Annotated in this window: 83 protein-coding genes, 1 tRNA gene and 1 pseudogene (1 of these 85 cut by a window edge); 31 read left to right on the top strand and 54 right to left on the bottom strand. The window is 47.2% G+C overall.

The window, feature by feature from the left end:
• Positions 1-402 precede the first annotated feature (402 nt).
• Positions 403-2,034, bottom strand: a complete 1,632-nt coding sequence (gene pruA, locus ACYVEA_RS28445; protein WP_461116807.1) for an L-glutamate gamma-semialdehyde dehydrogenase — start codon at positions 2,032-2,034, stop codon at positions 403-405.
• Positions 2,035-2,194: 160 nt separating this feature from the next.
• On the opposite strand from pruA, the gene thrC reads away from it, so the two are divergent.
• Complete coding sequence (thrC, locus tag ACYVEA_RS28440) at positions 2,195-3,505, top strand: threonine synthase (RefSeq protein WP_461116806.1); 1,311 nt, start codon at positions 2,195-2,197, stop codon at positions 3,503-3,505.
• A gap of 94 nt (positions 3,506-3,599) precedes the next feature.
• Here the strand turns inward: thrC and ACYVEA_RS28435 are convergent, their stop codons facing one another.
• From ACYVEA_RS28435 to ACYVEA_RS28415, 5 genes are all read right to left on the bottom strand, one after another.
• Positions 3,600-5,519: a tetratricopeptide repeat protein gene (locus ACYVEA_RS28435; protein ID WP_461116815.1), complete on the bottom strand. Its 1,920-nt coding sequence runs from the start codon at positions 5,517-5,519 to the stop codon at positions 3,600-3,602.
• 377 nt (positions 5,520-5,896) lie between these two features.
• Complete coding sequence (locus tag ACYVEA_RS28430) at positions 5,897-6,784, bottom strand: class I SAM-dependent methyltransferase (RefSeq protein ID WP_461116805.1); 888 nt, start codon at positions 6,782-6,784, stop codon at positions 5,897-5,899.
• 77 nt (positions 6,785-6,861) lie between these two features.
• Positions 6,862-8,727: a tRNA uridine-5-carboxymethylaminomethyl(34) synthesis enzyme MnmG gene (gene mnmG / locus ACYVEA_RS28425; RefSeq protein ID WP_461116804.1), complete on the bottom strand. Its 1,866-nt coding sequence runs from the start codon at positions 8,725-8,727 to the stop codon at positions 6,862-6,864.
• A gap of 155 nt (positions 8,728-8,882) precedes the next feature.
• Positions 8,883-12,191 (bottom strand): DUF4175 family protein, encoded by a 3,309-nt coding sequence (locus tag ACYVEA_RS28420; RefSeq protein WP_461116803.1) that lies wholly within the window; start codon positions 12,189-12,191, stop codon positions 8,883-8,885.
• 19 nt (positions 12,192-12,210) lie between these two features.
• Positions 12,211-12,564, bottom strand: coding sequence for a hypothetical protein (locus tag ACYVEA_RS28415; RefSeq protein ID WP_461116802.1), 354 nt, complete (start codon positions 12,562-12,564; stop codon positions 12,211-12,213).
• 47 nt (positions 12,565-12,611) lie between these two features.
• Between ACYVEA_RS28415 and ACYVEA_RS28410 the strand changes: the two genes are divergently transcribed.
• The gene (locus ACYVEA_RS28410) at positions 12,612-13,331 is read left to right on the top strand and encodes a ComF family protein (protein ID WP_461116801.1); all 720 of its coding nucleotides are present in this window, start codon (positions 12,612-12,614) and stop codon (positions 13,329-13,331) included.
• A gap of 30 nt (positions 13,332-13,361) precedes the next feature.
• On the opposite strand, the gene gldJ is transcribed toward ACYVEA_RS28410, so the two are convergent.
• From gldJ to pdhA, 8 genes are all read right to left on the bottom strand, one after another.
• A complete protein-coding gene (gene gldJ / locus ACYVEA_RS28405) occupies positions 13,362-14,621 on the bottom strand; it encodes a gliding motility lipoprotein GldJ (protein ID WP_461116800.1) in 1,260 nt (419 codons plus the stop codon).
• A gap of 39 nt (positions 14,622-14,660) precedes the next feature.
• Positions 14,661-18,014 carry a transcription-repair coupling factor gene (gene mfd, locus ACYVEA_RS28400; protein WP_461116799.1) on the bottom strand — a complete coding sequence of 1,118 codons (3,354 nt, stop codon included), beginning with the start codon at positions 18,012-18,014 and terminating at the stop codon, positions 14,661-14,663.
• 104 nt (positions 18,015-18,118) lie between these two features.
• On the bottom strand, positions 18,119-19,249 hold the full coding sequence (locus tag ACYVEA_RS28395) for an ATP-binding protein (RefSeq protein ID WP_461116798.1): 1,131 nt from the start codon (positions 19,247-19,249) through the stop codon (positions 18,119-18,121).
• A 90-nt stretch (positions 19,250-19,339) separates the two neighbouring features.
• Positions 19,340-19,780, bottom strand: a complete 441-nt coding sequence (locus ACYVEA_RS28390; RefSeq protein WP_461116797.1) for a barstar family protein — start codon at positions 19,778-19,780, stop codon at positions 19,340-19,342.
• 192 nt (positions 19,781-19,972) lie between these two features.
• Positions 19,973-20,269: a muconolactone Delta-isomerase family protein gene (locus ACYVEA_RS28385; RefSeq protein ID WP_461116796.1), complete on the bottom strand. Its 297-nt coding sequence runs from the start codon at positions 20,267-20,269 to the stop codon at positions 19,973-19,975.
• An 11-nt stretch (positions 20,270-20,280) separates the two neighbouring features.
• Positions 20,281-20,931 (bottom strand): alpha/beta hydrolase, encoded by a 651-nt coding sequence (locus tag ACYVEA_RS28380; RefSeq protein ID WP_461116795.1) that lies wholly within the window; start codon positions 20,929-20,931, stop codon positions 20,281-20,283.
• 127 nt (positions 20,932-21,058) lie between these two features.
• Positions 21,059-21,997, bottom strand: coding sequence for a ring-cleaving dioxygenase (locus tag ACYVEA_RS28375; protein WP_461116794.1), 939 nt, complete (start codon positions 21,995-21,997; stop codon positions 21,059-21,061).
• A 177-nt stretch (positions 21,998-22,174) separates the two neighbouring features.
• Positions 22,175-23,218, bottom strand: a complete 1,044-nt coding sequence (pdhA, locus tag ACYVEA_RS28370; RefSeq protein WP_461116793.1) for a pyruvate dehydrogenase (acetyl-transferring) E1 component subunit alpha — start codon at positions 23,216-23,218, stop codon at positions 22,175-22,177.
• 216 nt (positions 23,219-23,434) lie between these two features.
• Between pdhA and recF the strand changes: the two genes are divergently transcribed.
• The 9 genes from recF (at position 23,435) to ACYVEA_RS28325 (ending at position 35,303) form a co-directional block, all read left to right on the top strand.
• Entirely contained in the window at positions 23,435-24,538 is a 1,104-nt protein-coding gene (recF, locus tag ACYVEA_RS28365) for a DNA replication/repair protein RecF (RefSeq protein ID WP_461116792.1), read from the top strand.
• Between the two features lie 249 nt (positions 24,539-24,787).
• Positions 24,788-25,420, top strand: a complete 633-nt coding sequence (locus tag ACYVEA_RS28360) for a TetR/AcrR family transcriptional regulator (protein WP_461116791.1) — start codon at positions 24,788-24,790, stop codon at positions 25,418-25,420.
• Positions 25,407-27,059, top strand: a complete 1,653-nt coding sequence (locus ACYVEA_RS28355) for a TolC family protein (RefSeq protein ID WP_461116790.1) — start codon at positions 25,407-25,409, stop codon at positions 27,057-27,059. The genes ACYVEA_RS28360 and ACYVEA_RS28355 overlap by 14 nt, the downstream gene beginning before the upstream one ends.
• 86 nt (positions 27,060-27,145) lie before the next feature.
• A complete protein-coding gene (locus ACYVEA_RS28350) occupies positions 27,146-28,273 on the top strand; it encodes an efflux RND transporter periplasmic adaptor subunit (protein WP_461116789.1) in 1,128 nt (375 codons plus the stop codon).
• Between the two features lie 22 nt (positions 28,274-28,295).
• Positions 28,296-31,730 (top strand): efflux RND transporter permease subunit, encoded by a 3,435-nt coding sequence (locus ACYVEA_RS28345; protein ID WP_461116788.1) that lies wholly within the window; start codon positions 28,296-28,298, stop codon positions 31,728-31,730.
• 134 nt (positions 31,731-31,864) lie between these two features.
• The gene (locus tag ACYVEA_RS28340; protein ID WP_461116787.1) at positions 31,865-33,160 is read left to right on the top strand and encodes a metallophosphoesterase; all 1,296 of its coding nucleotides are present in this window, start codon (positions 31,865-31,867) and stop codon (positions 33,158-33,160) included.
• Between the two features lie 124 nt (positions 33,161-33,284).
• Positions 33,285-34,163, top strand: coding sequence for a dienelactone hydrolase family protein (locus ACYVEA_RS28335; protein ID WP_461116786.1), 879 nt, complete (start codon positions 33,285-33,287; stop codon positions 34,161-34,163).
• Positions 34,164-34,313: 150 nt separating this feature from the next.
• Complete coding sequence (locus ACYVEA_RS28330; protein ID WP_461116785.1) at positions 34,314-34,772, top strand: hypothetical protein; 459 nt, start codon at positions 34,314-34,316, stop codon at positions 34,770-34,772.
• A 231-nt stretch (positions 34,773-35,003) separates the two neighbouring features.
• The gene (locus ACYVEA_RS28325; protein ID WP_461116784.1) at positions 35,004-35,303 is read left to right on the top strand and encodes a hypothetical protein; all 300 of its coding nucleotides are present in this window, start codon (positions 35,004-35,006) and stop codon (positions 35,301-35,303) included.
• On the opposite strand, the gene ACYVEA_RS28320 is transcribed toward ACYVEA_RS28325, so the two are convergent.
• Positions 35,266-35,679: a gamma-glutamylcyclotransferase family protein gene (locus ACYVEA_RS28320; RefSeq protein ID WP_461116783.1), complete on the bottom strand. Its 414-nt coding sequence runs from the start codon at positions 35,677-35,679 to the stop codon at positions 35,266-35,268. The genes ACYVEA_RS28325 and ACYVEA_RS28320 overlap by 38 nt on opposite strands.
• 80 nt (positions 35,680-35,759) lie before the next feature.
• Here ACYVEA_RS28320 and ACYVEA_RS28315 point away from each other — a divergent pair, with 80 nt between their 5' ends.
• Together ACYVEA_RS28315 and typA are read left to right on the top strand one after the other, a co-directional pair.
• Positions 35,760-35,966, top strand: coding sequence for a hypothetical protein (locus ACYVEA_RS28315; RefSeq protein ID WP_461116782.1), 207 nt, complete (start codon positions 35,760-35,762; stop codon positions 35,964-35,966).
• A gap of 194 nt (positions 35,967-36,160) precedes the next feature.
• Positions 36,161-37,975: a translational GTPase TypA gene (typA, locus tag ACYVEA_RS28310; RefSeq protein ID WP_461116781.1), complete on the top strand. Its 1,815-nt coding sequence runs from the start codon at positions 36,161-36,163 to the stop codon at positions 37,973-37,975.
• 62 nt (positions 37,976-38,037) lie between these two features.
• On the opposite strand, the gene ACYVEA_RS28305 is transcribed toward typA, so the two are convergent.
• The 8 genes from ACYVEA_RS28305 to ACYVEA_RS28270 all read right to left on the bottom strand — a co-directional run bounded on the left by ACYVEA_RS28305 (position 38,038) and on the right by ACYVEA_RS28270 (position 44,816).
• Positions 38,038-38,241: a hypothetical protein gene (locus ACYVEA_RS28305; protein WP_461116780.1), complete on the bottom strand. Its 204-nt coding sequence runs from the start codon at positions 38,239-38,241 to the stop codon at positions 38,038-38,040.
• 69 nt (positions 38,242-38,310) lie between these two features.
• Positions 38,311-38,892: a hypothetical protein gene (locus ACYVEA_RS28300; protein ID WP_461116779.1), complete on the bottom strand. Its 582-nt coding sequence runs from the start codon at positions 38,890-38,892 to the stop codon at positions 38,311-38,313.
• Positions 38,893-38,902: 10 nt separating this feature from the next.
• Entirely contained in the window at positions 38,903-40,180 is a 1,278-nt protein-coding gene (locus ACYVEA_RS28295) for an LVIVD repeat-containing protein (protein WP_461116778.1), read from the bottom strand.
• Positions 40,181-40,336: 156 nt separating this feature from the next.
• The gene (locus ACYVEA_RS28290; RefSeq protein WP_461116777.1) at positions 40,337-40,798 is read right to left on the bottom strand and encodes an META domain-containing protein; all 462 of its coding nucleotides are present in this window, start codon (positions 40,796-40,798) and stop codon (positions 40,337-40,339) included.
• Positions 40,799-41,251 (bottom strand): META domain-containing protein, encoded by a 453-nt coding sequence (locus ACYVEA_RS28285; RefSeq protein ID WP_461116776.1) that lies wholly within the window; start codon positions 41,249-41,251, stop codon positions 40,799-40,801.
• Positions 41,248-42,492 carry a serpin family protein gene (locus ACYVEA_RS28280; protein ID WP_461116775.1) on the bottom strand — a complete coding sequence of 415 codons (1,245 nt, stop codon included), beginning with the start codon at positions 42,490-42,492 and terminating at the stop codon, positions 41,248-41,250. Before ACYVEA_RS28280 ends, ACYVEA_RS28285 begins: the two co-directional genes overlap by 4 nt.
• A gap of 78 nt (positions 42,493-42,570) precedes the next feature.
• Positions 42,571-44,253, bottom strand: a complete 1,683-nt coding sequence (locus tag ACYVEA_RS28275) for a hypothetical protein (RefSeq protein ID WP_461116774.1) — start codon at positions 44,251-44,253, stop codon at positions 42,571-42,573.
• Positions 44,250-44,816 (bottom strand): RNA polymerase sigma factor, encoded by a 567-nt coding sequence (locus ACYVEA_RS28270; protein ID WP_093825299.1) that lies wholly within the window; start codon positions 44,814-44,816, stop codon positions 44,250-44,252. The genes ACYVEA_RS28275 and ACYVEA_RS28270 overlap by 4 nt, the downstream gene beginning before the upstream one ends.
• A gap of 174 nt (positions 44,817-44,990) precedes the next feature.
• On the opposite strand from ACYVEA_RS28270, the gene ACYVEA_RS28265 reads away from it, so the two are divergent.
• From ACYVEA_RS28265 to ACYVEA_RS28250, 4 genes are all read left to right on the top strand, one after another.
• Positions 44,991-45,380, top strand: a complete 390-nt coding sequence (locus tag ACYVEA_RS28265) for a hypothetical protein (protein WP_461116773.1) — start codon at positions 44,991-44,993, stop codon at positions 45,378-45,380.
• 184 nt (positions 45,381-45,564) lie between these two features.
• Positions 45,565-46,146 (top strand): DUF7010 family protein, encoded by a 582-nt coding sequence (locus ACYVEA_RS28260; protein WP_461116772.1) that lies wholly within the window; start codon positions 45,565-45,567, stop codon positions 46,144-46,146.
• A 372-nt stretch (positions 46,147-46,518) separates the two neighbouring features.
• Complete coding sequence (locus ACYVEA_RS28255; protein WP_461116771.1) at positions 46,519-47,376, top strand: sugar phosphate isomerase/epimerase family protein; 858 nt, start codon at positions 46,519-46,521, stop codon at positions 47,374-47,376.
• 14 nt (positions 47,377-47,390) lie between these two features.
• Positions 47,391-50,606 (top strand): PVC-type heme-binding CxxCH protein, encoded by a 3,216-nt coding sequence (locus tag ACYVEA_RS28250; protein ID WP_461116770.1) that lies wholly within the window; start codon positions 47,391-47,393, stop codon positions 50,604-50,606.
• Between the two features lie 27 nt (positions 50,607-50,633).
• On the opposite strand, the gene ACYVEA_RS28245 is transcribed toward ACYVEA_RS28250, so the two are convergent.
• Positions 50,634-51,215: a peptidylprolyl isomerase gene (locus tag ACYVEA_RS28245; protein ID WP_461116769.1), complete on the bottom strand. Its 582-nt coding sequence runs from the start codon at positions 51,213-51,215 to the stop codon at positions 50,634-50,636.
• 265 nt (positions 51,216-51,480) lie between these two features.
• On the opposite strand from ACYVEA_RS28245, the gene ACYVEA_RS28240 reads away from it, so the two are divergent.
• Positions 51,481-57,870 (top strand): alpha-2-macroglobulin family protein, encoded by a 6,390-nt coding sequence (locus tag ACYVEA_RS28240; RefSeq protein ID WP_461116768.1) that lies wholly within the window; start codon positions 51,481-51,483, stop codon positions 57,868-57,870.
• A 108-nt stretch (positions 57,871-57,978) separates the two neighbouring features.
• Here ACYVEA_RS28240 and ACYVEA_RS28235 read toward each other — a convergent pair.
• The 16 genes and pseudogenes from ACYVEA_RS28235 to ACYVEA_RS28160 all read right to left on the bottom strand — a co-directional run.
• Positions 57,979-58,290: pseudogene (locus ACYVEA_RS28235) on the bottom strand (Rid family detoxifying hydrolase); the annotation flags it as partial.
• A 152-nt stretch (positions 58,291-58,442) separates the two neighbouring features.
• On the bottom strand, positions 58,443-58,778 hold the full coding sequence (locus ACYVEA_RS28230; RefSeq protein WP_461116767.1) for a phage holin family protein: 336 nt from the start codon (positions 58,776-58,778) through the stop codon (positions 58,443-58,445).
• A gap of 84 nt (positions 58,779-58,862) precedes the next feature.
• A complete protein-coding gene (gene hisIE / locus ACYVEA_RS28225; RefSeq protein ID WP_461116766.1) occupies positions 58,863-59,471 on the bottom strand; it encodes a bifunctional phosphoribosyl-AMP cyclohydrolase/phosphoribosyl-ATP diphosphatase HisIE in 609 nt (202 codons plus the stop codon).
• Positions 59,472-59,487: 16 nt separating this feature from the next.
• The gene (trpA, locus tag ACYVEA_RS28220; protein ID WP_461116765.1) at positions 59,488-60,288 is read right to left on the bottom strand and encodes a tryptophan synthase subunit alpha; all 801 of its coding nucleotides are present in this window, start codon (positions 60,286-60,288) and stop codon (positions 59,488-59,490) included.
• 81 nt (positions 60,289-60,369) lie between these two features.
• Entirely contained in the window at positions 60,370-61,569 is a 1,200-nt protein-coding gene (gene trpB / locus ACYVEA_RS28215; protein WP_461116764.1) for a tryptophan synthase subunit beta, read from the bottom strand.
• 5 nt (positions 61,570-61,574) lie between these two features.
• Entirely contained in the window at positions 61,575-61,967 is a 393-nt protein-coding gene (locus ACYVEA_RS28210; protein WP_461116763.1) for a PIN domain-containing protein, read from the bottom strand.
• Positions 61,964-62,179 carry a hypothetical protein gene (locus ACYVEA_RS28205; RefSeq protein WP_461116762.1) on the bottom strand — a complete coding sequence of 72 codons (216 nt, stop codon included), beginning with the start codon at positions 62,177-62,179 and terminating at the stop codon, positions 61,964-61,966. Before ACYVEA_RS28205 ends, ACYVEA_RS28210 begins: the two co-directional genes overlap by 4 nt.
• 55 nt (positions 62,180-62,234) lie before the next feature.
• Positions 62,235-62,879, bottom strand: coding sequence for a phosphoribosylanthranilate isomerase (locus tag ACYVEA_RS28200; protein ID WP_461116761.1), 645 nt, complete (start codon positions 62,877-62,879; stop codon positions 62,235-62,237).
• An 11-nt stretch (positions 62,880-62,890) separates the two neighbouring features.
• Positions 62,891-63,700 carry an indole-3-glycerol phosphate synthase TrpC gene (trpC, locus tag ACYVEA_RS28195; protein WP_461116760.1) on the bottom strand — a complete coding sequence of 270 codons (810 nt, stop codon included), beginning with the start codon at positions 63,698-63,700 and terminating at the stop codon, positions 62,891-62,893.
• Positions 63,697-64,683, bottom strand: coding sequence for an anthranilate phosphoribosyltransferase (gene trpD / locus ACYVEA_RS28190; RefSeq protein ID WP_461116759.1), 987 nt, complete (start codon positions 64,681-64,683; stop codon positions 63,697-63,699). The genes trpC and trpD overlap by 4 nt, the downstream gene beginning before the upstream one ends.
• A 31-nt stretch (positions 64,684-64,714) precedes the next feature.
• Positions 64,715-65,386 carry an SAM-dependent methyltransferase gene (locus ACYVEA_RS28185; RefSeq protein ID WP_461116758.1) on the bottom strand — a complete coding sequence of 224 codons (672 nt, stop codon included), beginning with the start codon at positions 65,384-65,386 and terminating at the stop codon, positions 64,715-64,717.
• A complete protein-coding gene (locus tag ACYVEA_RS28180) occupies positions 65,383-65,949 on the bottom strand; it encodes an anthranilate synthase component II (RefSeq protein WP_461116757.1) in 567 nt (188 codons plus the stop codon). The genes ACYVEA_RS28185 and ACYVEA_RS28180 overlap by 4 nt, the downstream gene beginning before the upstream one ends.
• A gap of 97 nt (positions 65,950-66,046) precedes the next feature.
• Positions 66,047-67,519: an anthranilate synthase component I family protein gene (locus ACYVEA_RS28175; protein ID WP_461116756.1), complete on the bottom strand. Its 1,473-nt coding sequence runs from the start codon at positions 67,517-67,519 to the stop codon at positions 66,047-66,049.
• 172 nt (positions 67,520-67,691) lie between these two features.
• Positions 67,692-67,765, bottom strand: a tRNA-Pro gene (locus ACYVEA_RS28170).
• 86 nt (positions 67,766-67,851) lie between these two features.
• Positions 67,852-68,319, bottom strand: coding sequence for a DUF2141 domain-containing protein (locus ACYVEA_RS28165; RefSeq protein ID WP_461116755.1), 468 nt, complete (start codon positions 68,317-68,319; stop codon positions 67,852-67,854).
• Positions 68,320-68,509: 190 nt separating this feature from the next.
• The gene (locus tag ACYVEA_RS28160; protein WP_461116754.1) at positions 68,510-70,435 is read right to left on the bottom strand and encodes a RecQ family ATP-dependent DNA helicase; all 1,926 of its coding nucleotides are present in this window, start codon (positions 70,433-70,435) and stop codon (positions 68,510-68,512) included.
• A gap of 204 nt (positions 70,436-70,639) precedes the next feature.
• On the opposite strand from ACYVEA_RS28160, the gene msrB reads away from it, so the two are divergent.
• The 3 genes from msrB (at position 70,640) to ACYVEA_RS28145 (ending at position 72,913) form a co-directional block, all read left to right on the top strand.
• Entirely contained in the window at positions 70,640-71,047 is a 408-nt protein-coding gene (msrB, locus tag ACYVEA_RS28155; protein WP_461116753.1) for a peptide-methionine (R)-S-oxide reductase MsrB, read from the top strand.
• A 109-nt stretch (positions 71,048-71,156) separates the two neighbouring features.
• On the top strand, positions 71,157-72,440 hold the full coding sequence (locus ACYVEA_RS28150) for a D-alanyl-D-alanine carboxypeptidase (RefSeq protein WP_461116752.1): 1,284 nt from the start codon (positions 71,157-71,159) through the stop codon (positions 72,438-72,440).
• 56 nt (positions 72,441-72,496) lie between these two features.
• The gene (locus tag ACYVEA_RS28145) at positions 72,497-72,913 is read left to right on the top strand and encodes a hypothetical protein (RefSeq protein ID WP_461116751.1); all 417 of its coding nucleotides are present in this window, start codon (positions 72,497-72,499) and stop codon (positions 72,911-72,913) included.
• A gap of 474 nt (positions 72,914-73,387) precedes the next feature.
• Here the strand turns inward: ACYVEA_RS28145 and ACYVEA_RS28140 are convergent, their stop codons facing one another.
• Complete coding sequence (locus tag ACYVEA_RS28140; protein ID WP_461116750.1) at positions 73,388-74,686, bottom strand: APC family permease; 1,299 nt, start codon at positions 74,684-74,686, stop codon at positions 73,388-73,390.
• 142 nt (positions 74,687-74,828) lie between these two features.
• Between ACYVEA_RS28140 and crcB the strand changes: the two genes are divergently transcribed.
• Positions 74,829-75,227, top strand: a complete 399-nt coding sequence (gene crcB / locus ACYVEA_RS28135; protein WP_461116749.1) for a fluoride efflux transporter CrcB — start codon at positions 74,829-74,831, stop codon at positions 75,225-75,227.
• 104 nt (positions 75,228-75,331) lie between these two features.
• Complete coding sequence (locus ACYVEA_RS28130) at positions 75,332-76,747, top strand: M14 family zinc carboxypeptidase (protein WP_461116814.1); 1,416 nt, start codon at positions 75,332-75,334, stop codon at positions 76,745-76,747.
• A gap of 327 nt (positions 76,748-77,074) precedes the next feature.
• Here ACYVEA_RS28130 and ACYVEA_RS28125 read toward each other — a convergent pair whose 3' ends face one another.
• Positions 77,075-80,329: a TonB-dependent receptor gene (locus tag ACYVEA_RS28125; RefSeq protein WP_461116748.1), complete on the bottom strand. Its 3,255-nt coding sequence runs from the start codon at positions 80,327-80,329 to the stop codon at positions 77,075-77,077.
• A 387-nt stretch (positions 80,330-80,716) separates the two neighbouring features.
• Here ACYVEA_RS28125 and ACYVEA_RS28120 point away from each other — a divergent pair, with 387 nt between their 5' ends.
• A complete protein-coding gene (locus tag ACYVEA_RS28120; RefSeq protein ID WP_461116747.1) occupies positions 80,717-81,151 on the top strand; it encodes an RrF2 family transcriptional regulator in 435 nt (144 codons plus the stop codon).
• Positions 81,152-81,233: 82 nt separating this feature from the next.
• On the opposite strand, the gene ACYVEA_RS28115 is transcribed toward ACYVEA_RS28120, so the two are convergent.
• Positions 81,234-82,781, bottom strand: a complete 1,548-nt coding sequence (locus tag ACYVEA_RS28115; protein WP_461116746.1) for a DUF4301 family protein — start codon at positions 82,779-82,781, stop codon at positions 81,234-81,236.
• Between the two features lie 200 nt (positions 82,782-82,981).
• Here ACYVEA_RS28115 and ACYVEA_RS28110 point away from each other — a divergent pair, with 200 nt between their 5' ends.
• A complete protein-coding gene (locus ACYVEA_RS28110) occupies positions 82,982-83,683 on the top strand; it encodes an HAD family hydrolase (protein WP_461116745.1) in 702 nt (233 codons plus the stop codon).
• Here ACYVEA_RS28110 and ACYVEA_RS28105 read toward each other — a convergent pair.
• From ACYVEA_RS28105 to ACYVEA_RS28075, 7 genes are all read right to left on the bottom strand, one after another.
• Complete coding sequence (locus ACYVEA_RS28105) at positions 83,667-84,485, bottom strand: amidohydrolase (protein WP_461116744.1); 819 nt, start codon at positions 84,483-84,485, stop codon at positions 83,667-83,669. The genes ACYVEA_RS28110 and ACYVEA_RS28105 overlap by 17 nt on opposite strands.
• A 69-nt stretch (positions 84,486-84,554) precedes the next feature.
• Positions 84,555-85,127, bottom strand: a complete 573-nt coding sequence (def, locus tag ACYVEA_RS28100) for a peptide deformylase (RefSeq protein ID WP_461116743.1) — start codon at positions 85,125-85,127, stop codon at positions 84,555-84,557.
• Positions 85,128-85,213: 86 nt separating this feature from the next.
• The gene (ruvX, locus tag ACYVEA_RS28095; protein ID WP_461116813.1) at positions 85,214-85,627 is read right to left on the bottom strand and encodes a Holliday junction resolvase RuvX; all 414 of its coding nucleotides are present in this window, start codon (positions 85,625-85,627) and stop codon (positions 85,214-85,216) included.
• Positions 85,628-85,717: 90 nt separating this feature from the next.
• The gene (locus tag ACYVEA_RS28090; protein WP_461116742.1) at positions 85,718-86,314 is read right to left on the bottom strand and encodes a nucleotidyltransferase family protein; all 597 of its coding nucleotides are present in this window, start codon (positions 86,312-86,314) and stop codon (positions 85,718-85,720) included.
• Positions 86,311-87,477 (bottom strand): XdhC family protein, encoded by a 1,167-nt coding sequence (locus ACYVEA_RS28085; protein WP_461116741.1) that lies wholly within the window; start codon positions 87,475-87,477, stop codon positions 86,311-86,313. Before ACYVEA_RS28085 ends, ACYVEA_RS28090 begins: the two co-directional genes overlap by 4 nt.
• Positions 87,478-87,629: 152 nt before the next feature.
• A complete protein-coding gene (locus ACYVEA_RS28080; protein WP_461116740.1) occupies positions 87,630-89,834 on the bottom strand; it encodes a xanthine dehydrogenase family protein molybdopterin-binding subunit in 2,205 nt (734 codons plus the stop codon).
• Entirely contained in the window at positions 89,831-90,337 is a 507-nt protein-coding gene (locus tag ACYVEA_RS28075; protein ID WP_461116739.1) for a (2Fe-2S)-binding protein, read from the bottom strand. The genes ACYVEA_RS28080 and ACYVEA_RS28075 overlap by 4 nt, the downstream gene beginning before the upstream one ends.
• Before the next feature lie 178 nt (positions 90,338-90,515).
• On the opposite strand from ACYVEA_RS28075, the gene ACYVEA_RS28070 reads away from it, so the two are divergent.
• From ACYVEA_RS28070 to ACYVEA_RS28045, 6 genes are all read left to right on the top strand, one after another.
• Entirely contained in the window at positions 90,516-90,923 is a 408-nt protein-coding gene (locus tag ACYVEA_RS28070; protein WP_461116738.1) for a ketosteroid isomerase-related protein, read from the top strand.
• A gap of 16 nt (positions 90,924-90,939) precedes the next feature.
• Positions 90,940-91,539, top strand: a complete 600-nt coding sequence (locus ACYVEA_RS28065; protein ID WP_461116737.1) for a GNAT family N-acetyltransferase — start codon at positions 90,940-90,942, stop codon at positions 91,537-91,539.
• Between the two features lie 88 nt (positions 91,540-91,627).
• Positions 91,628-92,779, top strand: coding sequence for a Gfo/Idh/MocA family protein (locus ACYVEA_RS28060; RefSeq protein ID WP_461116736.1), 1,152 nt, complete (start codon positions 91,628-91,630; stop codon positions 92,777-92,779).
• Between the two features lie 138 nt (positions 92,780-92,917).
• Complete coding sequence (gene nagB, locus ACYVEA_RS28055) at positions 92,918-94,906, top strand: glucosamine-6-phosphate deaminase (protein ID WP_461116735.1); 1,989 nt, start codon at positions 92,918-92,920, stop codon at positions 94,904-94,906.
• A gap of 167 nt (positions 94,907-95,073) precedes the next feature.
• Positions 95,074-95,847, top strand: a complete 774-nt coding sequence (locus tag ACYVEA_RS28050) for a hypothetical protein (protein ID WP_461116734.1) — start codon at positions 95,074-95,076, stop codon at positions 95,845-95,847.
• 46 nt (positions 95,848-95,893) lie between these two features.
• Complete coding sequence (locus ACYVEA_RS28045) at positions 95,894-97,048, top strand: acyltransferase family protein (protein ID WP_461116733.1); 1,155 nt, start codon at positions 95,894-95,896, stop codon at positions 97,046-97,048.
• A gap of 11 nt (positions 97,049-97,059) precedes the next feature.
• On the opposite strand, the gene ACYVEA_RS28040 is transcribed toward ACYVEA_RS28045, so the two are convergent.
• The 4 genes from ACYVEA_RS28040 to nirB form a co-directional block, all read right to left on the bottom strand.
• Positions 97,060-97,737, bottom strand: a complete 678-nt coding sequence (locus ACYVEA_RS28040; protein ID WP_461116732.1) for a response regulator transcription factor — start codon at positions 97,735-97,737, stop codon at positions 97,060-97,062.
• Positions 97,738-97,753: 16 nt separating this feature from the next.
• Complete coding sequence (locus ACYVEA_RS28035; protein ID WP_461116731.1) at positions 97,754-99,226, bottom strand: ATP-binding protein; 1,473 nt, start codon at positions 99,224-99,226, stop codon at positions 97,754-97,756.
• Between the two features lie 165 nt (positions 99,227-99,391).
• Positions 99,392-99,745 carry a nitrite reductase small subunit NirD gene (gene nirD, locus ACYVEA_RS28030; RefSeq protein ID WP_461116730.1) on the bottom strand — a complete coding sequence of 118 codons (354 nt, stop codon included), beginning with the start codon at positions 99,743-99,745 and terminating at the stop codon, positions 99,392-99,394.
• Between the two features lie 102 nt (positions 99,746-99,847).
• Positions 99,848-101,621: the 3' portion of a nitrite reductase large subunit NirB gene (nirB, locus tag ACYVEA_RS28025; protein ID WP_461116729.1), read on the bottom strand. The gene runs 746 nt beyond the window's last position; 1,774 of the gene's 2,520 nt are visible here — the last part of the coding sequence; the start codon falls outside the window, past its right edge; its stop codon occupies positions 99,848-99,850.

Genomic DNA, 101,621 nt, shown 5'->3' with positions numbered 1-101,621 from the left:
TGCATGTATTAGGCCTGCCGCTAGCGTTCATCCTGAGCCAGGATCAAACTCTCCATCGTAAATATGTTTGAGATCAACCGAAGCTGATCTCGATGTTTATAGCCTTATTAAGTGCTAACCTATTGATGTCAATATGTCAAAGAACTGTCTCTCTTTCGAGATGGTGGTCAACCGTTGTTGACCTTCTTTATATTTGGGAGTGCAAAGGTACGGCACTTAACTTTCTTTGTCAAGAAAAAGTCAAAAAATATTTTCGTTAGTTACGTAACTCTTTATTTCTTAACTTATTGATAAAAAGGCTTTTACACATTTTTATCAACTCTTTCCCCCTGATTTGGGAGTGCAAAATTAAGAGACTTTTATACTAAATGCAAGTGTTGCTCTAAACTTTTTTTAAAAGATTTATTCTCCTTGCAGAAAGGGATATCCATAATGCTTTGGCGATACGTAGGTCTCTTTTATAGTACGAGCTGAAACCCAACGGTATAAGTTTAAAGCTGAGCCTGCTTTATCATTTGTCCCCGATGCGCGAGCGCCACCAAAGGGTTGCTGACCTACAACAGCTCCCGTTGGTTTGTCATTGATATAAAAGTTTCCCGCAGCACTCTGAAGGCTGTGCGAGACTTGTTCGATCACATAACGGTCTTTAGCGAAGATTGATCCTGTGAGCGCATAAGGTGACGTATCATTCACCAGTTTTACTACATTTTCAAAGTCAGAGGGCTCGTAAACATATATAGACAGGACAGGACCAAAAATTTCCTCGCACATGGTCTTGTACTTTGGATCGTTCACTTTCAATACGGTTGGCTCTACAAAATACCCTTTTGATCCATCGTAATTACCTCCTGATACAATATTTACCTGGCTATTTTGCTTTGCTTCATCGATATAGGCAGTAATTTTTTTGAACGATTTTTCGTCAATTACGGCGTTAATGAAGTTAGTAAAATCTTCAGTCACGCCCATTTTTATTTCGCCTAAGAATTGTTTCATCATGGCCTCAATGGCTGGCCAAAGAGTAGATGGAACATAGGCACGAGATGCAGCTGAGCATTTCTGGCCCTGGTATTCAAAAGCTCCTCTCACCAAGCCGGTAGCTACCTCGTCGGAATCCGCTGATTCATGTACCAGCACAAAATCTTTTCCACCCGTTTCGCCTACAATACGTGGATAACTTTTGTATTTGTGAATATTAGCGCCAATTGTTCCCCAAATTTGTTGAAAAACACGTGTACTACCCGTAAAGTGTATGCCAGCAAAATCAGGGTGATTAAATATAACCTCACCAGCAACTGGCCCATCCACATAAATAAGGTTGATAACTCCATTTGGCAAACCGGCTTCCAGAAGCACTTCCATTATTACTTTAGCCGATAAGACTTGCGTGTATGCGGGTTTCCACACAACCGTATTGCCCATTAAGGCAGCGGAAGTAGGCAGGTTCCCAGCTATAGCCGTGAAATTGAACGGTGTTAATGCAAACACAAAGCCTTCAAGTGGACGATATTCCAATCGATTCCAGACTCCAGGTGATGAATTAGGCTGTTGTCGGTAAATATCCGTCGCGTAGTGAACATTGAAGCGTAAGAAGTCAATCAGTTCGCAGGCTGAATCAATTTCAGCTTGATACGCATTTTTCGATTGACCCAGCATGGTGGCCGCATTAATTCGAGCGCGGTAAGGACCGGCAATAAGATCGGCAGCTTTCAGGAAAATACTTGCCCGATGCTCCCATGACAAATTTGCCCAAGCGTCTTTTGCTGCTAAAGCAGCTTCAATCGCCTGATTAACATGCTGACTGTCACCTTCATAAAAATAGCCAAGTGTATGCTGATGATCATGTGGAGGAGCAACTCGAAGTTTTCGATCGGAACGAACTTCCTGTCCATCGATATACATGGGAATATCGGTTTCCTGTGAGCGAAAATCCTGTAAGGCTAGTTTAAGTGCTTCACGCTCAGGTGAACCGGGGCGGTACTCTTTAACCGGTTCATTGGCCGGTGTTGGTACGTTAAATAATCCGAAAGACATGATGATGTGTACGAGTTTTTACAAATTTACGGATTACGTTACGTATCCAATTCATACACATTTATCCAATTATCCACATTTGTTTTCCACATTTCATTAGTTCAAATTCGATTCATTGAGCTGATTTAACGTACTTTGTTATCCTATTTTGACTTTACTTATGCGTTTTTACAGCACAAATAGCCCACAAACAACGGTAACTGCCAGGGAAGCTCTTTTTCATAGTATGCCTTCGGATAAGGGTTTGTACATGCCAACATCCCTACCCCATTTGGGGGCTGACTTCTTTAAAGTTATTGCAGGACAATCTCTAGCCGATATTGGTTTTGCCATTAGTCAGGCTTTATTTGGCACTGAAATAAGTAACGCAGATTTAGAAGAGCTTACCCATCACGCGTTTCCATTCGATACGCCAGTTGTTGAACTGGAACCTGGTAAAATGGGGGTTCTGGAGTTATTTCATGGGCCATCTTTGGCTTTTAAAGATGTTGGAGCACGTTATATGGCTGCTTTGATGTCTTACTATTCGAAGCAAAGTGATAAAGAAGTAAATATTCTCGTTGCAACTTCTGGCGACACAGGCGGAGCCGTTGCCATGGGCTTTCATAACGTGCCGGGCGTTCGCGTTTCGATTTTATATCCTAGTGGGCGTGTTAGCGAATTACAGGAAAAACAACTCACTACGCTTGGCGGTAATGTGCAGGCTTTCGAGGTAGATGGTTCTTTTGATGATTGCCAGGCTATCGTGAAGCAAGCCTTTGTTGATGCTGAGCTGAATGCTCAATTGTCTTTGTCCTCCGCTAATTCGATTAATATTTTTCGGCTCATTCCTCAAGGGTTTTACTACGTTCGAGCGTATGGCCAAGTCCGTCAACAGAAAAAGCCTGTCGTTTTTTCGACGCCAAGTGGCAATTTTGGTAATCTGAGTGCTGGTGCTATGGTTCAGCAAATGGGTTTGCCAATTGCTCATTTTGTTGCAGCAACTAATTTGAATCACGTTGTACCGACTTACCTCAAAACTGGTATTTATTCTCCCAAGCCTTCCATTGCTACAATTTCAAATGCTATGGATGTGGGAAGTCCGAGTAATTTTGTTCGATTAGCACATCTTTACGACGACGATTATGACCGCTTCAAAGCAAATGTTTCTGGCTATTTCTACAATGACGATGAAACACGGGTTGGCATGCGACAGATTTTTGATCAGTTTGGTTACGTCTCCTGTCCTCATACGGCTATTGGTATAATGGGCTTGCAAACCTATATGAACGAAACCAAGGGCGATTTTATGGGTATTGCTCTAGCAACTGCGCATCCATCTAAGTTTAAGCCTTTAGTCGAGTCTATATTAAATAAGCCAGTTGATGTACCCGAGCGCTTAGCCGTTTTGGCAAATCGAACGAAGCAAAGCATTTATATTCCCGCTCTTTATGAAGCTTTCAAAGAATCTTTACTTCAAACCGTCGTATAGAAAACAGAGTTATCCACAAAAAAGGCCGATTTCTATTAGAGATCGGCCTTTTTTGTGGATAACTCTGTTCAAAACTACTATTCTTTGTGTACAACTAATTAACTGTATCGCCCCGTAATGCCCGGAAGCGTTTACGTGCTTCGGCTCCATATATGCTTCCGGGATACTGGGTTAACACTTTTTGATAAGCTTCCATAGCTGCATTTTTATCTTTCAGACGCTCCTCATAAATTTTTGCCTGAGTATAGAGTGCGTCATCTCCCAGAATGTCATTGGGATATTTGCTAACGATTTTCTTTAGGTCTTCAAGTGCTTCAGCTGTTTTACCCTGTTTCAGATACGTATTGGCTCGCAACCATAGGATTTCATCCACTAAGCTATGGTCAGCATATTTGGTCAACATCTGATTCAGCGCACTCACAGCTTCGTCGGTTTTATTCTGGAAGAGCAATAGATCAATTGACGCATATTCACGCATGGCTGCTTCTGTACTATCTAAGCCGGTGTTATCCACAATTAATAAACTTAGTTGCTCAGCGTCATTAGCGATTTCACGGGAAGTGGCCAGTTTCAATACATCGAGCAAATCTTTAGCTACGGCTAGATTTCCTCGGTAATAATGAAGTTTAGCGTTTTTTAACTTGGCTTCATAACCTAACAGTTCCTCCTTCTGGGATTTTTCAACCTGCGAATACAGTAAGGTAGATTCCCAAGGCTCTCCTTTGAGCAAGTAGATATCACCTTTGTCAAGTTTACAGCGATCAACAAAGTTTTTGTCCGTTTTTCCCAAATCAATGGCCATGTCCAACACAGTTAGGGCTGTATCTTTGCTATCCAGATAATTGCCGTATAGGTTAGCGGTACTACGTAGCGCTTCGAGCGTTTTTACGTTTGTACCGATCTCCTGTAGCATTCGTTGGTAATCGCCAATGAGTTTTCGAATTTCAAGCTTATCTACTGGATATGTGTTTTTCACCTGCTCTTCCCGAGCGTTGATAACGAGTCGGCGTGCAAACGGATAAAGCTGGCCTTGTGGATAAGTTGTGTATATGTATTCAAATGCCTCAGCCGCTGTTTTATATTCCTTGTTATTCATGGCCAGCATGCCCAGGTCATAGACCCGACTACCATTCAATTTCATGCGTTTATCGGTAGCCTTTTCCTGTAGCAAAGCGCGGCTGAACTTTTGCTTCTGGACAAAATACCAGATTAGAAGTTCATTATACGCCAATTCATTCGGCTCTAGCTGAATCTTAGAGTATAAGGCTTTTTCCACAAGTGGTTCATCTTTTGTGTTAATAAAGCCCTGTAGTGCGGCTAAAACGGTTTCTTTCTTGTCTGGCTGCTTACTAGTAATAATGATTTCGTTAATCGCTTTTTCAGTTTGACTAGTTGCTTTGTATAGGCTCATTAAATCCTCACTGTGAGCCGTTGGATCTTTGCTGACGTCACGTATCGTTTCAAACGATTGAATTGCCCAGCGCGTCTCTCCTGCTTCGTTAAAGGCAGCTGCAATCTTTTCAAGTTTAGGAACCGACGATTTGCTTGCTTGAATGGCTGCGGTATAATGTGCCTTTGCCTGCGTTGTGTCCCCTTGTTGTGTTGCTATTTGGCCAGTCAACAGATCATAATAGGCCCGATTGGGTTCATCACTACGATGTTGCTTGCGTAAGTACTTGACTGCATCGTCTGTTTTATTACTTTTTTGTAAACTGTACACGTACCGTGACACTTTATCCCACGTTATGTCTGTTTTCAACAGTTTGGCATATTCGTTGGCTGCTTTTTCAAATTCGCCGGCTTTATAGTATTCTTCAGCCAACGTCGCTCCAGTCTGTCCCCAGGCCAACCCCATTGACAACATCCATAGCAATGCAATAATGACTTTTGACCTTATTAACATTTTATAAAAAAGCTTTTTAAAAGAAACGTTATTATACCTATTAGCTATGTGGATATGTGTACAAATATGTTGTCCACTTTTTAAGTTAGTCAATGTGGATAAAAGTAGCAAGATATCCACAAGCTTTACTTTACTTATCCACTTGTAATCTATTCATTTTTAAGTAAATAACATTTTATCCACATTCTCGTTATTTTATATCTGTGGATTTGTGTATAGATTTTATGCACACTTTTAACTGGGGAAAATTTGTGGAGCGAGTTGTGATATGTATGAGTTTCTCCACACATACTACCTTTTAAAAAAGCTATGTGGATTACTTCGCTACTCGTCCACACCAATACATCTGCTTGTGAACAAGTTTTCCACACCTCTTGCCTGGTTATACACATGCTTATTCACACTAAAGTTTAACTTTTTTAATTTAGAATTGACCTTTCCCGGATTGATATGGGAAAGAGATATTATTCAGAAAATCAAGTGGATAACTAGGCTTTCTTAAAGAGGTAGATCAGGCTGGAATAATTACCGGTTCGTTTAGCTTTGGCATTAGATGATAAACCAACCTGCATACTTTTCAAATAATCAGTTTTGCCAGTTTGATACCGAGTGCTTAGCATGGCTATATAAAATGCATCGAACAGCATGGGCCGTTGATCAATTAGTTTAAAGCCATGTTTCCTAAAAAGGGGTTCTATAGTGGAGGGTGTAAAATGGTATAAGTGTCTGGGTACATCGTATGCTGCCCAGTATTGCTTAAACGTATGCGCATCATAAGAATCGGAATTTGGCACTGCAATTAACAATGTCCCCTGTTCGGCAAGTAATTTGTGCAGGTCCGGAATTGTCTCGTTTAATGTGGGGATATGTTCAAGTACGTGCCAAAGGGTAATTATATCGAATGGCTGTTCGCCTGCTAATGCTTTTAGGTCTGGCTTGATCTCAGCCCGCAGTTTTTTTATGGCTGTAGCGCGAGCGTCATCATCTGGCTCCATTCCCGTTATCTGCCAGCCGCCCGACCGGCAACTTTCTAAAAATGCGCCCGTTCCACAGCCTACATCTAAAATATTCCCCGCATTACCTCCATTTAGTTTTTTGATTAAACTCAATTTTGACCGTAACGTGTAGTTTCGCACTAATCGATAGGCTGTATTTATCAATCCACTGCTTTCATCATTGTGCGATACGTATTGATCCGATTTGTAATAGGAACCAATTGAATCAGTGTCAGGTCGAGGATTGGTAAATCGAAAACTGCACTTATGACACTGCTGGATAGCGAAATTCTGATTACTTACTAGATAATCTGTGCAGATTAAAAATGGATTGAATGTAGTGTTGCCACAAACAGGGCAGTGCTTTACAGTTTCTAACACAGTGAGTAGTCTTGATGAAATTAATAAAGTTCTGATTATAGATAGATACGATCTAATCAGAACCTGAACGAAACAAATTACCGACCCATATAGACCAGTAGAATGGAAACATCGGACGGGCTGACACCGCTAATTCGAGATGCCTGACCAATAGTAGAAGGACGTAATCGTTTTAATTTTTCCTTTCCTTCGAACGAAAGAGCCTTTAATCTGTCATAGTCAAATGTGGGATTTATTGATAGATTTTCCCATTTGTCTAACTTATCAGCATTCTGTTTTTCACGATTAAGATAGTCTTCGTACTTTATTTCAATAACGGCCTGTTCAATCACCTCCTCCCCTACCCTAGTCTCTGGCATGTCAGCAACTAATTTTAGTAGGTTTTTCACCTCCTCCTGTTCAATTTCTGGACGCTTTAGTAACGTATAAAAACTGCTTTTCTCACGTAACGTAGCACTTCCCTTGCTTTCGAGCCAACCGTTTATTTCCTCTGGTCTTACTTTAGCAGCCCGAATTGATTTGATTAACTCGGTGATACCATCTCGTTTAGCGGTCATCGTGTTATAGCGATCCTGAGATGCCAGACCAATTGCATATCCTTTCTCAGTAAGCCGCAGGTCAGCATTGTCCTGCCTAAGAAGCGTTCGATACTCCGCCCGTGATGTGAACATGCGATAAGGCTCTTCTGTACCTTTGGTAATTAGGTCATCAATCAAAACGCCTATGTATCCTTCGGATCGTTTGATGGTAAACTCGGCTTCTTCGTTTGCGTTTCGATGTGCATTAATACCTGCCATCAGCCCCTGACAAGCTGCCTCCTCATAGCCTGTTGTCCCATTTATTTGGCCTGCAAAAAAGAGATTGTGCACTAATTGAGTTTCTAAAGTTGGCTTTAATTGAGTAGGTGGAAAGAAATCGTACTCAACAGCATAACCCGGCCGAAACATACGTACGTCTTCAAAACCCGGGATTTTACGTAGTGCGTTGTATTGAACGGTCTCCGGTAGGGATGTCGAGAAACCATTTACATAGACTTCCACTGTATCCCAACCTTCTGGCTCTACGAAAATCTGATGTCTATCTTTATCCGCGAAACGGTTTATTTTATCTTCGACAGATGGGCAGTAACGTGGTCCTAATCCTTTGATTCGTCCCGTGAACATGGGTGATTTGTCGAAGCCCGTTTTTAGCTCATCATGAACTGCCTGATTTGTATAGGTAACCCAGCAGCTACGTTGCTTGGTTAGACTAGGCGTATTTGTGTAAGAGAACTTGCCTGGTTTTTCATCACCAAGCTGCTCTTCCATCAAGTTGTAGTTTAAGCTCCGTCCATCTACACGTGGTGGTGTTCCGGTTTTCATACGGCCCGATTCGAAACCCAAACTGATCAATTGTTCCGTTAATCCCGTTGCAGAACGTTCGGCTGTTCGACCTCCACCAAATACTTTTTCGCCGATGAACATCTTTCCATTTAAGAAAGTACCATTTGTCAGGACAACAGATTTAGCGAAAAATTCGACGCCTAAACTTGTTTTGACACCAGTAACCCGTCCATCTTTAACTAAGACTTCATTGACGGTATCTTGCCAAAAATCAATATTTCTGTTTTCTTCCAATGCCTTTCTCCATTCCCAGGCAAATACGTTTCGATCACTTTGGCATCTTGGACTCCACATGGCGGGACCTTTCGAGCGATTTAGCATTCGGAATTGAATCATGCTTTTATCGCTAATTATTCCCGACATGCCGCCTAAGGCATCGACTTCACGCACAATCTGGCCTTTGGCAACTCCACCCATAGCTGGGTTGCAGGACATTTGGGCAATAGTCTGCATATTCATTGTAATAAGTAAAACGCTTGAACCCATGGTTGCTGCTGCACTTGCGGCTTCACAACCAGCATGGCCTGCTCCCACTACAATGACATCGTATGAAGAATACATTTCTGTTAATTTTTAAAAAATGTTTCACGTGGAAACTTTTCACAAAATTGTCAAAAGTTGTCGGAAAGATAAAACGTGATAGGATTTGCAATACACTGGCAACAAAAAACCGCAGACCTTTGTGCCAAGTCTGCGGTTTTAAAGTGAGATAGAAACTACTTACTCACTTTTTGCAAATACTGATTGGCTTCTTTTTTGTAAAACAAATTGTAGTTCGGCGTCACAGAGCGAAGTACTTCGACCTGCTTTGTTTTGTTCTGAAGATTCGTGGAATCAAAAAAAGCTGGTGTACTACGTTTGACTGATTTGGCTGCTTCAGCTTCCCGTTTTGGATCTTCCTCCTGTTGCTTGAGGGCTTTTTCGGATTCAAGAAGACGAGTCAAAATTTCATTCTGGCGATTGATGGTAGTTGGATTGACTCGTTTGTTGACTAAATCGGTTTCGGCTTCATCCATCTTTTCCATTAACTCTTTAACCTGCTTTTCCTGTTGCTTACCAGCCTCAGTCCCCTTTGCATTCTCCTCCATTTTCTTCAGGAGACTACGGATCATCGCTTGTTGGGCAGCCATCTCGGAGAGTTCTTCCGATAACCCCCTTCCCGATTTACCTCCTTTTTGAAGCTCTTTCATTTTTCCATTGAGTTGCTTTTGCATCTCACTCATTTCACCATCACCCGGCTTGCTGCCCTTTTTGTCTCCCTTGCCTTTCCCTGGCATTGCCATAGCATTCATTTGTTGTTGCATATTTTTCAATACGTCACTCAACATAAGTGCTAAATTATTGATGGAGGTCATGGCAAACTGCTGTTTAGAGGAAGCCATGTTTAAGCGACGGTCACGCAATTGTTGAACACTTTCGTCCATATATGACTTCATGTTCGTTAATTCTCGAGTAACAAATGATTGAATTTGTACCACACGACTAGCTAACGCGTTCAGGCTATCTTCAATGATTTTCGCATCGTCCTGTAGCTTCAATTGCTCCTGGGAAAGCTTTGTAACACGCGGATCCTGCAAACTCATGCCTCTGAAATCTTTCATCACTCGTTCCTGTCCAAAAGATAGCGTAATGAGATTATCGAGGATATTTCGTAAGTCATCCATATTTTCCTGCATCTCTTCCATTTCCGAAGACTGCATGGATTCTTTCATGGCTTTACTCATAGCTCGCATTGATTTAGCCGACTTTTTCTGAGAGGAAGCAGCTTTCTTGCCCTGGTCACTTTTCATGCTTTTTGTCGCTTCCTCCATTTCTTTTTTGATATCCTCCTGTTCTTTTTCAGAAGGATCTGGCTTATTCAAATCATCTTTTTCTGCCTGTTTCTCCAGTTCCTTTAGTTGATCCTGTGTGTTTTTAAAATCTTCCTGAGACTTCTCCTGCTGCTTCTCCTGCTCCTGAGATGTCTCGTCTTTCTTATTATTCTCCTCCGCTTGCTTCTCTAAATTATCGGCCTGTTTCTCCAGATTCTCCGCTATATTATTAACCTTCTGCTCCAACTGCATTTGCTTGAAAAGCTTTAAGGCACGGTCTAGATCACGTTCCATATTCTTCTCCTTGCGACTTAGCTTTTCGAGCATATCAGATGCTTTCTCGTCCTGCTTACGCTCCAGCAACTGCTTTAATTGTTCGTATAGCTGTTTGGATTCGGGATCCATGAGTTCGTTGAATAGCTTCTGTAGCTGCTCCATTTTATCCTTCATGGCCTGGTTTTTCTCAGCGAAGCGTTGCTGGGTATCGTTCGTTTTTTGAAGCTGTTCCTGCAGTTTCTGCACTTCCTTCATCAACTCTTCCCGCTTTTGGAGAATGTCCTGAAGTTGCTTTTTATCCTGAAAGTCGGATGTCTTTTTAGTGCGCATCCGGTCTTCCATCTGGTTCAGCTCCTTCTTAATCTCCTGCGTCTTACTTAGCGCATTGTCTATTTGCTGCTCGGTTTTCTCCGCCGATTTATCGACCTGTTTCTGAATTTCGGCATTTGATGGAATCACAAAATTTAGCTGATTCGACCGGCTGGATTTAGGCCCATTAACGCCATCGTTGTCCCATACCTGCACAAAATATTCCAATCGATCTTCCTGTCCAAGCATCAAACTATCCAGCGACCAGTTGTAAACGAAGTTCTGAGACGTAGTGGAACGATTAACGGGAATGTCCTTGCCATAGGTAGGTGACTCTTTCCCATTGCGATTGATTTTGTAATTCAACCGCATTTTTGAGAAGCCATAATCATCCGAAACAAGCCCAGAAAGGGCAATATAATTATAGGTTACTGTGTCCTGAATCCGGTCGACTGAGATTTGGGGATAGCGATCTGGAATAACCTGAACGTTGTATTGTATTGTTGATGGGGAGGAAATCTGTCCGTTTTTAAGCGAGACCGTATACTGAGCATTTTGCATCAGCCGGCGATTGAGAACAAACTTATTTGCTTCCTCCAGGTGAGCTGGTGTTGGCTTTAAGTCAGTGTTGAATCGGAAGAGAAGAGAGTCTGTATGGTCAGCTACAAACTCCCAGTTCACAACAGTTCCTTGTGGTACCAGCAGATTGCCAACGTTAGAAAGTTGTTCTGATGGTTTATTAAGATAGGCTGGATACGTCAACTGTACGTTAAACGAAAGCACAGCCGGACGATCAATCAGCGCAATTTTATACGATGGAGAATTAAAGCCAGAGGCCTCTAAATGGAAGTCTAAATCGCGTTGAAGATTATCAAAGTTATAGGTGAAAGTGTCACCTTTCTGCTCAAGCTTAAACCGTGTTCCATTCGCCACAACATAAACGGCCTGTGGTAAAACATCGCCGTTAATCTTTACCGACAATGGAAAATCTTCGTTTCGGAAAGCTTTCATCGACTTGTTTTGAACAACAAATTGAAAAGGCGCTTCTTCGACAAATTCTTTATTATAGTTAACAAGCCGCGTTGATGACTTGGTAAAAAACGCTGGATTAACCACTAAAATTAACAAGATCAACGCGAGCGGTGGAATCGCATATTTTAGAAATTGCCTGTTACGACTAATTTGTATGGCATTGGCAAATCGGTTGATCAACAACTGCTGCGACCGCTGATTAAGACTAGCCTGGAGCAAATCACTTTGGTCGGATGATATGCGTTGGAGCTGAAGTGTGTTCAGTAACTTATCCCCTACCTCTGGAAAAAAGGTCCCGATTTGTTTAGCTGCTTCATCATTAGTCAAAGGTTTATTGAGGCCATATAAGCTTAGCAGTGGTTTCCCCACCAGCACATAGAGACCAATAAGTATTGTGAGTAAAAAACCAAAAAATAAAACGCCACGTCCTGCCGAATTAAATCGTCCAACAAACTCAGCCGTGTTTATAAATAAATAACCTGTACCCAACAAGGCAATAAAAAGCAAACTGCCCTTTACCAGCTGATTTTGGAAATAGCGTCTTTTATACTCGTCAATACGTTGCAGAAGCGTTGTATAGGCAGTTGATGATTGCATACGAATTCAGGTTGAGTAGTTAAACTAGGAGAGACTCGAAATACTGAATGACGTGTTGTTTTAAGAAATTTTCCTGAGATAAGAGATCACCAACTGGAACCGGTTTTGCCAGTGTCCATTGAGGCCACCCATCTTTATCATACCCTTCAAATGTATAATAATCTGATTGGCTAAGTACTCTGCATACTGCGATGTGCATGAGGTCCTGTTTTGCTTCTTTAGAAAAACGAATAGGGCCCTTTCCAAGCTCTTGTACGCCAATTAAAAATAGAACAGCATTAAGATCAGCTGGGCGTTTTCCTACCAACGATTGAAGTTGATTAAGTAACCCTTCCCACACTTTATCTATACTTTTTTCTTCCACCACGTTCATTACGTTATTGTTATCTCTAAATTACAACGATTTATAGTATCTAACGAATGTTCTTGGTATTTCGATTTATTATTGGGCTTGTAGTCGATTTTACGGATCTCCTCTTTCCTACGCTCTGTCTAGGCTGCAATCAATCTTTAAGCGCAAACGAGCAAGTACTGTGTGCGACATGTCGAATAAACCTACCCGAAACAGGCCAGCATGTTGCTCCTTATAATCAGCACTTACTTAACAAATTTGCGGGGAAAGTGCCTATCCAGTTTGTTGCTTCTTACGTTTATTTTACCAAAGGCGGTATTATACAAAAACTAATTCATGGCATTAAATACAAAGGCCGCAAAGAAGCTGCTAAAACGATTGCGAGCTGGTACGGGCATCAATTAAGGGTAGATAGTACGCTTGTAAATAAAATAGACATACTAATTGGTGTTCCATTGCACAAGAGTCGCCTGCGGCAAAGGGGATACAACCAAGCAGACTATATTGCTCAAGGTTTGTCTGAGTCTCTTAATATACCGTGTCGAACAGATGTATTGAAACGTAACCGCTTCAAGGAATCGCAAACCAAAAAGAACAGGCTCGAACGCTGGGAAAACGTTAAAACAGTTTTTTCTGTAGAAAATTATAAAGAAATAGAAGGAAAAAACGTCGTTGTAGTCGATGACGTACTTACAACGGGGGCAACCATTGAAGCTTGTGCTATTGAGTTGCTTAAAGCGGGGTGCAAATCGGTGGGGGTACTAACAATAGCGGCCACCCATCGCTGAGTGGCCGCACAAATCTTTTATGAGAAACGCTTACTTGTTTCGACCAACGCCAATCATGGCACAACGGAAACCGATCATAGCCGTAGCCGAATCCTGATCTAAATAACGACGTGTGCCGGGTGATAACCAATACGCTACGTCGTTCCAGGAACCACCTTTATAAACCCGCAGTTTATCATCAATCAATGACTGCTTGTTTTTGGTGTCATAATTTTTCGCATCATCCATATAGCCATTCCGACGAATTGGGTTCAGGTCGTTTACATCCTGATAAGACAGTGGACGATATACGTCGTAAACCCACTCATTCACATTTCCTGCCATATTATATAAACCGAAGTCATTAGCAGGATACGCATATATTTCTGCCGTAATGATAGCACCATCATTCGAGTGGCCAGCGATACCGGCATAGTCACCGCGACCACGTTTGAAGTTTGCTAGCATCTGACCCTGTTTACGTCCTTTTTTAGGATTTCGTACTGATGAGCCGTCCCACGGATAGATCCGCTGATTGATCTGATTCTCATCCATGTATTGTGTACCAATGAGTGCTTTGGCTGCATACTCCCATTCGGCCTCCGTTGGAAGGCGATAATCGGGTAGAATCATGCCACTTTCGAGACTTGGTTTAGCTGCAGGGGTTGCCGTTGCTTCAGCCAAGGCTGGCTCAGCGTCTTTCTTGGATTTACGCTTTAGCGAGAAACCGCCTTTCTTCTTGGTGCTGGTTCCGCCTTTCGCCATTTCGTTATTGACAGCATTTGACCGCCAAACCGCATAATCACTCGCTTGTACCCATGATACGCCTACAACTGGGTAATACCGGAAAGCAGGGTAGCGTAGATATTGTGTTACGTATGAATCATTAAAAGACAGTGGATTTGCCCAAACAGTTGTGTCGGGCAGGGCTGCTTTCACAACTTCTTCAGAGGAATCGCGCGTGATGGCATTCAAATATTCGAGATAGTGAACATTGGCCATTTCGGTCTCGTCCATGTAGAACGACTGAATAGAAACCGTCCGTTCGCGGTTATCTCGGGTATTCATTACGTCCTCTTCGAGAGCGCCCATTGTAAACCGGCCACCTTCAATGAAAACAAGGTTTGGTCCAGCTTTCTGTCCCGCAAATTTTTTGACTTGGAAACCGTCTTTCTGGTTGTAAGCAATCCCCGTAGCCGTACTCTTCTTACCAGGCTGCACACTGGTCGGGTGCTTGGACTTACAGGATGCCAGGGCCGCCGTTGCCAGCAGCACAAAAGCCGCTCGTCGCAGGTGATACTTTTGAATCATTGCTCTATTTTGTGTAAAACGTAGGTGCAAAAATCGTAATTAATTCGTCAACGCCCCCATAATTTCATCTAATTGCTCAACAGAAACTACGTCGGTATGCGTAAATATGGGCCGTCCCTTCGATTCCTTTAGCGAACACTTAGCTGGGTGGCGCTTGATATACTCAATTACCTTGCCAAATTGATCGGACTTGAAGAAGTCGTCGTTCCCGTTAGAAACGAAGATCCCTTTCAGGATATTATTCTTAAGCGTCAGTTTTTCAAGGTATAACTGTTCAGCTTTCCAACGAACATTCACCATTTTGATTAGATTTTCGACCTCTTCCGGCATTGGTCCGAAACGGTCGAGCACTTCCTGACGAAAGGCCTGTAACTCATCGTTGTTCTGGAGGCTGTCCAAGCGAGTATATAACGCCAATCTTTCCGAAATATTCGATACGTAGCGTTCAGGGATAACAACCTGTAAATCTGTCTCAATCACCGTATCAGGAAGAGACAGTTTTAAGTCGCCAGGTTTCGTCTCGAACAAGTCTTTAAACTCACTTTCCCGCAACTCCTGAACCGCTTCATCCAGCACTTTATGGTACATCTCAAAGCCAAGGTCATTTACGAATCCACTCTGTTCAGCGCCGAGTAAATTACCGGCTCCCCGTATATCGAGGTCTCGCATTGCGATTTTAAAGCCTTCTCCGAGGTCAGAAAAATCTTCGAGTGTCTGAAGTCGTTTACGAGCATCGGCCGTGAGTAGGGATAAAGCAGGCGTCAATAAATAACAGTAGGCTTTCCGGTTCGACCGGCCTACCCTACCCCGCATCTGGTGCAGATCGGAGAGGCCAAAATAATGCGCATTGTTAATCAGAATTGTGTTTGCATTGGGTATATCCAAGCCGGATTCAATAATGTTGGTAGATACAAGTACGTCGTAATCGCCCTCGATAAAGCGCGTCATGATACGTTCCAGTCGTTCGCCTTCCATCTGACCGTGCGCTACACCAATTCGTGCTTCTGGCACAAGGCGCATAATCAGATTACCGATAGACTCTATATCGCTGACCCGGTTATGAACGAAGAAAACCTGTCCACCACGCCGAATTTCACTACTAACGGCATCGCGAATGGTCGCTTCGTTATATAAGTGAACTTCTGTCGTTACGGGCTGGCGGTTTGGTGGGGGCGTAGCAATGACCGATAAGTCGCGTGCGCCCATCAAAGAGAAATGTAATGTGCGTGGAATAGGTGTGGCTGTGAGTGTTAGTACGTCCACTTCCACGCGCATTTCTTTCAGCCGGTCTTTGGTTTTGACCCCAAATTTTTGCTCTTCATCAATAACTAATAGCCCTAAATCTTTGAATTTTATGTCTTTATTAACGATTCGGTGTGTTCCAATCAGAATACCAATTTCGCCCGATGCTACGTCTTTTAGAATCTCTTTTACCTGAGCGGCCGACCGAAACCGGTTGATATAATCGATTTTTACCGGGAAATCGGCCATGCGCTCCGTGAACGTTTTAAAATGTTGCATGGCCAGTATGGTCGTCGGGACAAGTACTGCCACCTGCTTATTGTCCGTCACGGCCTTAAACGCTGCCCGAATAGCAATTTCAGTCTTACCAAAACCTACGTCGCCACACACGAGCCGGTCCATTGGGTGCGGCTTTTCCATGTCGTCCTTCACATCATTGGTCGCCTTGGCCTGATCAGGCGTATCCTCGTATAGAAATGAAGATTCGAGTTCGGCTTGCAGGAAGCTGTCGCGACTGTAGGCGTAACCCGGCGAAGTGCGACGTTTGGCATAGAGTGCAATCAGTTCGCGGGCAATATCTTTTACCTGCTTTCTAATACGTGATTTTTTCTGCTCCCATTCCTGTGAGCCGAGTTTGCTCATGGTCGGTGGACCACCTTCTTTTCCACTGTATTTAGCGATCTTATGCAAACTGTGGATACTGACCAGCAGAATGTCGTTATCGCGGTAGATGAGCCGTATAGCTTCCTGCTCATTTCCAGCATGATCTACTTTTTCCAGACCGGCAAATCGCCCGATACCGTAGTCTACGTGCGTTACGTAGTCACCAGGTTGAAGTGTTTTCAGTTCACGTAGCGTCAGGGCTTTTGACTTGGAAAACTTGTCCTGAACGCGATATTTATAGTAACGATCGAAAATCTGGTGATCCGTGAAACAGGCTATTTTCAAGGCATCGTCCATGAAGCCTTCCCGCAGCCCAATGTTCATTGGATGAAACTTGACGAAGGGGTCAAGTTCCTCAAAAATTGTGCGGAGCCGGTCAAGTTGTTTGAATGATTCAGCCGCAATAATATTAGTGAAGCCTTTGGCTTGGTTATCGCCCAACGTATCGACCAGGCGTTTGAAATCTTTATTAAACGATGGCTGTGGTTTGGAACTGTACTGCTGTCGCCCTTCAGTTTTGAAGTAAAATTTACGACCAAACTCGACTGTTCTGAATCGCTTGATATCGTTCAGGAACGATCGGCGGGTTTCGAAGAGGGCATTCGGATCAGATATAACCTGAATACCGCCACTATTCGCTAGTACGGATGCAAAGCTCTGTTCAGCTTTTTCGAAACACTTTTCTATAATCTCAAGTGTGAACTCAACATCTTTCGCCCAAATCGTGGTTGCCTCGGGCAGAAAACTGAAAAATGGCTCGCGGGTTTCCTGGGTAAGTTTGGTCTGGATGTTGGGAATTATGTTGATAAACTCAACTGGGTCGGTAGAAAGCTGTGATTCCGGGTTGAATTTGCGGATACTCTCCACTTCATCGTCGAACAAATCAATCCGAAACGGAAACTCGCTAGCGAACGAAAAGACGTCAATAATTCCCCCACGTACTGAAAACTGACCGGCTTCATAAACGAAGTCTGTCTTCTCAAATTCATAAGTCTGGAGCAGTTCCGACACAAAATGCGTATCGAGCTTCTCCCCTACCCGGATCGTCAATGTGTTCGCCTGTAATGACCGTTTATTGATAACCCTCTCCGAAAGTGCCTCGGGATATGTCACCATCAACAAGCCATCTTTCGGTGCCGGGTTGAGTTTGTTGAGCACTTCGGCGCGCATCAGTATGTTGGCATTCTCAACCTCTTCGTATTGATACGGCTTTTTGTAGGACATCGGAAACAACAACACCTCACGAGTCAGCAGGTTTTGCAGGTCATTGAAGAAGTAGGAAGCTTCGTCCCGGTCAGTTAATATGTAGAGGTGATTGCCACCTACTGATTTAAAAATGGCTGAAGCAAGGACCGCATCCAGGCTTCCGGCTAATCCTTTAATTTGCAGCCGTTGCGGTTCAGAAGCTGAGGTTCTACTAAACGGTTCGGCCAGCAATTTTATAAAACTATCATCGGCATATAGGCCGAGCAATTCTTCTGGTTTCAAGCGAATTCAGGTTGTATGTCAAATACGAAAAGCCGCTGGAAGAGCATTCCGGCGGCACAAAAAGATAACAGCAGGTTTTGGAAATTTGTTGCTTTCTGCCTGACTTATTCGACACCAACGAATTCAAAAAAGTTATCCTTCGTTATGATGGCGGTTTTGGTTGGATGATACGCTTCCCGAAACGCTTTGGGAAATCGGGCTTTGGTTTTAGCGTCCCATTTGAACGCGTAGGCAGCTAACGATTCACTGCGTTCTTCCACATAGCCGATCTCCTGCTGCGCATGGGTTCGCCAGAAATACCGACCGATTTCTGTGTTTTGATACGTAGTAAATTTAAGGCGTTCGTTTATTAGAAAGTTCTCCCATAAGGCCTCAGTATCATTCCTATTTTCTATTGTATTGAATTGATTAATGACCGCGTTCCGCAGACCATTATCATAGAAATACAACTTCCGACTTTTTTTGAGTTCATTTGGAAGACTGCGATTGAACGAAGGCAGGTTGTGTATAATGAAAGCCTTTTCTAATAGTTGGACGTATTTTTCCACTGTCTGATTATCCAGATCGCATAGTCTCCCTAACTCATAATACGACACCTCTTTGCCAATCTGCCAGGCTATCGTCTGGACCAGCTTTTCTAATTTTTCGGGCTTTACTATTCGCTCCCAAACAAAAATATCTTTGTATAAAATTTGGTCAGACATCTGCTTGAGCCGGCTTATTTCCTCACCTGAACTAGTGACGATATCAGGGTAGTAGCCGAAAATCAACCGATGGGTCAACTGTCGTTTCTCCTCCAGTAACCCATGATGCTTGACCATTTCACTAAATGAAAGCGGGAATAATTTAAACTCCCAATTCCGACCAGTTAGTGATTCACTGTTTTTGTCAGCCAAAGCAAACGACGCAGACCCAGTTACAATCACCTTCACTTGTTTTAAGTTGTCGGTAATCAGTTTTATTAACTGGTTGATATTTTCTGTTCGCTGAGCTTCTTTGATAATTAGCGTATTTGCCTGGCCAATTAACGGACGTAATCGTGCCGCTGTTAACCCCTGTAACAACTCACGTATGTCGGCATCATCGCCGTTCCACCACAAGACAGGTGGTTTGAAATTTGGCTCTAATTCGTTGATTAGTGTGCTCTTCCCAACACCACGAGGGCCTGACAGTATAACTGCTTTTGGGCCCGAAATGCGTTTTTGAATATGTTCTTTAATATCCCGTAAAATCATAAAAATTGCGATTCAATTCGCAATAATACTATTTATTAATGTGAATGAATCGCAATTTTTATGATTTTACAGCTAAACTTTTTCCTTCAGCTATATTTCTTCTAGTGATGCATAATCGATATTTACTGTATCTAATAGTTGGCGAATACGTGGACTGTCTTCAAAAACGATTACTATTTCTTTTTTGTACTCCAGTTCATCATCTGTCCATTTCCAGTCTTCGGCGCACGCATCCAAAATATTCAATACGTTACTTACCTTGGCAGGATCGCGTTCTTTACTGACAAAATCATTCGTATTGGTGAAATATAATACAATGCGTTCATCTTCAATCCATTGTAAATCATTCAGAGCGTCATTCAATTCGTCCAGGTTGAAGCCGAAATCAGGAATTTCAAGTAAGTCCGCTATTATTTCATAGAACTGCCGCAACGTAATTGCCTTTTTTCCATCAATGTGGGCTATAAAATCGTTCGCGAAATGTTTTTCTAACTCCCGTTCAGATTGGCAGATAAGCGTATTCGGTGTCATTCGATTTTTTATAAAACTGTGAATACGATTATAACTAGTAGATCGTTCCACGTGGAACTGATAATCAGCCAGTTATAATTGTATGTAACCACTTAAATCCTGGTTACATAGGTGTTTTTAGGTAGATTTTACTCACAAAAGTACAATTAATAGGTATAAAAAAATCCCCTCATTGAGGGGATTTTTTCGGATTCAATTCAATGAAAAGAGAGGAATGCGAGCGGCAACCATATTGTGAAACATCAGCTCGGTGATCACAGGTGTCATATACTTTATAAGCGGAAATTCCGAAATTGATTCCATCACCTCTAATTCTGAATCGGCTTTGAAAATACACCACAGTTTCTGGCGGTCAATCGAAAGGGAGTAGGATAGTAAAAATCCCTTTTCCATTAATTCTTCCACTTTGAGCCGTTGTGCTGGAATCCGATTTTCGAATCCTTCATCCATGACAGCGGGAAGGTCAAATTCAACCATGTACTGGCTCATAGGCATTGCTGTTAAATAGTAGCCGGACGTTGCTGGTCCCCGGCTATCAGCAAATTAACGATGTTTAGCTCATCTTCGTTGATTGAATGCGAAAAATTTGGATACAATTTTGCCGTTACGTCGGCACCCATCCGTCGAAAAACGTTCTCAGATTCTAAAACACGTTCTTTCGGAACATGCGAATCGTGGTCGCTACATCCCAGAAAAATAGGCGTATTGCTGAAGCTTCCTTCGTAAGAACGTGGCGTTTCGGCCGGGCCGATCAACCCACCACTCAATCCAAAAATTCCACCGTATTCCATGGCGTTGCGTGCTACGTATTCCAGCATCAGACAAGCTCCCTGTGAAAAACCAAGCCAGTAAATCTGAGGTAATTTGAAATTGAAATCGGCTTGTAACCGAGCCCGGAGGCTAGCCAAAACTTCTAATGCTGACGATAAGTAAGGTTCGTTTTCGGCCAAGGGTCGCAAGAAAGAATGCGGATACCAAGTATTACCTTGGGCTTCGGGTGCGATAAACGCAAAGTCTTTATCTTGAATATATGTCGAGAGAGACAGCATGTCACTTGCCGACCCGCCCCGTCCGTGAACCATAATCATGACTTTGGTTGCCTCTTCCAAAGGCGTACCAGCCATGCGAGTATTGTTTGGGTTATGTATCATACTTGTAGGGTAAACACCGAATCAAGGGAGAAAATCTAGTAATCAACATTTTGCAAGTAGCCTTCGACCACTGGTCAATCCTCCATTATCTAAGTGAAACTCTCTGTTAACTCTGTGTTTCAAAAAATTATTTTATAATAATTTCTGGTAATTCGGCTTCGATCTTAGCCCGGCGAGGTTCATATTGTGGCGGTAATTTGAGGGCTGTACCTAATTCCGAAAGAGGCTCATCGACCATAAACCCTGGAGGATTCGTGGCAACTTCAAACAGAATTCCACCTGGTTCGCGGAAGTAGATGCTGTTAAAATAATTACGATCCTGAACGGGGGTAACATGATATCCGCCCACCTGCAACTGCTCCTGAATGATCAACTGCGTTTCATCCGAATCAGTTGAGAACGCTACGTGGTGAACCGAACCGGCACCCTGTAAAGAGTGAACATCTTTAGGCGAATGCAATACGTCCACAAAATTACCTGAACCACCAATCCCGGCTTTGAACCGGAAGCGACCTTCCTCCTCCCCTACCAACGTATGCTGCATAGTTTCGGTCAAGAGTTTAATGGTACGATCAGGATTTACTTCGTTTAAGGTAACTGTGTGGAAACCACGAACAGCATACTCCACAGGAATCCGGCCGTTGTCCCAACCGGAGCGTTGATCGTCATCGGTGAAGACAAGCTCGATGCCCATACCGTCAAAATCTTCAAAACGCAGATAGGTTTCTGAGAAGCGATTGTATGGACCCGCGTAAGGAACGTTACGTTCATGTAGACGATCCATCCAAAAACTGAGCGATGCTTTCGGCACTGAAAACGCTGTGTAAGTCAACTGCCCGACGCCTTTCCGGCCACGAGGCAATTTTCCATATGGGAAGAACGTCAGAATCGTACCGGGCGAACCGGTTTCATTGCCATAGTAAAGATGATAGACATCTGGCGCGTCGAAGTTCACCGTTTTTTTGACCAACCGGAGGCCAAGAATATCTGTATAATAATCAACGTTACGTTGCGTATCGCCGGCTAATGTGGTAACGTGATGAAGGCCATTTATGAGCGTTTCCATAAGTTTGAAAGAAGCTAAAGGGTGAAAATATTATAATTAAAAATAAAATGTCATTACATTTAATGTATATACATCTAATTAAGAAAAACAGTTCAAATAAAAAAAGTCCGAGTTGTATAACCCGGACTTTTTTTATTTTACCCAAAGCTAGCAGGGGGCAAACGATATAGAATAATATTACTCCGTGAGAAACGGATAGTCCTTCTGCATATAAACATCTTTAAACGCTTCTTCAGGATCGGGATAAGGAGACTCTTCTGCAAACTTAACAGCCTCATCGACGATGCCCTTTATCTTCTGATCAATGGCAGCTAGATCTTCTTCAGTAGCCATACCCAGATCCAGGATTTTGTGTTTAATGTTCTCGATAGGATCACGTTGTTTGTACTCTTCAACCTCGTCTTTTGAACGATACTTCTGCGGGTCAGACATAGAATGTCCACGATAGCGATACGTACGGAACTCCAGGAAGGTTGGGCCTTCGCCAGCCCGGGCGCGTTCCGCAGCCCGACTAACCGACTCGTAAACGGCTTCAACACTCATGGCGTCGACAGGCTCGGACGGCATGTCATACGCTTCGGCAAGCGTGTACAAATCTGTTACATTTGAGGTGCGGGCAACCGACGTACCCATGGCATAGCCGTTATTTTCTACAACGAAAATAACGGGCAATTTCCAGAGCATAGCCATGTTGAACGCTTCGTGAAGGGCACCCTGCCGAACAGCACCATCGCCCATAAACGTGATGCAGAGGTTACCTGTCTTATTATATTTCTCCGAGAAAGCAATTCCTGCGCCCATTGGAATTTGAGCCCCAACGATGCCGTGTCCACCTACGAAATTAACCGACTTATCGAAGATGTGCATCGAACCACCCTTGCCTTTTGAAGAACCGGTTTGTTTGGCAAACAGCTCGGCCATGATAGCGTTTGGACTGGAACCAAGGGCGAGTGGAATACCATGGTCACGATAAGCTGTGATCCATTTATCATCTTTCGTTAGCGCCGAATATGAACCCGATGAACAGGCTTCCTGACCGATATAAAGGTGACAGAATCCCCGGATCTTCTGTTGACCGTAGAGTTGACCAGCTTTCTCTTCAAATTTCCGCTGCAACTGCATCGACTCATACCAGTACATATACCGTTCTTTCGGATGCACCGTTTTTTCGGCTTTCATTGCCTTTCCGTTTTGTTTGGTTTTCTCTTTGACGCTTGCCATGAGGAATGAAGTTCGATAAAATCAATAATTGCTGTCTGGCAGCCAACCGCCAGAGCACTGTGTTAGCAGCGTGGTGCCAACTGGTTAGGCGGGCTGTTTCTACTAACAAACCGACCGTATCTTTGTTGCCAATATCAACTGATCATTCCAATTAGTAAGCTAGAGTATCAATTGACTGCCGCGAAATTACGCATTATCGCGTTATGCGCTATACCTATGTACCTCGAAAAACTAAGCCTGACCAATTTTAAGAACTACGAAGATGGCCGGTACACCTTTGGACAACAGGTAAACGTGATTGTTGGCCCCAATGGTAGTGGTAAAACCAATCTGTTGGATGCCATTTATTTCTTGGCCCTGAGCAAAAGCGCTTTTCAAAGTCAGGACGCACTAAGTATTCTGCATGATGCCGACTATTTCATTATTGATGGCATTTTCGAAGAACATGACGATCGTAAAGTACAGATAACAATTAGTTTACAGCGAGGGCAGCGGAAAGTATTGATGGCCGACAAAAAGCCCTACGAACGTATCAGTGAGCACATTGGCCGGTTTCCGGTGGTGCTGGTTGCCCCGAATGATACGGATCTGGTACGGGAACACAGCGAAGACCGGCGGCACTTTTTCGATGGTGTACTCTCTCAACTCGATGCAGAGTACCTACGCAATTACCTGATGTATCAGCAGATACTGAAACAACGTAATAGTCTCCTCAAACTTTTTGCAGAACGTAGTCAGGTTGATAATGACTTGCTTGATACGTATGACGAGCCCTTGCTTGATCTGGGAAAAAAAATTCATGATCGACGTCGGCGGTTTGTCGAGGAGTTTCTTCCCAGTTTTCGAGCGCATTACGCCTACCTGAGCGATGAACGGGAAGAGGTAACAATAGTATATGAGTCAGAAGTAAGTAACCCGGCCTTTGCTGATGAATTCCGCCATTTCCGACGACGCGACACAGTCCTGCAACGAACAACGATGGGTATTCATAAAGATGACTACTCATTTATGATTGATTCTGGCAATGGTCAGCCGGTACTACTTAAAAAATTCGGATCACAGGGACAGCAGAAGACATTCGTTATCGCTCTGAAGCTAGCCCAGTTCGATGCGTTGCAGGCTGAAAAAGGAATCAAGCCACTACTCCTGCTGGATGATATATTCGACAAGTTGGATGATCGACGCATCGGAAAACTGATCCAGCGAATGGACGAGGGTGCTTTTGGCCAGCTTTTCATAACGGACGCCCGCCCGGAGCGTACCCGTGAACTACTTAACAAAGTAGAAGCAGATATACGGTTTTTTGAAATAGGTGCCTAAATAGCTAGTATTGAAGTATAGAAATTTCGTAAATGGTATGGCCCTTTTTGGTTGGCATCTAGTATCTTAGTAAGGCTTTATCTCTGCTACGTCCTCCTTTTTAGAGCCCGTCGATTTAGAAATTCGTCGGGCTTTTCCGCTGTTTCACGCCACCAATCAGGCCGTTCATCACTTAATACAAAAAGGAAATGGAAACCAAGAACTATATTTGAGTTTCCTAAGTTCACCCTCCAAACGTTCTATTATATAATGAAGGAGAGGATCTTAGAAGAGACCGAGCGGTTATTTTGGAAATATGGGGTGAGATCAGTAACGATGGAAGAAATCGCCAAACAGCTGGGTATTTCTAAGAAAACGATCTATCAACATTTCGCAGATAAAGAACAGATTTTATACGAAGTACTTCAGGACAAAATAGGCAAACATCAGTCGGAAATGGCTTGTGCAGTTGTGGAGACAACGAACCCGGTTGAGGAAATAATGAATGTTCTGAATATGATGCAGAAAAATGCCGATCAGATTAGTCCTAACTTGCTCATTGATATTAAGCGCTATTATCCACAGGCATTTGTCTTATTTCGCAAATTCAAGGAAGAACATATTATGCGATCAATTCTTGAAAATATTCAAAGAGGTATTGATCAAGGGCTGTATCGCGCTGACATAAACCCCGATATTTTAGCCCGCTTACGGGTCGAGCAGATTGAGTTAGCTTTCGATAATGACATTTTCCCGACGGATCAGTATACCATGCACGATATTCAATATGAGTTGATGCATCATTTCATCAGAGGTATGCTAACCGATAAAGGTTTCACCATTTACAATCAGTATGTTCACATTAAGAATGAGTTCAATCTTCCTCTTTATGAAAAAAAGTAGTTTACGTTTGATTGCTGTTCTTTGTTTATCGACAAGTTGGCTTAGGGTGGCGGCACAAGTACCTACCCAACCATCTGTTGGTCAACAACCTACAGGAGCAATTGGCAGTGGTCAGCAACCGGGTGCCCAGCAGCCCGCTGCAACCGGAGTGATCGTGGCACAGCCTGGGGTGGCACCTGGAACGGGCGTGGCTGTGCCCGGACAACCGAGTAGTAATGCAACGGGTACTACTCCGTCATTGGACCCGGCTGCTGGGCCTGTAAACCTTCAGCCCAGCGTTATTTCCACCTTTAATTCGGGTTTGGGACTCGCTCCAACGGGACTTACGCCTTCGGGTCGGCCAACCAATGGAAAAGGATTTACGTTACAGGAAGCGATTGAGTTTGCTATACAGAAGAACGTTAGCGTACGGAATGGTCAGCTCGATGCTGTAAGTTCTGAAGCGCGTATTCGGGAAATCAGATCATCAGCGTTGCCGCAAGTGACCTTTAGTGGTTCATTGACGGACAACGTTATTATTCAAAAAGCATTTTTACCCGCTAACACGTTCGACCCAACCGCACCGGCTGATCTTTCTATACCTGTAAAATTCGGCGTTAATTATTCGGCCAACGGAAGCGTCAATTTGAATCAGGTAATCTATAGCGCCAGTCTAAACGTTGGCTTACGGGCGGCCGCTACGTATCGTGAACTGGCTCAACGAAATTTACAGAGCACCAAAGTGACGGTAGCTGAACAGGTAGCCAAGGCGTATTATGGGGTGTTGGTGGCGGTGGAGCGGGCTAAGCTACTCGATTATAACATTACCCGGCTCGATACATCGCTTAATGAAACAAGAGAGCTGAACCGGCAGGGATTTGTTGAAAAATTAGACGTTCAGCGCCTGGAAGTACAGGCAAATAACTTACGGGCCGAGCGTCAGAACGTACAGAACCTGATCGAGCTAAGCTATACCCTGTTGAAGTTCCAGATGGGCTTGGGAGTGAATGATGAAATTACCCTGTCAGAGCAATTGCAGGATAGAACTGTTGACGACCTAAGGCCACTCGTTTCGGCGGACCCTACTTTTCAATACCAAAGTCGAATCGAATACTCAACGCTGGAAACGCAGATAAAACTGGCCGAGCAGGATATCGAATTGACGCAGAAAGGGTATTATCCGTCTCTGTCCGGATTTGCTAACTATGGGTATAACAGTGGACGTAATGGATTTGGCCAGCTAATTACCGCTCCCTGGCTCAACTTTGCTACCATAGGTTTGAGTTTGCAGGTACCCATTTTCGATGGTTTTCTAAAGCGCAGCCAGATTGAGCAGAAACGCATTACTTTGCAAAAAGCCCAGAATAGTGGCGAACTGCTACGTAATTCGATTGACCTGCAAATCCGGCAGGCGAGTATTACGCTAAACAACGGCCTGCAAACCCTGCAAACTCAACAACGTAACCGCGATCTGGCGCAGGAAATTGTGCGGGTGACGCGGGTGAAATACAAAGAAGGTGTTGGCTCAAGTATCGAAGTACTGAACGCCGAGGCATCGCTTCGGGAAGCTCAGACCAATTATTTCGGCTCCTTGTATGATTTCCTGATTGCGAAAGTTGATCAGGACCGATCGCTCGGCCGACTCTATGTGGGAAATTAGTCCTCGATTTTTTGCTATTCTGTTCCTAAATGAACTTTAAAATTCCTCTGGCAAAAGCAGAGATTAAAACATTCAAAACATATACAATGAAACCATACTACGCAATTGCCCTGGTTAGCCTGCTGGCTGCCTGTTCCGGGGAGAAAAAAACTGGTGTTGAGGGTAAACGTAATGAGCTTGCTGAGTTGAAGACGCAGGAAGCCGAACTAACCGCAAAGATTAAAGCGCTGGAAACGGACTTGAAAAAACTTGATCCGACCAAGAAAGAAGAAGCTCGTACAAAAGACGTACAGGTAGCTCCCCTAGCGGCCAGTACGTTCCGGCACTTTGTGGAGTTGCAGGGCACCATCGACGCTAAAAACAATGTACAGGTATCGCCAAAGTCGGGTGGGGTTGTTACGGCGGTTTACGTGAAAGAGGGCGATTATGTGAAAGCTGGGCAACGTATTGCTCAGGTCGACGATCAACTTTTGCGCGAGTCGGTATCTGAAGTAAAGACGCAGCTTTCCCTGGCGAATACCGTATTCGAAAAGCAGGAAGCTTTATGGAAACAGCAAATAGGGACAGAGATTCAATATTTGCAGGCCAAGAATAACAAAGAATCTTTGGAGCGCCGGATGTCGACGCTTAATGCTCAAATAGGTCAATCGACTGTAACGGCTCCCATTGCGGGCGTGGTGGATCAGGTTAACGTGAAAGTTGGCCAGTCGGCGGCCCCTGGTATGGGCCTGGTTCGGGTTGTTAATCTGTCGCAACTGAAAGTGGTTGCCAAGGTAGCCGATTCGTATGCGGGCAGTGTTCGGAAGGGTGATGCGATAACAGTTGAGTTTCCGGATCTGCAAAGGACGCTAAACTCACGTATATCGTTTGTGGCCACAACGGTCGATCCGCTCAGCCGGACATTTACGATCGAAGCTCCGCTACCATCGGACAACGCACTGAAACCCAATATGCTGGCCAGAATTAAAATTAACGATCACACACTGGCAAAAGCCATTGTTATCAATCAGAATCTGATTCAGAGTACGGAGAATGGCCAATTAGTATACGTAGCGGTCAATGAGGGTGGCAAAAAAATAGCCAAAGCGAAGACTGTGAAAACGGGTCAGTCCTATGGTGGAAAGGTCGCTATCACAGAGGGTTTGAAAGCAGGTGATCAGATAGTTACGGCCGGCTATCAGGATTTGGTGGATGGCCAACCCATTAGTTTTTAGTTGAACTCTAACCTTCTTCACCATGAAAATTGAACATTACAAAACGTTAGGGTTCACCAACTGGTGCGTTGAGAACCGTACGGCGATTTACATCTTCACGTTCCTGATCTCGATTGGTGGGTTGTTCGTATATAATAACCTGCCGAGGGAGCAATTTCCTGACGTTAAGATCCCTCAGGTATACATCAATACGGTGTATGTAGGGACGGCACCCGCCGACATTGAAAATACGATCAACAAGCAGATTGAGAAGCAATTGAAGTCCATTTCGGGCGTCAAACGCATTAAATCGAATGCTTTGCAGGACGTATCGGTTATTCTGGTCGAATTTAATCCTGACGTGCAATCGGCTGAAGCTTTGCAGCGCGTTCGGGATGCTATCGACAAAGCGAGACCTGATTTACCTGATGAGCTGGATTCAGGACCAACGGCGCAGGATGTTGACATTTCGGAGCTACCGATTATGAACATCAATATGGCCGGTAATTTCTCGCTAAAACAACTGAAGGAGTATGCCGAGGATTTACAGGACGTCATTGAAGGGATGCCTGAAATCCGGCGTGTTGACATTATTGGAGCCCTGGAACGCGAAATCCAGATCAATGTCGATTTACCACGAATGCAGTCGGCAGGTCTGGCGTTTAGCGATATTCAACAAGCCATCCAAAGCGAAAATATCAACGTATCAGGTGGTGATCTGAACGTCGATGGTGTTCGTCGAACGGTACGGGTAAAAGGCGAGTTTACGGACGTTTCGCAGCTTCAGAACCTTCAGATACGTACCGCAACGGGCGCAACGGTGCGGCTCGACGAGATCGCGCAGGTACGGGATAACTTCGAAGAGCAACAGGATTTTGCCCGCTTAAATAACAAATCGGTTGTAACCCTGAACGTCATCAAACGGGCGGGAGCCAACCTGATTTCGGCTGCCGATCGCATCGAACAAACCATCGAAGAATATAAAGAAACCCGCTTTCCGCAGGGCCTGGAGGTCAAAGTTACAGCCGACCAGTCGGAACGTACCCGCGATAACGTCAATGACCTGATCAACACGGTTGTGCTGGGCTTCATCTTCGTGGTATTGATTCTGATGTTCTTCATGGGCGTTCGGGATGCCATTTTCGTTGGCTTATCCGTACCCTTATCGGCTCTGGTGGCATTTATTTTGATGCCAGTTCTGGGACCAGCCATCGGGACGCCATTCACGCTGAATATCATGGTGTTGTTTGCATTCCTGTTGGGTTTAGGCCTGGTGGTCGATGATGCCATCGTGGTTATCGAAAACTCTCACCGGCTGTTCAACGATAATAAAGACTGGGATATCAAGCAGGCGGTTAAAGCAGCTGCAGGTGAAGTATTTGCGCCCGTAGTGTCAGGTACGCTGACGACGATTGCGCCCTTCTTCCCGCTCCTGTTCTGGCCGGGTATTGTCGGGGAGTTTATGAAATTTCTGCCGATAACACTGATTCTGACCTTGTTTTCGTCGTTGTTTGTTGCTTACGTGATTAATCCTGTCTTTGCCGTTACGTTCATGAAACGGCATGAAGACGATAATCATCCAGATAAGCAAAGCTTTAATGAGATTAAACGGCCTTTGATCATTATGGCCGTGCTGGCAGGTATTGGTTATGTGATCGATCGGGGTATTGGTAACCTGTTTGTGTTATTCATTATTCTATACGCCTTCAATCATTACATACTAACGCCAAAGTTGATTGTACCATTTCAGCATCGAATACTGCCAGCGCTTAAACATGGTTATCGTCGATTAATTTCCTGGGTATTGACGGGGTGGCGTCCTGTATTTGCCATTGTGATTGCTTTCGCTTCACTAGTGGTAACCTTTATCGTCGTTGGTATTGCCAAACCTAAGGTGATCTTCTTTCCCAGTGGTGAGCCCGATTATATTTACGTATACAACGTAATGCCGGTTGGCACCGATGCTCGTGTAACGGATTCTGTGACGAAGGTGATTGAGAAACGGGTGTTCAACGTGCTTGAAGAAAACAAGGCTACGGACATTGTCAACTCGGTTATCTCGAACGTAGGTAAAAACGCTGGCGATCCGCAAAACCCCGACCGGTCAGCCACCCCGCAAAAGTCGAAAGTAACCATAGCCTTCAAAGGAAACCAGGAACGACATGGTATTTCCACCGACTCATTACTGGTCAAGGTACGGGTAGCGTTACGTGGTTTGCCTGGCAGCGAAATTTCGGTAGAACGCGAATCGAATGGTCCACCAACGGGTAAGGCAATTGCCATTGAAATTGGCGGTGAAGAATTTGACGAACTGAAGAAATTAGAAACACAGGTTCGGCAAAAAATAAGTCAGGCGGGTATTCAGGGAATTGACCAGTTAAAGTCAGATCTGATTACGAACAAGCCCGAAATCGTGATCGCTATCGATCGCGACAAAGCCGAACGCGAAGGTATTTCGTCGGGGCAGGTTGCCATGGCTATTCGAACTGCTTTGTTTGGTCAGGAAGTATCGAAATTCCGCGATGCGAAAGACGAATACCCGATTATGGTTCGCCTGAAACCCGATGACCGAAGCCAGATGGAAAAACTGCTGAGTCTGAATGTCGTTTACCGCGATATGGTATTGGGTGGCCAGCTACGGCAGGTCCCTATTACGTCGGTCACCAACATTAGCTATTCAACGACTTTTAGCCAGATCAATCGCAAGAATCAGGAACGGCTCATCACACTTAGCTCCGACGTAGTGACAGGCTATAATGCCAATGAGATTGTGGCTCAAATCGAGCAAGCTATTAAAGATATCGACGTACCAAACGGGTACACCGTTAAAATGGGTGGTGAGCAGGAAGACCAGCAGGAGTCAGTAAACTTCCTGGTTATGGCTTTTGGTATTGCAATGATGCTCATTTACCTGATTATGGCTACGCAGTTTAATTCAGTAGTAAAGCCGCTGATTATTTTCGTAACCATTCTGTTCTCGCTCATTGGGGTGCTGCTTGGGTTTGTCATTGCTGGCAAAACATTTTCGGTCATCATGTCGGGAATTGGTATTATCTCCCTAGCTGGTATTGTGGTGAAAAACGGAATTCTGCTGATTGAATTCATTGAGGAGTTACGTGGGCGAAATATTCCCCTACGTGAAGCCATCATTGAAGCGGGCGGCATTCGTCTGACGCCTGTATTACTAACCGCTTCAGCGGCCGTACTAGGTCTTATTCCGCTGGCGTTTGGTATCACGGTAGACTTTGTGGGCCTTTTCCGAGATTTCGATCCACATATTGTGGTGGGTGGTGATAGTTCTGTCTTCTGGAACATCCTGGCCTGGACGATCATCTTTGGTCTGACATTCTCGACCGTACTGACGCTTGTAATTGTACCCTGTATGTACTGGATCAACGAGCGCATCCGCATGAAATGGTTCGGCAAGGTTGACCCTGCGCTGGAGCCCAAAGAGGAGATGGAAGAGGAGTTAGCGTAAGAATTAGTTTATAATTGAAAAAAGGGTAATTAAGGGTCTAATAGATACCTGATTACCCTTTTCTTTGACTAACTTTTTGCGCAATACCTCTGTTATCCAGTCTCCTTATTTTCTATCTCGATAAATTACCGAAGATGAATCGTACCGCCTTATTTATTATACTTCCCGCTATCCTGCTCCTGATTGACTGGTATGTATTTCAGGCCGTTAAGACGCTGAGTCGATCCGCTACCGAAAGCACGCAACGTATCATTGCTATTACTTTTTGGGGGTTTACGGCGGTGTCTTTGCTGTTATACATCATAATGCAGTTCCTGCCTCCCGATTCCATTAGTCGTCAGGTACGAACTTTCCTCTGGGCGGCCATCGCCATTCCTTACTTCTCCAAGGTTTTTGCGATACTGATTATTTTCATTGACGATCTGGGACGGTTTTTTCGCTGGATTGTTTCCCTGTTCTATAAACCCGAAGTTCGTGAAGCCGTTGAAGATACAACCCGCCAAACGATTCCGTCTGTCGGCCCAATCCCAAATGATGCGATCTCCCGTTCAGATTTCCTGATGAAAACGGCGCTGGTCGTAGGGGCTGTGCCACTGGTTGGTTTCACCTGGGGAATTTTGTCCGGAGCACATGATTACCGGATCAGGCGTATCAAACTTCCCTTAAAAAACCTGCCGTCGGGCTTCAATGGTATGACCATCGCCCAGATTTCCGACATTCACTCGGGTAGCTTTTTCAACAAAACAGCCGTGCGTGGGGGCGTCGACCTGCTCTTAAAGCAAAAGCCCGACATGGTTTTTTTTACCGGTGATCTGGTCAATAGCCATGCCGAAGAGGTGAATAGCTACATCGACGTTTTCAATAAAGTAAAGGCGCCAATGGGTGTTTATTCGACCCTTGGCAATCACGATTACGGCAAATATGTCCAGTGGCCCAGCGCTCAGGCCGAACGGCAAAACGTACTGAACGTAGTGGCCGCTCATAAGCAAATGGGCTGGAACATTATGCTGGATGAAAATAAGATTCTGGAACAGAACGGCGATAAAATTGCGCTGATTGGTGTGCAAAATCTTGGTTTTGGTCCGGCAGCACTGCGGGCGGGTAATCTGGCAAAAGCCTACAAAGGCGCTGAAGAGTACCCGGTTAAGCTCCTTCTTTCACACGATCCCACACATTGGGATGCGGAAGTTCGCCCCAAATACAGCGATATCGACGTAACCTTCAGCGGCCATACGCACGGAGCGCAATTTGGTGTTGAATTTGGCGACACAAAATGGAGTCCAGCGCAGTATTTCTATAAACAATGGGCTGGTTTATATCAGGATGGCGATCAGCGGCTCTACGTTAACCGGGGTTATGGCTACATTGGATATCCGGGCCGGGTCGGGATTTTACCGGAGATTACGATTTTTGAGTTAGTGAAGGCCTAACCAGTAATAGTTTATAAAACCAAAATTGGGTAAGTTGTGAGCCAATCGCATCCGCTTACCCAATTGTTGTTTAACTAATTCCTTCATCAGTCAGTTACCTTAATCAACTACCAAACACGTATTTATGAAAACCATATTTATTACCGGACTTTCCTTCTTTATGTCACTGCTGTCTTACCTGAATCCGACGACAGTACAACCTGCTGAGACCCCTATTCCGCTTTGCCACGTACCCCCCAACTTGTTAGCTGGTAATGATATGTCGGCAATGGCGGCCGATCCCGCTTTTCAGCGTTTACACGTGGCTCCCCTCCCCTTCACGTACGTTGGTGCAGGCGAGATGGTTAAGTTTCCAACGTCTGATGGGCAATCAGCCAGTGGTTTTCTGCTGAAATCAAAGCAACCGTCAAACAAATGGTTGTTGGTCTACCAGGAATGGTGGGGCCTGAATGACAACATCAAACAACAAGCCGAAACGTTTTACAATGACCTGAAAGACGTGAACGTACTAGCGGTTGACATGTATGATGGTAAAGTTGCTACTGAACCTGCCGAAGCTGGGAAACTAATGCAGGGGGCCAGCAAAGATCGGCTTGCCAATATTCAGAAGGGAGCTATTGCATTCGCAGGCCCAAAAGCGGAGTTTGCCAGCGTCGGCTGGTGTTTTGGCGGCATGCTTTCGCTCCAGTCAGCGCTGATGGAAGGCCAGAAGGCAAAAGGCTGCGTCATGTATTATGGCCGTCCGGAACAGGACGTAGAAAAGCTGAAAACGCTCAATACGGACGTACTAGGTATTTTCGGTAGCCAGGACAAAGGCATCACGCCCGAGACGGTAAAAACGTTCGAGGAAAACATGCAAAAGGCTGGTAAAAAGGTAACTGTAAAAATGTACGATGCCGGCCATGGATTTGCTAATCCAAGCAATCCGGTTTACAACAAAGAAGCTTCTGCTGATGCCTATAAGCTGGCGCTGGCTTACCTGAAGGAGAAGCTGAGCGCCTAAATTTTATTGGTATATAATTGATTGAGAGCCTGACTACTACTTAGTGGTCAGGCTTTTAATTAAACTTTAACCGCTTTCTTCACGTTTTCATTAAACGAAGTGGGTTCGATTAAGTCTAACAAACAAATCGAGAATAAACCCGCTATGAAAATGAAAACGATAAAATGGAGTGGAGTTCTGGCTGGCCTTTTGTTGGGTGTGGTTACAGTCAGCTTCGGACAGGTTTACGGCCCTGGCCAAGCCAATCCAAATGGGTATGGCTACAACCAGCCATACCCAAACGGCAATGGGTATAGCCAGAATTATCCAAATCCGAACTATCCGAATGGATATAATAATGGCTACGGCCAGAGCTATCCGAACGGATATGGACAAGCTTATCCAAACACGTACGGGTATGATCAATACGGATACCCTATTCAACCACCAGTGGTAGTTGTTCCTCCAAGGGTAATAATTGCTCCACCTCCAGTGTTTGTAGGGCCTCCGGTAATTATCCGGCCTTATGTAAATTACGGCTATGGTCGCAGTGGATATGGGGGCGTTTACCGGGGTGGATATGGTGGAGGACGTGGTGGTTACGGTGGTCGTGGTGGCCACCATTGGTAGACGAATAGTTGGTTTAACGGGATATTAATCAGATTCGTCGAACCAAATTTCAGGTGAAAAGTTCAACAAATAAATGCTGAAGTAAGACTATGAAAACGATAAAACTTATGCCTATTCTCGCGGCTGGTTTACTAGTCGTTCTGATGGCAAGCTGTGGTCCCGCCTATGTAAATACAGGTGTAGGCTACGGACCTGGTTACTATAGTGCTCGCCCTTATTATGGTTACGGCTATGGTTACCGCCCTTATGGATATTATCGCCCCCCTGTGGTGGTCAGCCCTCCGGTTGTTGTTCGTCCACGGTATTATTCACCACGATATTATGGTGGTAGCCCCAATGCTCGTGGTGGCTTTGGAGGCTCTCGTGGTGGTTATAACGGTGGCGGTGGTCGTTCGCGCGGACCAAGATAGCCAGTTAAATACAGTTAACCGATCGGGTACCGGCTCAATGAGTCGGTACTTTTTATTTAATGGGTTAGTGGGAAATGAAAGTACTAAATACCCAAAAACGCTACGTAGTCACCGGACGTAATAAGCTGATTTCCACCTACTGATAAATTATAAAGATAGATCCAGCAGGCAACAATGCCATCGCCGAAAGAGACCTCAATGACCGTTCGTATGTATTCATGAGGCTTCTCAAACGCTTCACCGATTCCTTCATAATTGTCCAGATACGTTAATAAATGTGGCTTGTTAGCGCTGATATTAAAGATTGATCCATACACAACGGCTGTGGTTTCTGGCTGGTAAATCGCACCTGGATAGTTTCCCAGATCAAATAGCTGACCCCAAAACTTGCCATCACCAACGTATTGACTATGTTTATGCAGATATTGGGCATGTGTATTGGTAAAGGATGGCCTGAGAGTGCCATAAACAAAGAGTAAATCAGAATCCGTAGCCATTACGTATCAAAAATAGTTTTTTGTTACTCGGTGGGACTAACAACGCGATTTATACGTTAAGAAGAAAACAGGGCTTTATTATGAAAAAGACGAAAGTATTTCTACTGATTGCTGCATCGCTGGTATTGGTCGACGTACCGTTGGAAACAATGGCCGCTAGTAATACGCATCCAACGGAAATTGCGGTCATTGGGCGCAAGCGAAAAGGGTACAAACCCAAACGAGGTGGTCTGTTCAATACGGGTCTTTTCCGTAAGAAAAATCCCTGTGGTTGCCCAAATCATTAAGCAATTGTTAAGAAATTGTATTTATATCAGAGTCAGGCCCTTATAAGGGCCTTTTTCGTTTTATTAGTTGTAAAAATCTGTGTTTTAACGTAAAATTTCGTACCTTTGCGGTTTGAAAAATATGGCGGTAACAGACTCTGGCTGTTACAACTCAAACCAACTCTTAACAACCAGAGACGTAATGCCAAATTTGTATGCAATCAATTCGCAATATAGCAATCATCGCCCACGTTGACCACGGCAAAACAACACTGGTTGACAAAATTATTCATGCATCCAAGCTCTTTCGGGATAATCAGGAATTCGGCGACCTGATCTTGGACAGCAACGACCTGGAGCGCGAGCGGGGTATTACCATCGTTTCTAAAAACGTATCGGTACGTTACAAAGACGTTAAAATCAATATTATCGATACACCAGGCCACAGTGACTTTGGTGGAGAAGTAGAGCGCGTGCTGAAAATGGCCGATGGCGTTTGTCTGCTGGTCGATGCGTTTGAAGGACCAATGCCACAGACGCGTTTCGTGTTAGGCAAAGCCCTGCAGTTAGGTCTGAAACCAATTGTTGTTATAAACAAGGTTGACAAAGAAAACTGCCGTCCCGACGAGGTGCATGAGCAGGTTTTCGACCTTATGTTCAACTTGGGGGCTACTGAAGATCAGTTGGATTTCCCAACGGTTTATGGCTCTTCGAAACAGGGCTGGATGGGACCGGATTGGAAGACGCCAACCGACAACATCACGTATTTGCTCGATACCATTGTAGCGACCATTCCACCGGCTCCCATGAACGAAGGTGCGCCACAAATGCAGATTACTTCCCTTGACTATTCAACCTTCGTTGGTCGGATTGCTATCGGTCGTGTGCATCGCGGTACGCTGAAAGAAGGGGCCAATATGGCGCTTATTAAGTCGGATGGTTCGGTTAAGAAAGTGAAAATCAAAGAACTTCAATCATTCGAAGGACTTGGTAAAGTGAAGGTTGGCGAAGTTGCCTGTGGTGACATTTGTGCCGTTACGGGTCTCGAAGAATTTGAAATTGGTGATACGTTAACGGATGTTGAAAATCCAGAAGCACTCCCCCGAATTTCGGTGGATGAGCCAACGATGAACATGCTGTTCACGATCAACAACTCGCCTTTCTTCGGTAAGGAAGGTAAGTTTGTAACATCGCGTCACCTACGGGAACGACTATACAAAGAAATTGAGAAAAACCTGGCGTTGCGTGTAGAACCTACCGACAGCGAAGACCGCTTCCTGGTCTATGGCCGGGGTATTCTTCACTTGTCGGTTCTTATCGAAACCATGCGTCGCGAAGGTTACGAGCTACAGGTTGGCCAGCCCCAAGTGCTTTACAAAGAAGATGATAACGGCCACAAGCTGGAGCCGATCGAAACACTTGTTGTAGACGTGCCAGAAGAAACGGCTGGCAAGGTGATTGAATTGGCAACCCAGCGTAAGGGCGAATTGCTGATCATGGAACCTAAAGGCGACTTGCAACATCTTGAATTCGAGATTCCCTCGCGTGGTTTGATCGGTCTGCGTTCTAATGTCCTGACGGCTACGTTCGGTGAGGCTGTTATGAGCCACCGCTTTAAAGAATACCAGGAATTTAAGGGTCCAATCCCAGAGCGGATCAATGGTTCGCTGATCTCGATGACCAGTGGTCAGGCAACGGCTTACTCGATTGACAAGCTTCAGGATCGTGGTTCTTTCTTCGTTGAACCGGGTGATGAGATTTACGCAGGTCAGGTAATCGGCGAACATAACCGCCAGAATGATATCGTGGTAAACGTACAAACGGCGAAACAATTGACGAACATGCGGGCTTCGGGTTCGGATACGAACGTTCGGATTGCTCCGAAAATCTCGTTCTCATTGGAGGAGTCGATGGAATATATCCAGAAAGACGAATACCTAGAAGTCACGCCTAAATCGATGCGGATTCGTAAGATTTATCTGGACGAAAACGAGCGGAAACGGAATCAGAATAAGTTCGTTATGGCTTAATACGTAGTGATTAGCTTATAATAAAAATGCCCCCTGTCTAACAGGGGGCATTTTTATTGCTTTCAAAACTTACCATTCACGAAAACTTTTGTCGGAAGCGAAGCAAAAACCGCCAGTGTTTTCTGTGGAGGTTGGGTAGCTGGCGCTGCGGGTGTTTCGAGAACTGCCGCAGCTCGAGTGGCGGTATATGCAGCGTGGCGATGTACATGATAATAACCCGCCACAAAGAGCGAAATACCACTAACTGATAGAGCCAAATTTTTCATACTATATTGAGTGTAGTGCATAGGTGGTGTGATAACCCTGTTGACAACAGAAGTTATGGGTAAATTGTTTTAAAAAGCTACTCCTATTCGAAAACAAATGCGATTGTATATCCGATGCTCATCTCGTTGAATATCGTTTCCTGTAAGCGGTTTCTGGACATCTGCAGACTGGCGTTTATAGGACAGGGATAAGACAAAAGCAGAGGCCGAAGGTTTACCGGCCCGCAACGCAATGCCTGGATTTATCATCCAGCCGCCTTTTACGTCATAGCCTGTGGACGCTTTATGTAGCCACGCAAATCCATACCCCGCGTCGGCGATAGCCAGCAAACGAACGTTCCGTTGCGAATCACGGGCTAAGTCGAACCGGAGCCCGGCGCCAAGAGGTGTTAACAAGGCTGCTTTGTACCAATCAATGCCTACCAGTCCGCCAACCGCCAATCGACTGGTCAATTGAACACCATTGAAGCTTTGCGCCGTAAAACTGACCCGATTTTCAACCAACTGCGCGGTTGATGTTCCAGAAGCAACACGCCCAAAGAGTCCGCCTAACTCTGTATAATTGACGTAACGCGGTCGCTGAGAGAACGATTGAGCGGGAGCATACTGGCATACTAAGGCCATCAGACAACCTATTAAAAGTAGTTTCATAACCCGATGTTTAGTAATACGTTGGTGGCGTAACCGGAATGCGGCTCAACTGACGGAGTTGACGCGGGTTGCTGGTGTCAAACTGATAGAACCCATCTTTACCAATCATCAGCAACGATTTCTCCAGTGGAATGACGTCAAACGAATCCAGTCCCTCAATATGTTGCAATTGGTTGATATTCATTACGTCACGCATATCGAACGATTTAAGCCCATATGCACCTTCGCAGATGAACAGATTCGGATAAGCAACCCCTAGTCCATGCGGATTGCGCATTGGATAACTCTTAAGTAGTTTGGGATTCGTCAGATTGGTAATATCCACTACGTCGAGTTGATTGGTGAAGCCACCGCATTGATTCCCGGAACGTAGCGTCACGTAGGCAATATTATCATTTACGACCACCGGATCGCACACGCGGGCGTGCTGAAAAACGGACAGTTGCACCGGCTTTTCTGGGTTGATATTATCGTAAATGAACATTCCCGTAGTCGAACCGATAAACAACTTGTCTTTGTAGGGGAAAATGGTTTCAATACCCCAGCCCATTTGTATTTTGTTACCTATTTTCGGTTCTGACGGGTTCTTAATGTCAAACAGCTGCATTGTTGACTGATTGACCGTGTACAGATAGTTGTCATAGAGCGCAAATCGTGCCATCGAACCGGCAACGCCATTGGTTGTTGAACTGCCAGCTTTGTTGTCACTAGCGAGAGACGCGTTAAAAAATTGAGTAGTTGGCCAGACTCCGGTTGGATTGACGCCTTCATCGCAGTTTGTATCAATCGTTTCTGATACGTAGCTAACTTTCTGATCATAAACCATCTTACTCGCTGGGTCGTAACTCCACCAGCCTCCTTCAAAGGAACCATTGGGGAATACATCCTGCACGCGATTGATGGCCTGCACAGACGCCGGATTGCTGATGTCAAACGCAACCAGGTCCATGTAACTGTCTGCATACAGGATATTGTTTCGAACGGCAATGTCACCGTTGCCCGGAATGCGGAGAAAGGCCACGGGTGTCGGTGAAGACGGGTTGCGGTTGTCGATAATGTGAATGCCCTGTTTCAGTTCGTTGATGAACAGATACTGGTCTTTTGTGTATATTTTTCCAGGGTTGACCAGGGGTTGCGCAGGTTCGATTTGAACGCCTTGCCGGAGTTGATTGGCGGTGAACGTAACGGGCGAATAGCGCCGATACTTGCGGGTTTCTTTACAGGTGTCGGTGCAGGCGGTCAGGTAGAGAAACGGCAGCAAAAAAAGGAGTAAACGGTTCACTTTCATAAGGGTAGAGGGTTGAGTTATAGATGCATGACTCCAACCCGAACGAAAGCGTTGTAACCAATTAAAAAAAATTGCCCGGCTGTCCTGATTACGGCCGGGCAATACGAATCTTACACAAAAAGAGACCTTAAATTGTTGTTCGTAAGCGATTTATGATTAATTCTGTCTTTCATATTCCATTACATGAGGTAGCTCTCCCCCATGATATATTCGAAGCCGGTTTGGCTTTGGCAGTTCAAAACGCGCAACGGCATTCAGGTTCTTAAAATAAGTCTGCTCAAATTTCATAACCTCCTGGGTCCCCGCCATATCGGTGTAGCCCAAATGGTCGGCCGACAGGGTGCCATCCAACGTAGCATACAACCGAAGCGTATAGGAGTTGACCGACGCTTTTCCGCTTGCATTAAACGGAGTAATATCCAACGGCGGATTGGCTGTATCCAGCGCAAACTTCAGGGTTGTTCCATAGGTCGAGTCTGGTCCAACAAGTCGCCACGTACCAATCAGGCTTTGTATGTTGGGGGCCAGAGTAGGTTCTTCATGACCACACTGAGCCATTCCCAACAAGAATGCTAAAGAACTCACTATTAAGCCAATTGTCCGGGTTAACGTTATCATTTAGTTTGTTTTTTCGTACACCAGCGTACCTGTCTGCGCACCATCATAATACAGGCGCAGGCGGTTGTTACTGGTTAATTCATAACGGTTAACCGCTTTCAGGTTAGCAAAATACGTTTGCTCAAACTGCATTGCTTCAGACGAACCGGCCATTTGGGTAGCACTAATTTCACTTATGGTAATCTCTGACGGCTTGTTGTCTTTATAACTTAGTGATGAGTTATAAGTGTTTACCAATGATTTTCCCGATAAATTGAGCCTTGGCACAGATGGAAGTTGCAACGTTTGAGCCACTGGATCAATTACTAATGTTACGTTGAAAGAACCCGGCTCAACAAGCTTCCACTCTCCTATTAACTCATTTATATTAACCGGTTGAACTACTTCCTCCCGTTCGCAACCAGAGAACGACATGAGCAAAGTCACTATGCCAACCAGAAGCCCCGTTTTCATGAGTTGCCTGTTTTGGTTGGGTCCGCGATTTTACCGATAAACAAAACGGTTCCCGAAGTCTTTTCGTGAATGACGAAAACAAAAGGCCGATCGCAGAGGGTTGGTACACGCGCCGACGTCGTTGAAACACCACCTGTTGTAACAGCTGCGGCTTCTGTTCCCTTCTCGTCAACCGCCACAAACGTATTCTGCTTCACAAAGCTAAGCGTTAAGCCGCCTTTTGCGTTTATTTTCGTAAAATCGGCCCGGTCCGTAAAAGCCGTTGGCATTCCAAGAGCGCTTAGTGCATTATTAAGCTTGATTTCGTAGTTCAGGGTGAATTTTGGCAAACCGAAGTCAATCTCACTAGCAGTCATATCTTTCTGTAGTTGAGCCCACTCGTTGCTCGTCAGGCTATTGATCAGTGCGTCGGCCGTTGTGTTCTGGCTGGGTAATAACACGGTCATAGCATATTTATCAGAGCCATAAGGTAGTTCTATCGCGGTATAGGTGGAACGGAATGCCTGACGAAATACAGTTTCAAGCCGCATCATACGTACGTTCGTTGTGCCACCCGATGCCAGATTAAAAGGCGAATCTATCGTTTTGCTAGGATCAAACTGCGTTTTCCAGTCGCCTTTGAAATAGAGCGCGTTCAGTAGAAACATGACATCGTTTCCCTGTATCTGATCGATCACCTTCGGGATTTTGCCATTGGTTTTCTGGCTGGCCCAGGCATTGATTTTCCCAACAGTTGCCGGATCGTCAAAATTCTCGGCCGATACGTCAGCTTTGAAAGTCGTCTTCAAAATATCCTGGAAGGGGGTTTCAACCGGGAATGTATTGCGATTCCACACCGAATTGGCCAGCGTTACCGTTACACCTGGATCGACCGTAGGCAGATTTTCCATCAGGTTTTGGTACGTAGTATTGGCTTCGGCAAGCGTTTGAGCATCCAGTTTAAGCGTTTTCTGAATCTCCTGCGCCGTTTGTCCATTAGCACCGTTCAGAATCATGCCCAAGGCGATGTGAAGACTCAATGGCGAAATGAATACATTTCTGGTCTGCCCTTCGGCGGTATTCACCTGTTTGGCCAGATCAAAGGCAAACTGGGTCGTTTGATTCGCAAAGGAAGTTGATACGCGTAGTTCGCCAACGGGTACGTCTGGAGTTGGTGTTACCGTCGAGTTTTTGCAGCTAACGGCCGTCAACAAAACGCCGATAGTCATGGCTGTTACCGTTGAAAAAAAGGTCGTTTTCATAATACAATACAGTTAAGTCATCAAGAGCACCAATGTGCATGTAAAACTTTAAACCATTGTATTTGCGAGTTTCTGTTGTTAAAAATGGTAATCGACCCCAAAACTCATTCCGGTTGAGGTCGGGCGGCTCTGCACCTGCGAGTCAGGCTTCGTACCGAATTCTAACGATGGCTGATAAAGTCCCGCCAGCGACGCCGACCACTTGCCTGTAGAACGATAGCGAAAGCGAGCCCCCATGGTAGCGGCTAGGGATACCGGACGATAGACACCATCTTTAGCCGTAACCACTACGTCATTTCCAACCGTATTTTTAACGAAAATGTTGGTTAAAATGCCGCCTAACAAAGCCATACTCAGGCGTTTACGTGGACGTAGCTGATAGCCGACCTGAACAGGGACCTGCATGTATTGATAATTATTCGTCAGGACTTCCTGCGTTTGGCTGCTATACCTGTATTGCGAGTAAAATGAGTTGTTGGACACTAAATCCAGGGCGGTTTGTGGTGCACTGCTTGCCGTAGCTTTATTCACCAGGCTATTCTGTATGGCATCAACGTACAGATTGCTGGTCACTACGTTCTGATTAGCAACAGCACCTATGTAGTTTGATGAGGCCACCTGAGCTGGCGTTTCAATGGTTGAATGACCGGCCAGATACCCAATTCCCGACTCTACCGACCAGTGTTCATTCAGTTGAACGCCTGCTCCTGCCTGATAAGCTACCGAAAAATTTGCCCGGCTGGTTACGGACGATTGATTAGTAGTGCCTGCCACTAACGCATTGGCATAAGCTGCCTGGGTCGACTTCAGCGCGACCATTGGGTTGAAGGCTCCCGGCATTACACTCGCCGATGCCCACATTTCACGGGATTTACGTTGTGATTTACTAACCTCTGGTTCCATGGGCAGTTCTGCCGCACGGAACCAGACGATCCGCTGAATGGGCCCTATAGTGCGTAAGCGAAGCGGACGACCCGTAAGTTGCTCAAAAACAGCCGCGTCGGTCGCTGTTGGCGCCGAGGACGTAGCACTTTGCTTAGGATAAGCTGCTGAGGTTTGCACAGCCATGTGCGCCATTCGGTTCTCCAAAGCAGCACGTTCGTGGGTGGCTGATAGAATTGATGGCGGAAGCTGCGTTGTCACAGATGAGGACGGAGAACGACGTAGGTTCCTTGATACCATCAGTTGCGTAGGTAGATCATCACCCGCGTTATTTGTCGACGGAATTGCCCTGTCAACGGCAGCCTTACTACGTGCAATTGATCCATTCGATGGCTTATTACTACCTTTTTTCGTCGATGAAACGAGGGTCTGGGCTGGCGTTAGCTGGGGCGCAGGCTTATCGATCGAGGCAACAGCGTCGGTCGGCTGATCAGTAGGTACATTGCCTGCGCCTTTAGAGCGGGAAGCAGTAGCCGATTTTTCGGGAGCTAACGGTCTTACGGCTACGTTCGCAGCCGGGCCGGGCTGATGCAATTGAGCCGTAGGCTGGTTAACAGACTCTGTATTGACCAACCACCAGCCAACAAGCAACAAAGCTACCGTAGCTGCTATGCCCATAGCCCAGCCGAGTGGACGGGACATAACTAGTCCTGAACCCCATAGTGGCAGTGTTTTAGTCCCTTCAGATTCATCTAATCGACGTTCGATCGCGTCCCACACACGAGGTGGGGGCGTTTCAGCGGCTTCGTCGAAGGCCTTTCGCCAAAAATCGTCAGGTGTATTTTTCTCTAATTCATTCATTTCCGTACCAGTGTTCATAGATACCCTTCTGCTGGGCGTCCATCTGCAAATCGTTTATCCGACTGTAATTTTTGTTGCAATAGCATTCGGGCTCGGGAGTACTGTGATTTAGATGTTCCCTCGGCGATGTCGAGCAACTCGCTGATCTCCGGGTGACTATAGCCTTCAATGGCATACAGGTTAAAGACCGTCCGGCAACCGGGCGGCAGTTCCTGAATCAGTTGTAATAGGTATTGATAGTTTAGGGCTGGCAAACTTTCGTCGGCCTGGGGAAGCACCGGAGCCATGTCCTGCACATCGACGGTCTGTTCCCAGGGTTTCTCTTTTCGTAGCTGTTTAAGGGCTGTATTAATCACGATGCGCTTCAGCCAGGCTTCCAGTGGGCATTCAAATCTAAATGAGTCGATATGCCGATAAATCTTCACAAATGCATCTTGTAACACATCTTCAGCCTCGTCGGGATCTTTTATATACCGTTTGCATAGGACAAAAAGCTTACCGGCAAACCGCTCATAAAGCTGTCGCTGCACAATTCGGTCTTGCCGTCGGCACCCTTCTACTAATACGTATTCATCCTGCATATCAACGCTGACAATCCAATGACCTCATTTGAGTACAAACGGTTGGAAGCAGGCTAAAATTTTTTTCGCTTTCGCAACCGGTAGGTTGTCATGCGCTAGTTTTGCTACACTGTGCCGTTCCGGTGAACCCAATAAACCCTCAATGCAGCTCCGAATGCCAAAAAAATTCAATACATGAAGAAAGCGATTCTGACCCTAATCACGATCTGGTTCTTGGCTTCAGGCTATGTAAAGGCCCAAGTTGTTGTGAATGGAACCAATGTCAACAACCTGGATATCCAGTATATTAAATTAATCGGCTATGATAAATGGAGTGTCCACTCGAAAACGTCTTCAGAAGCTATGGTCTGGCTTGATTTTGGTCAGGGATTGGATCTTCGCAAGTCGAGCGAGTTTCTGAAGCCGGTGAATGGTGAGGAACCCGTTCATTTTAAGTCGGTCATTGAGGCCTTAAACTACTTATACAGAAACGGATGGGAACTCATTCAGCAATATCAACCAGAGCCTAATTCGTACCAGCATTATGTTTTGCAAAGAAGCGCTGGGAGTAAGCAAGACCGTTAGGACGTTAACCTACTTTTGTAAGAGCCACATATGTTACGTTAAAAACTTTTCTAAGATTAATCACCTGCGTAAGCAGGCATCTGGCCTTTCATAACCCCTATGTACCTCTAAGCCTGTTTCGTTTGTAAAGTAACAGGATTGTGAATTGCTTTAGGCTCGTCTAAACATAAACTCACCTGTACCAATGGAGCAGAATTATCAAATCGATTCAATAAAAGCAGCCCAATCGGACATGAGAGCTGCTTATAGGAATGGCGCTACGGGGGTACTTATCTCAGGCCTTGTGTGGCTGGCTACAGGCTTTGTTTTCTACAATTTTTCAGCTAAACAGGCAATCTGGGCACTTTTAATTGGTGGTGCCTTTATTCACCCTGTAACGCTGCTTGTCAATAAAATAACCGGACTCAACACGTTCACCAATAAAGATAATAAGTTGGTTAACCTTGCGCTGGAGGGCACAATTTTTATGCTGATGACCATCCCTATTGCCTACGGACTGGCCCTGTTACGGACCGAATGGTTCTTTCAAGGCATGCTATTGATAATCGGAGGCCGGTACTTGACGTTTCACACGTTGTATGGGACTAAACTATTCTGGCTATTGGGCGGCCTATTAGGTTTGGCGGCTTATGGTTTATTTGCCTCCAGCACTCAACCGCTGATCACTATACTCACAGGTGGATTAATCGAAGTAATTTTCAGCGGGGTTCTTTTTTACGACATTTCACTCAGGAAAAAAGCGGAGTCTATAGCGCTATTATCGTAGTTGGAGCTAAGACTATCCAACTAGCATCGAGGTATACATAAGCTCCGATTAACATAGTCCCAGTGGTATTGTAAAATTCGAATGCGAGGGTTTGGTGCTTCGTAGACGTACTTCCTTCAACCTCGTTTCCTTTCAAATTTCCGGCTTCAAAGAGCCAGCAGGAGACTTTGCCAGCTTCATAAACCCCATCTTAGTTATACGATAAGACTAAGAGAGGTCCAAAGTAAGTGCCTTGATCTCAAAGGGGTAAATTTGTATTTACCCTTTCACGTATCTGTTCAACACAGGCGGGAAAGAGTAGAAATCGCTGCAATTAATGTTGGATTCTTTATATAACCTTACCTTTGATAATCCATTACCTACTAATTGCTGATGAATCGTCGTAATGCGCTACGTTACTCGCTGGGCATTGGTCTTGGTGTCGCAACGTATTCGGCTTTTAGCCGTGCCATAAATACTAGCGGCCGTTTCAAGATTGGGGCCTGCGACTGGTCGATTGGCCCGGCGGGTGATATAAACAGCTTTGCCGTAGCAAAAAAAATTGGTCTCGACGGTGTACAAGTGAGCCTGAATACGAAAGCCGATCACGAACACCTACGTAGGCCAGACGTACAGCAGGCTTTTAAAGAGGCTGCTCAGCGGGCGGGCGTTTCGATTGGCGGTTTGGCCATTGGTCTGCTGAATGAGATTCCATACAAATCGGACCCACGTACTGACCAATGGGTACAGGATAGTGTAGAGGTTGCCAGCGCATTGGGTGTGAAAAATATCCTGCTGGCTTTTTTTAGCAATAACGATTTGCGTGGTGACCCGAAAGGGACACAGGTGGTCATAGATAAGTTGAAAGCTGTAGCGCCCAATGCTCAGAAGGCGGGTGTCGTATTAGGCATTGAGTCGTGGCTATCGGCTCCCGAACAGCTCGCTATCCTGGATGCGGTGGCTTCACCGGCGGTGCAGATTTATTATGACGTTTGCAATTCGACGGTGGGTGGATACGATATTTTTAAGGAAATTCGTGAGCTTGGTAAAGACCGTATTTGCGAAATTCACCTAAAAGAAAATGACTTCCTGCTCGGGCATGGAAAAGTAGATTTAGTGAAAGTCCGGCAGGCGCTGGATGATATTGGCTATTCGGGTTGGCTGCATATGGAGGGAGCCGTGCCCAAAGGCAAACCCCTGCTCGACAGTTATATTGAAAACAACAAGACCGTGCGATCGCTTTTCGTGTGAAAGAATTACCTGTTATGAGAATCCGTAGTTTTTCGTTTATCCCGCTTCCTTTCGTTCTAACGACAGTTGGCTTTTTATACCTGGCTGGACAGCCCGTTCAGCCTGTTCAGTCAACAGCTTCATCATTATCGCTCCAACCATCCGGGATCAACCAGCAACGTAGCATCGTAGCCAGTGATTCGGGTAAACTTTACCTGCCCGACGACCTAGAAGCAACGCTCTGGGCCGAGTCGCCCATGTTCTTTAACCCAACCAATATGGACATCGACGCCAAAGGGCGGGTGTGGGTTACAGAGGCTGTAAACTATCGCAAATTCAACAACAAAGCCGAAGATCGGCTGGATCATCCGGAAGGCGAACGGGTTATGATTCTCGAGGATACCGATGGTGACGGCAAAGCAGACAACAGCAAGGTATTTGTTACAGACCCGGATCTGGTTTCTCCACTCGGTATTGCCGTTATTGGCAACAAGGTAATTGTTTCGTGTGCCCCCAATCTGGTAGTCTATACCGACGAAAACGGCGATGATAAACCCGATAAAAAGGAAATCATGCTGTCGGGATTTGGTGGTTTGGATCACGATCATTCCCTGCATGCGCTGGTGGCCGGGCCAGATGGAAATTACTACTTCAATACCGGAAATGCCGGGCCGCATATTGTAAGCGATAAAGACGGCTGGACGCTACGTTCGGGGAGCCTGTATGTCGGAGGAACGCCGTACAACAAAATCAATCATGGTAATCAGGTTAGTGACGATGGCCGTATCTGGACCGGTGGTCTGGCGCTACGTATCCGCCCGGACGGTTCGTTTCTGAAGGTAATGGCGCATAATTTCCGTAACAATTACGAAACCGCGCTGGATTCCTATGGCAACATGTGGCAGAACGATAACGACGATGAAGTGATGGCCTGCCGAACGAGTTGGGTAATGGAGGGCTCGAACGCGGGCTATTTTAGCGCTGATGGTACCCGGAACTGGAAAGCCGACCAGCGACCCGGTCAATCTATCCCAACAGCTCACTGGCATCAGGAAGATCCGAACGTACTACCCGTTGGCGATATTACCGGCGCTGGTTCACCTACGGGCATGGTTGTCTACGAGGGTGATGAACTGGGTCTTCAATACCGGGGCATGTTACTGAGTGCCGATGCGGGCCGGAACGTAATTTTTGGCTACAAACCCGAAGTGTCCGGCGCAGGCTATAAAATGCCCCGTACCGATTTCATCAGTACGTTCCCCAAAGTCGACGAAAACTACAAGTGGAATGATGTTGATAACGACTCGCGCAAGTGGTTCCGTCCAAGCGATGTAGCGGTTGGAACAGATGGCGCTATCTATATTGCCGACTGGTATGATCCCATCGTGGGCGGTCACCAGATGAAGGATAGTAAAGGCTATGGACGGATTTACCGCATCACACCTAAAGGCAAGAAGCTCAAAGCCCCTAAAATTGACTTAAGTTCGACGCAAGGCCAGATTGCCGCGCTGCTAAGCCCTGCCGTGAACGTAAGAATGGCCGGTTTTGAGGCTTTGAGTGAACAGGGCGAAAAAGTGGTTGAGCCTGTTTTATCACTCGTATCGTCATCTCCGAACCCATACCATCGGGCGCGGGCTATTTTCCTGCTGGCGAATCTGGATGCCGAAGGGCAGTTTGAGGTTGAGCGATTATTAAAAGCGCCGGATGCCAATACTCGGGTTATAGCGCTACGTGCTTTGCGTAGTATTACCCCCGAAAATTACAAATCGAATCCGGGCTTAACGGCCTCGCAACGGGCATTACTACCCTTAGCAGGAAACCTATCGACCGACAAAAGTCCGGCTGTTCGGCGGGAAGTTGCCATTGTCCTACGGGATATTCCTTACGATGAATGCCGGTTTATGCTCCTGAATTTGGTAAAAGGCTATGACGGGACGGATCGCTGGTATTTAAATGCGCTTGGCGAAGCCGCCGATGGGAAGGAAGACGCCTTATTTGCCGATCTGGCACCAACACTTCCGGCCAGTCCGACAGAATGGGATCAAAAGACGGCGAACCTCATTTGGGAATTGCACCCCTCTGGTGCTGTGTCTATGCTGAAAAAACGGGCTGAAGCGCCGTCGCTCACGGCTGATGCCCGTCGGCAGGCCATTGTGACGCTGGGTTTCATTAACAGCCAGCAAGCGGCTAAGGCCATGTTTGATCTGACGAAATCACCGGATAAAGAAATCGCCGATCAGGCGACCTATTGGATTGATTTCCGACGGGGTAATGATTGGGCCAAACTGATGAACTGGCAAGAGGTTATGCCAACGAAAGTTTCGGCCGATGAACAGAAAATGCTGACTAAGCGAGAAATGTTGCTGGACGTCAGTAAAACTGACGCCGAAAAGCGAAAAATGGCGGTGGAGATGTCGCGTGATGCCGAAGGGGCTAAAATTCTGATTGGGTTAGCCGCTGAACAAAAACTGTCGGAAGACTTGATTAAAGCCGCCGGGCCGGGAATACGTACCAATAAAGACCAGACCATTCGGACGATGGGTAAAGAGTATTTCCCCTGGAAGCGCCCAACGGAAACAGTTGCCGCTACTACGTCGTCAACCAAACCTGCCCCAGTCGCTACGGAGCCTGTACAGTCCTCTGCTGCTGAGAAAGAACCCGTGAAAACGGCACCGGTGTCTACCGTTCCCGTACAGGCTACGAACGGAGACGTTGTGGCTCCGCAAAAAGAAAATAAGAGTAATTCGGCACCAGCTACACCCGAGGAAGCGCCTTCCATAAAAACTGCCGGTACGTCAGCTCCGGTTGATGCCAATTCACCGATTGCGCAAATTGCCATGCTTACCGGCGATGAAAAAAATGGCCGCACAATTTTCAAAACGAACTGTGCTACCTGCCACCGTCATGGTCAGGTGGGGGAGGATATTGGCCCGGAACTAACCAAAATTCACCAGAAATTCGATAAGAATGGCCTTCTGGAGGCAATCGTCTACCCGAACGCCGGCATCGCCTTTGGTTATGAACCGTATATGGTTACCACTAAAAAAGGGCAGATGTACTACGGTTTTTTAGTGAGCGATAACGAGCAGTCTGTTACGCTGAAAGGCATCAAGGGCATCCGGCATACAATTCCTGCCGACCAGATTTCGTCCCGTCGGCAGTACAAAAACAGCCTCATGCCCGATCCTGCTCAAATGGGGCTAAATCAGCAGCAATTGGCTGACTTAGCGGCTTTCCTGCTGAAGCAGTAGGTTTGTCGTTTTGCTACGGATTCAGGGCTACTTAACCAGGTAGCCCTGTTTTTTTAATTCGGCGGCCGTCAGATTCAGTACGTTCACATCCAGCTTAATTGGGTCGAAAGGCTTGTTTGTCGAGTCCGATTTAACAGCAACGATGGCATCCACTACGTCCATTCCCTTGAAAACCTGCCCAAATACCGTGAATTTGTCGTCGAGCCGATGCTCGCCTTTCTTGTTCTGGACGATATAAAACTGGCATCCTGCCGACAGCATTTTGGGGTTATTGTCGCGCCCGGCTCCGACAGCTCCGTATACGTGGCGAATGGCTGGCCTGAACTCCGGGTCTAGTAAATAAGGTGATCCAGAAAACCCGGCTGGAGTATCTGGGCACCCACCCTGCGCTACAAAGTTGTTGATCACGCGATTGAAGGTGAGCGTATCCCAATAGCTTTGGTTAGCGAGTTTAATGAAGCTGGCTTTGTGGTTGGGCGTTTCGTCATATAACCAGAAAAGGATCTCCCCTTTGTTGGTCTTAATTTGCCCTATCTGATAGGTCTTCTCTACATTCGGCGGTGTTGAAAATGAAAGGAGGTATACGAACAGGAGTAGGATAGTTGGCATAGTGTTGATGAGTGAATATGTAGTAAGGGGTCAATATAAGCAGGTAAATATAGATTTGAGTGTGTAGGGTGTTGATTTGCACTGTGAAAATTATATCAATGCATGTACTTCGGGCTCAACCACTTGATTGACACTCGCACCTCTTTCTACAGTGTGCACTTCACAAGATTAAACCCTTGCGCCTAAATCAGAATCATAGTGGCGAGCGTTGTGGAAAAACAACTGTACTTTCATCTATCCCAACAACCTACCTGAGCAACAAGCTATGCATTCGTTTCTTTCAGTTTTTCTTGTCTTTATGGCATTGGCTGCTTCGGCTCAGAATAAGCCACAACCCGATTATGCCCGCGATTGGCGACGAGCTGATTCATTGGCATCCAGGGGGTTACCAAAATCGGCGCTGGAAATTGCCAACCGAATTTATAAAGAAGCAAGGGCGGCTAAAAATTACCCGCAGGTTGCCAAAGCGGCCATGCACCGGATGATTTTTCGGAGCTATTCGGATGAGAATGCGTACGTAGAACTAATTAAATCCATCAAAGCTGATATTGTAGAGACTCCCGAACCGGCGCGATCTGTTTTGCAGTCTGTATTGGCTAATAGTTATTGGCAATATTTTCAGCAAAACCGATATAAATTCTACAATCGGGCCATGATAGGACGGGCCACGACAGGCCGTGCTATATCTGGAAAAACAGCACTTAATAAACCAGAAAAAACAGCAGACTCGACGGCGGATTTTACAAGCTGGGATGCTCACAGATTGACTGATGCCATAACGAAGGCGTATCTGGCTTCGGTTCAGGAGAAAGCCCTTCTTCAAAAAACGCCCATTGCGGCCTACGATGCGTTGCTGGATAAAGGTGATGCCGATGCACGTCCACTACGTCCTACGCTCTATGATTTGTTGGCACATCGGGCCATCGGATTCTTTCAAAACACCGAACCCGACCTGCTGAAACCGGTCTTCAAATTTGAACTTGATCAACCTGATTATCTCGTCAGGCCAGACGTATTTATCAAGTTGACGATTCAAAGTCAGGATTCACTCTCGGGTCGTTATCAGGCGCTGCTTTTATATCAACAACTGCTGGCGTTCCATTTGGTAGATACCAGCCCTGATGCATTGGCCGACGCTGACGTACTACGATTAGCCTTTGTCTATCGGCATAGTGTTGTTCCCAAACGGGATTCGCTATACAAGCAAGCGCTTGAAAAACAGATTACTCATTACAAAGACAATCCGGCTGAAGCGGTATATGGGTATCAATTGGCCGAGTTTCTGGCTAATTATGGCGATCCGGTACGTCTGCTGGACGATGGCAATGAACCAGGTTCGGATCTGGCACCTGAGAAATCGTCTCGCTGGAATAAAAAACAAGCGGCTGACATTTGCCGGGATTTGATCAGGAGATTTCCTAAAACGCTGGCAGCCAGACAGGCTGCTCAACTTTTGGATCGATTATTATTGCCTACCTATTCACTTCAGGTTGAGCAGGTAAATGCACCAAAACAAGCCTTTCGTACCTTGGTGAATTACCAAAATGTACCTAAAATTCTGTACCGGATTGTGCGATTGAGCGCGTTGGAAATGCAAATGTATCGGGACAATCTTAACGATGACGACAAGAAGAAAAAACGATTCAGTACGTGGTTGAAATACCCGAAAGTAGTCGAAAATTCGGTTGCGTTGCCCGACGATGGCGACCTTAATCGACATTCAGTCGAGATACCACTGGTGGGTTTGCCAATTGGGCACTACCTACTGCTCGCTACAACAGACGAAAAATTTCAGGAGAAAACAGAAACGGTTCAATATGCACCATTCACGGTTTCGTCGCTTGGGTACGTATTGTTGTCTGCCAATACGCCTGAACAGGTGCAAACGATCTATGTAACAAACAGGCTAACAGGCGAACCCTTGGCCAACGCATCGGTGGCGTTGGTTAACGTAAAAACGCTGGAGCCTGTGAGGAAACCGAAGCCATATCAAACCAATACGAATGGCCTGATCAAGATTCCCGTGACCGATATGCCCGCTCAGACGAGCTTTATGTATCTGATTACGGCAGGTTCTGATACGTTACTTTCTACGCAGCAGTATCGGTACAATTATTACGGCGATCCAAATCCCGAACAGTCCCAAACGTATGTCAGGCTCTTCACCGACCGGGCAATCTACCGACCCGGCCAGCTGATATATGTGAAAGGTCTACTGTATGACGGTAAAGAGAATCAATTTGCGGTTGTTGCTAACCGCGATGTTGCTATTGAGTTTATGGATCAAAATGGCGAGCGACTGTCGAAACAAACGCTAAAAACCAACGAATTTGGTACGTTCGCTGCCACTTTTACGGCTCCCGTTGGGCGATTGACCGGAGCAATGAGTTTGCAAACAGAATATGGTGGCACGAGTGTTCGGGTGGAAGAATACAAACGTCCAACATTTGAGGTGAAGACTAATCCAGTAAAACAATCGTTTAAACTGGGTCAGACGGTTGCGCTAACGGCAGACGCGAAAACTTTTTCGGGGGCGGTTGTCGATGGAGCAGCGGTACGGTATCGGGTCGTGCGCAAGCTCCGGCAGCGATGGGATTGGTGGTATGTTCCCAGGAACACGAACCAAACTGAAATTGCCAACGGAACAACCCAAACGGATGTAAAAGGCAACATCAGCATTTCATTTACCGCGACGCCTGACCTTGAAAAATCCCGCGAGGACAATCCAATCTTTGATTTTGAGGTGACGATTGACGTTACCGACCGGGCGGGCGAAACACGTAGTGCCACCCAAACGCTACATATTGGCTACTCGGCGTTGCAGGCCAGCCTATCGATTCCTGCGCAGATTGAGATCGATAAGCCAACGACTTTTCCGGTAAAAATCACGAACCAATCGGGTGAGAACGTATCAGCAAAAGGGCAGTTGACTATTTATCGGCTGCAACCGCCAACTCGACTACTACGTAATCGCTTGTGGAGTCGGCCAGACCGCCAGTTTTTGAGCAAAGCCGAGTTTGAGAAATTGTTTCCGAACGATTTGTATGCGAACGAAAACGATCCTCGGTCGTGGTCCAAAGGTGAACGAGTGCAGCAGCAAACGATTACAACGCCCGCGGATTCGCTGATCAAGCCAGACCTGAGTCGCTACGTTCCCGGTGAATACGTAGCGGAATTAAGCGTTACGGATTCGGCGGGCGAAACAACCCGCGACAAATCCTATTTCGCCGTTGTGAACGACAAACAGCCCGTTGCCTCAGCCCGAGTTGACGATTGGGTACAAGTTCGTAAAGCCACCGCCGAACCCGGCGAAGAAGCCATTTTCTGGGTTGGAAATAGCCAACCGGGCTGGGTATTGATGACGGTAGAAGAAAATCACAAACTAATCCGGCAGGAATGGCTCAAGACTGACGGCAAGCCTCGTCGCGTTACGTTGCCCGTCACCGAAAAACTACGGGGTGGTTTTGCCGTTCATTTTGCCATGATACAGAACGGACGACTCTACCAGAAATCGCAGACCGTAACGGTGCCGTTTACCAACAAGCAACTTGCGATTGAGACACAAACATTCCGCACTAAACTCAAACCCGGTGAGCGCGAAGAATGGACACTCACTATCAAAGGTTTAGAGAAAACTCCTGCCGAGATGGTCGCTACGCTCTACGATGCATCGCTGGATGCCTTCGACCGACTGGACTGGCCTACGTCTATTTATCAACCCTATTCACCAATGTTCTACGGTTGGCAATCGGGAAGTTTCAACGCTCAATCAACCAATGCCCTTTTTTATCGCTACCAACCGGAGAAACCTGTTTCAATTCGTCAGTATGATCAGTTAGGGTGGTTTGGAATGCCTACCGATGGGGGGGCTCGCGGGTTCATTTTTCGCGAAGGAATAACCATTTCAGGATTAATAAGAGATAATAGCGGATCTGGTTTGCCAGGCGTGTCGATTCATATAAAAGGTACCAACTTAGGGACTAGCACCAATGCCAAAGGAGAATTCTCGTTGAAGGTTAACGCTGAAAAAATACCTGTCACATTATTATTTTCATTCATCGGTTATCGTACCCGCGACGTAGTCATTGATCAAAAATCCACTTCATTTACGATGATGACCGATAATCAAGCACTAGATGAGGTAGTAGTGGTTGGGTATGGGATAAACAAACTTCAGGGTCGGGTAGCTGGCGTAGAAATGGCTAAAGGAGGAGCATCTGCCAGAGCGATGGCTGCGCCAATGCAGGATAATATTGTTGAATTAAAAGAGGCCGTTGCAGCTGAAAAATTACCTGGCAGCGGAGGGCAGTCAACGAACTCGCCCCTAATCAATCCCCGCAGAAACTTCAATGAAACGGCATTTTTCCTGGCTCAATTCAAAACAGATAAGCAAGGGCGTGTTGTCCTAAAGTTTACGATGCCCGAAGCCCTCACACGATGGCGGTTGCTGACGTTCGCCCATACAAAAGACTTGAAAACCGGTACGTTGGAACGGGAGATTATTACTCAGAAAGAGTTGATGATCACGGCGAATGCCCCCCGCTTCCTGCGTGAGGGTGATTCCATTCGGGTAACGGCTCGCATCAATAATTTGAGTGAAAAGACACTATCGGCGACGGCGACCCTCAGTTTATTGGATGCGGTCACTGGTGAGCCCCTTAACCAGAAACTGCTACGTAGCAGTCTGCAAACTTCAGCGGCTATAGCCGCCGGTCAGGGACAGGTTGTTGGCTGGACGCTGGTTATTCCGGCGGGTCTCGAAACCATAACTTGCCGCCTGACAGCTCAGGCCGGTACGTTTACTGATGGTGAAGAATTTACGGTACCCGTACTACCCAATCGAATGCTCGTGACCGACAGCCAGCCGTTTTGGGTAAATGGGAAAGAAACGAAAGAATTTAAACTGAAACCACTTACAAGCCTGAATCCAGAACTGCCGGTGCAGCATGAGCGGCTAACGGTGGAGGTGACGAGTAACCCAAGCTGGTATGCGCTGCAATCGCTGCCGTACCTGATGGAGTATCGCTATGAATGCGCTGAGCAGTTATTCAGCCGACTATACGCCAATAGTCTGGCAACGCATATTGTTGGTAGTAAACCGGCCTTTAAACAGGTGATTGCAGAGTGGCAGAAAAATCCACCGCGCAGCCTACTGCAATCAAACGAGGAATTAAAAGCTGTTGCACTGGAGAACTCGCCCTGGTTAGCGGACGCTCGATCCGAAGCCGATCGGCAGGCAAAACTAGGCCAGCTTCTGGACCAGAATCGGATGGAAAGTGAGCAAGTTCGCGCCTTCGAGCAGCTTCAGCAGCTTCAGACGGGTGGGGGAGGATTCATTTGGTTTGGTGGAATGGAGCCGAACCTGTCAATAACCTTGCACATTCTCAGTGGATTTGGCCATTTGCAGAAATTGGGCGTTAAATTTCCTGATGAGCTACAGCCGAAATTAAGTGAAATGCAAACGAATGCAATCCGTTATGCCGATGCCGAGATAAAGCGATGGGTTGATGAACAGAAAAAGAATGATGAACAAAAGAAAAAAGTAATTGGGCCGTGGTATTTTTCGGCGACACAGTATCTCTATGCCCGAAGTTTCTATCTGGACAAGCCAGTCGATAAAGCCGTACTAGCTTACTTGAAGGAGCGCCTAGCTGATGAGTGGCTCAAGCAAAGTTTGCAGGGTCAGGCGCTGTCGGCACTAGCTTTGCATCGGTTTGGGGACCTGAAAACAGCCGGAGATATTGTTCGCTCATTAAAGGAACGGACCCGTGAATCGGAAGAGTTGGGAACATACTGGCCCGACAATATAAGCGGTTTATACTGGTATCAAACCCCCATTGAAACGCAGGCTTATTTGATCGAAGCGTTTGATGAAATAAAGCAGGATCGGGCTGCGGTCGATAACATGAAGCGCTGGCTCCTGCGCCAGAAACAAACCCAGTCGTGGTCATCGACTAAGGCCACAACCGAAGCCATTTATGCCTTGCTGCTACGTGGTAGCGACTGGCTCGGTACGGGCGTAAGCACGCAGGTGAGCTTAGGCGGACAATCCATCGACAGTCGCGTTACGAAGTCGGACGCAATCACAGGTTATGAAAAAGTGACGTACGTAGCTTCAGAAATCAAGCCGGAGATGGGTGTGATTCAGATCACGAAAAAAGCCGATGGTCCGGCCTGGGGCGCTTTATATTGGCAACATTTCGAGCCGCTGGATCGGGTGATGCCTGGTAGTGCGGGGCTTTCTATCCAAAAAACGCTATACGTTCAGCACGATTCACCTGCTGGGCCAATCATCTCACCGATAGCATCGCAAACGGCCATCAAACCCGGCGATCTAATCAAAGTTCGGTTGATTCTTAAAACGGACCGAGCAATGGAGTACGTTCACTTGAAAGATGGTAGAGCAGCTGGTTTTGAACCGATTGCCGTGTTGTCTGGCTATAAATACCGGAACGGCCTGGGCTATTACGAATCGCCCCGCGACGCCAGCACAGATTTCTTTATGAGCTACCTGCCCGTTGGAACCCACGTATTTGAGTACGATCTACGAGTGGCCCAAACCGGTGATTTTTCGGCGGGTGTGGCTACGGTGCAGTGTTTCTACGCTCCAGAGTTTTCTGCCCATTCCGCTGGAGAACGGGTAAACGTGAAGTAGTATGAGTGAAATAACGTAATGCGGGTGGAAACCCGCATTACGTTATTTCACTATTGCAATAGCTTCCAGCTCAATGCCAAACCCATAATGCAGAGGGGCACAAGGCACAACCGAACGGGCCGGACGATGGTCGCCGAAAAACTCCGCATATAACTGATTGACAGTCCCCCAGGCACTTATATCCGAAATAAAAACACTGACTTTTGCTACATTCTCCCGCTTGCTGCCAGCCGCTTTTAGAATAGCGTCAAGATTCATCAGGATTTGCTGCGTTTGCTCGGCGATGGTGGCATCGGTTAATTTTTCGCCAGCGGGTGTAATGGGCAGAATCCCAGAGACAAAAACCAGATCGCCATGGATGACGGCCTGCGAGTAATGTCCGCCCGGAACAGGCGCATCAGGGGTTTGAATAAATGTCATTTTAGTGTCTGGATAAAATTGAGCAGAAAATTTATCATTCACTTCGCTCGCACTTCCTAAACCTACGTAAAAAGTGCTATAACACCAGAAACGAAACGTGCCATAACTTCGATAGTTATGGCACGTTTGGCTATTGACCTTATGAAAATCGCTTAAATAATGGCGTCAATCAGGGCGGTAATAATGGAGACGACGAAACTGAATAGTAGCGCAGCAATGAAGCCTGAAACGTGAAAACTTGGAATCAGATAAGCTGTCAGGTAAACCATCAATACGTTAAGCACCAGCAAAAACAGGCCGAGTGTAATAACCGTAATCGGAATGGTCAGAATTGTTAGAACGGGCTTAATGAACGCATTAAGAAACCCCAGTACAATCGCTACCATTATGTACGTACCGGCACCGCCTGAAACAGAAACGCCGGGAATAAAATAGGCCGCGACCCAAACGGCTACGGCGCTAATAAGAATACGGATAATAAGTCCCATGAAAAAAGTGTGTTTGGTGAGCAACGCTGCGCAAACACCCTTTTGGTGCCTGCCAGTGTTGAAAAACAAACTGCAAACCTGAATCTATTGTTTTTGATGACGGGTCTGCAAGACAGCTATAATGTCATCCAGATTCATATTTTTCTGTTCCAGAAGCACCAGAAAGTGGAAAAGCAGATCAGCCGCTTCGCCTTTAAACAGGTCGTCGTTATCATCCTTAGCTTCAATGACCAGCTCCACCGCTTCTTCGCCAACCTTCTGCGCAATCTTATTTACGCCCCGATTAAACAGGGTTGTCGTATATGATTTCTCCGACGGGTTGATTTTTCGGTCGTGAATAATGCCCTGAAGGTAGTTCAGAAACTGGCCCCGTCCCTGATTGACCTCGTCAAAACACGTATCGGCACCTGTATGGCAGGTTGGTCCGGCTGGATTGGTTTTAATCAGTAACGTATCGCCGTCGCAGTCGATTAGAATAGTCTGGACGTGCAGAAAGTTATTGGAGGTTTCGCCTTTGGTCCAGAGTCGCTGCTTGCTTCGGCTGAAAAACGTCACCACGTTTTCAGCAACGGTTTTATCGTAAGCCTCACGGTTCATGTAGCCCAGCATCAGAACTTTACCCGTTTCGGCATCCTGAATTACGGCTGGAATAAGACCGTCGGACGATTTGTCAAAATTAATCTCGGAATTCATGCTGCAAAGGTAGTCGTTACGCCCGAATCGTTTCTACAAACGCCCGAATGCTCTCGGCTGACGTTCCCTTTTCGGCCAGATGCCGGATAAACGCACTACCCACAATAGCGCCGTTTGCGTATCGGCTGGCCATGTCGAACGTTTCGTGATTATTGATACCAAAGCCGATCAGCCGTGGATTTCGTAAATTCATAGCCTGAATGCGCTCAAAATAAGCCTCCATGGCGTCACTTACGCCTTTCACCGAGCCCGTAATGCTGGCCGACGAAACCATATAAATAAATCCATCCGACTCTTCGTCAACGTGTCGAATACGATCATCTGATGTTTGGGGTGTAATAAGGCTTACGTTGAGAATACCATATTCACGGAAGATCGGTGCATAGTCATCCAGGAATAAATCCAGCGGCAAATCGGGCAGAATTACGCCATCAACGCCTACTTCCTGACACTTTTTGCAAAAATTTTCGATACCAAACTGAAGTACCGGATTGATATACCCCATCAACAGAATTGGTACGGTAACTGGCTCACCGGACGTAGCGTTTCGGCAGTCGGCCAGTTGCGAAAACAGCGTTTTCAACGACATGCCATTGTCAAGCGCCCGTTCATTGCTCTGCTGAATGGTTTCGCCGTCGGCAACCGGATCAGAGTAGGGCATCCCGATTTCGACCAAATCGACACCAGCTGCCTGCAGGCCCCGCAGGATAGTCGTTGTGTCGTCGAGATAAGGGAATCCGGCGGTAAAATATACGTTTAGCAACCGCTCGCTTTTAGTCGCGAACAGGTCGGTAATGCGGTTTTGGGTAAGGGTCATAAATGTATCCACGGGCTTTAACCCGTAACTTACTGTATAACACGGGTTAAAGCCGAACGCGGCCCGGCCCGTGGGTACATTCTACAAATACTTCGAATAGGTACTTAAATCTTTATCGCCACGGCCTGACAAGCAAACCACCACTACGTCGTCGGGTTGAAGGTTCATTTTAGACAAGGCTGCCAATGCATGAGCCGATTCCAGCGCGGGAATAATGCCTTCAAGTTTGCTTAACTCGAAACCTGCCTGTAGCGCTTCGTCATCTGTTATGGCGTAGAAATCTCCCCGGCCGGATTCAAATAAGTGAGCGTGAAGCGGACCAATGCCCGGATAATCCAGTCCAGCCGAAATGGAATACGGCTCAATAACCTGCCCGTCTTCGGTTTGCATCAGAATGGTACGGCTACCGTGCAATACACCGGGTTTTCCCAATGCCGTTGTCGCTGCCGAATGTCCTGACGTAACACCCTGTCCTGCGGCTTCGGCTGCGACCAGACGTACCGACGGTTCGTTCAGATAATGATAGAAAGCTCCCGCTGCATTACTGCCGCCACCGACGCAGGCCACTACGTAGTCAGGATTCGAGCTGCCCGTTTTGGCAAACAGTTGTTTCCTGACCTCTTCCGAAATAACCGACTGAAACCGGGCCACCATATCGGGGTAAGGGTGCGGGCCCACGACCGATCCGATGATGTAATGCGTATCGACCGGGTTATTAATCCAGTGGCGCATGGCTTCGTTGGTGGCGTCTTTGAGCGTCTGACTTCCTGACGTTGCCGGAACGACCGTAGCACCAAGCATCCGCATCCGGTCAACATTGGGTTTCTGGCGTTCCATGTCGATGCTTCCCATGTAGACGATGCACTCCAGGCCTATCAGAGCACACACGGTTGCTGTAGCAACTCCGTGCTGACCAGCGCCCGTTTCGGCCACGATCCGTTTTTTGCCCAACCGCTGTGCAACCAGAATCTGACCAATCGTATTATTGATTTTATGGGCCCCCGTGTGGCAAAGATCTTCCCGCTTGAGGTAAATCGTAGCCCCAAGTTTCGCAGAGAGTCGCTGGGCGAGAAACAGCGGAGTTGGCCGTCCAACGTAGTCTTCGAGTAATTGCCAGAACTCGGCCTGAAACGCTGGATCGGCAATGATGCTGAGATAATTCTGGCGAAGCTCTTCCACATTCGGGTAGAGCATTTCAGGAATGAACGCTCCACCGAAGTGGCCGTAAAAGCCTTTATCTGTAACCTCAAAAGAGGTCTGGGGTTCAAGAGTGGTTTGCATGATTATCAATGCTTTACTAAGCGCAATCCTAAAGATGGAAGATGGTCGAAGTCGTTATCGGTAGTGTGTAACTCCATATCTAAATACAGCGCAGTAGCTGCAATCCAGAGATCATTTTTGCCCATGTTCCGGGCGGAAGATTTAAGCGGTGCTGTTTTGAGTTTTCCCTGGCTGTAGGCATCAAGCTGGGTATATACTAGGATGATGTCAAATTCAATATCACCAATTGGGTATCTATCAATCAGATATCGCATAAAATCTATTTTCTGTGCACCCCAGTCAGCTTTTAAGGAAAATGCTTCTAGTTCACCAACAACCACGATTGGTATAATGGTTTGAACTGGAGGTAAGCTACGTTCACGAATGTGGCCAATCAGAAGGTTCGCATCATAGATCATACAGCACCTTTGTCGCCCTCGGCCAGTAATTCATCCATCCGTCGGTTTTCTTCTTCAGTAAATTCAGGGAACTCTAGTAAGAATGGATCGTGTACAGCTGTTGCTTCTTGAAATCGTTCAACACCCCAACGCTTAATATCGCTGGGCTTGTAAATATTTAGCTGTCCCTTTTTCATGGGTGGAATATGCTCTAGCTCTTTCGTCGTTTCCATCAGCGCTGTTGTTTAGTCACATAACACGATTAATCGCTTGGCAGTTGCCAAATTATTATACCGTTTCTTCTTCTTCAATCGGCCGCAGGCGGGCAATGAGTTCCTTTACTTTTGCTACGTCTTTTACGCCCGGCGACGTTTCTACCTGACTGTTGACATCCACACCGTACAGTTTCATTCCTTTTAAAACCGCCAATAAATTGAGGTTGTCCAGGCCGATGCCGCCACTAATAAAAAATGGTTTCTCATTGTCATATCGGCTCAGGATACTCCAGTCGAACGTAACGCCATTGCCGCCGGGTTGATCACCTTTGGCGTCGAAGAGAAAAAAGTCGCACTGAGCTTTGAAATTATTCAGCATCGAAAAATTGAACGACTCATCGACCCGAAACGCTTTGATAATGTTGATGCCCCGATTACGTAGACTCCGGCAATACTCCGGCGTTTCGTTGCCGTGCAGTTGAACGTACTGGAAATCATATTTCTTCACACTCCGCAGAATATAATCCGGGCTGGCATTGACAAAAACACCGACCTTTCGAATTGAGCGGGGCAAGGCTTTCACCACATCCGCATCTAACTCGTCGCCAACAAAGCGGGGGGACTGGTCATGGAAAATAAATCCAACGAAGTCAGGACCAAGGGCGGCAATCTCTTTCAGGTTGTCGGCATCACGCAGACCGCACACTTTGATTTTCATGGCTGTACAAGTTAAATTGATAGCGTATTGTTCAGGTTATATTGAGAGACTAACGTAGCTAAAGCTGCGGCCGGGTCATTGGTTTTCATGAAGGCTTCGCCAATTAGAAAACCGTCGAAACCTGCCCGAAATAAGGTTAACATCGTGTTGGCATCGTGCAGGCCGCTTTCGGTGATTTTGGCGAACGTATCAGGAATTCGCTCAACCAGCCGCAGTGACGTATCAATGGACGTAGTAAACGTTTTTAGATTGCGGTTATTGACACCCACTAAATCGACGTTGACATTCAGACTGCGATCCAGTTCCTCCTCGTCGTGGACTTCCAGCAGCACCTGCATGCTCAGATCGTGCGCCTGTTGGCTAAGCAACGATACTTCATCAGGTGTCAGGCAGGCGGCAATCAGCAACACCACGTCAGCACCCCAGGCTTTGGCTTCAATAAGTTGATACTGATCAACGATGAAGTCCTTACGCAGAATGGGCGTACCGGGGTTTGCTAGTCGGGCAGCCTGTAAATCGGCGGGTGTTCCTCCGAAAAATGGCTCGTCGGTCAGCACTGAAAGCACGGCTGCACCGGCTTTTACGTAGCCCTGTGTCGTAGTTGCTACGTCGGCCTGGTCGTTGATGATGCCTTTGGAAGGGGATTTTCGTTTGAACTCGGCAATAATGCCCGTCGAGTATAAATCCTGAACCGCGTCGCGTGCTGAAAGGGCATGTCGCCGGAAGTCGGGCATCTGTTCCAGAACAGATACTGGGGTGGCGGCTTTGCGCTGTTCTACTTCAATTCGCTTTTGGGCAACTATTTCGTCAAGAATCGTCATGCTATCAATTTCTTAAAACTGGCCAATGCTCGTTTGCTTTCCAGCGATTCGCGGGCCAAGGCAACCGCATCCTCACGGGTATTGGCTTTGCCTGCGGCCAACAGGGCCATTGCCGAGTTAGCCAGAACAGCCTGCTTTTGCGCTGATGTTGCTTCGTCGTTCAGCACATTCAAAAAAATCTGTGCCGACTCATCCAGCGTCTGTCCACCAGCCAGCGATTCGGGCGTTAACGTATCCATGCCCAAGTGCTGTGGTTCCAGCAACTGCTCGGTTTGATTACTAATGACTTTGAACGGACCCGTCAACGAAATTTCGTCATATCCATCGAGCGCGTGCAGAATCATAAACCGCTTATCGGTTTGCTGATAAAGGTACGCATATAATCGCGCCAATTCAAGGTTAAAGACGCCAACAAGCTGTTTAGCAGGCTTTGCCGGGTTGATCATCGGCCCTAATACGTTGAAAAATGTTTTCACCCCTAAGTCACGGCGGATAGGTGCTACGTTCTTCATGGCTGGGTGGAACAGGGGGGCATGCAGGAAACAAATTCCCGCCGTTTCCATCTTGCGCTGTAACTCGCCAACATCATTCGTAAACTGATAGCCAAGTCGTTCCATTACCGTCGACGACCCGACCAGCGACGATACGCCGTGATTACCATGTTTAGCGACTTGCTGGCCCGCTCCGGCTACCACGAACGACGAGAGCGTTGAGATATTAAATGTGTCTTTACCATCGCCACCCGTTCCGCAAAGATCCATTGGATCGTAGGCTGCTAAATCGACGGGTAAACATAGTTCGAGCATGGCATCCCGGAATCCTTCCAGTTCTTCCAACCGAAGGCTTCGCATCATATACACCGTCAGGAACGACGCAATTTGTGCCGGATTGTACTCCCCCCGGCCAATACCCAGCAGCACCTGTCGGGCTTGGTCTTTAGTGAGGAATTTATATTCAAACAGGTGATTCAGAATGGCTTTCATTAGGTTTAGTTTTATGTAGAGCCTGTGCAGATTATTTAAGGCGAAGCATTTGATTGGCTCCTTTTTGAAAATGATAATCGACCGATACTATTTCCGTTCGAATTCCCCGTGCCTGACAGTCCGCTAAAACGCTGTTCAAGTATGGGGATGGCTGGCCATTCAGCGAGATCAACGGGAAAATGCGAACCTCACTGGCTACCCGGCATAGTTCACGCACTGACTCCAGATGAAACGCTTCCGGTAGCTGCTCTGAGTACAAAAAGAGCAAATGCGAACACAACGCTACGTCGAATGACCAGTCGGCAAAAGGCAGGCCGGGTAATGCATTTGCCACATATCGGCCCTGCTGTTGCCCATCCTCATAGTCACTTAAAAATTGAGCCATTGCTTGCATCCGCTTACAACCTAATTGATCCACGTCACAAAAGGTTGTCCAATGGTACCGGTCTTTATTTTTTCGCATTTGATCAATCACAGTATCATATGTGTCGTCAATACGTTTTTTAAGTTCCTGCCCGGAAAATTCATAAATCGGATCAACCGAAACAACGGAACGTCCTGCTTTAGTCATTTCGGTATTGAAACTGGCGGGACCATCACCCACGCCTAGGATTCGCTTTTCTAAATCAGCGTCGGTCAGATTAAACATTCGCTGATATTCGTCCAGCGTGCGGCCCCACGGAACGACTTCGCTCAGTTTCATATCGCCAACCAGTTTTCAATCATTTTTACGCCGTTCTCCGTCAGTACCGATTCCGGATGAAATTGCAGGCCTTTTACGTCGAAGCGCGTATGTGCCAGACCCATCACGCGTCCTTGCTCATCGACGGCCGTTATGCGTAAATCGGTAGGCATCGAATCGGGAACAACTGTCCAGGAATGATATCGACCGACCATCAATTCATCGGGAATGTCGGCAAATAGTTTTTCGGAGCGGTCCACAACCGTGGTTCGATGTGCAACGCCATGCAATACATCACCGAGGTTTTCGAGGGATGCGCCGTAGACTTCGCCAATGCCCTGATGACCGAGACAGATGCCCAGAATACTTTTTGTTGGGCCGTATTCACGTACCAGCTCCTGCATAATGCCCGCTTCAGATGGAATACCCGGTCCCGGCGAAAGCATAATTTTATCGTATTGCCCAACAGCGTCAAGGGAAATCTTATCGTTCCGAATGACGTCTGGCCGCAGCCCAAACTCCCGCAAAATGTAGACGAGATTGTAGGTGAACGAATCGTAGTTGTCTAAGACTAAAAGTTTCATGTTATTGGGAGTGAAGAATGTAGAGTGAATAGTGAAGAATAGACGTACAGCGTACAGATATTTATTTTGCACTATTCACTCTACATTCTTCACTGATTTAAATGGTTTTTGCCTGCTCCAACGCCATCCGCAAGGCGGCCAGTTTATTATGAACTTCCTGCGATTCGCTGTCAACCACCGACTTGGCGACAACACCAGCCCCGGCCTGATAATACAACGTATTGTCTTTACTCATGAACGTCCGGATCATAATGCAGTGATTGAACTCACCGTCGAATCCCATGTAGCCAATGCTGCCCGCGTAGAAACTACGACTCAAGTTCTCGTAGCGGTCAATCAATTGCATGGCGTTGTGTTTAGGCGCCCCCGAAAGCGTTCCGGCGGGAAAAGTTTCCGCCACAATTTGTAGCGGATCGGCGGTTTCGGTCAGATTGCCAACCACTTTCGAAACCAGGTGAATAACGTGCGAATAATATTGGACTTCTTTAAACGTCTCGACGTTCACTACGTCGCAGTTGCGGCTGAGATCGTTGCGGGCGAGATCGACCAGCATGACATGCTCGGCTGACTCTTTGGGATCGTCATAAAGTTTCTGCGCCAGCTCAGCATCATGAAGGTCATCACCCGTACGTCGGAATGTGCCGGCAATGGGATAGATCGTGGCTTTGCGGTCCTTCACCACAATCTGCGATTCGGGCGAGGAGCCGAAAAGTTTGTAGTTGCCATAGTCGAAATAAAACAGATAAGGAGAGGGATTCAGCGAACGTAGCGCCCGATATACATTGAACTCATCACCAACAAAGGGCGTCGAAAACCGGCGTGATAATACAATCTGGAAAACGTCGCCCCGCTGGCAATGATCTTTGCCTTTCTGGATAATGGCTTTGAATGCGTCATCGGTAAAATTCGATTCTTCGGGACCCGCCGTATTGAACGAATAGGTAGGATAGTTTCTTCCGGTAATCAGATCGCTGATGTAGTCGAGGCTGTCTTGCTCTAAGGTGCCACTTGTTGCCGAACTCTGGGGCTCACTATCGCGGAGGTAGCTATGCTCGAACAGGTACAACTCATCTTTGAAGTGATTGATTGCCAATACGTAGCGGTATACTGTAAAAACAGCCGTCGGAATCTGGTTCTCGGGGGGCACAGGTGCATGCAATGTAATATCCTCAAAACTCTGCACCGCCGGATAGCTAAAATAACCAAACAGGCCGTTGGTGATGAAGCGAAATGGGGCTTTTTCGTGCTGAAAACTGGCCTTGAACTCTTTGAAAGCGTCCAGCATTCTATCGGCCGGTAATTCGCTCGTCTGTTCATCGCCACCCGGCATTTTTACGGTTAATTGACCGACTGTTCCAGCATTTCGGTCGTACGAAAACCGGGCTACCGGATCGAACGCGATGTAGGAAAAGCTATTGTCACTACCGTGATAGTCTGAGCTTTCGAGCAAAATGCTGTTGAGGAAACGATCGCGGATGCGTAGGTAGATGCTTACTGGCGTAATGATGTCAGCCAGCATTCGCTTGTGGCGGCTGACAACGCGGTAGGTGGTTTTTGAGTCGATGGTCATGAGTTAATAGTCAATAGTGTTAGGGCTTGGGACAAAAAAATAAGGCTCACCGGGATGACGGTGAGCCTTTTATAGTGTTGGTATATACACAAAGCGGCAACCTCATCCTTGTTGGGAAGAGTGCCACCACCAAATGTTGTTTGTTACCTGAATCATTGTCTTTGTAAATGTGTCGGGGTGGCGGGATTCGAACCCACGACCTCTACGTCCCGAACGTAGCGCGCTACCAGGCTGCGCTACACCCCGTTAGGAGCCCACAAATATAAAAGCGTTTGTTTTATATTGGACAAAACTCCATTACTTTTTTCTGATAGATGAAAAATACTGACGTATCACATCTCCATGACACGCACCCGAATGCTTTTATTCTCGGTCAACTCAAGCGACGATTGGTCGAAGTCGGGTGGTCCCATCAGCATCGCGACGTTAGAGAAGCCAAAAGGCTCTGTGGGCATCTGGCCCGAGAAATCCATCTTCTGGTTGCCGTTTAAATCCTGAAATAACCTGACTGCGTACCGACCGGATTCCAGCCCTTCGAATACCGTCGTGATTTCGCCGGACGCCGGGATGTCAATTGTTTTGCGCTGAATTGATTCGCCATCAAAACTTGCCTTGCCGTTGGCCAGCCCCACATATAGTTTGCCCGATCGATTATTCACATTGGATATAACAACCGTGAGCGAGTAAGTAGCGCCGGTTGTAGTTGATGTAGCGGCTGTTGTTTGCTGGGCGAGACAGGGTTTGTTCAGATTGCTGATGAATAATGTGATTGTGATGGCGGTAGCGATAATTGTTTTCATGATTTGTCTTGGTTTATGGTTGCTTTTGTTCGACAGGACAAACATAACAGACCTAAAATGCCCTTGCCAACGAAAGGGACGAAGCACAGTAGTTAGGGATAAACAGCACGATGTGGGGTAAACAGGAAGGTCACAGGGATAATTGACAAGGCGAAATGACGGTTGTTACCGTCATAAGCGCAGTAGGAGATTATTGATTCAGTGTCAGATTTCCCCCTTTATTGTACTTGATTTCTTCTTCGGCCAGCATTTGCTTCACGGTTTGAGCCAGCGTCTCGGCGTCGGTCTGGGCGAAGTGATAGGAAAGTTGTTTGGGCGAAACGCCCGGTCCGTTCGCCAGTGCTACATAGTCCCGTACCTGCTCACGAACGGCCAATAATTCGTTCTCGGCGTTTTTCTTCTTTTTAAGGCAGTTGTCGCATATTCCACAAGCTTCTCCGGGTTTTTCACCGAAATAGGCTTGAAGCAGTCGGGTTCGACACTGGGTTGTGTGTTCGGTATAGAGGATAGCCGCCTGCACTTTACGCATCGCCAGTTCTTTGCGCCGATTTAATTCCTGTAAATTAATGGGTAGCGTGGGGGCATCGTAGCGGGGCGTCAGATACGTTAATTGCGGTTTATCTTTCTGCTTTTCGTAGATGACCACATTCCGCTGATTCAGCTGTTCCAGCAGTTCCACTATCTCGGGCTGATTCATTAAAAACGCTCGTGCCAGCGTCGATTCGGAAATCGTGATGAAGTCGGTGAAGAGTTCGCCCCCATAAATACGTAGCAATAATTTCAGGAACGAATCGAAACGCGGATTCATCACCTGAAACTCATATAACTGCCTATTGTCCAGCACTAAGGCAAGCCGGGAAGGGTGGTAATAATTTTCGCTCAGTTGAATAAATCCTTCCAGTTGCAGTTGCTTCAGCGCGTAATGCGTTTCCTGGGGTGGCAGATTGAACGTACTGGTGAAGGCACTCAAATCAAAATCATAACTGTTGAACTCACCACCGCCAACGGGTACGGCGGTATAATTCGCTACAGCCTGATAGACGCGACGCAGCATCTCAACAGGCTGGTACAGTTGTTCGGTACGATAACGCAGGTTTTCCAGATCACCGTTGGTATACAGCATCACGGCATACGCTTTCTGTCCATCGCGGCCAGCCCGGCCCGCTTCCTGATAATACGCTTCGAGCGAATCTGGTACGTCTAAGTGAACGACCACGCGTACGTCGGGTTTGTCGATGCCCATGCCAAACGCGTTGGTGGCCACCATGACCCGCGTACGGTCCTGAATCCAGGCATCCTGTTTCTCGGATCGCTGCTGAGTAGTCAGGCCTGCGTGGTAAAAATCCGCCGAGATTCCCTGGCGCGTGAGCCACTGCGCTACATGCTGGGTTTGCTTGCGGCTACGTACATATACAATAGCGCAACCGGGAACATTCAGTAGGATACGTAGCAATCGGTTTTCTTTACTCTCTTCCAGAATGGTCGAATACGAAAGATTAGGACGAGCAAAGGTCTGCCGGAAAATTTGGGGCGGTCCTCCGTCGGGGCTTTTTAGCGCCAGTTTGTCCAGAATATCGGCCTGAACGTCGGGTGTTGCTGAGGCTGTGAGCGCAATAACTGGCGTATCGGGAATGAGTTGCCGGAACTCCGCAATTTGCAGGTACGGTGGCCGGAAGTCGTAGCCCCAGGCCGAAATGCAGTGCGCTTCGTCAACGGCCAGCAGGCAGACGGTCATTTGCTTTACGCGCTCGATGACAATCTCGGTTCGCAATCGTTCGGGCGAAACGTAGAGGAATTTAGTGTTGCCGTAAATGCAGTTGTCGAGGGTCGTGTCAATCTCCCGGTAATGCATGCCCGAGTAAATGGCCGCAGCCGGAATGCCCCGTTTGCGCAACTGCTCGACCTGATCCTTCATCAAGGCAATCAGGGGGGTCACCACAATGCAAACGCCCTTCATGGCCAGCGTTGGCACCTGAAAGCAGATGGATTTCCCTCCTCCCGTAGGCATCAATACGAGCGTATCCTGTCGGTCCAATACCGTATTGACCACATCTTCCTGCATCGGTCGGAAGGTGGGATATCCCCAAAATTGCTGCAGTATTTGACGGACAGTCAATGTGTTTTTAGTTTATGGGATAGGGTTTACAGTGGGCTGACGCATGAAGGGCTGACGCGTCAGCCCACCGTAAACCGTATACTGGAAACCGTAAATCCTATCGCGAATTTACGGCACGAAACCATAAATCTTACCGAGATAATTTTACGTTTGTATCTACTATACTCAACCATCAACACAAACATCCGCATTTGCGGTCTCACTATGATTCAGAAAATTATCAAATCCGACGAAGAGTGGCGCCAAATTTTGACGCCGGAACAATATCGGGTCGCGCGAGGAAAAGGCACCGAACGGGCTTTTTCGGGCGAATATTGTGAAGCACATGATCCCGGTCTCTACGCTTGTGTTTGCTGTGGTACAGAGTTATTCGAATCAACGAACAAGTTTGAGTCGGGTACGGGCTGGCCAAGTTTTACGGAACCCATTGAGGAAGATCGGATTCGACTAGAAAAAGACTATAGCTACGGTATGTTTCGGGTCGAAGTGCTGTGCAATGTCTGTGATGCCCACCTAGGTCACGTTTTCAACGATGGTCCTCCACCCAATGGCCTGCGCTATTGTCTGAACTCCGTCTCGCTGGTATTGAAGCGTACGGCCGACTCAGAATAGATAGTAAAATTTAATTTAACCACAGAGGCACAAAGGCCACGGAGCACATAAACTCTGTGTACTTTGTGCCTCTGTGGTTAAAAATTACTCACGCCATCACAAAACAACTATGAGAGCTTTACCTCTGCTTATCCTCTTACTCGTTGTGGTCGGGTGCTCGCCAGCGATACGTATTAGCCGCGATCTGCGTACGAAATCCATTTATACTGATCATTTTACGGGCGTAGCGCTTTATGATCCCGCACGGAAAAAGGCCTTAATTCAGCACAATGCCGATAAGCCATTTACACCCGCATCGAATACCAAACTGTTTAGTTTTTACGCGGGTTTGTTGTCGCTACGTGATTCATTACCCACAATGCGGTATGCGGTTCAGGGTGATTCCCTGATTTTTTGGGGAACGGGTAATCCACTTCTACTTCATCCCGATTTGCCGGATACAAGTATGCTGGCTTTTCTACGTAACCGGTCGGAACGGCTATTCTTCTCCCCGGCGAATTATGATGGTCCACGACTGGGGCCGGGTTGGGCATGGGACGACTATAACGACGACTATTCGCCCGAACTGGCACCATTGCCCATCTACGGAAATGTTGCTCGTTTCGGCAAAGGAAGCCTTTCGGTGCATTCGGTTAGCCCATCGCGATTTTTTGATAGCACACGCGCTGCGGCAATTGGTAACGTAGTGAATAGTGTGCGCCGGGCTGAGTTTCGGAATCAGTTTGTTTGGCCAACGGCTGATAAACCCAGTTGGCAGGATGTACCATTTCGATGGTCACCCGAATTAGCCGCTCAACTGCTGGCCGACACGCTCCACCGCCCGGTTGGGGTTGTGAACGTACCGGTGTCCAAAAATGCCCGTTTGCTGCGGGGTTCTCTCGCCGATTCGCTTTACAAACGAATGTTATATATCAGTGATAATCAGTTTGCCGAGCAAGTTTTATTTATGATTTCTGCCGAACGCAACCTCGACAAACTCGATCCAACAGCCGAGCTGCATCGAATAATGTCTGATTCTATCTTGCCGTATTCGACGGCCTCAGCTAAATGGGTGGATGGCTCCGGATTGTCACGATATAATCTGTTTACACCCAACGTATTGATTGATCTACTTGGTCGGATTTACGCGAAAGTGCCCCAACAACGGCTATTTGCTCTGCTGCCAGCGGCTGGACAAGCGGGAACGCTACGTGACATGGCAATGGGAAATAAGCCGTATGTGTTTGCGAAATCGGGCTCGATGAGTGGCGTGTATAACCTGAGTGGCTACGTACTGACTCGCTCGGGTAAGTTGCTTTATTTCAGTATTATGCACAATAATTTTTCGCAGGCCGTCAGCGAAATGCGTCGTCGAACGGCAGCGCTATTGACAGACATTCACGAGCGATTTTAACGTGGCTAGTCGGTAACTGAAAAAGATTACCTACTATTGATACGTAATCAAGCGATATGAAGCAGACTCAGCCAAGACAAAAATCTAAACTGACAAAAGGGTTGTTAATCGTGGCCCTGTTGCTGAGTCTTTTTGCGTTTTTAGGGAATGTCGGCAACTGCCCGAATCGTTTAGCGCCAACGACAGGAATAGAGTTGTTTGCCGCGAATACACTAGCGCCTTACCAACACGGATCAGCAGTTGAGCGGCCTAGGCCTTTAACTCCAACCCGATTCTTCGCTCACCACTCTTGCTTAACAGTGGCGTTGTTAGCCTATAACAAGCTAATTGGTCATCAGATAAGTCTAGTGTGTGGTACACCGCCACTTCCTGCGGGGATTAGCAAATTCTTTCAACGCAAAACCATTCCTGCCAGCTCTGAGGCTCCTTACGCCAACTTCAGCAGCTCTGAGTTTCCAGCAAATCTCAGCTAATTTCCTTTCAACATCGTCTCCACTTATGGCGCTACGCACACGTAGCTGCCTCAAAATCATTGTTTATAATTTATGAAACGAGTTAAAAAGCTTTTAAAGCTACTCGTCCTACTATGTCTTATCCTGTTAGCCTTATGTGGGATTGGCATTAATGGGGCAGGGCCAGTGTTCTCTCAAACCAGAGAACGATACGTAGATACTGGTATTAAAACGGAGCAGGTTGACGTCAGGAATGAGGACGGAGACGAAACGGACTGATAAATTGCATCCAGGTAGTTGATAAACCGAACTCAATGAAACACGAGTTAAAATGGTCGTAATACGTCAACCCCACGGGCGAAGGGAAGGCGTTTTTTCGTTGAGATGGCGGTTTTAAAATGCCCTTAAACCCGAAGGAATAGTCAAAATTTTTGCGGACCATGAAATGAAGGGGGTAGACCCGCCCGTAAAGATTGACCAGAGCTTTCGGTCCATCTATCGCTTGATCAGTAAATACACCGGGTAGCTAACGGCTATGAATCCCAGTGCATAGCGACTGCTTTCAAAATCACTGAGGACCACGCCGACCAGAAAGGCCAGCGATGCAATCAGTAATGTCCAGGTTGAAAACGGGTAACCCCACGCCAGCACAGGACGCGGGAGTTCCGGTTCAGTTTTCCGTAGCCGAATTAGCGCGGCAAAGCAGGATGCGTAGCAAAGCACGAAAAAGAACGTAGCAATGTCGGAGAGCTGGCTGTACGTATTGGTTAAAATCATCAAAATTGATGCCGATGCTGTCAGGATGGTCGCATTTAGTGGCGTTCCTCCTTCGTTGACGTGCGTAACGAACGGAAAAAACAATCCGTCGCGGCCCATAGCAAAAATAACGCGCGGATTGAACATGATTTGCGCGTTGATGATGCCCATAATTGAGATCATCAATAAGAACGTAACCACCTTCGCGCTACCTGGACCGAACAGCAGCTGAACCGCATCGGCAGCGGGTAATTTCGATCCGGCGAGGGTGGACATTGGTAATACATAAAGCAGCGCCAGATTGACCAGAATGTAAATGCCAATGATAAGTAACACCCCCCGAATCATGGAACGAGGTAAGTTTCGACTGGGGTCGACGTCTTCTTCGGTGAAGTAAGCGGCCGTATGCCAACCGTCGTAGGTATAAAAAACGGCCTGTAGCGCGGCCAGGATACCCAACCATATACCTCCTTTGGCCAGGGGACGTACCGTATCGATCGCTATAGGATTTTCGGGTGTAATAACAAAGCAGATGACCACGAACGCTAATAGGCCCACGGCCTTCAACACACTCATCACTTCCTGTGCCCGACTGGCCAACCGTACACCAATAGAGTGAAAAGCCACGAATGCCACCAGAATCCCAATGGCCATGCTTTTTTGGTAATCCACCAGCGCCGGTGACAGCAAACCAATGTATTCACTCATAACGGCTGCCCCAAAAGCCATCGCCGAGATGCTCCCAAGCCAGCTACTTATACCGATAATAAAACCGGCATAGTTGCCAAAGGCTCGTCGGGCATATACATACCAACCACCGGCTTTTGGCAACATGGTTCCCAATTCCATCACCGATAGTGATCCCATGAGCGCGTATAATCCTACAGTCAGCCAGACGGCAATAATGATGGTGGGATTACCGATTTCCTGGGCAATGGGGCCGGGTTTTCGTAAAATCCCCGTACCAACAGTGCCGCCAATCGTAACGGCTACGCCAAAGCCGACGCCCAGGAGTTTTTTAAGTTGATTCTTGGCCATAATTGAAGTAGGGTGGGACGTAACGCGACTTTCCAGCCACGTGATACAAAGGGTCGTTAACAATGATAGCGAAAAGTTGCCTGTTTTGCGCGTTTAGGAGCGGTAAGGGCTGTAATTCCTGCTTTTTCGTAAGTTTGCCTGCATGAGAGCTGTGCTGATGCATCCTTACGTACTGGTTTTTATGGGTGGGGGCGTAGGAAGCGTACTTCGCTACGTTGTCGGGCGATTCATTCCAGCTACACTCACAAGTTCACCGTTTCCAACCGCCATTCTGATCATTAACATCGTTGCCAGTTTTGTGCTGGGTGGCGTAACAGGCTGGGTAGTCAGCCGGTCGATGGGAGCGGTGGGAGAGGAGGCTCGCCTGCTGATTGGCGTTGGTTTCTGTGGCGGACTTAGTACGTTTTCCAGTTTTAGCTATGATACAGTGGCCTTGTTGCAAAACGGCCGTCCAGTCGCTGCGTTAGTAAATATTGGTCTGAACATTACGTTGTGTTTGCTGGCTTCAGCTGGCGGATTGTGGCTTGGTCAAAAACTATAAACTGTGTAAGGATGCGAAGGATACTGGATAACCCAAAAGAGCATCTGTTAAAATCTGCCCGGCTCATATGCCAGATTCGTCTGTTCCTATTTTCATTATTCATGATGTCAACTTCTTCACAAGCTCAGGACGTAGCGCGTCGGCTGTACGATGCACACGAAACGTTTAAAGAGAAAGCATTAACCCACCGGCGTTTTAAGCATGCCGATATGATTCCCTTACTAAACTCCCTGACTGGCCCGCTATCAGTTAGTCAGGTGAGTGAGTCGCTGGAAAAACGGGCTATTTATCAGGTAAAAGCCGGAACGGGCATAACTAAAGTATTGCTGTGGAGCCAGATGCATGGTGATGAAGCTACGGCAACAATGGCGATGTTCGACATTTTCAACTTTTTACAGGCAAAAGGCGATGGCTTCGATGAGGTAAGGAAAGCGATTCTGTCTAAAACGACCCTGTATTTCGTACCGATGCTCAACCCCGACGGCGCCGAACGATTTCAACGGCGAACCGCCACCGACATTGACATGAATCGTGATGCGCTACGGCTGCAAACGCCGGAAGGAGCGCTTCTCAAAAACCTTCAGCAAACACTTCAGCCGCTTGTCGGATTTAATCTTCACGACCAAAATCCACGCTACAGCGTCGGCAAGACGGGTAAACAGGCGGTGGTGTCATTTCTGGCAACGGCTTACGACGAAGACCGGAATGTAAACGATATTCGGCAGCGGTCGATGCAACTCATTGTGGGGATGAATCGGGTGTTGCAGCAGTTTGTGCCGGGGCAAATTGCTCGTTACGACGATGAGTTCGAACCACGCGCCTTCGGTGATAATATTCAAAAGTGGGGTACTACGTTGATCTTGATTGAGTCGGGAGGTTTCAAAGGTGATTCGGAGAAAATGGCCATTCGACGATTGAATTTCGTGGCCATTCTAACGGCCCTGCAAGCCATCGCTGATGTGTCATACAAACAGGAAAACATTGCCGACTATCAGGCCATTCCCGAAAATGGGCGCGCACTGTTCGACGTACTGATTCGCAATGCTACTGTGATGCGTGAAGGTCGTCCGGTGTTGGTTGATGTCGGTATCAATCACAACGAAGTCAATGACAAAGCGGCCAAAACGTTTCAGTACAAGAGTGTTATCGACGATATTGGCGACTTGTCAACGTTTTACGGGTTGGAAGAAATCGACGCAACGGGTCTGACGCTGACGCCCGCATACATCTATCCTGATACGCTCGACTCGGTTACTGAACTCGCTAAGCTGGATTTGCCAGCCCTCCGTCGTGATGGAATTGTGGCGTTCAAGGTGCAAAAAGCGCCAGCCGATACGTTCCCCGAGCAAGCTGTACACGTAGTAAATGAAGGCGAATTACCCGCTCAACCGCTCCAATTGGAGCAGATTCCTACTTTTTTGCTCAAAAAAGGGAATCAGATTCAGTACCGCTTTGTCAATGGTTTCTGGAAAGACAATAAGATCAATGCCAGCGAACATCAGAATGGTGTGATTGATTGACGCCGATCAACATAATTCAAGCATAACATTGGCATAACGTTCGTGTAATACTAGACTGGTAGCTTTGTCCTGTTAAAATTCTCACGAACGAGTTATTATCTAATTCTTCATATTGGTGTCGCCGGAAAGGCCAGTGTTTTACGCTGGCTTTTTTCTTTATTACTGTCACGTCTACGCTTGTCTTTATGACCCCGCTGGTACGCCAGCCCGGTCGGAAAGCCAAGCGTAGACGGTATTGAAAGCTCTGTTTGTACTGAAAGATAAGTGTAAACGCAAACCGCCCGACTTTTCAGCCGGGCGGTTTATTGTTGAATAGAAGAGGAAAGACTAGAACGTATATCGGGCACCGAACTGCATCTGCCAGCGCGACGCTAATGGATCAATGGAGTACGGTACGCCCGGCTTAGACCAGCTAAACGTTGGATCGCCGGTTGTTGGGTTGGTTGCCCGCGACAGACCAACCGACGCCGTTGAGTTGAACGTATTGGGCGAGAAGTAGTAGTAGCCCAGTTTCTTGTCCAGCAGATTCAGGAAATTGATCACGTCGTAGCTGATCTGAATCGACTGACGACCTTTCAGTTTAAACTCATGTAGTAAGCGCAGGTCCAGCGTATTGTTCCAGGGGGTCCGGCCACCGTTACGTTCGGTGAAGTTCCCTTTGCGCGTTTTCAGGTACGAGTCCGATTCAACGTACGCCATGAAGTCAGCGGCTTGTGTTCCCGTAGGTATCAGCTTTTGAGCTTCAGCCAGATCTTTTGGAATGTAAGCTAGGCTGTTGGCCTGCCCTGTTCCATCGACGGTCGTGTTAACATATCCCCAGGAGAAAGGCGTTCCGGATTGTAGCGAATAAAACAACGTAACGGTTGTGGCATTACGCGGATTCCAGATCTGACGGTAGTTAATCGTGCCAACAATGCGGCTGCGGATGTCGAAGTTCGAGTAAGCCAGTTGGGGATCGTTTGGCGTTAGTGACTGGTTCAACTGCCAGTTCGACTCCATCGAGTTCCGGATACCGTTGGTAATATCGAACGACTTACCATAGGTATAAGCCGTTGAGAAACCGAAACCAAACGGGAAGTTCCGTTGCACTTGGGCGGTCAAACTGTAACGATAGCCTTTGTTGGTATTCGAAAGCAGGTAGGCGTTCGCGAAGTTATTGTCGATCCGCTGCGCCCCGGCCGAACCGTTAGCTGCGGTGTAAATCGGCTGCTGGTGTTGGGTGTCGTAGCTGTAGTATCGTACTACGTCTTTGGTGTTCACCTGCTGGAACTTCAGGTCCTGAATAACTTTTGTGTAAAGTCCTTCAAGCGTGAATTTGTAGCCACCTACCGTGTAATCGACAGCGATATTGTTCCGGAACATCTGCGGCATTTTGAAGTTGTTGTCGATCAAGTCAACCTGTGTCCGCTTCACACTACCACCAATCGAAGCATTAGCCGGATTTTGATCGATCAATACACCACCGTTCGGAATGAGCGGATCACCTACGATTTTAGTCGTTGCCGTCGCATTGTTGTTATAATCATATGCGCCATAGCCAACGCCGTTGTTGTAGAAGGCATACCCTAACCAGGCAAATGGAATCCGACCTGTGAACAAGCCCGTTCCCCCCCGAATCACGACGCTCTTGTCGCCCAGTACGTCGATGTTGATACCCAGCCGAGGTGAAATTTGAACGTTGTTCAGGTAATTGTTCGTAATCTGCTTCAGGGGTGTGTAGCTATACGTAGTACCCACGGCAGGATCACCCGCCGAATTCGTTACCTGCGAGCTAAGCTGCGGTTTGTTAGGCAAACCGGCATAGTCAAGGCGAATGCCCGGAGACAGTTTAACCCGCTCAGAAACCTGGATTTCATCCTGAATATAAGCGCTTAACAGGTTGACGTTGAAGTGTGCATACGGATTATTAAACTGATTGTCCAGATTGTTCGTCAGGTCGCCAAACGGATAGCTGCCCCGAACCCGGTTCGGTAACGGTAAGTTATTGGGTGTACCCTTACCCAGAAACTGATCGAGGGTACTGTACGAAATCCGTCCGTTGGGCGAGTTCACAAAGCCATAATCGATGGTATAAAACTCGTTGTGCGTCCCAATCGTGAATGTATTGATGCCTTTGTAGAACGTGAAGTTGTCGGTTAATTCGAACGTCTTCTGTTTCATGTTGAATACCGATGCTTCGCGGTCATTACCCAGGAAGATCGTGCCGCCGTTATAACCAATTTCTACCTGTGGGAAAGAACGGACATTGGACAACGTAGTACGATAGTCGTGAACACTCGAATAGCCGAGGATCAAACTGTTTGACGCTTTACCACCAAACTGAGTTTTCAATTCGGCTACGGTGCTGCTCTGGTTGTTGTTCTGCTTAAAGTCGATGCTGCCGAAGCGAAAGTTAGCGGCATCGCGCTCCAGATTAGTCGCTTCTGAAAAGACCGTATTGTTGCGGATACTCAACTGATTTTTGTCGTTGATGTTCCAATCCAGCCGGTTAAAAAATTTGGTGCTTTTCGAGTAAATCGAATAATTGCCTGAAGCACCAGCATCAAGACCGTAATTCTCTCTAACAAAATCGGTGATTTGCTGTGCTACGGCTGCATCTTTAATCAGCGAGCTAGGCGTACCGGCCTGAAACTGAACAGGGTCCTGCCGGTTGGTGATTTCTTCGTTGGTGAAGAAGAACAGTTTGTCTTTGATCAGCGGCAAGCCAACCCGGACGCCCATCTGGTATTCATGAAAGGTGTTTGGCAATTTCTCTTTCGTGCCCGATGCGCCGTTCCAGGCACCCGTCAGCGTCGAATTCCGACCAAAGGCGTATACGGACCCCGTCACTTCATTCGTACCGGTACGGGTCACTGCATTGATTGAACCACCCAGGAAGTTACCTAAGCGTACATCGAAGGGAGCAACGGCCACCTGGATATCTTGAATAGCGTCCAGACTGACCGGATTGGTACGAGTGCTGGAACCCGGCTGGCCCGATGAACCTGTAGCACCACCGAGCGATGGGCTGAAACCAATAGCATCGTTGTTAATAGCTCCGTCGATGGTTACGTTGTTATACCGAAAATTTGTGCCCGCAAACGAGTTATTGTTATTGGCCTGGGGCGACAAGCGCGTCATGTCGGTAAGGCTTCGCGAAATGGTTGGCAACCGACGAATCGTTTCACTGCTGACGCTAAGACCTGCGCCTTGTTTTTCGCCCTCGCGGCTACCTTTCACCACTACTTCGGTTAGTTGGGAACTAGCATCCTTGAGAGCAATGGTGAGGTTGGTTGTTTCGCCTAATTGAAGCACTATGTCCGAACGTGTTTCGGTATTGTAGCCTACGTAGGTCACCACAATCTGGTAAGGACCCCCGGCATTCATGCTGTTGATTCGGAAACGGCCTTCAACATCGGTGACAGCCGCATATTTGGTGCCGGTTGGCGTATAAACAGCCTGCACAGTTGCCCCAGGCAGACCTTCTTTTTTGGCGTCCGTAATATGGCCACTTAACCCACTGGTCGTCACCTGTGCCCAGGAGGCAGAAAAGGCGGCTAGTACTAAAAATATGAGTAGAGCTGTTGAGACAAATAATTTCATTTGTAGTAACGGGGTGATTTTCGGTGCAAAATTCACCCAAATCCAGGCGCTCCCTGTTAAGCAAATGTTACGAAATCATTGAGCAGAGTTAAATTTTAGTAACACCCGATAAGGGTCAAATTATCTATACTAATTACAGGTAACATATCTTAGAAAGAATATAAATGTTACTTATGTGTCAAGTTTGGGTCTAATACCCAACTTAGTCCATGAACTTTTAGGTAAATTGTGGGCGTTTGACAATAAATACGCAAAAACAGTCAGTACCACCAAGTTAACGGATGCTTAAGCTGTGAATAGGCAGGTGTTAGTCGCCTATATATGAAGCAATTTCAGCGTTCGTAGTAAGTTCACTATATTTCCGTCAATCCCTTATTCACCGTAACAATGATTTCAAAGAAAGCAAAATATGCCATTAAAGCCCTTAAAGTTCTGACAGAAGAGTATGGCAAAGGGCCCGTGCTCATCTCCTATATTTCGGCGAAAGAAAACATCCCCAAAAAATTCTTAGAGGCTATTCTGCTTGAGCTACGTAATCACGGTATTCTGCAAAGCCAAAAGGGGAAAGGTGGTGGCTATTTGCTGCGTGTTGATCCGGCCCGTGTTAATCTGGCACAGGTGCTACGTGTTATCGATGGTCCTATTGCGCCTACGCCCTGCGTATCGTTCAATTTCTATGTTAAGTGCGACGATTGCAATGACGAAATAACCTGTGCACTACGTCCCATTATGGAGCGCGTTCGGGATGCGAACTTAGCCGTCTATGAAAATACGACCTTAGTGACATTCCAGACCTTGGCTGCTGCAGTCGAAGTCCAATAAAAGTTTCCAAAGACGTTGTAGGGTTGTCTAGTTTTGCTGAATGTGCCAGCTAACTAGACAACCCTACAGCGTTATAACTTCTTTAAACCTGCGAAGGCTGATGCTCTTTCCGGAGCAGATCGTTCACGGTTTTGACCGGGTTGAACGTAATCAGCGGCACTTCTACGAAAATGGTATTCCAGTCGGCCATGGCGCCATTCCAGAGGCCGGGCAATTCCTGCGCCTTGAGCTCTTTCCCATCTTTCGACTTGCTGGTAATAAAGCCCGTCAACGGATCGCGGTAGGCGGGCAGATCGTATTTACGTCCGTGATGATCTTTCAATCCACAGACCAGATCGACTGGATTGAAGTGAGTCGCTTCGTCGAAAATGGATTTCTGTGCAGGATTCGTTAAGTCAATCTGGGCCGACTCAACCACCTGTAAGGACACCGATCCATCCTGATTTTTTGCCCAGAACGGCCCTCCACCGGGTTCACCTACGTTTTTAACCATTCCGCAGGCACGTACCGGGCGATCCAGCTTCCGGCGGAAATAAGCCAGCTTCTCTGCTTTTGACAGATTCTCGAAATTTTCGGGGGGCAACGTAAATAACGTTCGACGGAAGAGTTCGTCGGCTTCGGCAAGATAGCCGTCGCTCACGTCATCACTTTCTAAAAGACCTTGTATACGAGCAATTTGCTGCTGGGCATCAAGCAGAACGGCGGCTAATACTTTCTTGTACGTAACGGTTGGTTCCTTGATTTCATCAGGAACGACGTTGTCGATATTTTTAATGAAAACAATGTCTGCGTCGATATCATTGAGATTTTCGATCAGGGCACCATGGCCCGCCGGACGGAACAGTAGAGAGCCCGGTCCGCCGTCGCGGTCTTCATTCCGGAAAGGCGAGTTATCGAGATTAACCGAAATGGTGTCGGTCGATTTTTTCTGTTCCGAAAAGCTAATGTCGAATGTAACACCCAGCCAGGCTTCGTAATCGGCTTTTTGCTCATCAATCAGTTTTTCAAAGCGGTCGCGGTGTTCGGGCGAGACGGTGAAATGAATTTTGACCAGACCGTCAGAATTTGCGTAGGCCGCTCCTTCGACCAGATGCTCTTCTACGGGCGTGCGGGGGCCATCGGGGTAGTTGTGAAACTTGAGCAAGCCTTTGGGTAATGTACCGTACTCCAGACCATCGTCGGTTAAGAGGAACCGCAGGACTGTTTTACGCATCGATGGCTGCCAATCGTTTTCAGCGACGGCTTTATCCAAATCCTCGCCTTGGGCGGCCATCGCGGCCTTAAGGTCTTCATAAAAAGCAAAATCAGCGATTCGGGCGAACACTTCATCGACAGATTTATCGGACTTGCCATCCAGCGCAGCAAACAGCGACTTAAACATCCGCGTAGCAGCTCCCGAAGCGGGCACAAACTTAACTAACTCACGTTCATGGGCTGCGTTGTCGAAGCGATGTATGTACGCTGCCAATTGATCGTCAGCCACACGGACGATGCCGTCGCCAATGGTAGCGGCTTTAATAACATTCAAATACGGAAAGCCCTGAACGAAGTGTTCTATCTGTTGGTCAATCTGGTCGAGCGATATGCCCTGCGCCAAAATCTGATCCTGATCTTGTTCGGTAAATTGCATAGGGTAAACAGGAGTAAAAGCGTTAGGAACGAGTGGCAAATTGGGTATTTAAGCAATCTGACGCAAATCAAATTTTCATAAAGCTCAGCTAAGTGAGGCAATGGATTAATGGCTGATTCAGTACATTGTGAAGAACGGTCCCGTATAGAATTGAACCCTTTCCAGGCTTACCTTTGTCGCTCAGAATCTGTGACCCTGCCATGAAACTAATTGCCTTCGATGCCGACGATACGCTCTGGGTTAATGAGCCGAATTACGTAGATGTAAAGCAGAAATTATGCGAACTGCTATCACATCATGTTGATCAGGAGACGCTTACGGAGCGGTTCTACGATGCCCAGATCAGGAATCTGCATGTATTCGGGTACGGTGCCAAGAGCTTTATTCTCTCCATGATCGAAACAGCTATCGAATTGACGAATGGAGCGATAACGGGCGATGAAATTCAGCAGATCATTGATGTCGGCAGAAGGCTTATTGACTTCCCGATCGACGTACTGGATGGCATTCCGGAAGTGCTGGAAACACTTTCCAAACACTTTGATCTGATGATATTGACTAAAGGCGATCTTTTCGATCAGGAAAGTAAGATTGCCCGCTCAGGTTTGGGGCATTATTTTAAGTACGTCGAAATTGTCAGTGAAAAAAATGAGCAGGCATACCTGCGTATTCTTGAAAAGTATAATGTGCAACCCGCCGATTTTATCATGATTGGCAACTCGCTGAAATCGGATGTGTTGCCGGTCGTTCATATAGGCGGATGTGCTGTCCATATACCCTATGCCATTACGTGGGCACACGAGCGGGTCGCCGATGACCAATTGATTGGAAAAACGTTTACGACTTTAGAGAGCGCCAGAGAATTATTGACGCTGCTGGGAAAAGTCAGCAAAGTAGCGTAAAACTGTCGGCGTCCAGATTGGCCGGGAATTTCTCGCGGAAGGCACGTAACTCACTCAATGATAATGTTTGCTGATGAATTATTTCCGTGTCAGAATGCCGGAATAGTACATCCCCTTTAAAATCAATGACGGCGGAGTCGCCGGTATAAGGATGACGGTTACCATCCTGGCCAACACGATTGACACCTACCACATAGCTTAAATTCTCAATAGCGCGGGCTTGCAGCAATACGTTCCACGCATTTCGTCGGGCGGCAGGCCAGTTGGCAACGTAGAGCAATACATCATAATCGAAGGATGAAGGTTGCTTCGACTCGTTTTGCTCCGGGTTTAAACCCAGGGATGCATTATTCCGGCTCCAGACCGGAAAGCGGAGATCGTAACAGATAAGCGGACAAATACGCCAGCCTTTCCATTCTTTCACAATACGACGCGTTCCGGCGGTGTAAATGGCGTCTTCGCCCGCCATCCGAAAAAGGTGCCGTTTGTCATATGTGTCGAATTGCCCATCGGGTTGCATCCAGATAAGCCGGTTAAAAAAGTGGCCATTCTCTTTCACTACGTAGCTGCCCGTTACAACGGCTTCCGTTTGAGCCGCCATCTGCCTGATCCACCGAAACGTAGTGAGGTTCATGGGTTCAGCAACCGCCTGAGCGTCCATCGTAAAACCCGTTGTGAACATTTCGGGCAGCACAATCAGATCGGTTGGTTCAGGCAAATTGAACAACTTCTCCTCCAGCATAGCACGGTTGGCTACTGAATCGTGCCAAAATAGGTCGGGCTGGAGGAGGGTAATGCGCATGGAGCATGGGGCATGGGGTTTTGGGAAGGTATCTGCTTTTTTTACCCTTTGCCCAACCCCCTATGCCATTTATTTTGGGAATTTCATCTTATACTCGGCGTCGGTCTTGCCTTTCGAAATATCGGCCAGTTTTTTCTTGATAAGCGTCCGGCGAATTGACGGCAGATAATCGGTAAAGAGCTTCCCATCAAGGTGGTCGTACTCGTGCTGAATAATTCGGGCGGCCATGCCTTCGTATTCTTCTTCGTGCTCATTCCAGTCCGTATCGAAATACCGGATTACGATAATTTCGGGCCGGAACACTTCCCCCCGAATACCCGGAATACTCAGACACCCTTCTTCAAATCCCCAGTCGTCACCGGCTTCTTCAATGATTTCAGGGTTGATAAATACTTTTTTGAAACCAATCAGGGTCTGGTCGATGTCTTCTTCCGCTTCGTCTTCGTTCAGCGGTTCCCCATCGACCACAAACATCCGAATGCTCTGTCCAATCTGTGGTGCCGCCAGCCCGACACCCGAGGCCGCGTACATCGTCTCGAACATGTTTTCGCTCAACTTCTTTACGTCGAGACTACCGTTTTCAATGTCTTTGGCCCGTTTTCGCAGAACCGGGTCGCCATAAGCAATAATTGGGAGAATCATAATTTTAGTGAAGAGTGAAGAATGAAGAATGAAAAGCAGTTATTCTTAACCGCACGGGCGGCCCCGTTTTCACTCTTCATTCTTCACTACTTTTTGCTTTCCATATATGACTGAAGAATAATAGCCGCGCTGACTTTGTCAATGTTGCCTTTCTCCCGTCGATCTTTTTTTGTGCTTCCGTTGGCAATCATGGCTTGAAGAGCCATTACCGATGTAAAGCGTTCGTCATGCCAATAAACAGGAATATCAGGTAATGCATTCTGCAAATGCGTTACAAATTTCTGTACACGCGCTGTATTATCCGTATCAGCTCCATCTAATCCTTTCGGTAATCCGACAATGAACGCTTCGACCGGCTCCCGTGCTACGTAGGCTTTCAGAAACTTCAGGACCTCGTGCGAAGGCACCATCTCCAGGGCCGTTGCAATGAGTTGCAAGGGGTCTGTTACGGCAATACCGGTGCGCTTTGCGCCATAGTCAATTGATAAGAGTCGGGCCATTTCAACCGCAAAGGTACGAAGGGTAACGGGCATGGGGCATGGGGCGGAGGGCAAAAGCGCAAAAAATAGTTTAGATACCTTTCTAGCCTGTTAATCCTCTGCCTCACGCCAGCGCTTTACATCCTCCCACGTATCGAGGTCAACAGCTGCCAGCGGGAAAGAGACTTCGGCGCAATCGTTTCGATATTGTTGAATAAGCTTGCGGGCGCCTACATCGCCCGTTAGATGCAGGAATTCACTTTTATAACGAATATCGAACAGGGCAGGGACGCCCAGATGTCCGGATTCACCGTAGCGACAGGCAACAATGCCCCGGCCGGTTTTTTGTTGGGTAGTGATAATCTGTTGAAGTAAATCAGCAGTAACGTAAGGTTGATCGGTCAATACGATCAGAAAAGCATCAATAGGTTGGTCGGACAACATACGTAAGCCCACCCTTAGTGATGACGCTAATCCCTCCCGCCAATCTGGGTTAACAACTGTAAGTAGCTGAAAATCATTGATCTCCTGACGAACAAGATCTTCATTTGCGCCCAGTACAGCTATCACGGGGCCAGCCTGAATGGAAAGCGAAGCCTCAACGATACGTCGAATGAGGGGTTGACCGTCCTGAATAAGTAATTGCTTGGGTTGTCCGCCCAACCGAGTTGACCCACCAGCTGCTAAAATAATGGTGGCAATACTCATGCCTCCAGATCACCACTTACTACGTCCATTTGCCGGGTATGGTTAGGCACATTACCCGAAAGCCGTTCATGAATAGGGCCAGGTTTATCTTTCAGGAAGCCACCTGATCCTTTCGTGAAGAACGCTTTTATTTCCGCCATAATCGACAACGCGATTTCATCAGGCGTTTCGGCTCCCAAGTCCAGGCCAATTGGCGCATGAACACGATTCAGGGCCGCTTCGCTAAAATAAAGCCCGTCCTTCTCAAATTCGGCCTGCATTTTGTCGAACCGTTTGCGTGGCCCAAGCATACCGATGTAAGGAGTTTCGGTGGCCAATAAGGCTTTCAGTACGGCTTTGTCGTAATTAAAATTGTGTGACATAAGCACGGCTGCTGTCCGGTTTGTGATCGTTAGTTTGTCAATAACAGCTTCACGATCAGCATATAATACGCACGTGGCGACCGGGAATCGCTTAGGTGATAGATGGGCAATACAGTCGTCGGTGACGGTTACCTGCCAGCCAAGGTCGCGGGCTAGTTTTGCTACGGAAATAACGTCGTAACCCGCGCCAAAAATAACCAGTTCAATGCCGGGGTCTATCCGCTCGATGAAGACCTCAACATCCCCCGATTCAACAGAATATGTTTGTGTCAACGGCTTTCCCGTGCCAAACACGCTACGCATGTCGTTCTGTAGCCAGCCGGGAATTGATGCAGTGGTTGGTTCAGTCAGGATAAATCGGTTTCCGGGCGTTAATCCCGTGGTTTCGTCACTTTTTAGCACCGTAGCCAATGCCCGAACATCGCGCTTCTGAACAAACTCCTGTAGCAAGGCAACCGGATTTGTAGGACTCGTAGGGTCAATAGGTTCGATCAATACGTCAATGATGCCATTACAGCCCAATCCCACCCCGAAGCTGTTGGCGCCGTCGTCCATCGTATCATACGTTACCACCAGCGGTGAACCATCGCGCATGACCTGGCGCGCTTTACGGAGTGCATCACCTTCCAGACAGCCGCCACTGATGGCACCTTCCCAGCGACCATCGTCGGTAATGAGCATCCGCGCGCCTGGCCGACGATAGGATGATCCTTCAACCCAAACGACGGTTGCCAGGGCGGCCTTACGCTCAGTAAAGTCAATTTGCTCAAAAACCTCAACGATGCGGGTTACTTCTTTCATGGATAGATCCGTTATACTACCGTCAGCTTATAACTACAGCGGTAGGCATCTGTTTGGGACGGTAATGTTTTATCATTTCCAGGAACAGGAAATCCTGGACTTTCTGATAAGTCAAGTCCGTGATTTCTTGTTCCTGGAAATGATAAAAAATATTAAACTTTCTCTACATCAAAGGGTAACCGTCGAATGCGCTTACCCGTAGCCGCAAAAACGGCGTTGGTTAACGCGGGTGCCAGTGGTGGAAGCCCTGGTTCGCCAACGCCTTTAATCGTGGGTCCACCTTCAGCCAGAATATGCACCTCGACGGCTGGCATCTCATTGATACGTAGCATCCGATTGGCATCGAAATTGGCTTGCTTCGCTTGTCCTTTTTCAAACGTAATGCCATCTTTCGTAGCCGCCGTAATCGCCATCGCAATAGCTCCTTCGACCTGGGCCTTAACGGTATCGGGATTAACGACGGTTCCTAAATCAATGACGCAGTACACTTTATCAATCGTGATGCCGCCCGTTTTGGTTTTAGATACTTCCACGACCTGACCCGCCAGCCCCGCGAAAAATTCCCACTGAGCCACTCCCCGTCCTTTTCCTTCCGGTAATGGTTTATCCCAGCCGGACACCTCTTTCAATTTCGTCAACACGCGCTTGGCATCGGTGTCTTTTGTGAGCATATCCAAGCGAAAAGCCATTGGATCTTTACCCGCTTTATGCGCCATTTCGTCGATGAACGATTCGTGCGAGAAGGCCAGCGTCGAACTTGTTACGGAGCGCCAGTACGTTAGCGGAATGTGAATATCAGCGTGAACGTAGCGCGTGTTCAGGTTAGGAATTTCGTATTTCTGCCCGTCGGTGGCTTCGAGCATGGTGCCGTCGGGCTTGGTTTTGTCGTATTTCTCGTTCATTGTCGCGTCGATAGACGGCGAAATGACCTTGTGCTGAAGGGCGACAGCTTTCCCATCTGCTGATACTGCCCCACGCATGGCCGAGAACGTCATGGGACGAAACGGGCCAAGTAGCGTATCGTCTTCGCGTGTCCAAACTACTTTGACAGGTTTTCCAATGATTTTGGACAACATCGCAGCTTCGGTAGCGAAGTCCTGCGTTAATCGCCGACCAAAACCGCCCCCGTTGAACAGAATGTGTGCGGTAATATTATCGGCGGGTACGTTGAGCACTTTAGCCACTTCATCCCTAACTAAATCGCCCCCTTGCGAAGATACCCAAATCTCAATTTTACCATCTGGCTTATAGTGAGCCAGCGCATTCATCGGCTCCATCGTCGAATGGCTCACGATGGGCGTTTCATAGAAGGCCTCGAGCTGGTTGGGTGACTCGGCAAATGTCTTATCAAAATCACCCGCATTGTGTCCGGTTACCCCATCCGTCTTCGCTAAATCGCGCAGAGTTTTCTCATACTCCGCGGAGTTGAAGGTATCGTGTCCCTGATGATCCCATTTAACGTTGAGTGCTTTACGACCCTGCAAAGCTGCCCAGTAATTATCAGCGATTACGGCTACACCTTCGTAACGATTTTTGCCGACAACGCGCTCTATTTTCACCGCCTGGCGAACCCCTTTTACTTTCAGCGTCTGAGCCGCATCGAAACTGACGAGCTTACTGCCAAACACTGGACAACGTTCTACTGAAGCATACACCATCCCGGCAACGCTGGCATCGATGCCGAACGTTGCCTTGCCCGACACTTTTAGCGGTACGTCCATGCGCGGCATCGACTTGCCCAGCATCGTGAATTGCTTCGAATCTTTTAGCTTGGGCTCTTTCGGAACGGGGAGTTTGGCGGCTACTTCGGCCAACTGGCCATACGTCAGTTTTTTGCCAGTCGGTTTATGAACGACAGTCGCATTTTCGGCGAAACATTCGGCTGTCGGTACGTTCCACTGATCGCTGGCGGCTCTGATCAGCATTTCTCGGGCTGATGCGCCGATTTTGCGCATTTGGGTATAGCCACCCCGAATGGAACCGCTGCCGCCCACGGCTTGTGACCACAACCCACCGTACTTACTTTCGCCACCGGTTTGACGGATAATGACTTTATCTAACGAAACTTCCAGTTCTTCGGCAATCAAGGCTGGAACGGATTGATACGTTCCCTGCCCGATCTCTGGCCGGGGATTCATGATCGTAATCTGCCCTGTTTTTTCGATACTAATAAAGGGCGTAAGTTCTGCCGTTTCAGGCAGCGCGAATCCGGGCTGGGTGCTAAGGTTCAGGATAGGGCTGTCGAAGCCTTTCGTTGAGGTTAACCCTAGCGCAAATGTTGCCCCTGTAATACCCGCTATTTTCAGGAAATCCCGCCGGGATGTGCCCATGTCGCTTTTCATAGGTTTCTGGCTCATCGTTTCCCGATTTTAGGCGTTGACTTAGGCATTTTGGGAGAGGTAGCCATTTCCGCCGAAGCGGTGTGGATAGCCTGCCGAATGCGATTATACGTACCACAGCGGCAGATGTTACCTTGCATAGCCGTGTCAATGTCGGCATCGGAGGGCTTCGGCGTTTGCTTCAATAAGGCCACCGCCGACATTATTTGACCGGACTGACAATAGCCACATTGGGGAACTTGATGCTCAAGCCAGGCTTTCTGTACGGGATGGTCCGCATTCCTGGAAATACCTTCGATGGTTGTTATTTTCTGCCCCACAACGGCCGATACCGGAATGCTGCACGAGCGGGTAGGAGTGCCGTCTAAATGCACGGTGCAGGCACCACACTGGGCAATGCCGCAGCCGAACTTGGTACCTGTCAGGCCGACAACGTCTCGGATCGCCCATAACAGCGGCATTTCGGGATCGACATCCAGCGTATGCGCCTGATTGTTAATTGTTAATTTTACCGAAGCCATAGTGAACGGTTTTAGTACCGAAAGTTAACAAGATAAAATGGAAAAAATTAGTGTATGTACCCAGCCCTTACTTGATAGATCCGGGTAAATCCTATGACGGACAATTTGACATTTTGATACGCTATAGCCATCCTGACTTCAAGAGGACAGCTTATCTTTGCTTTTTAACTATCTTTTCATGACCTCGCTCGATACGGTTGCCGCCTACTACAACGCTTTTAACAATAAGGACTGGGATACTATGCTCGGCCTCGTCCATGCTGACATTCAACACGATAGCAATCAGGGCGAAACCCGCCTTGGCAAAGACCAGTTCCGTCAATTTGTGAGCCATATGGATGAATGCTACGACGAAACGCTGACCGACATGGTGATCATGACGGAACCGACCGGTCGTCGCGTGGCCTGCGAGTTCATCGTCAACGGTGTCTACAAAAGTACCGATGGTGATTTGCCGCCTGCTACGGGCCAAACCTACGTACTGCCTGCCGGTGCGTTTCTGGAGGTAGCGGATGGGCAGATTACCCGAATCACTACGTATTACAATCTCCCACTTTGGGAATCACTGGTGCTGGATAATAAATAACATTTTGTCAGATTTATTGTCTTCGTCCCTCACGTTCATCCGACTCTCGGGCCAGGCATTCGGGACTGTTTTCGACGATCTGGCCGCGCTACGTATCGCAGTGTTTCGCGACTTTCCCTACCTCTATGAAGGGTCAGTTGCTTACGAAAAAAAATACCTGGAAACCTATGCCCGTTCTGACCGATCGTTTCTGTTTGCCGCCTACGACGGCGATCGAATGATTGGCGCCACAACGGCATTACCTCTGCTGGATGAAACCGACGAGGTCCGGGAGCCCTTTCAGCAATTGGGTTACAATCTGGATGCTATCTTTTATTTTGGTGAGAGCATCCTTTTGCCCGCCTATAGGGGACAGGGTTTAGGGCATCGATTTTTCGATGAGCGGGAAGCGCATACCCGTCAGTTTGACCAATATACAACCGCCTGTTTCTGCGCCGTCCAGCGACCTGATGACCATCCGCTACGTCCTGACAATTATCAACCTCTTGATGAATTCTGGGCTAAACGAGGGTATCAGCGGGACGCTAATCTGCAAACTACTTTTACCTGGCTCGACCGCAATGAGGCTGTTGAAACACCAAAACCGATGACTTACTGGACAAAAAAGTTACGCTGACCGGCAGTGTAATAAAGCGCGAGCGCTAACCTGGCCTAACATAAACGGGTTGCATACTGTTGTTTCTGTGGAAATAACCTTAAGTAGTATGGAATCAAACAGGTCAGAGAATCAGGAAATTGGTATTGGCGTTATTGGAATGGGTGGCTTTGGCCTGTTCGCCGTGCAGCAATTCTTACAAACACCGAATACGAAACTTATTGCTATTGCGGGCTCGAAACGCGAGGAAGCCATCACCACCGCCAAACGATTCGGCGCTGAGCAATTGAGTAGTATTGAGGAATTGGTGAATCATCCCAACGTTGACCTGGTTTACATCGCTACGCCCCCGTTCATGCATTATGAGCAAGCCATGCTGGGCCTGAACGCGGGCAAACATGTTATCTGTGAAAAGCCGCTGGCCATGAATCCCGAGCAGGGGGCCGAAATGCTGGCGCTGGCAAAAGAGAAGGGTTTGCTTATGGTCACGAACCTGATGCAGCGGTACAACCCTATGTTTGCGCGCATAAAGCATTTGATTGACAAGAAGTTACTCGGCGATTTTTTGCACGGTTATTTCGAGAATTACGCTGGCGACGAAGGCCTTTCGCCGGAACACTGGTTCTGGGACCGTAGCAAAAGCGGAGGAATTTTTATTGAGCACGGGGTTCACTTCTTCGACATGTTTGCCGGTTGGCTTGGCGAAGGTACTGTGAAAGCTGCGCAGGTCATAAAGCGCCCGAATAGCGCTGACATTGAAGATCAAGTGCAGGCTATTGTCGAATACGGCGACGACGAAACGGGCCGCAAACTGGTCAATTTCTATCACGGTTTTACGCAAACGGGCCGTATGGACCGTCAGGAAATGCGCTTACTTTTTGAGCAGGGCGACATTACCCTTTTTGAGTGGGTGCCAACGCGCATGATTATGCGTTGTGTGGTCGACGAAGAAACGACGCGCGCCTTGATGAATCTTTTTCCCGGAGCGCAGCTGAACGTAACAGCCAATGTCAGTGGGAAGGATCGGCCGCTACGGGGTCGACACAAGGAATTTGATGCCTATCAGCAAATTGAACTGCGCTTTGGATTCGGCGACGAAAAGCAGCATCTCTACAGTGAATTGCTCCGGCTTATGTTCCGCGATCAGGTAAATGCGATTCATTACCCTGATGTACATCGGATTATTAGCGAATCAAATGGATTGAATTCCCTCGAAACAGCAATGGTAGCCGATCAGATGGCCCGGCAATCACTAAAATGAATTCTCTGTAGTCTGGATAGTTAATAAAAAAAATTAAAAATGTGGTTCTGTTGCCGTAAACGTCCACTTTAAACCGTGGGAACTCCCTGATTTTTTGCGACATTTGCCGAGTCTTACCAACTCTTCTCTGCATAGCGCATGATTACGGAGTCCACTTTATTTGATACCCCAAATGGACAGTTGTCTGGCGATTCTGCCGCCGGAACTTTGTCCAGCGGTGGCCCCATTCAGTCGGCCATTACGTACGAAAAAATCCCTACTCACATCTATGCCGACGCTAAAGACGCATCGAGGGCGGTAGCACAGGAAATTGCTAGTTTGATTCGCCAGAAACAGCATGAAGGCAAACCCTGCGTGTTGGGTCTGGCAACGGGCTCATCACCTAAAACGGTTTATGCTGAGTTGATTCGCATGCATCGCGAAGAAGGATTGAGCTTCCAGAATGTCGTTTCGTTCAATCTGGACGAATACTACCCGATGGAACCGGATTCGTTGCAGAGTTACTGGCGGTTCATGAAGGAACAACTGTTCGATCACGTTGACATTCCGCAAGGGAATTATCATGTCCCCGATGGAACGCTCCGAACGGACAAAGTCGGCGAGTTTGCTAAACAGTATGAAGCCGCTATCGAAGCGGCTGGCGGGCTGGATTTCCAACTGCTGGGCATCGGTGGTAACGGTCATATTGGATTCAATGAACCGGGCTCGCTCATTAACTCGCACACCCGTTTAATGATGCTCGATAATTCGACGCGGGCAGCGGCTTCGGTGGATTTCGGAGGGTTACCTAAAACACCCCGTAAGGCAATCACGATGGGTGTGGCAAGCATTTTAGGCGCCCGGCGTGTAGTCTTACTAGCGTGGGGTGAGCGTAAGGCACCTGTGATTCGGGGAGCTGTTGAGGGATTGGTTACTGAACTAAATCCGGCCTCGTACCTGCAAACGCATCCGAATGCCTTGTTTGTCATCGACCAGGCTGCCGCTTCAGAATTGACCCGCATGAAAACACCCTGGCTGGTGGATTCGGTTGAGTGGGACAATAAGATGAAGAAAAAGGCGGTCACCTATCTGTCGCTGACGCTAAACAAGCCCATTCTTAAGCTGACGGACCGCGACTACAATGACAATGGAATGAGCGATCTGCTGGCGCAGTATGGCCAGGCTTACGACATAAACATAGACGTTTTCAATCAACTTCAACATACGATTACGGGCTGGCCGGGCGGTAAACCCGACGCCGATGATACGAACCGGCCTGAACGGGCAGAACCGGCTCACAAACGTTGCCTGATTTTTAGCCCGCACCCCGATGATGATATTATCTCGATGGGGGGTACGTTCCAACGGCTGCGCGATCAGGGCCACGAGGTTCATGTTGGGTATCAGACGTCGGGTAACATTGCGGTGGCCGATGATGAAGCCCTGCGCTTTGCGGACTACGTAGTGGATTTCAATACTAAATTTGGCATTGATAGCCCCGAAGCAACCCGCATTTTCCGGGACGCAGCTGACTCGTTGCGGGAAAAAAAAGACAGCGAAATGGACACTACCGAAGTTCGCTATGTGAAGGGGCTAATTCGAATGGGTGAGGCTAAATCCACCTGTCGGTTTGTGGGTATCCCGGTGGCGAATGCGCATTTCCTGAACATGCCGTTCTATGAGACCGGAACCGTAGCGAAGAAACCGCTGAGCGAAGAGGATATTCAAATTACAATGGCGCTGATTGAAGAAATCAAGCCACATCAGATCTATGCCGCTGGTGATCTTGCTGATCCGCATGGTACGCATAAGGTTTGTCTGGACGCGGTGTTGGAATCGGTACGTCGCCTGAAAGACAAGGATTTTATGAAAGATTGCTGGATCTGGTTGTATCGGGGTGCCTGGGCTGAGTGGGACGTGAGCGAAATTGAAATGGCCGTACCGATGTCACCCGACCAGGTGATGAAAAAGCGATTGGGTATTTTCAAGCACCAGTCTCAAAAGGACGGCGTCGTGTATCAGGGTACCGATTCGCGGGAGTTCTGGCAACGGGCTGAAGAACGCAATCGCGGAACAGCTGAAATTTACAACCGGCTCGGCCTTGCCGAATATGAAGCCATGGAAGCCTTCGTTCGCTGGAAGCTTTAATGATATCTTAAACGTTCCTTAGCCTTACTATCAGCCACTCTCAACATGAGAGTGGCTTTTTTTATATCGTTAAAATTTGATGTTACTAGTATTTATAATACAAAAATTGAATATAATTGCATGAATATATAATAGTTGTATTATTATTTCTGCGCTCAACCAACATTATGACAAGACAAACGAAGCAAAAAACACTAAGGCTTTTTGCCTTACACGAGTTTATTCAGGATCATTTTACGAAATCCGATTGGATCAAAGTTGGTTATCTGACTGATAGTATCGAGTTGATTGAAGATCATCCGCGACTGCTACGTAGTCTGGACTTTAAAGATGATGATTATGAGGGGAATAGCTTACAGGTCTTGTCAAAATTGATTAGCGAAAGCCATAGTAATTTATACGAAATAGAGCGATTTGTCGAAGCGAAAAAGGCCACATTTATCCGACCGATTCGGGAAATTTCAGATTTTGTGTCAACGGTGCAGGCCATCCGGCCAGAGCGTGTTATTACGTTCGCGCCCGACGTATTTCGTATTCCAGACAAGGCCGTTGAGTCGAACGTACTGTCGGTTATGATGCCATTCGAAAGTAAATTTTCCGGTACGTATTCGGCGATTAAAAACGTGTGTGCAAAGCTAGGTATCGACTGTAAACGGGCTGACGATATCTGGGATAATAGTATACTGATTCAGGATATATTCGACCTGATTTTTACATCAAAAGCGGTCATTACTGACTTTACAGACCGGAATCCAAACGTATTTTACGAAACGGGTGTCGCTCATACGCTTGGGAAATTAGTAATTCCCATTACCCAGTCAACCAACGACATTCCATTTGACCTACGTCACCATCGGGCGTTAACCTATTTGCCAAATGCAGAAGGCTTGTTGAAGCTTGAAAACGATTTGGAGAAAAAGCTGGCGAAGGTGTTTGGTTGACTAACTCGCCTTACCTGCGTACATTAGAGAAACCTTTCCGGCCCCTATGCAATCTTCCGTTTCGACACCTTCTGTTAGTAGGCTACGTCCTGAAAGTAATTCTAGTCGCCTGCTCTCACTCGATTTTTTTCGAGGCATAACTGTGGCGGCAATGGTGCTGGTCAACAATCCCGGCGACTGGGGGCATATTTATGCACCGCTCGAACACGCACCCTGGAACGGATGGACGCCTACGGATCTGATTTTTCCGTTTTTTCTGTTCATTGTTGGAGTGTCGATTACGTTTGCGTTAGGGACAAAGGGCGGTGGACAGAGAGTAATTGGAAAGATTGTGAGACGTAGCGCAACGCTGTTTTTGCTGGGATTCTTTCTGAACTTCTTCCCGAAGTTCGATATTATAACGGTACGCATTCCCGGCGTGTTGCAGCGAATCGCGCTGGTTTATCTGGCCTGTTCACTCATTTTTCTAAAAACCACTTCACGTCAGCAGTTGTATATTCTTTGTGGCATACTAGTTGGTTATTGGCTGCTGATGACCCTGGTGCCCGTGCCAGGTGTAGGGTATGCCAATCTCGAACCGACGACAAATCTGGCCGCCTGGCTGGATCAGACGATCATCACCCCAGCACACGTATACAAAGTAGCTAAAGTCTGGGACCCCGAAGGCTTGTTAAGTACCTTACCCGCCATTGGTACAGGAATTATCAGGATGCTGACCGGAACTTGGCTACGTAGTGCTCGACCGGTAGCAGAAAAGATAGCCTGGCTTTTCGCAGTCGGTTGCCTGATAACGCTTGGTGGAGTAATCTGGGATGGGTTCTTTCCCATTAACAAAGCCCTCTGGACCAGCTCATACGTATTGCTGGCGGGCGGATTAGCCATGCTCGGGCTTGCGCTGTGTTACTGGCTCATTGATGTGCAGCACTACAGGCGGGGTGTTTTGCCATTCGTGGCATTTGGCGTTAATGCCATCACCGTGTTCTTTTTGTCGGGAATGATTCCGCGAATTATGAACCTGATTTACATTTCCCAGCCGGATGGTACTGAAATCGGGTCGAAAGAATACCTGTATCGAACATTCATCGCGCCACCTTTTACTGACCCCAAAAATGCGTCTTTGGCCGGTGCATTGACTTTCGTGCTGATCTGGTTCGTCATTCTCTGGTGGATGTACCGGAAGAATGTGATTATCAAAGTCTGACCAGCATCTCGTTAGTTTTTACTTTTCTCCTGCAAGGCTATCCGAATCAGGTCAATTGTGTTTTTGACACCTACTTTGCGCATAATGCTGGCCCGTTGGTTCGCTACAGTATTGGGGCTGATGCCGAGTCGGTCGGCTATAGTCTGGCTGCTCATGCCGTCAATCAGGCAGGTCAGAATTTGTGCTTCACGAGACGTTATTTTATTCCAGATGGACGACGATGGTTTAGGCTTGTAGGCTATCTCCTCCGTTTGCCGGACATTATTAGGAATAACTAGATGACGGATAATTACCGAGGAAGCATTCGGTGGATAGTACAAATCTCCTTTTACTACGCTGCGAACAGCCCGCAGGATTTCTTCCAAACCCGTGTCTTTCAGCAGGTAACCGGCCGCTCCATTCTGCACGGCTTTGAGAATATAGTCCGGATTGTTGTGCATGCTGAACATCAGCGTACGCACCTTAGGATATTGCTGAGAGATTACTTTAAGCGCATCAATCCCCGACATACGGGGCATCGTTATATCCAGCAATAAGACATCGGGTTGTATGTCCGCCAGCATGTCAATAGCTTCGTCGCCATCGGCTGCTTCGCCAATAATTTGAATGTCGGTTTCGTCTTCCAATAACATCCGAACCCCTTTTCTAACCACAGAATGATCGTCGGCAATAAGAATTCGTATGGACATAGCTATGGTGGAAATCCTATGATAAATTAACAGCAACAGTAACAGTTGTTCCCTTTTTGGGCTTCGATACAATAGTTAATTCGCCGTTGAGCAGCCGGGACCGCGTTCGCATGTTTTCGAGCCCATTCACCATTGGCAACGGCTTTTCTGACTTAGGTTGAGCTTTAATCGAGAACCCTTTTCCATTGTCGGAAACTAATAATACGAGATTGTTGGGGTTCTGTTGCAAGTTAATCCGTATTGTTTTAGCCTCAGCGTATTTAATGGCATTGTGCAGTGCTTCCTGGGCAATGCGATACAGGCCAATTTCCATAGCCGGACTTAGTCGTTCGCCGTCCCGGTTTCCCTCAAAAACAACGTCAATACCGGCTGATCGGGTTGTTTGCTCGGCCAGCAACTGCAAAGTCGGGCCTAAACCAAAGTCACTCAGGGTAGAAGGCATCAGGTTGTAAGAAACCTGCCGTGTCGTTTGAATCGTATCTGCGATCATGTCGCAGAGTTCGGCGAACCGCAACCGATGCTTTTCATCTGGAAACGAAACTGATTTTAGTTTTTCGGCATGAAGTTTCAATCCCGTAAGCATCTGACCGATACCATCGTGAAGTTCGCGGGCAAACCGGCGTCGTTCTTCTTCCTGCCCTTCCAGCAACGCGGCCGAACGGACCGTATCTTCGGTCAGTTGCAGTTGATATTTCTCTTCGGTAGTACGTAGTAATTCCTGCTGTGTATCAACAAGTTTACGGTTCGAGGCCGCCAGGTTTCGATTGGTTGCGGCTAATTCCCGATTGGCAACGTCCAAATCTCGATTTACCAACTGTAGTGTCTTTTCTGATCGATCGAGTCGATGAATGACGAGCTTCGTATGATTTACCACCGGTCGAAAAATAAACAGTCCTTCAATTACTAAGATCAGCAACGTAGCAATCGTCAAGATCCATTCGATACGTTCTAATTGGGTTACCCGGTCAAAGCTTTCGGTATCGAACTGAAAGACGATGTCGTTCATCTGCTGAAGAAAAGCAGGCTCTTCCTCAAGAATGATTTGTAGCGCCTTTTTCTGATCGTCGAGCGTTGTTTGCGGGGTATTGATCCGAAGGAAGCTATTATAAATCGACTGGAAGGCTGGCTCGATGCGCGTAAACATACTATCCAACGTAGCACTTTTACGAACCATATACGCTTGTTCCATGGCCAGAAGCCCATTTCGCAACTGCATATGCGTTTGACTCCAGCTATGCAACAGCGAATCGAACGAAACCGTATCGGCCGACGATAAGCCCGTTGTTCTCAACACCGCCAGTTTAGTAAGGCGTTGGCTCAGCATCCGTTGCCGACCGGCTACGTTCACAACCCGACTGTCGGCATAGTGCGTGCTGATCGTACGTCTGATAAACAGTAGCCCACTCACGGACAACACGGCAATGACGGTGAGGGCCATGACGTAAAATCGTGTTAACCGGCGTGCTACCTGTTGATCGAGTTGCTTCACACTAAAAATAGTTAGAGAACAAGTAAGAAAAAATAGGTTTGTCATGCTGGAACGCCAGCCCGGTGACGAAGGAAGCATCTTAACGTATACTTACCTATAAGCAGGTGTACGTTGAGGTGCTGCCTGCGTCACCGGGCTGGCGTTCCAGTATGACAAAAAATAGGCTTATAGGCCCACATATACAATTCCTTCACTTACTTTGACCGGATAGGTATTGATCTGATACGTATCATCATTCAAACACTTACCCGTTTCGAGCGAAAACGTGCGCTTATGGAATGGGCAAGCTACTTTGGGTTCACCGCCCTGACTCCCAATCATTCCTCGCCCGAGAGCCATCTGCTGCCGATGTGGGCATTCGTTGTCAGTGGCATACCATTCGCCCCGTCGGGTAAAGTTAAATATAGCCACTTGTTGTCCATTAATGAGGACGCAGGCTCCGCCATTTTCGGGAATATCGTTTACCTGACACGCTACGTGCCAAATATGTTTGTCTGTATTTATAGCAAGCGTTTCCATTGATTTGTGCTGGTTGAACCCCCAACCCCCTAAAGGGGGCTAAAACCTCCGGATGGAAAGCCCCCTTTAGGGGGTTGGGGGTTTTTGAATTATTATGACAAATTACACCCATTCCTTCGCACGGACCTGATCGCGCATCGGCTCGAAGCCTACGGTAGGATCTTTTACTTCGGGAGCATTCACAAAGTGGGTAAAACGTTTGCGGAGTTCTGGACTCTCGACCACTTCTTTCCATTCGCATTTGAACGTATCGACAATCAACTGCATTTCCCGTTCCAGGTCATCGCCAATGCCCAATACGTCGTCAACTACAACGGCTTTGAGGTAAGTTATGCCACCTTCCATTTTGTTGAGCCAGGTAGCGGTGCGGGCGAGCGGATCAGCCGTTTTTACGTAGAACATCAGAAAACGGTCGAGCAACCGGATGCAGGTTTCTTTGTCGACATCGGACGCCAACAACTGCGCATGTTGTGGTTTAGTGCCGCCGTTGCCGCATACGTATACGTTCCAGCCTTTTTCGGTGGCGATGATGCCAAAATCCTTGCTCTGGGCTTCGGCACATTCACGCGTGCAGCCCGATACGCCCGACTTAAGCTTGTGGGGTGACCGAAGGCCTTTATACCGCTCTTCGAGTTCAATTGCGAACGAAACCGAATCTTGAACACCATAGCGGCACCATGTGCTGCCTACGCAGCTTTTCACGGTACGTAGTGATTTGCCGTAAGCATGACCACTTTCGAAGCCGGCGTTAATCAATTCTTCCCAAATTTTGGGCAGATCACCCACGTGCGCTCCGAACAGATCGATACGTTGGCCACCCGTAATTTTCGTATAAAGGCCGTATTTCTGACCTACCTGGCCGAGTACGATCAATTTTTCGGGTGTGATTTCACCGCCCGGAATGCGTGGAACAACCGAATAGGTGCCGCCTTTCTGAATATTGGCCAAAAATCGGTCATTTGAATCCTGAATAGGAGCGAGGTCTTTTTTTAGAATATTCTCGTTCCAGAGCCCCGCCAGAATGGAGGCAACCGCGGGTTTACACACTTCGCAGCCATCGCCATGCCCGAACTGGTCCAACACGGTTCCGTAGGTTGTCAATCGATTCATTTTTACTAAATCGAGCAACTCCTGGCGGGTATAATCGAAGTGCTCGCAGATGATGTTGCGGATATAAACACCCTTCTCTTTCATCACGCCCTGAATCAGGTCTTTCACCATCGGTGTACAACCTCCACAACCGGTACAGGCCTTGGTCGCCTTCTTCAGTTTATCAACTGTGTCGTTACCATTTTCGCCGATTTCGTGGCAGAGCATGGCTTTGGTAATGGCTTCGCAGGAACAAATTAAGGCATCGTCGGGAAGGCTCATTAATCCCGCACCCGCTTCTTCGCCACCCCGCGAACCTAAAATGATATCTTCAGGATCGGGAGGCAGAATGGTTTTATTTTTGCAGGTCTGCAACAGCATATTATACTGCTCTGCATCGCCCACCAGAATCCCGCCCAACAGGTGTTTGCCATCGGTTGATACGTTGATCCTTTTATAAACGCCTTTCGCTTTATTCTCATAAACGATAGTTCGGCAATTAGGCTCTGCAGCAAAAGGATCGCCGAAACTCGCTACGTCGGTACCGATCAGCTTGAGCTTGGTCGACATATCGAAGGGCTTGAACTCTTTGGTTTCACCCATTAACTGCGACGCCACAACCTCGGCCATTTCATAACCCGGTGCCACCAGTCCATAAATCATATGGTGAGCTACGGCACATTCGCCGATGGCGAAAATGGACGGGTCGGATGTTTGCAGGTAATTATCGACTAGAATGCCCCCGCGCGGGTGCGTATCGATTCCGGCTGATTTCGCCAGTTCGTCG

The sequence above is a fragment of the Spirosoma jeollabukense genome, assembly GCF_054777855.1.
This window is presented reverse-complemented; position numbering and strand designations above follow the sequence as displayed.

What these genes read in the sequence shown, in the direction of transcription:
- pruA (WP_461116807.1), bottom strand. Translation starts at nt 2,034, where the DNA reads ATGTCTTTCGGATTATTTAACGTACCAACACCGGCCAATGAACCGGTT.
- thrC (WP_461116806.1), top strand. Translation starts at nt 2,195, where the DNA reads ATGCGTTTTTACAGCACAAATAGCCCACAAACAACGGTAACTGCCAGG.
- mnmG (WP_461116804.1), bottom strand. Translation starts at nt 8,727, where the DNA reads ATGTATTCTTCATACGATGTCATTGTAGTGGGAGCAGGCCATGCTGGT.
- ACYVEA_RS28420 (WP_461116803.1), bottom strand. Translation starts at nt 12,191, where the DNA reads ATGCAATCATCAACTGCCTATACAACGCTTCTGCAACGTATTGACGAG.
- ACYVEA_RS28415 (WP_461116802.1), bottom strand. Translation starts at nt 12,564, where the DNA reads ATGAACGTGGTGGAAGAAAAAAGTATAGATAAAGTGTGGGAAGGGTTA.
- ACYVEA_RS28410 (WP_461116801.1), top strand. Translation starts at nt 12,612, where the DNA reads ATGTTCTTGGTATTTCGATTTATTATTGGGCTTGTAGTCGATTTTACG.
- gldJ (WP_461116800.1), bottom strand. Translation starts at nt 14,621, where the DNA reads ATGATTCAAAAGTATCACCTGCGACGAGCGGCTTTTGTGCTGCTGGCA.
- ACYVEA_RS28395 (WP_461116798.1), bottom strand. Translation starts at nt 19,249, where the DNA reads ATGATTTTACGGGATATTAAAGAACATATTCAAAAACGCATTTCGGGC.
- ACYVEA_RS28390 (WP_461116797.1), bottom strand. Translation starts at nt 19,780, where the DNA reads ATGACACCGAATACGCTTATCTGCCAATCTGAACGGGAGTTAGAAAAA.
- ACYVEA_RS28385 (WP_461116796.1), bottom strand. Translation starts at nt 20,269, where the DNA reads ATGAGCCAGTACATGGTTGAATTTGACCTTCCCGCTGTCATGGATGAA.
- ACYVEA_RS28380 (WP_461116795.1), bottom strand. Translation starts at nt 20,931, where the DNA reads ATGATACATAACCCAAACAATACTCGCATGGCTGGTACGCCTTTGGAA.
- ACYVEA_RS28375 (WP_461116794.1), bottom strand. Translation starts at nt 21,997, where the DNA reads ATGGAAACGCTCATAAATGGCCTTCATCACGTTACCACATTAGCCGGC.
- pdhA (WP_461116793.1), bottom strand. Translation starts at nt 23,218, where the DNA reads ATGGCAAGCGTCAAAGAGAAAACCAAACAAAACGGAAAGGCAATGAAA.
- recF (WP_461116792.1), top strand. Translation starts at nt 23,435, where the DNA reads ATGTACCTCGAAAAACTAAGCCTGACCAATTTTAAGAACTACGAAGAT.
- ACYVEA_RS28360 (WP_461116791.1), top strand. Translation starts at nt 24,788, where the DNA reads ATGAAGGAGAGGATCTTAGAAGAGACCGAGCGGTTATTTTGGAAATAT.
- ACYVEA_RS28355 (WP_461116790.1), top strand. Translation starts at nt 25,407, where the DNA reads ATGAAAAAAAGTAGTTTACGTTTGATTGCTGTTCTTTGTTTATCGACA.
- ACYVEA_RS28350 (WP_461116789.1), top strand. Translation starts at nt 27,146, where the DNA reads ATGAAACCATACTACGCAATTGCCCTGGTTAGCCTGCTGGCTGCCTGT.
- ACYVEA_RS28345 (WP_461116788.1), top strand. Translation starts at nt 28,296, where the DNA reads ATGAAAATTGAACATTACAAAACGTTAGGGTTCACCAACTGGTGCGTT.
- ACYVEA_RS28340 (WP_461116787.1), top strand. Translation starts at nt 31,865, where the DNA reads ATGAATCGTACCGCCTTATTTATTATACTTCCCGCTATCCTGCTCCTG.
- ACYVEA_RS28335 (WP_461116786.1), top strand. Translation starts at nt 33,285, where the DNA reads ATGAAAACCATATTTATTACCGGACTTTCCTTCTTTATGTCACTGCTG.
- ACYVEA_RS28330 (WP_461116785.1), top strand. Translation starts at nt 34,314, where the DNA reads ATGAAAACGATAAAATGGAGTGGAGTTCTGGCTGGCCTTTTGTTGGGT.
- ACYVEA_RS28325 (WP_461116784.1), top strand. Translation starts at nt 35,004, where the DNA reads ATGGTTACCGCCCTTATGGATATTATCGCCCCCCTGTGGTGGTCAGCC.
- ACYVEA_RS28320 (WP_461116783.1), bottom strand. Translation starts at nt 35,679, where the DNA reads ATGGCTACGGATTCTGATTTACTCTTTGTTTATGGCACTCTCAGGCCA.
- ACYVEA_RS28315 (WP_461116782.1), top strand. Translation starts at nt 35,760, where the DNA reads ATGAAAAAGACGAAAGTATTTCTACTGATTGCTGCATCGCTGGTATTG.
- typA (WP_461116781.1), top strand. Translation starts at nt 36,161, where the DNA reads ATGCAATCAATTCGCAATATAGCAATCATCGCCCACGTTGACCACGGC.
- ACYVEA_RS28305 (WP_461116780.1), bottom strand. Translation starts at nt 38,241, where the DNA reads ATGAAAAATTTGGCTCTATCAGTTAGTGGTATTTCGCTCTTTGTGGCG.
- ACYVEA_RS28300 (WP_461116779.1), bottom strand. Translation starts at nt 38,892, where the DNA reads ATGAAACTACTTTTAATAGGTTGTCTGATGGCCTTAGTATGCCAGTAT.
- ACYVEA_RS28295 (WP_461116778.1), bottom strand. Translation starts at nt 40,180, where the DNA reads ATGAAAGTGAACCGTTTACTCCTTTTTTTGCTGCCGTTTCTCTACCTG.
- ACYVEA_RS28290 (WP_461116777.1), bottom strand. Translation starts at nt 40,798, where the DNA reads ATGATAACGTTAACCCGGACAATTGGCTTAATAGTGAGTTCTTTAGCA.
- ACYVEA_RS28285 (WP_461116776.1), bottom strand. Translation starts at nt 41,251, where the DNA reads ATGAAAACGGGGCTTCTGGTTGGCATAGTGACTTTGCTCATGTCGTTC.
- ACYVEA_RS28280 (WP_461116775.1), bottom strand. Translation starts at nt 42,492, where the DNA reads ATGAAAACGACCTTTTTTTCAACGGTAACAGCCATGACTATCGGCGTT.
- ACYVEA_RS28275 (WP_461116774.1), bottom strand. Translation starts at nt 44,253, where the DNA reads ATGAACACTGGTACGGAAATGAATGAATTAGAGAAAAATACACCTGAC.
- ACYVEA_RS28270 (WP_093825299.1), bottom strand. Translation starts at nt 44,816, where the DNA reads ATGCAGGATGAATACGTATTAGTAGAAGGGTGCCGACGGCAAGACCGA.
- ACYVEA_RS28265 (WP_461116773.1), top strand. Translation starts at nt 44,991, where the DNA reads ATGAAGAAAGCGATTCTGACCCTAATCACGATCTGGTTCTTGGCTTCA.
- ACYVEA_RS28260 (WP_461116772.1), top strand. Translation starts at nt 45,565, where the DNA reads ATGGAGCAGAATTATCAAATCGATTCAATAAAAGCAGCCCAATCGGAC.
- ACYVEA_RS28255 (WP_461116771.1), top strand. Translation starts at nt 46,519, where the DNA reads ATGAATCGTCGTAATGCGCTACGTTACTCGCTGGGCATTGGTCTTGGT.
- ACYVEA_RS28250 (WP_461116770.1), top strand. Translation starts at nt 47,391, where the DNA reads ATGAGAATCCGTAGTTTTTCGTTTATCCCGCTTCCTTTCGTTCTAACG.
- ACYVEA_RS28245 (WP_461116769.1), bottom strand. Translation starts at nt 51,215, where the DNA reads ATGCCAACTATCCTACTCCTGTTCGTATACCTCCTTTCATTTTCAACA.
- ACYVEA_RS28240 (WP_461116768.1), top strand. Translation starts at nt 51,481, where the DNA reads ATGCATTCGTTTCTTTCAGTTTTTCTTGTCTTTATGGCATTGGCTGCT.
- ACYVEA_RS28230 (WP_461116767.1), bottom strand. Translation starts at nt 58,778, where the DNA reads ATGGGACTTATTATCCGTATTCTTATTAGCGCCGTAGCCGTTTGGGTC.
- hisIE (WP_461116766.1), bottom strand. Translation starts at nt 59,471, where the DNA reads ATGAATTCCGAGATTAATTTTGACAAATCGTCCGACGGTCTTATTCCA.
- trpA (WP_461116765.1), bottom strand. Translation starts at nt 60,288, where the DNA reads ATGACCCTTACCCAAAACCGCATTACCGACCTGTTCGCGACTAAAAGC.
- trpB (WP_461116764.1), bottom strand. Translation starts at nt 61,569, where the DNA reads ATGCAAACCACTCTTGAACCCCAGACCTCTTTTGAGGTTACAGATAAA.
- ACYVEA_RS28210 (WP_461116763.1), bottom strand. Translation starts at nt 61,967, where the DNA reads ATGATCTATGATGCGAACCTTCTGATTGGCCACATTCGTGAACGTAGC.
- ACYVEA_RS28205 (WP_461116762.1), bottom strand. Translation starts at nt 62,179, where the DNA reads ATGGAAACGACGAAAGAGCTAGAGCATATTCCACCCATGAAAAAGGGA.
- ACYVEA_RS28200 (WP_461116761.1), bottom strand. Translation starts at nt 62,879, where the DNA reads ATGAAAATCAAAGTGTGCGGTCTGCGTGATGCCGACAACCTGAAAGAG.
- trpC (WP_461116760.1), bottom strand. Translation starts at nt 63,700, where the DNA reads ATGACGATTCTTGACGAAATAGTTGCCCAAAAGCGAATTGAAGTAGAA.
- trpD (WP_461116759.1), bottom strand. Translation starts at nt 64,683, where the DNA reads ATGAAAGCCATTCTGAATCACCTGTTTGAATATAAATTCCTCACTAAA.
- ACYVEA_RS28185 (WP_461116758.1), bottom strand. Translation starts at nt 65,386, where the DNA reads ATGAAACTGAGCGAAGTCGTTCCGTGGGGCCGCACGCTGGACGAATAT.
- ACYVEA_RS28180 (WP_461116757.1), bottom strand. Translation starts at nt 65,949, where the DNA reads ATGAAACTTTTAGTCTTAGACAACTACGATTCGTTCACCTACAATCTC.
- ACYVEA_RS28175 (WP_461116756.1), bottom strand. Translation starts at nt 67,519, where the DNA reads ATGACCATCGACTCAAAAACCACCTACCGCGTTGTCAGCCGCCACAAG.
- ACYVEA_RS28165 (WP_461116755.1), bottom strand. Translation starts at nt 68,319, where the DNA reads ATGAAAACAATTATCGCTACCGCCATCACAATCACATTATTCATCAGC.
- msrB (WP_461116753.1), top strand. Translation starts at nt 70,640, where the DNA reads ATGATTCAGAAAATTATCAAATCCGACGAAGAGTGGCGCCAAATTTTG.
- ACYVEA_RS28150 (WP_461116752.1), top strand. Translation starts at nt 71,157, where the DNA reads ATGAGAGCTTTACCTCTGCTTATCCTCTTACTCGTTGTGGTCGGGTGC.
- ACYVEA_RS28145 (WP_461116751.1), top strand. Translation starts at nt 72,497, where the DNA reads ATGAAGCAGACTCAGCCAAGACAAAAATCTAAACTGACAAAAGGGTTG.
- ACYVEA_RS28140 (WP_461116750.1), bottom strand. Translation starts at nt 74,686, where the DNA reads ATGGCCAAGAATCAACTTAAAAAACTCCTGGGCGTCGGCTTTGGCGTA.
- crcB (WP_461116749.1), top strand. Translation starts at nt 74,829, where the DNA reads ATGAGAGCTGTGCTGATGCATCCTTACGTACTGGTTTTTATGGGTGGG.
- ACYVEA_RS28130 (WP_461116814.1), top strand. Translation starts at nt 75,332, where the DNA reads ATGTCAACTTCTTCACAAGCTCAGGACGTAGCGCGTCGGCTGTACGAT.
- ACYVEA_RS28125 (WP_461116748.1), bottom strand. Translation starts at nt 80,329, where the DNA reads ATGAAATTATTTGTCTCAACAGCTCTACTCATATTTTTAGTACTAGCC.
- ACYVEA_RS28120 (WP_461116747.1), top strand. Translation starts at nt 80,717, where the DNA reads ATGATTTCAAAGAAAGCAAAATATGCCATTAAAGCCCTTAAAGTTCTG.
- ACYVEA_RS28115 (WP_461116746.1), bottom strand. Translation starts at nt 82,781, where the DNA reads ATGCAATTTACCGAACAAGATCAGGATCAGATTTTGGCGCAGGGCATA.
- ACYVEA_RS28110 (WP_461116745.1), top strand. Translation starts at nt 82,982, where the DNA reads ATGAAACTAATTGCCTTCGATGCCGACGATACGCTCTGGGTTAATGAG.
- ACYVEA_RS28105 (WP_461116744.1), bottom strand. Translation starts at nt 84,485, where the DNA reads ATGCGCATTACCCTCCTCCAGCCCGACCTATTTTGGCACGATTCAGTA.
- def (WP_461116743.1), bottom strand. Translation starts at nt 85,127, where the DNA reads ATGATTCTCCCAATTATTGCTTATGGCGACCCGGTTCTGCGAAAACGG.
- ruvX (WP_461116813.1), bottom strand. Translation starts at nt 85,627, where the DNA reads ATGGCCCGACTCTTATCAATTGACTATGGCGCAAAGCGCACCGGTATT.
- ACYVEA_RS28090 (WP_461116742.1), bottom strand. Translation starts at nt 86,314, where the DNA reads ATGAGTATTGCCACCATTATTTTAGCAGCTGGTGGGTCAACTCGGTTG.
- ACYVEA_RS28085 (WP_461116741.1), bottom strand. Translation starts at nt 87,477, where the DNA reads ATGAAAGAAGTAACCCGCATCGTTGAGGTTTTTGAGCAAATTGACTTT.
- ACYVEA_RS28080 (WP_461116740.1), bottom strand. Translation starts at nt 89,834, where the DNA reads ATGAGCCAGAAACCTATGAAAAGCGACATGGGCACATCCCGGCGGGAT.
- ACYVEA_RS28075 (WP_461116739.1), bottom strand. Translation starts at nt 90,337, where the DNA reads ATGGCTTCGGTAAAATTAACAATTAACAATCAGGCGCATACGCTGGAT.
- ACYVEA_RS28070 (WP_461116738.1), top strand. Translation starts at nt 90,516, where the DNA reads ATGACCTCGCTCGATACGGTTGCCGCCTACTACAACGCTTTTAACAAT.
- ACYVEA_RS28060 (WP_461116736.1), top strand. Translation starts at nt 91,628, where the DNA reads ATGGAATCAAACAGGTCAGAGAATCAGGAAATTGGTATTGGCGTTATT.
- nagB (WP_461116735.1), top strand. Translation starts at nt 92,918, where the DNA reads ATGATTACGGAGTCCACTTTATTTGATACCCCAAATGGACAGTTGTCT.
- ACYVEA_RS28050 (WP_461116734.1), top strand. Translation starts at nt 95,074, where the DNA reads ATGACAAGACAAACGAAGCAAAAAACACTAAGGCTTTTTGCCTTACAC.
- ACYVEA_RS28045 (WP_461116733.1), top strand. Translation starts at nt 95,894, where the DNA reads ATGCAATCTTCCGTTTCGACACCTTCTGTTAGTAGGCTACGTCCTGAA.
- ACYVEA_RS28040 (WP_461116732.1), bottom strand. Translation starts at nt 97,737, where the DNA reads ATGTCCATACGAATTCTTATTGCCGACGATCATTCTGTGGTTAGAAAA.
- nirD (WP_461116730.1), bottom strand. Translation starts at nt 99,745, where the DNA reads ATGGAAACGCTTGCTATAAATACAGACAAACATATTTGGCACGTAGCG.